We start from the raw sequence: 115343 nt of genomic DNA, 5'->3' as shown, positions 1-115343 counted from the left end.
CGCCCGGACGTGGGGCGGCGGCGCGACCGGCTCCCGGCTCGTCAGCGGTTCGACGGAACTGCACGCGGAACTCGAACGCGAGCTGGCCGAGTTCTGCGGCTTCGAGTCCGCCCTCGTCTTCTCCTCGGGCTACGCGGCCAACCTCGCCGCGGTCACCGCGCTGGCCCCGCACGGCTCCCTCATCGTCTCCGACGCGGGCAACCACGCCTCGCTCATCGACGGCTGCCGGCTCGCGCGGGGCACCACGCAGGTCGTCGCCCACGCCGACCCCGACGCCGTCCGCAAGGCGCTGGACACGCGGACCGGGCCCGCGATCGTCGTCTCCGACACGGTCTTCTCGGTGGACGGCGACGCGGCCCCGCTGACGGCACTGGCCGCGGCCTGCCGGGAAGCCGGTGAGCCCGGTGAGTCCGGTGCGAGCAGGAAGTCCGGTGCTTCCGGCAGACCCGGCGCGGCGCTGGTGCTGGACGACGCGCACGGTCTCGGTGTCATCGGCGACGGCGGACGGGGCGCCGCGTGGGCGGCGGGACTCGCGGGCGCGCCCGACGTCGTCGCCACCGTCACCCTGTCGAAGTCGCTCGGCAGTCAGGGCGGTGCCGTCCTCGGACCGGCCCACGTCATCGACCATCTGGTGAACGCGGCCCGCACCTTCATCTTCGACACGGGTCTGGCTCCGGCGGCGGCGGGCGCGGCCCTGGCGGCCCTGCGTCTGCTGCGCGAGGAACCGGAACGGGCCGCACGCGCGCGTGCGGTGGCCATCTCCCTGTACGAGCGCCTGACGGCCGAGGGCCTCGAAGCCGTACGGCCCGACGCCGCCGTCGTCTCCGTACGCGCGCCCTCCCCGGAGCAGGCGCTGCGCTGGGCGGCGGAGTGCCGTGCGGCGGGTCTGGCCGTCGGCTGCTTCCGTCCGCCGTCGGTGCCGGACGGCATCTCACGACTGCGGCTCACGGCCCGCGCGGATCTCACCGAGGGGCAGCTCGACCGGGCGGTCGGCGTGATCATCGAAGCGCGCCGATAAAGCCTTCCCAGGCCGCGGGGCCGAAGAGGAGGGCGGGCCCCGACGGGTTCTTGGAGTCGCGCACCGCGAGCAGTCCGGCCCAGGGGCCGGAGTCCGGCCGGGCCGTCTCGACGCAGTTGTTCATACCCGTGCTGCGGCTGCTGCGCTGCCACCGCAGACCGGGCGGATGAGCGCTGGGACGGGTGCTGGAAGGTACGTACCGAGGCGTGGCGGGCATGGTGCCTCCTTATGCGCCGTCAGCTACACCGGCGATGAAGTCCAACGTGTCCTCGGGCGAAAGGGCCTGGCCCTGAAGGGAGTTGAAGGCCTCCTCGTACGACCGGAGGTCTTCTCTCTGTTCGAGATAAAGGCTACTCGTCAAGTGGTCTAGAACAACCACATCCAGATCAGATCTGTTCGGAAACGAAAAAATAACAAAGGGCCCGGTGACTCCGACGTGGGCGCCGACTCCGAAGGGCAGCACCTGAATCCGCACGTGAGGGAGGTGCGCGGCCTCCCGGAGCCGGTCCAACTGCCGCGCCATGACCTCCGGTCCACCGACGGTCCGACGCAGCACCGCCTCGTCCAGAACGGCACTCAGTCGAAGCGGTTTGTTCGAACGCAGTACGTCCTGGCGCGCGAGGCGAACCTCCACCAGGGCGTCCACCTTGCCGTCGTGCGCCCCGTCCACCGCGGCCCGGGTCACCTCGCGGGCGTACTCCGGCGTCTGCAGAAGGCCCGGCACCACGGAGTTCTCCAGCGTGCGCATCGCACCCGCCTGCGACTCCAGGCTGATGAAGTCGCTGTACGTCGACGGCAGGAGGCCCCGGTAGGCGTGCCACCAGTGGTGCCGGCCGTCGTCGTCCGCGCCCGCCAGCACGACCAGCAACTCGTACAACTCCGGGTCCCGGACGTCGTACGCGTCCAGGAGTCTCCGCACGTCGGCGGGCTTCACCCCGCTGCGGCCGGTCTCGATCCGGCTCACCTTCGACTGGTGCCAGCCCACGAGGCGCGCCGCCTCACCGCTCGTGAGGCCCGCGCGGGCGCGCAGGGCTCGCAGTTCGGCGCCGAGCTTGCGTCGGCGCACCGCGGGGCCGTACTGCATGGCCGTCTCCTTCCGACCGTCGCGCAGGCGCTACAACGCCCGGCGTCACGCCGACGGTAGAGGACAAACCAGCTGCCCGCCCAAATACGGTCGACGGTCGCAGAGTTCACCGCTTCGAGCGACAGATATATGCATATCTTGGTGGATCGGCACCACGAACGCCGAGGTAGTGGTACTCTGGCGCAAGCACCAGTCCGGGACTGTCGCGAAGTCACCCGCTTCGGTCGGACCCCGGTCCCGTGGGAAAGGGACGACGTCGCATGGCAGACCACCAGGAAGCATCCGTCACTCTGCCGAGCGATCCCGCCTCGGTCTCCACCGCCCGTACGTATGTCACCGACGTCCTGGCCGAATGGGGACTGCCGTCCGACTCGGACACCGCCGACACGGTACGGCTCATCGTCTCCGAACTCGCCACGAACGCGGTACAGCACACCTTCGGGCTGTCACCCACCTTTACGGTGGACATCGAGCTCGACCGTGACGAACAACTGCGCATCGGGGTGACCGACAGCCACCCGCGCTTCCCGAAACGGCTGCCCGCCGCCGTCCAGCAGGACAACGGCCGCGGCATGGTGATCATCCGCTGGCTGACCGCGGAATCCGGTGGCAAGCTCACGGTCCGGCCCACCAGAGAGGGCGGAAAGACCGTATCGATCATGCTGCCCTGGACGGTCCCGGTGGAGCCGGTGCGGGCGGACTGAGCCCCGCGCGGACTACTCGTCCCGCGCGCTCTTGTCGGGGACCTTGTCGGCGGCCCGTTTCAGCAGGTACGGCAGGACCTCCCACAGCCCGACACACAGGAGCAGAGTGGTCGCCCCGGCCACGATCCCCTCGGTCCGGTCCACCGCCACGTCCACGACGAGCAGTACGGAACCGGCGAGAGCGAGCGCCAGCACGGCCAGACCGGCCTGCGCGAGCCGGGACGAGGCATTCACCACCTGCGGCTTGGCGCCCTGCTGGAACAGCCTGCGATGCAGGGCGGCGGGGGCGGTGAAGAGCGCGGCCGCCAGGACCGAGAGCAGCAGCGTGACGACGTACGTGGTGCGCTGCACGTCGTCGAGGGAGGGGAACCGCGGGGTGAAGGCGAGGGTCAGCAGGAAGGCGAAGAGGATCTGGACGCCCGTCTGAGTGACCCGGAGCTCCTGGAGGAGCTCGTTGAAATTCCGGTCGGCGCGCTCAAGACGTGTCTCGTCGCGCTCCTCATGAGGGTGACGTTCGGCCATAGCTGAACGAGTAACCATTCAGCCGTCGAATTCACGCGGCGCGCCCGGGTCCCGGATACACGTCGCGTCCGGGGCGGCGAGGGGCGTCGGTCCCGCACGGGGTGCCGGGCTCCGGGGCCCGCACGAGGTGCCGGGTTCCGCACGGGGTGGCCGTGGTGAGCGCCACGGCCACCCCGTGGGCGGATCACCTGACCCGGCCGTACCAGACGCTCTTCGTCCAGATCTTCTGGAGCTTCACCACGTCCCCGGTCTTCGGGGAGTGCCAGATCCGTCCCTTTCCGGCGTAGATGCCTACGTGGTAGACGTTCCGGCCCGAGTGGAAGAAGACCAGGTCCCCCTGCTTGCGGTTCGAGGAGGAGACGTGCTTCGTCTTGTTGTACTGGGCCGCGGCCGTGCGGGGCAGCTTCTTGCCGACCTTCTTGAACGAGTACAGCGTGAGGCCGGAGCAGTCGAAGCGCTTGGGCCCCGCGGCCCCGTACTTGTACGGGGCACCCTTCTTGGAGGCCGCCACCTTGAGTGCCTTCGTCGCGGGCGTGGCCGCTTCCGCGTCGGTCGCGAAGCCGGGGGCCACTATGCCGCCGCCTACGGCGGCGATGGTGAGAACCGATGCGGTACCGGCCCTGCTGAACAGCGACGGGACACGATTGAGCGCAGTCATGCGCAACCCTTCGTCAGCCGCCTGTGAAGGATGACCTGTCGGATTCGGGCTGGCGAAGTTGCCCGGCCGCAGCTGCGGCTTCACCCCAAGGACCACTCGGATCTCTCCGGCGGCCCGTCGTGCCTGGGTCCTCCACTCCTGCCGATGCACTTCTGTCGACCGGTCATCCGGGCAGCGGCAGGACTCGGCGTCCGCCCGGACCGCCCCGCCTCTTGTGGCGGGGGCTTGTCGTCGCAGGGATCTTGACGCACTGATGTCCCAAAAGCCGAGCGGAATCGGCGATTTGTGGGCTTACTCACCACTCACCCGTTCGGGTGGACAGCCCTTTCTACGGCTGGGCGTCGAGAGCCTCAAGGACCCTCGCACCAGCACCGGAATGGTTGATTCCGCCCCGGACGTACGCGCGTTGCGCAACTCCCGGGGGCCTGCGGGAGCAGTTCCGAATACGCCAACCGGGGGTACGCCTTCTGGTCCGTTTCAACTCCCGTGCGGACGCCTCGTCAAGTGCCTGCGTGAGGCCGGGGCCGTGTGCGTACGTCAGGTGTCAGAGTCGGGCGGCAGGGCGACCCGGCCCGCCCTGCGCTCACCGTCGAGGACGCGCAGAGCGCGGGCCAGGGTTGCCGCGTGCAGCTCGTGTTCGCCCCGTTGGTGCATCAGGGTCAGGGCGTCGCGCAGCGCGGTGGCCCTGCCGACCAGCGCCTGGGCCGCGCGCAGTCCGCGGTAGGTGTCGCCGGAGTGTGCCGGGTTGATCCGGCCGAGCAGGTCGACCACCTCCAGATAGCGGTCGATCAGCTCGCCCTCGGCCCGCGTCAGGGCCGGCAGCGGAGGCAACTCGGGTGGAAGCATCGACGGATCACCCCGCGCCGGGTGCGTCGGATGTGCCGGGGGCGTGGGATGCGCCGGACGGGCTGGAGGTGCCGGACGCGCCGGGTGTGTCGGACGCGCCGAGGGTGGCCTTGCGGCTGGGGATGATCCGGTCGACCAGGCCGTACTCCAGGGCCTGGCGGGCGTCGAGGATCTTGTCCCGTTCGATGTCCGCGCCGATCCGCTCCCGGCTCTGCCCCGTGTGCAGGGCCAGCATCTCCTCCATTCGGGCGCGGGTACGCAGCAGTTCGTCGGCCTGGATGGCCAGGTCGGACGCCTGTCCCTGGACCGGCTCGGACAGGGACGGCTGATGGATCAGGACGCGGGCGCCCGGGAGCGCGTACCGCTTGCCCGGTGCGCCGGCCGCGAGCAGCACCGCGGCGGCCGACGCGGCCTGCCCGAGGCAGACGGTCTCCACCTCGCAGCTGACGAACCGCATCGTGTCGTAGACGGCCGCCATCGCGCTGAAGGAGCCGCCGGGGGAGTTGATGTAGAGCGAGATGTCCCGGTCGGGTGCCTGGTACTCCAGGTGCGTGAACTGGGTCATCACGTCGTTCGCGGACGTGTCGTCGATCGGCGTCCCGAGAAACACGATCCGCTCTTCGAGGAGCTTGGAGTACGGGTCCATGGTCCTCGTCCCCGAACTGGTGCGCTCGGTGAACTCGGGCAGGACGTGGCGGGCGGACGGTCGGGCGGGCGGTCGGGTCATGACACACGCCTCCTCCGGGAGAGGTCCTGTAAAAAATGTACAGGACGTACATGACGTTATGATGGGGAGCATGGCCTACGAGATTCCGGTGACGCAAGCCAGGGCTGAGCTCGCCGACCTGATCAACCGCGTGGTGTACGGCGCGGAACGCGTCGTCGTGACGCGCCACGGAAAGCCCCTCGTCGCCCTGGTGTCCGCGGCTGACCTGGAGCGACTTGAGAAGCTCGACGCGGTGGGCGACGAGCAGGTGGTCAGCGCGGTGTCCGGCGTCCACGGGGTCGCGTCCACGCCCGCGTCCGCTCCGGGCGAACGTCAGCGGTTCGGAATCGCGGCGGAGCATCGAGGGCCGGGGGTGTCGTAGGGGCGGGGAACTGCGTGGCCGGCACCCGCCGGCCCGCACCCCGCGTCGAACGCGAGCGCAAAGGACCGTGCACCCCCGTCCGCTACTGCGGGGGTGCACGGTCGGTCTGTGGGGCGGGTCGCGTGGACGGTCAGGACGTGAGGGGGGCCGGCTCAGGGGCCGACGACCCGGACGACCTGCGCCGCTTCAGCGCGCTGCCCAGCAGCACCGCCCCGAGCCCCAGCGCCGCCCACCACGCCAACGTCAGCGCGGGCCCGGACGCCGCCGCTCCGTCGAAGAAGGAGACCGAGCGCAGAAGCGAGGCCCCGGCCCCCGGCGGCAGCCACTGGCCGATCACGCCGACCGGCGCCGGCAGCATCTCGGGCGCCGAACTCGCCCCGGAGAACGGATTGCCGAGCATCATCACGACGAACGCGCCGAGCCCGATCCCCGGCGTGCCGAGCAGCGCCGCGAGTCCCGCGACGGCGGCGCTCACGGCCAGCGTCGAGAGCGCCAGCGCGCCCGCCTCGGGCCACCAGCTACCGGTGAAGGCGCCGAGCCAGCTGCCCGCGATGAGCGCGGCCACCGTACCGACGACCGCCGCCGCGCCGATCAGCGCGGCGACCGCGCGTCGGCCGCGCAGACCCAGCAGGGTCACCACGGCGCCCGCGGCGATACCGGCCAGCGTCATGGGCAGCACGCTCGACGTCAGGACCGCGCCGCGCGGGTCGTCCGCGGAGGCCGGTACGACGTCGACGGTCTCCATCGGGGCGCCGCCCGACTGTTGGGCCACCGCCTGCTGGAGCGACTGCGCCACGAGCGGGCTCGCCGCCGAGGCCGTGAGCAGCTTGGGGCCCTGCTCGGTGACGACGACCGCGCCGTATACGGTCCGGTCCTCGATGGCGTCCCGGGCGGCGGCCTCGTCCGTGTAGTGGTGGATCTCGAAGGCGCCCTCGTGTGCTTCGAGTTGCTTCTGTACCTGGGCGGTCGCGGTCGCCGGGCCCGCCACGCCGAGCGGCAGGTCATGGGGGGCGGTACGGGCCGCGGGCCAGGCGAAGGCCCACAGGGCGAGCGCCGCCAGGACCGGGACCAGCAGGACGACCGCCGCCATGTGGCGGCGGTGCGAAGGCTGTTGTGCGGGGCGGGGTGTCGACGCGCTCGGCGTCGGCGTCGGCGTCGATGACGTGGGCGTGGATGCGGGCGTAGCGGAGGTGGCCGACATGCTTCTTTCCTCGATTCGAGTGAGTGCGGCTAAAAAGAAGGATCGTTCGTTTTAGCTGTGGGTTCACTGTCACGCCGACGCTTGAGCTTGTCAAGAAGGAATGTTCGTTTTAGTTTTCGTTCATGGCTCGCGTATCCCAGGAACACCTCGACGCCCGTCGCCGCCAGATCCTCGACGGCGCGGCCCGCTGCTTCGCCCGCAACGGCTTCCATGCCACGTCGATGCAGGACGTGCTGAAAGAGGTGAACCTCTCGGCGGGGGCCGTGTACCGCTACTTCAGCGGGAAGGACGAGCTGATCGCCGCGATCGTCACCGAGGTCCTCGGGGGCGTCCGTGAGGCCTTCGAAGACGCCGCCCGGCATACCCCGCCACCCATGCCCGACGTGCTGGTGGGGCTGGTCATGACCCAGGTACTCGGGCTGGGGGGTCCGGGGAAGCACGGTCTGACCTGGGAGGGGGAAGCGTCCTTTCCGCGGCTGATGGTCCAGGTCTGGACGGAGACCCTCCGCGACAGTGAGCTGTCGGCGTTGCTGCGGGAGGGGTTCGGCGCGGTGCGTGACGCGTGGGTGAAGGTTGTCGAGGGGTATCAGGAGGCGGGGGTGATGCGGGCGGATGTTCCTGCGGAGCATGTGGCGCGGACGCTGATTGCTGCGGCGCAGGGGTTTGCTGCGCAGCAGGCGCTGTTCGGTACCGCGCCGGTGGAGGTGCTGCAGGATGGGCTGCGGGGGTTGATGAGCGTGAGGGCGCCGGGGTAGTCCTGCGCCGTTCCCCGCGCCCCTCAAGAGACTGCGCCGTTCCCCGCGCCCCTAAATGCCTGCGCCGTTCCCCGCGCCCCTTGTGGGGGGTGTCGGGGTGAGCGTGGCTCGGGTGGGGGCGGTTAACGTGTCTGAAACTCTGCGCAACTAGCCTGCACCACCACGTCACCAGGGGTTTTCGGGGCGGAGGGCGCGTCCAGGCGTGTCTTCCGGCCGTGTGTCGCAGTCACGGCAGGTACGTACTGCGGTCGGACCCGGCATGGTGGCTGCGGCAGCCGGACCCCGCACGGTCCGGAGCGAGGACTGTGAGGTGGGAAGCCGTGCAACTGACGCCGCACGAGCAGGAGAGGCTGCTCATCCATGTGGCCGCCGACGTGGCCGAGAAGCGCCGGGCCCGGGGGTTGAAGCTGAACCACCCCGAGTCCGTCGCACTGATCACCTCGCACATCCTCGAAGGGGCGCGGGACGGCCGCACGGTGGCCGAACTCATGGCCTCCGGACGCAAGATCCTCACCCGCGAGGACGTCATGGAGGGCATCCCCGAGATGATCCACGACGTACAGGTCGAGGCCACCTTCCCCGACGGCACCAAGCTCGTCACCGTCCACGACCCGATCGTCTGACGGGGGAGCGGCAGCCATGATTCCCGGAGAGATCCTGTTCGCCGACGGGCCGGTCGCCTTCAACGAAGGCCTCGCGGTCACCCGGCTCACCGTCCTCAACGCCGCCGACCGGCCCGTCCAGGTCGGTTCCCACTACCACTTCGCCGAGGCCAACCCCGGCCTCGACTTCGACCGCGCCGCCGCACACGGCAAGCGGCTGAACGTCGCCGCCGGCGCCGCCGTGCGCTTCGAGCCCGGGATCCCCGTCGAGGTCGAACTCGTCCCGATCGCCGGCGCCCGTGTCGTGCCCGGTCTGCGCGGCGAGACCGGAGGAGCCCTCGATGCCTGAGATCTCGCGTGCCGCCTACTCCGACCTGTTCGGGCCCACCACCGGCGACCGGATCCGGCTCGCCGACACCGACCTCCTGATCGAGATCGAGGAGGATCGTTCCGGCGGGCCCGGACGCGCGGGTGACGAGGCCGTGTTCGGCGGCGGCAAGGTCATCCGGGAGTCCATGGGGCAGGCGCGGGCGACACGCGCCGAGGGCACCCCCGACACGGTCGTCACGGGCGCGGTGATCGTCGACCACTGGGGGATCATCAAGGCCGATGTGGGCATCCGCGACGGCCGTATCACCGGCATCGGCAAGGCCGGCAACCCCGACACCATGGACGGGGTGCACCCGGACCTGGTCATCGGCCCCGAGACCGAGATCATCGCGGGCAACGGGCGCATCCTGACAGCCGGCGCCATCGACGCCCATGTGCACCTGATCTGTCCGCAGATCGCCGACGAGGCGCTGGCTTCCGGGATCACCACCCTCGTCGGCGGCGGCACCGGACCCGCCGAGGGGTCCAAGGCCACCACCGTCACCCCCGGCCCATGGCACCTCGCCCGGATGCTGGAGGCGATGGAGCAGTACCCGCTCAACTTCGGGCTGCTGGGCAAGGGCAACACCGTCTCGGAAGAGGCGATGCTGTCGCAGCTGCGCGGCGGCGCGCTCGGCCTCAAGCTCCACGAGGACTGGGGCTCCACGCCCGCCGTCATCGACGCCGCGCTCACCGTCGCGGACCGGACCGGCGCCCAGATCGCCATCCACACGGACACCCTCAACGAGGCCGGGTTCGTGGCCGACACGCTCGCCGCCATCGCGGGGCGCACGATCCACGCGTACCACACGGAGGGTGCGGGCGGCGGGCACGCGCCGGACATCATGACCGTGGTGTCCGAGGCGCACGTGCTGCCCAGTTCGACCAACCCGACCCGGCCCTACACCGTCAACACCGCCGAGGAACACCTCGACATGCTGATGGTCTGCCACCACCTGAACGCCGCCGTGCCGGAGGACCTGGCCTTCGCGGAGTCCAGGATCCGGCCCACCACCATCGGGGCCGAGGACATCCTGCACGACCTCGGCGCGATCTCGATCATCTCCTCCGACGCCCAGGCCATGGGGCGCGTCGGCGAGGTCATCATGCGGACCTGGCAGACCGCGCACGTCATGAAGCGGCGGCGGGGAGCGCTGCCGGGGGACGGGCGCGCGGACAACCGTCGTGTACGTCGCTATGTCGCCAAGTACACGATCAATCCGGCCATCGCTCAGGGGCTCGCCCGTGAGATCGGTTCCGTCGAGACCGGCAAGCTCGCCGACCTCGTGCTGTGGGAACCCGCGTTCTTCGGGGTCAAGCCGCATCTCGTCGTCAAGGGCGGGCAGATCGCGTACGCGCAGATGGGCGACGCCAACGCGTCCATCCCGACGCCTCAGCCGATCCTGCCGCGGCCCATGTTCGGGGCGATCGGGCGGGCACCCGCGTCCAACTCGTTCAACTTCGTCGCGCCGATCGCCATCGAGGACGGGCTGCCGGAGCGGCTCGGGCTCGGGAAGCGGTTCGTGCCGATCGAGTCGACGCGGGGGGTGACCAAGGCGGACATGCGGGAGAACGACGCGCGGCCGCGGGTGCGCGTCGATCCCGACAGCTTCGCCGTCACGATCGACGGGGAGTTGGTGGAGGCGACGCCTGCGGCCGAACTGCCCATGGCCCAGCGGTATTTCCTGTTCTGAGGCATCTTCTGTCCTGAGGCTGGGGCTGACATCGGCCCCGGCCCGACAACGACCCAGCGTTCCGAGGTTCGTCATGTCGCGTGCTGCGTTGCTTGTGCTGGCCGACGGCCGGTTTCCCGCCGGAGGGCATGCCCACTCCGGCGGGGCCGAGGCGGCGGTCAAGGCCGGCCGGATCACCGGGGCGGCGGACCTGGAGGAGTTCTGCCGGGGGCGGTTGCACACCGCCGGGCTCGTGTCGGCCTCGCTCGCCGCCGCTGCCGTACTCGGGCTCGATCCGGTGGAACTGGACGGTGCCGCGGACGCGCGTACGCCCTCGCCCGCGTTGCGGGTCGCCTCGCGCAAGCTCGGGCGGCAGTTGATGCGGGCCGCTCGGGCGACCTGGCCGTCCGCCGAACTCGACGCGTTGGCGGGGCGGTTCCCCAAGGGTGCGCATCAGCCGGTGGTCCTCGGGCTGGTCGCCCGGGCCGCTGGGCTCGGGGCGGACGATGCGGCGTACTGCTCCGTGTACGAGTGTGTCAGTGGGCCGGCGAGTGCGGTGGTGCGGTTGTTGAGTCTGGATCCGTTCGACGCGACCGGGGTGTTGGCTCGGTTGGCTCCTGAGGTTGATCTGGTCGCACATCGGGCGGTTGAGGGGGCGCGGTGTGCGGGTGAGGGTGGGGTGGGGGTGTTGCCTGCGGGGGGTGCTCCGCTGTTGGAGATCGGGGCGGAGGTGCATGCCGCCTGGGCCGTGCGGTTGTTCGCGTCCTAGGGGGTTTCGCCCCCGCCGCCCCTACCCGTTCCCGTCCCGCATGGGGGCTGCGCCCCCTCGCCCCCGCAATCGCGCTTACGCGCTCGTCCTCAAACGCCGGACGGGCTGAAAGGCAACCAGCCGGACGGGCTGGAAGACAACAGTTGGAGTTGTAGTCATGCATCTCGATCATCACCACACCCATGACGGGCCCGGTGCCGTCAGTGCCGATGCTCGTCGGGCCGACGGGCGGCGGCGGGCTCTGCGGATCGGGCTCGGGGGGCCCGTGGGGTCCGGGAAGACCGCCACCGTGGCCGCGCTGTGCCGAGCGTTGCGCGACGAGTGGTCGTTGGCCGTTGTCACCAACGACATCTATACGCGCGAGGACGCCGAGTTCCTGTTGCGGGAGGCCGTGCTGCCGCCCGAGCGGATCACCGCCGTCGAGACCGGGGCCTGTCCGCACACGGCGATCCGTGACGACATCTCCGCGAATCTCGAAGCGGTCGAGGATCTGGAGGACGAGGTCGGGCCGCTGGAGCTGATCCTCGTCGAGTCGGGGGGCGACAATCTGACGGCGACCTTCTCCAAGGGCCTCGTCGACGCGCAGATCTTCGTGATCGATGTCGCGGGTGGCGACGACATTCCGCGCAAGGGCGGGCCCGGGGTCACCACCGCCGACCTGCTCGTGATCAACAAGACGGACCTCGCGCCCTACGTGGGGTCGGATCTCGGCCGCATGGCCGCCGACGCGAAGGCACAGCGGGCCGAACTGCCGGTGGTGTTCCAGTCGTTGCGCGCCGAGGACGGTGTCAAGGACGTCGCCGCCTGGGTGCGGGAGCGGCTCGCCGCGTGGGCGGAGTGAGAGAGACGGCCGGGGCGGCGGGCGTGCTCGCCGTCGCGCGGATCGGGGCCCGTCCGGACGGGCGGGGCGGTACCGCGTTGCCCGTTCTGGAGAGCGGGGGGCCGCTCGCCCTGCGGCGGACGCGGGCCGGTGGGTCCGAAGCCCGCGTCATGCTGGTCGGGGCGATGAGCGGGCCGCTGGGCGGTGACCACTTCACGGTGGAGGCCGATGTGGCCGAGGGGGCGCGCCTGCACGTCGGGTCGGCCGCGGCCACCATCGCACTGCCGGGGCAGGCCAAGGGCGAGGCGCGTTACGACGTACGTCTCACGGTGGGGGACAGCGGTGAACTGTGCTGGCTCCCCGAGCAGTTGATCTCAGCCAACGGCAGTGGACTGCAGGTCACGACACGTGTCGAGCTCGCGGCGGGCGCCCGGCTGACGTTCCGCGAGGAGCAGGTTCTCGGGCGGGTCGGTGAGGAGCCAGGGTCGCTCACGAGTCGGCTCACCGTGCTGCTCGGCGGGCGGCCGCTGCTCGACCAGGAGCTCTCCTGCGGGCCCGGGGCACCCGGTGGCTGGGACGGGCCCGCCGTGCTGGCCGGGCATCGCGCACTCGGCCAGCTGCTCGTCGTACGGCCCGAGTACGCGACGCGGCCGGTCGAGACGCGGTTGCTGGGGGAGTACGCCGTACTCGCCCCACTCGCCGGGCCTGGCGCCCTGGTGACCGCCGTCGCCGCCGACGCGCTCCAGCTGCGCCGCACCCTCGACGAGGCCCTGCGGCTACTGGGCTGAAGCATCCGCGAAACGAACATCACCGCTCAACGGACAGAAGTGTTCCGGTTATCGGATTGGCAAAGAAGACACATCGCCCCTGTTCTCAGGTACCTCACAGCCGAAAGGATCCCCCGTACTGACCACGACGACAGTAGGGGGAGAACTCTCTTGAGAGGTATGAGAAAGGTGACGGCGTTCGGCTCGGCCGGAGCGCTCGTCACCGCGACACTCATAGCCGGTGCCGTCGCGGCTCCGACGGCCACCGCGGAATCCCGCCACGGTCAGAACAGCCACGTCAGCCAGGCGCGCGGCGCCGAGATCGCCGCCGCCCGCGCGGCCAAGGCCGGCATCGACTGGCAGGACTGTCCGGCGGACTGGGGGATCGCGAAGCCCATCCAGTGCGGCTGGGTCACCGTGCCGCTCGACTACGCGAAGCCCAACGGCAAGAAGATCAAGCTCGCCGTCGACCGCATCGGCAACACGGGCACCAAGGCGGAGCGCCAGGGCGCCCTCGTCTACAACCCGGGCGGCCCCGGCGGCTCCGGACTGCGCTTCCCGACCCGGGTCACCAACAAGAACCCGCTGTGGGTGAACACCGCGAAGGCGTACGACTTCGTGGGCTTCGACCCGCGCGGCGTCGGCCACTCGGCGCCCATCTCCTGCATCGACCCGCAGGAGTTCGTGAAGGCACCCAAGATGGACCCGGTGCCCGACTCCGAGGCCGACAAGCGCGCCCAGCGCAAGCTCGCCGCCGAGTACGCGGCCGGCTGCGCCGAGCGCAGCGGCGAGATGCTGCCGCACATGACGACCCCGAACACCGTCCGTGACCTGGACGTCATCCGGGCCGCGCTCGGCGAGAAGAAGCTCAACTTCCTCGGCGTCTCGTACGGCACGTACATCGCCGCCGTCTACGGCACCATGTACCCGACGCACGTGCGCCGCATGATCGCGGACAGCGTCGTCAACCCGTCGCGCGAGAAGATCTGGTACGAGGCCAACCTCGACCAGGACGTCGCCTTCGAGATGCGCTGGAAGGACTGGCAGGACTGGGTCGCCAAGAACGACGCCGCCTTCCACCTCGGCGACACCCGGGCCGAGGTCCAGGAACAGTGGCTGAAGCTGCGTGCCACCGCCAAGAAGAACCCCATCGGCGGGGTCGTCGGCCCGGCCGAGCTCATCGGCTTCTTCCAGAGCGCGCCCTACTACGACTCGTCGTGGGTGCCGGTCGCGACCGTCTTCAGCAAGTACGTCGCCGGTGACACCCAGGCGCTCGTCGACGCCGCCGCGCCTGACCTGACCGACACCGCGGGCAACATCGCCTCGGAGAACGGCAACGCCGTCTACACGGCCGTCGAGTGCGCCGACGCCAAGTGGCCCACCAGCTGGAAGAAGTGGGACCGCGACAACTCGAAGCTGCACAAGAACTACCCGTTCATGACGTGGGCCAACGCCTGGCTGAACCTGCCGTGCGCGACCTGGCCCGCCAAGCAGCAGACCCCGGTGAACGTGAAGACCGGCAAGGGTCTGCCGCCCGTCCTGATCGTGCAGTCCACGCGTGACGCCGCCACTCCGTACGAAGGCGCCGTCGAACTGCACAAGCGGTTCAAGGGCTCCCGTCTGATCACCGAGAAGGACGCGGGCTCGCACGGCGTGACGGGGCTGACCAACCCGTGCGTCAACGAGCGGGTGGACACCTACCTGCTCACCGGCAAGGTCGACGCGGCCGACGTGACGTGCACCCCGCACGCCACGCCCAAGCCGTAGCCATAGCTGTAACGCAGGCAGGCGAGGAGGGGGAGGGGGCGGCCGTTCACGCGGCCGCCCCCTCCCCCGTGCCGTGCCTCAGGCGCCTTGCTCGGCGAGCCGGGCGTCCTCGGACGCGTAGTCGAAGGCTCAGCAACCAAGGAGAGGATGACGGTGTGCGCGGAGCCTCAACGCTGGGGCAGGCGCGGGAACTTGCGGGACTTCGCCTTCTCCGCGGCCTCCGCCGCCTTCACGTCGGCCGCGTACCGGTCCACGTACTCCTGCTCGGAGAGGGTGAGGATCGCGTACATGATCTCATCGGTGATGGCGCGCAGGATTGCCTTCTCGTTCTCCATGCCCGCGTAGCGGGAGAAGTCGAGGGGTTCCCCGAAGCGGATCGCCACGGGGTGCACCTTGGGGATCTTCCGGCCGGGGGGCTGGGCCTCGAACGTGCCGATCATCGCGCACGGGATGACGGGCACCTCGGCCCTGAGCGCCATCACGGCGACGCCGACCTTGCCCTTGTAGAGGCGGCCGTCGTGCGAGCGGGTGCCCTCCGGGTAGATGCCGAGCAGTTCGTCCTTGCTCAGGACGCCGAGTCCTTCACGGATCGCCGCCTTGCCCGCCTCCTTGCCGGAGCGGTCCACCGGGATCTGCCCGGCGCTGCGGAAGAAGAACGCCGTCAGCCGGCCCTTGAGACCGGGCCCCGTGAAGTACTCGGCCTTGGCGAGGAACGTGATGCGCCGCTTGAGGATCGCGGGCATCAGGAAGTGGTCCGAGAACGACAGGTGATTGCCCGCGACGATGGCCGCCCCCGTCGCCGGTACGTGCTCCAGACCCTCGATCCGGGGCCGGAAGACCAGCCGCAACAGCGGGCCCAGGATCACGTACTTGAGAACGTAGTAGAACAACGGGTCGCTCCTCGCTTCGCCGGATCGACCGGACAGGTCCTGGCTGGTCAAACAGGTGTGCTGCGGGACGCCAGTGTAGGTGCAGGCCTCCGCCCCTGTAACCGCCCCTGATCGGACTCATGCTGGACCGACGAGCCTTGCCGCACCACCCACCGAGACACCGAATGGCGAGTTCCCGCCGCACCCGACACTCGGCCCCCGCCTTTCAGGGGCGCGGGGAACTGCGCGCCCGGTCCTCTGTGGTGTCGTCGTCCCACGAGTCGACCACCATGGTCAGGTCGTCCAGCAGGCGCTCCGTGTCCGCCGTCAGACCGCCGAGAGCGGGCATGGCCTCCTGACGGCCCTCCGCGAGGAACGCGGCCAGCCGGTCCTGGGCCGCGACGGCCGCCTGGAGCGACTGGCGGGCCCGGTGATGCCCGTCGTCCGCGCCGTCCCGGCAGTCGAGGACGTCACCCGCCGCCCGCAGGAGCGGCGACAGGATGCCCGGTACGCCGAGTGCGGACTCCGGGTAGGAGACCGCCTCGGACAGCGACCGCGTGATCGCCCTGATGTGCTCGGTGATCCGGTCCCAGGTGAAGTCCCACTCGGCGGACGGCGGCGCGGCGGCCGAACGGCGCATCCTGCGCCCCGGGTTGAAGCGGTGGCTCTCGTCCGACCACCGGCGCGCGGTCCGCAGTTTCGTCACCTCGTCGGCCAGCCGCACCGCGCTGTCGTACCAGCCGCGGGCCCGCTCCTCGTCGTACGACGTCTCGATGCCGTCGGCTACCTCGTGCAGCAGGCGGGCGCAGTCCCGCGGCAGCCGGGCGCGCAGATGGTGGACGCGGCCGGAGTGGACCGGCGGCAGGACGGTCGCGTTCACGGCGATCCCGATGGCCGCTCCGAGCAGGGTCTCCAGCAGCCGGTGCAGTATGTCGAAGCCGCTGTACGTGCCGTAGGCGAGGACGAACAGCGCGGCCGTCGGCGCGTAGAGGCCCTGGGTGCCGAGCCGCGCGTAGTTGCCGAGCAGCACGGTCAGCGGCAGGGCCAGCGCCATCGCTGCCATCGTGTCGTGGGTCAGCGCGAGGGCGGCGGTGGCGAGCAGGGTGCCGGTGACGACCACCACGACCTGCTGCAGAGCGGTCAGCAGCGAGCGGTAGACGGTGCTCTGCACCAGGAACAGCGCGGTCCACGGTGCCAGGAGCGCCATCGGCGCGTTCCACCACCAGCCGGCGAGAGCCCAGGCCAGCAGCGCGGCGCCCGCCGCCTTCAGCGACTGGACCGCCGTCTCGCGCTCAGGCCCGGCCTCGGTGAAGCATCTGCGCACCGAACGCCCTACGGCGGCGGCCTCCCGGATGAGGGCGTTCCACAAGTGACGTTCCCTTTCTTTCACCGCGCATCGGCACAGGCCGCTCGAAAAGTACCGACCCTCGAAGAGTGATGGGCCGCGCCCGGCCCAGGTACCCGGGCAGGGGAGCGGTCACGCTTCCCACGGGCGGCGGTTCGGCCGGAGTGCCACCCGGCGGTTCGGCCGGAGTGTCTGCCGGAGTGTCGGAATGCGGAGAAAGGGGACTCGGGCGATGGCAGTGGACAACGATCACGATCGCTGGAGGAGCCATACCATGCGCGCACTGACCTGGCAGGGCAAGCGGGACGTCCGGGTGGAGACCGTCCCGGATCCGCGCATCGAGAAGCCCGACGACATCATCGTCCGGATCACCTCCACCGGCCTCTGTGGTTCCGACCTCCACCTGTACGAACTCTTCGGCCCCTTCATCGACCCCGGCGACATCCTCGGTCACGAGCCGATGGGCGTCGTGGAGGAGGTCGGGCCGGAGGTCACCGCCCTGGCGCCCGGCGACCGGGTGGTCATCCCCTTCAACGTCTCCTGCCGCGACTGTTACATGTGCGACCAAGGACTCCAGTCGCAGTGCGAGACGACCCAGGTGCGGGAGCGCGGCAGCGGCGCCTCCCTGTTCGGGTACACCAAGCTGTACGGGCAGGTGCCGGGCGGACAGGCCGAGTTCCTGCGGGTGCCGTTCGGCAACAAACTGCCCATCAAGGTGCCCGAGGGGCCGCCGGACGACCGGTACGTCTATCTCTCGGACGTCCTGCCCACGGCCTGGCAGGCGGTGGAGTACGCGGCCGTTCCGCCGGGCGGCAGCCTCACCGTGCTGGGCCTCGGCCCCATCGGCGACATGGCCACCCGGATCGCCCAGCAGCGCGGCGCCGGCCTGGTCATCGGAGTGGACCTGGTCAAGGAGCGCCTCACCCGGGCCAGCGCCCACGGCGTCACGTGCTTCGACGCCCGCATGAACGGCAAGGACCTGGCGGACGCCGTCCGGGACCTCACCGACGGGCGCGGGACCGACGCCGTCATCGACGCCGTCGGCATGGAGGCGCACGGGGCGCCCTTCGCCAAGGCGGCCCAGTGGGTCACCGGCCTGCTGCCCGACGCGGTGGCGCAGCCGATGATGGAGAAGGCGGGCATCGACCGGCTGGGCGCGCTGTACGCCGGCATCGAGCTGGTGCGCCGCGGTGGCACGCTGTCCATCTCCGGGGTCTACGGCGGCGCGGTCAGCCCGATGCCGCTGCTGACGATGTTCGACAAGCAGATCCAGGTGCGGATGGGGCAGGCGAATGTGTGGCGCTGGGTGGACGACATCCTGCCGCTGCTGACGGATGAGGATCCGCTCGGCGTGGATACGTTCAAGACGCACTCCATGGCGCTGGAGGATGCGCCTAAGGCGTACGCGATGTTCCAGGCGAAGGAGGACGGGATGGTCAAGACGCTCTTGAAGCCCTGACGGACCACGGCGCCTTTTGGGGGCGCGGGGAACGGCCTCCGGCCCGGTGGGGCCTGTTGCGCTGTTCCCCGCGCCCCTGAAAGGCGTAAAGACTGCGCCGTTCCCCGCGCCCCTAAAGGCCAAAGACTGCGCCGTTCCCCGCGCCCCTAAAAACTGCGCCGTTCCCCGCGCCCCTGAGGGGGCTGGGGGCCCGGGGCTCAGGCGCCCTTGCGGAGGATCTGCTCCAGGGTGCCGAGGGCCATGGTCAGGTCCTCGTTGGTGATCGTCAGGGGTGGGGCCAGGCGGATCGTCGAGCCGTGGGTGTCCTTGACCAGGATTCCCTCGCGCATCAGCGACTCGCTGATCTCGCGCCCCGTACCGATCGCGGGGTCGATGTCGACGCCCGCCCACAGCCCGCGCGCCCGGAAGCTCCGTACGCCCTTGCCGACCAGGGCCGTCAGGCCGTCCCGCAGGACGACGCCCGCCTCCTCGGCCCGGCGCTGGAACTCGCCGGTCTCCAGCAGTTCCACCACGGCGGAGCCGACCGCCGCGGCCAGCGGGTTGCCGCCGAACGTCGAGCCGTGCTCGCCGGGCCGCAGCACCTGGAGCACCTCGCGGCGCGCGACCACCGCGGAGACCGGCACGATGCCGCCGCCGAGCGCCTTGCCGAGCAGCACCACGTCCGGGACGACGTCCTCGTGCTCGACGGCCAGGGTGCGGCCCGTGCGGCCGAGGCCCGACTGGATCTCGTCGGCGATGAAGAGGCACCCCGTCCGCCGGGTCACCTCCCGCACGCCCCGCAGATAGCCGTCGTCCGGGATGACGACGCCCGCCTCGCCCTGGATCGGCTCGATCAGCACGGCCGCGGTCGTCTCGTCGATCGCCGCTTCGAGCGCGGCGAGGTCGTTGTAGGGGACCACCCGGAACCCGGGGGTGAAGGGGCCGAACCCGGCGCGGGCGCTCTCGTCGGTGGAGAAGCTCACGATGGTCGTCGTACGGCCGTGGAAGTTGTCCGCGGCCACCACGATGGTCGCCCGGTCGGCGGGGACGCCCTTCACGTCGTACGCCCACTTGCGGGCCACCTTGACGGCGCTCTCCACGGCCTCGGCGCCCGTGTTCATCGGCAGCACCATGTCCAGGCCGGTCAGCGCGGCCAGGGACTCGGCGAACCCGGCCAGCCGGTCGTTGTGGAAGGCGCGCGAGGTCAGCGTCAGCTGGTCGAGCTGGCGGTGCGCGGCCTCGATCAGGGCCGGGTGGCGGTGCCCGAAGTTGAGCGCCGAGTAGCCGGCCAGCATGTCGAGGTAGCGGCGGCCCTCGACGTCCTCGACCCAGGCGCCCTCGGCGCGGGCGACGACCACGGGCAGCGGGTGGTAGTTGTGCGCGAGGACGGGCTCCTCGGCGCGGATCAGCTCGGCGGACGAGCGCAGGGAACGGCTGGGCGCGACAGTCATGAGCGGATCTCCTGTGTGCAGCACTTGATGCCGCCGCCGGCCTTCTGGAACTCCGACAGGTCGACGGGGACGGGAACATAGCCGTGGCGGTCGAGTTCGCCCGCGAGGGCCTCGGCCCGCGGCGCGATGAAGACGTGACGGCCGTCCGAGACGGAGTTCAGCCCGAACGCCATCGCGTCCTCGTGGGTGGCGACCACCGCGTCCGGGAAGAGCAGGCGGAGCACCTCGCGGCTGCCCGCCGAGAACGCCTCCGGGTAGTACGCGATGTTCGCCTCGGGGCCGTCGTCGAGCACGAACAGCGCGGTGTCGAGGTGGTAGAAGCGCGGATCCACCAGCGTGAGGCTGACCGTGGGGACGCCGAAGTACTCCTGCACCTCGTGGTGGGCGGCCCGCGCCGTACGGAATCCGGTGCCCGCCAGGAGATGGCGGCCGGCGAACACCAGGTCGCCCTCGCCCTCGCACACCGACTCCGGCTGGCGGACGTCGAAGCCCGCGCTCCTGAACCACGTCTCGTACGCCGTCGACTCCGGGCGGCGCTGCGGGGCGTGGAAGAGCGAGCCGAAGACCCGGCCGGCCACGACCAGCGCCGAGTTCGCGGCGAAGACCATGTCCGGCAGACCGGCGACCGGCTCCACGCTGTCGACGGTGTGGCCGTGGGCGCGGTAGGCGGAGACCAGCTCCGCCCACTGGCCCCGGGCCAGCTCGACGTCGACCTGCGTGTCCTCACGCATCCAGGGATTGATGGCGTACTGCACGGCGAAGTGTCTGGGTTCGCAGACCAGAAACCGCCTGGGGCGCGGCACACGGCTCATGGGCACAGAGGGGCTCCTCCGCTTTCCTGAGGTGTCGGGTGGTATGCCTCAACGGTAGGAAGCGCGGGAGCGGCGCGACAAGAATCAGAAATTGCGCGCTGCCGAAGAAACGCTGCGTCTTTGGCGGCTTCGGCGCACGTTTGATGCGCGCTTGACCCGAAAGGGTGGAAGAAGAACCGGATCCCCCTCCTCCGGCCGCGAGCGCCCCGCCGGGGTCACGCCTCCGGAGCCGGCTGGTTCGCCCCCGCCTCGGGGCTCTCCGGCAGCAGATGCGACAGCACCATGAAGCTGACCGTCTTGCGGATGAACGGCTCCACCCGGATCCGCTCGAGGACCTCCTCGAAGTGCTCCACGTCCCGGGCCCGCACATGCAGCAGCGCGTCCGCCCCGCCGGTCACCGTCATCGCGGCCGTGATCTCCGGATGGTTGCGCACCACCTCCGCGAGCCGCCGCGGCGGCGCCGCGCCCTCGCAGTACACCTCCACGTACGCCTCCGTACGCCACCCCAGCGCGGCCGGTTTCACCGTCGCCGTGAACCCCGTGATCACGCCCGTCTCGCGCAGCCGGTCGGCCCGGCGCTTGACGGCGGTGGCGGACAGCCCGACCGCCGCGCCGATCTCGGCGAAACTCGTACGGGCGTTCGCCATCAGAGCCGTGACGATCTTCCGGTCCAGCTCGTCGAAAGGCGCGGACGTGGGTCTCATGCGGGCACTGTATCCAGCGACGATCCCGCCACGACGACCTTGCCCGCCGCATGTGCAGGCGCGCGGATTGCTCCTACACTCCGGGTTCATGCTGCGCGCCCTCGCCGTCGACGACGAACCGCCCTCCCTCGAAGAGCTGCTCTATCTGCTGGACGCGGATCCACGGGTGAGCAGCGTCGAGGGCGCGAGCGACGCCACGGCGGCGCTGCGGCGGATCAACCGGGCCCTGGAGAGCGGCCCCGGCGGCGACGAGGGCATCGACGTCGTCTTCCTCGACATCCACATGCCCGGCCTCGACGGACTCGACATGGCACGGCTGCTCGCCGGGTTCGCCAAACCGCCGCTCGTCGTGTTCGTCACCGCCCACGAGGGGTTCGCCGTCCAGGCCTTCGACCTCAAGGCCGTCGACTACGTCCTCAAACCGGTCCGCAGGGAGCGCCTCGCCGAGGCCGTGCGCCGGGCCGTCGAGCAGATGGACGCGGCCCCGCTGATACCCGTGCACGAACCCGACCCGGACCACATATCGGTCGAGCTCGGCGGAGTCACCCGGTTCGTCGCCGTCGAGGACATCACCCACGTCGAGGCCCAGGGCGACTACGCGCGGCTGCACACCGACCAGGGCAGCCACCTCGTCCGCATCCCCCTCTCCACCCTTGAGGAGCGCTGGCGTTCGCGCGGATTCGTCCGGATCCACCGCCGTCATCTCGTCGCGCTCGGTCACATCAGCGAACTCCGCCTGGACGCGGGTACCGTGAGCGTCCTGGTCGACTCGGTCGAACTCCAGGTCAGCCGCCGCCACGCACGAGAACTGCGGGACCTGCTGATGCGCCGGACCGCGAGCTGAGGAGGCGGAGTTGCCCCACGACCCCACCGACCGGCGTGTCCCCACCGACCGCCGGGTCGTCGTCACGGGCCCGCCGCGCCGCACGCGTCCGCTGAGCCGCTCCCGGCCGCGGACCGAGATCGACGAGCAGACCACGCTCGGCCACACCTACGTCCGCTCCCTGATGCGCAGCCAACTGCGGGCCGCGCTCACCGTCTTCGCCGTGCTCGTCCTCCTCGTGGCGCCGCTGCCCCTCGTCTTCAGCGTGATGAGAGACAGTTCCAGCCTCGAATGGATCGTGCTCGGCTTCTGCGTCTACCCGCCGCTGGTGCTGCTCGCCGCCTGGTACGTGCGCCGCGCCGACCGCAACGAGAAGGACTTCGTCCGCCTGGTCGAGGACCGCTGAGCCCGTGAACCCGGAAGGTGTGAGCGAGAACCGCCCGTGAACGAGAACTACGCCGTCCCGGCGGTCGCGCTCGTCGTCGTCGCGACCGTCTTCGTGGGCGCCTTCGGCCTGCGCATCTCCCGCACCACCTCGGACTTCTACGTGGCCTCGCGCACCGTCGGGCCCCGCCTGAACGCGGCCGCCATCAGCGGCGAGTACCTCTCCGCCGCCTCATTCCTCGGCATCGCGGGCCTCGTCCTCGTCCAGGGCCCGGACATGCTCTGGTACCCCGTCGGCTACACCGCCGGCTACCTCGTCCTGCTGATCTTCGTCGCGGCCCCGCTGCGCCGCTCCGGCGCGTACACGCTGCCCGACTTCGCCGAGGCGCGGCTCGCCTCGCAGGGCATGCGCCGGCTGGCCGGAGCCTTCGTCGTCGGGGTCGGCTGGCTGTACCTGCTGCCCCAGCTCCAGGGCGCGGGGCTGACGCTGAACGTGCTCACCGGGGCGTCCAAGTCCCTCGGCGGCGTCATCGTCGCGGTCGTCGTGGTGGCGACCGTCGCCGCGGGTGGTATGCGCAGCATCACCTTCGTGCAGGCCTTCCAGTACTGGCTCAAGCTCACCGCCCTGCTCGTCCCCGCGCTCTTCCTCGTCCTCGCCTGGCAGGACGACGGGGCGCCGCGCCACGCCTTCGACGAACCGGCCGCGTTCCGCGAACACCGGGTCGTACGCATCGACGCCGGACTCGACCTGAAGCTCACCGGGCCGCTGACCGTCACCGCGGACGGCACGGTCGACGGCGTGCGCCACGAGGACCGGCGGATACGGCTGCTCGCGGGCGTACACCGCATCGAGCGGGGCACCCGGCTGTCCTTCAGCAAGGGCGACCCCGTGCCCGTCGCCGACCGCGGCGACAAGGGGGGCATGTCCACCTCGCTCGCCGCGGGCCGCGAGGAACGGCCGCTGTACGCCACGTACGGGCTGATCCTCGCCACCTTCCTCGGCACCATGGGGCTGCCGCACGTCGTCGTGCGCTTCTACACCAGCCCGCACGGTGTGGCCGCCCGCCGCACCACCGTCGCCGTACTCGGCCTGATCGGCTTCTTCTACCTCCTCCCACCGCTCTACGGCGCGCTGGGCCGCCTGTACGCCCCCGAGCTGACCCTGACCGGGGACGCCGACGCGGCCGTGCTGCTGCTGCCCGACCGGGTCATCGGCGGCCTCGGCGGGGACCTGCTCGGCGCCCTGGTGGCGGGCGGGGCCTTCGCCGCGTTCCTGTCCACGGCGTCGGGCCTGACCATGGCCGTGGCGGGCGTGCTCACCCAGGACGTGCTGCCCTCCCGGGGCGTACGGCACTTCCGGCTCGGCACCGTCCTCTCCATGATCGTGCCGCTCGCGGCGAGCATGCTCGTGGGCGGACTGCCCGTCGCCGACGCCGTCGGGCTCGCCTTCGCGGTCTCCGCCTCGTCGTTCTGCCCGCTGCTCGTCCTCGGCATCTGGTGGCACCGGCTCACCCCGCCCGGCGCGGCCGCCGGAATGCTCGTCGGCGGCGGCTCGGCGCTCCTCGCGGTCGCTGCCACCATGGCCGGCTTCCCCGGGACGGGCTCGCTCCACGCGCTCCTCGCCTGGCCCGCGCTGTGGTCCGTGCCGCTGGGCTTCCTCACCATGGTGCTGGTGTCGCTGGCGACACCCCGGCGCGTACCGGCCGGAACGGCGGCCATCCTCGCCCGCTTCCATCTGCCGGAGGAACTCGCCGGGGGACAGGTACGCACGGAGGCCAAGGAGATCAAGGAGATCAAGGCGTGAGCGGATTCCTGGCGGGGCTCTGTGTGGCCGTGCTGCCGCTGCTGGCGGCAGGCTTCTGGCTGGGCCGGCGCACCGCGCACTCACCGAGCCCCGGCGGCCTCGGCACCCCCGTCGAACACGCCACCTTCGAGACCCTGCACACCGCCTCCCTCGCCGCGCCTCCGCTGCGCGCGGGCCTGACCGGGGAGACGGCCCGCAAGTCCGCGCGACGGCTGCGCACCCTGCTCGGCACCGACGCGCTCTGCCTCACCGACCAGGAGACCGTACTGGCCTGGGAGGGCGCCGGCGAACACCACCGGGAGCAGATCATGGAGCGGATCGGCGGCCCCCTGGAGACCGGCCGCGGCGAGGCCTTCCGCCTCGTCTGCGACGAGCCCTACTGTCCGCTGCGCTGGGCCGTCGTCGCCCCGCTCACCGTCGACGACCGGGTGTACGGGGCCCTCGTCGCCTGCGCGCCCCGCGAGTCCGCCGTGCTCGTGCGGGCCACCGGAGAGGTCGCCCGCTGGGTGTCGGTCCAGCTGGAACTCGCCGACCTCGACCAGTCCCGCACCCGGCTGATCGAGGCCGAGATCAAGGCGCTGCGGGCCCAGATATCCCCGCACTTCATCTTCAACTCGCTCGCGGTGATCGCCTCGTTCGTGCGCACCGACCCCGAGCGTGCCCGCGAACTGCTCCTCGAATTCGCCGACTTCACCCGCTACTCGTTCCGCAGGCACGGCGACTTCACCACCCTCGCCGACGAACTGCACGCCATCGACCACTACTTGGCACTGGTCCGGGCGCGCTTCGGCGACCGGCTCTCGGTCACCCTGCAGATCGCCCCCGAGGTGCTGCCGGTGACCCTGCCCTTCCTCTGTCTGCAGCCGCTCGTCGAGAACGCGGTCAAACACGGACTGGAAGGCGGCACGGTCAAGGTCGACAAGAGCCGGATCAGCATCACCGCGCAGGACGCCGGCGCCGAGGCGCTCGTCGTCATCGAGGACGACGGCCCGGGCATGGACCCCGGCCGGCTGCGCCGCATCCTGGCGGGGGAGACCGACCCCTCGGACGGCATCGGCCTGTCGAACGTCGACGACCGGCTGCGGCAGGTCTACGGGGACGACTACGGCCTGGTCATCGAGACCGCGCCGGGCGCGGGCATGAAAATCACCGCCCGGTTGCCGAAGTACCAGCCGGGCGTGCACTCGGCGGGGCTGCTGACCCGCGAATGAGCCGCCCGCGATGAAATTCCGCACGACCGATTCCCGCTCGACCGGAGCGCGTCCGAACAAATCCGGCACGAAAGAATCCCGCACGAACGAATCCCCCGGGATGAGCCGCGAGGCTTCCCGGGGAACCGGTCGCGCGTGCCTCAGGTGGGCCGGGAGGCCACCATCGCCAGCGTGATCAGACCGAGCACCACCCAGCCGAACCACAGCCAGCCGCTGCTGCCGAGCGCCACCGTGTAGGCCGTGACCATCACCAGGCCGCCGACGGTGAGCACTCCCATGGTCTTCGTGGAACCGGGCATCGCAACACCCTCCTCATGGTTCGTCCCTCTCCATGGTGCCCCCGTCCTTGCGAATTGCAGTACAGACCACGAAATGAGTACCGGAGGTCCAGGCGCTGTTGCCCACCCAGGACGAGCCCGTATAGACGTTCGGGTCGTAGCCGTAGTCGTTCGGCGGCACCTCCTGGCGGCAGACTCCGGTCGCCCGCCGCCCGGCCTGGGCGAGGGTCGTGTCCGGGCTCATCCGGTGGAAGTCGAGCACCTGCTCCTGGTGCGGGCCCTGGCACGAGACGAGTTTGGCGATGTTGTCGCTGATCCGGTCGAGGCAGTCGCGCTTCTGCATGGTGGCCGTGTCGCTGAACCGCATGCCCAGGGGGCGACGGTCCCCGATCGGCCCGAACAGCGGCTTGCCGCGCGCGTCGAGCAGCAGACAGGCCACACGGTGCCCGGCGGCCTCGAAGCCCTCGGAGGTCGGCACGGCGGCGTAGGAGCGGACGTCCGCCAGCTTTCTGCGGGTCTCCTCGGTGCGCTGCTCGCACCGGGTGGCACCGGCCGAGCGGGCGTCCTGCGCGGACGCCGCCTCGACCACCGCCATCACCTGCCCGTACGTCTCCTCGCTGAGGCACTTCACGACCCTGAGCTCCGGGTCCCCGACGAAGGGGGTGCCGGTCCACTTCGTCGCGACGCAGTTCCCGTCGACGAGCGGCTCGGACAGCCCGACGGCGTCCCCGTACGGCTTGGCGTCACGGTCGCCGTCGCCCGGCAGGTTCGCCATCGCGTACCAGGCTCCGCCGCCCGCGACGGCCAGCCCCAGCGCGGTCGCCAGGACGGCCGTACGGGCGCGGTTGCGGGGACGGCGGCGCCGCCCGGGGGCCGCCGGGGGAGGAGGACCGAAGCCCTGGCCGTCGTACCACGGGTCCGGGACCTGCCCCGAAGGCCAGGCATGGGGGGCGGACTCCTGGCGAGGGGGCAGCGAGGGCGACTGCTGGTCGGCGGGCGGCGCGTACCACTGCGGGCCCCCTCCGTGGCTCCGCGGGCGCTCGGGCACGGGTGGAGTGCGGGGTGCGGCCGTATGGGTGATGCCGTCCGCCCACGGAGGCTCCGAGCCGGGGTCCACCTGGGTGCGGGGATGCGGCTGGGGCGTCAGGATCGCCGACAGCGCGGCCTCGGTCTCCTCGGCGGTGATCCGGCGCACCGGGTCCTTGGTGAGCATCGCCGACAGCAGTGGCTCCAGGGCGCCCGCGTGCAGCACGGGCCGCGGCTCCTCCAGGACGACGGCGGTGAGCGCCGCGAGCCCCGACTCACGGTCGAAGGGCCCGTACCCCTCGACGGCGTAGTAGAGCGTGCAGCCCAGCGAGAACAGGTCCGCCGCCGCGGTGGGCGGCCCGCCCTGGGCCCGCTCGGGGGCCAGATAGCCGGCGGTGCCCACCAGCGCGGAGGTCAGCGTGTACCGGGTCTCGTCGCCGTCGGGCTGCACGGAGATGCCGTAGTCGGTGAGCAGGACACGGGCGTACGGCGATCCCGTGCGGTCCGGGGCCAGGAGGATGTTGGCGGGCTTGACGTCCCGGTGCATGACCCCGCGCTCGTGCCCGGCGGTCAGCGCGTCCAGCACGGCGAGCCCGATGCGGGCGCACTCGACGGGCGCCACGGCGCCCCGCTGGGCGACCAGGGCGCTCAGGTCCAGTGCCCCGGCCACGTACTCCATCACGATCCAGGGCAGGCCCTCGTGCTCCAGCACGTCGTGCACGGTCACGACGTGCGGGTGACCGCGCAGGCCGGCGGCGTGCCGGGCCTCGGCGCGGGCCCGCGCCACCCGGGCCGAGCGGTCCTGGTCCGCCTCGGCCGGGTCGCGGAACACGATCTCCTTGAGCGCGACCTCGCAGGCCAACCGCTGGTCGTACGCGAGCCAGACGTGGCCCATGCCGCCGCTGCCCAGCTGGTTCAGCAGGAGGTAGCGGCCGCCGATGACCCGGCCGACTCCCGACTGCGGTGTTCCTGATGCCATCCGGTCACTCCCGGGGTTCTGCTCCTGGTGGGCCTACGCCGGGCCCTGGTCCGCCTCGCCGGTGCCCGGCCCGCCGGACGAGGCGGGCCCGCTCGACACCGGCCCGCTCGCCGCTGGTTCGCTGACCGTGGGCCCCGTGGACGTGGGCTCCATGGATGTGGGCTCCACCGATGGGGGACCTGCCGTGGGCGGCGTACTGGACGCGGTCGGGGCCGAGGACGACGAGGCCGGTGGTGGCGTCGTCTTCTCGACCGGCGTGGACTCGGTCGCGGTGGCTGTGCCGCCGGCGGGCGAGGACGCCGTCCCACCACCGGGCGTCGACCGCGTCTCGGACGGTGTCCCGCCGCCGGGCGACGTCGAACCCGAGCCCGACGAGGTCCCGCCACCGGACTCGGACTCCTCGTCCGACGGGGTCCCCTTTCCCGGCGTCGACCCGGTACCCGAGCCCGACGGCGGGGTCGACGTGTCCGACTCGGCCGGTGGAGGCGTGCCGGGCGTCCCGACGGAACCCGAATCGGAACTGGACCCGGATCCCGGACCCGAGCCGGAGTCCGCGTCCACGCTCAGCGTCACCGCTTCCGCGAACGCCAGCGGAGTCCCGGGCCCGGGCGTGGAGCCGGTCACCGCGGCGTCACCCGGTGGGAGTTCGTCCCCGTCGTACGCCACGGCCAGACCCAGCCGGGCCAGCGCCTGACCGGCCTGGTCGAAGGTCATCCCCGCCACGGGCGGCACCTCGTGCTGCTTCGTCGCGTCGAAGGTGCTGTCCTGCTCGCCCGTGGTGCCGACGGGCCGGTTGATGGCCGTGTCGGGATCGTCCACATCGAGGAGGGCGATCCGCTCCAGCGGCTTCGGCGAGGGCTTGACGGTCACGACGTCGGACTTCTCGTAGCCCGCCCACTTCTTGTTGCCGTCCTCGAACTTGACCGAGATCTTCTCGGGATCCTTGTCGAAGGCCTTCAGTGGATTTCCGCATGAGCACTTCACGGCGGGAAGTCCCTGGTCGTTCACCAAAACCGCGATCCCCGCCTCGAGCAGCGAGTCGTAGGGGACCGCTTTGCCTTTCTTGTAGTCATGGTTCTTCACGAGGGTGTCGTGACGCAGCAGGACCGGTGTGAGGTCGTCGAGATGGTCCTCGATCCGATCAGGCGTGATACCCACGATCCGCGCCCATTCCCGGGCCTTTTGTCGATTCCTGGGATCGGTGAGGAAATCCTTCAGCCGATCGACGTCACAGACCTGCTGGTCCCGCGTGCCCTCGTACAGACCAGGGGTGTTGCCCTGCTGCAGACCGCTGTGCGCCTCCTGGGGCGCGAGTCCCCTGCGGTCCTTGCCCAGCGATCCGTCCTCCTCGAAAAAAGGTGCGAGTGACGGTATTCCGGCTGCGACCGCCCGGACCACGAACAGGCGCTGTTCGCTGCATCCGCTGAGGATCAGCACAGCGGCCAGAAGTACGGCGAGCCTTCGGACCACGGTTTTTCCGGTCCTTCGCAAGCATGCGTGAATTGTCATGACCGCTCCCCCCGGCGGCGGTTCCCCCGAACCCTGCAGAACGGAAGCAGGGCGTCACGCGCCATGCTACTGAATGGCAAAGCCTTTCAGTCAAGGGGAATTGGCAAAGTGCGCGGAGTGGCCGGAAGGCAGAAAGAGGTGGAGCGAAACTCAGTTACCACGTGCGGCCAGTGAGGCCAGATAGGCGTTGTACTCCTCGAGTTCCTTGTCGCCGTCACGGTCCGCGGCCCGGTCGGAACGCCGTGCCTGGCGCTGCTCGGAGCGGTACCACTGGAAGAGCAGGGCCAGCAGCACGAGCACGGACGGGATCTCGCTGAACGCCCAGGCGATGCCGCCCGCCGCGTTCTGGTCGGAGAGCGCGTCGATGCCCAGCGAGGCCGCCGGGTTCTTGTACGTCTCGACCATCGGCTCGGACGCCATCATCAACGCGATACCGAAGAACGCGTGGAACGGCATACCGGCGAACAGCTCCAGCATCCGCATCAGATAGCCGGGCCGGTGCGGGCCGGGGTCGACCCCCATGATCGGCCAGAAGAACACCAGGCCGACGGCGAGGAAGTGGCACATCATCGCGACGTGCCCGGTCTTCGACCCCATCAGGAAGTCGAAGATCGGCGAGAAGTACAGCGCGTACAGGCTGGCGATGAAGAGCGGGATCGTGAAGGCCGGATGCGTCACGACCCGCATGAACCTGCTGTGCAGCAGCATCAGGAGCAGCTCGCGCGGCCCCTTGTTGCCGCGTCCCGCGGTCGGCAGCGCGCGCAGTGCGAGGGTGATCGGCGCGCCGAGCAGGATCAGGATCGGCGACAGCATGCTGATCACCATGTGCTGCACCATGTGCACGCTGAACATGACCATGCCGTAGTCGTTCAGACCGGTGCACAGGACGAGCATGACGCTCAGGACACCGACGACGAACGCCACGATCCGCCCGACGGGCCACGCGTCACCGCGCCGCACCAGCCGCGTCACACCCCACCCGTACAGGGCGAGGCCCACGAGGCAGGCGACGAGGAAGAACGGGTCCGGGGACCATTCGAGCCCCCGCCCCAGCGTGAACGGCGGCAGATCCATGGACGTGCCGTGCCCGCTGTGATCCATCCGCCGGCTCCTGTTTCGTACGGGTTGCGCGCTGTCTGTCCCACCCAGACTAGAACCGCCCCCGGTCGGGCCTACGACCGGGGGCAGGTTCGTTTTCTAGGGGCGCGGGGCTGTATCGACATGCGGCTCCGCCGCGCGGGCGCGCTCAGCCACGCCGAACCCGCAGCGTACGAACCACCCGCGGTCCCGCAGCTCTCCCGGCTGAGCGTCAGAGCACGGTTTCCGCTTCCGCGTACCGCTCGTCCGGCACGGTCTTCAGCGTCTCCACGGCCTCCGCGAGCGACACCATCACGATGTCCGTCCCGCGCAGCGCGGTCATGTTCCCGAACTCACCCCGGTGCACGGCCTCCACCGCGTGCCACCCGAACCGCGTGGCGAGCACCCGGTCGTACGCGGTCGGCGTCCCCCCGCGCTGGACGTGCCCGAGGATCACCGGCCGCGCCTCCTTGCCGAGGCGCTCCTCCAGCTCGATGGAGAGCTGCCGGGCGATGCCCGCGAACCGCTCGTGCCCGTAGACGTCCTTGCGGCCCTCGTCGTACGTCATCGTGCCCTCGCGGGGCTTGGCGCCCTCCGCGGCGACGACGATCGCGAACTTCTTGCCCGCGGAGAAGCGTTCACCGACCTTGGCGGCCAACTCCGCGATGTCGAAGGGCCGTTCCGGCACGACGATCGCGTGGGCGCCCGCGGCCATACCGGAGTGCAGCGCGATCCAGCCGGTGTTGCGGCCCATGACCTCGACGATCAGGACGCGCTGGTGGGACTCGGCGGTGGTCTTCAGCCGGTCGAGGGCCTCGGTGGCGACGCCCACCGCCGTGTCGAAGCCGAAGGTGACGTCCGTGACGGCGATGTCGTTGTCGATGGTCTTCGGCACGCCGACGATCGGCAGACCGCTGTCCGACAGGAGGCGGGCCGCCTTGAGCGTGCCCTCGCCGCCGATCGGGATGATCGCGTCGAGCCCCAGTTCCTCGACATGGCCCCTGGCCCGCTCCACACCGTCCCGCAGATGCGCGGGCTGGACCCGGGAGGAGCCGAGGATCGTGCCGCCGCGGGCCAGGATGCCGCTCACCGCGTCGAGGTCGAGCTTGAGGTAGTCGCCTTCCAGCAGGCCTTTCCAGCCGTCCCGGAAGCCGATGACCTCGTCGCCGTGGTCGACGACGGCGCGGTGTACGACGGACCGGATGACGGCGTTCAGACCGGGGCAGTCGCCACCGGACGTGAGGACACCAATACGCATAGTCCGGAATACCTTCTCAACGTGGACCGGGAACCGGACCACGCTGTCCGGCAGGACGCCGCCACCCTACCGGCGGCAGGGGGCGTTTCCGCACTGTGCGTCCGCCTGCTGGACGTGCCCGCACAGGTGAGCGGGCACGTCGCCGGATGGGCTGTTCAGGTGGGGTCAGGCAGGCTGCTGAGCAGCCGAGATGCGCTCGGAGCGCAGTGCCTCGTACCACCGGTCGTCGATCGGCGGCAGCGCGTTCACGTCGAGCGCCAGCTTGAGCAGCAGGTCCGCGATCAACGGGTTGCGGGCGAGCACGGGCCCGTGCATGTACGTCCCGAAGACCGTGTCGTTGTACGCGCCCTCCGTGCCGTCGCCCGTGCCGTTGCCCTTGCCCAGGCGCACGTTGGCGAAGGGGCGGGCGGTGGGGCCCAGGTGCGTGATGCCCTGGTGGTTCTCGAAGCCGGTCAGCGGCGGCAGCCCCAGACGCGCGTCGATGTCGCCCAGTACGTCACCGACGCACCGCTCGCCCTCGCCACGCGTGGAGTGCACGTCGAGCAGACCGAGGCCCGGCTCGCGCTGGCCCAGGTCGTTGATGAACTCGTGGCCGAGGATCTGGTAGCCGGCGCAGACCGAGAAGACGATCGCGCCGTTGCCGACCGCGCGGTGCAGACCGCCGTCGCGGCGCAGCCGCTCGGCCGCCAGACGCTGCGGCCGGTCCTCGCCGCCACCGATGAGGTAGATGTCGCCGGAGGTGGGGATCGGCTGGTCGCTGCGTACGTCGAGACGGGCCACGTCCAGACCGCGCTGGCGCGCCCGGCGCTCGACGACGAGCGCGTTGCCCTGGTCGCCGTACGTGCTCAGCAGGTCCGGATAGATCCACACCAGCCGAAGGCTGTTGTCACTCATTCTCTTCGTCCTTCGGGGTTCAGTTGCCGACACGACGCCTCAGGTCCTGGAAAGCGGTGTAGTTCGCGATGACCTCGATCCGGCCGGGCGGTGCCTGCTGCACGGCCTGGTCGAGGTTCTCGCATACCTGGAACTGCTGGTTCGCTACCTCCAGCCGAACGGCGAGGTCCAGCTTGCGGTCGCCGAGAACGAAGATCGGGTGACCGGTGAGCCGGGTGTAGTCGACGTCCCACAGCCAGGAGGTGTCGGTGCCGTCGGCGCCGCGCGCGTTCACCGACAGGATCACCGGGGTCGGCGGCGGGTCGATCAGGGAGAACGTCTCCAGCCAGCCCGCCGGGTTCTTGGCGAGCAGCAGGCGCAGGTCGCGCTGCATGAACTGCACGACGTCGTAGCGCCCGGCCACGGCCTGCACCTGGTACATGCGTTCCAGGGCGACCTGCGGCGGTACGCCGAACACGGCGGCGACGGCGGCCGACGAGGCGGCGTTCGCCTTGTTGGCCCGGCCCGGCAGCTGCAGGTGGATCGGCCAGGCCGAACCGTGCGGGTCCAGGACATGGTCCCCGGAGAGCGCCCAGGTCGGCGTGGGACGGCGGAAACCGCAGTCGCCGCAGAACCAGTCGTCGCCGGGGCGCTGCATCACACCGCCGCACGACGGGCACGACCAGGCGTCGTCCTTCCACATCTGACCGGCGGCCACCCACACCACGTTCGGCGAGGACGACGCGGCCCAGACGACCAGCGGGTCGTCGGCGTTGGCGACGACGACCGCCTTGGAGCCGGCCAGGCCCTCGCGCCAGTGCTCGGCCATCATGCGGGTCTCGGCCGCGCGGTCGAGCTGGTCGCGCGAGAGGTTGAGCAGGGCGATGCACTTGGGATCCGTGTCCCGCGCCACCCCGGACAGATACTTCTCGTCGACCTCGATGACGGCGAACCGCGAGTCGGAACCGCCGGCCAGCGCCGAGGTGATGCCCGCGGGCATGTTCGCGCCCAGCGCGTTCGAGACGACGGGGCCCGCCGCCCGCAGCGCCTCGGCGATCAGCCGCGTCGTGGTGGTCTTGCCGTTCGTGGCCGACACCAGGATCACGTCCAGGTGCTGGGCGAGCCTGGCCAGCAGGTCGGGGTCGAGTTTGAGCGCGACCCGGCCGCCGATCACCGATCCGCTGCCGCGGCCCGCGGCACGTGATGCCGCCGCGACCGCTTTGCCCGCTGTCACGGCGAGCTTGGCCCGCGGCGACAGCGGGTCCGAGTTGCCTGCCATCAGTTCCCGATCCTCCTTGCGTACGGCGCCGCGCACTGCCCCCGGCAACGTCTGGCCCTCAGCCTATCGAGATCCACTCGCAGGCCCGAACCGCGGCACCACTCCGAAGCCCGTGCTGCATGGAGGACCGTACCCTTGCCGCCATGCGAAGCGGCTCGATCCCCGGCGCCCGAGGGCGCGTTCTACCTCTGTCTTTGCTCGGCGACCCCGTGTTGCACACACGGTGTGAAGAAGTGACGGAGTTCGGTCCCCAACTCGCCCGACTGGTCGAGAACATGTTCGCGACGATGTACGCGGCGGAAGGGGTCGGGCTGGCCGCCAACCAGGTCGGGGAGTCGTTGCGGGTGTTCGTGTACGACTGCCCCGATGACGACGACCGGCGGCATGTGGGGCATGTGGTGAACCCGCGGCTCGTCGAGGTGGACGGGGTGGTGCTGCGGGGGCCCGAGGGGTGTCTGTCGCTGCCGGGGCTGGAGGCGGGGACCGAGCGGTACGACCACGCCGTGGTGGAGGGGGTGTCCCTGGACGGGGCGCCGGTGCGGGTGCATGGGAGCGGGTGGTTCGCCCGGTGCCTTCAGCACGAGTGCGATCACCTTGACGGTGGGTTGTACGTGGATCGGGTCACGGGGTGGCGGCGGTGGCGCGTGCGTCGGCAGGCGCGGCGGGCGTCCTGGGGGTCTTGAGGGGTCGCTGATTGCGCTGTTCCCCGCGCCCCTTGGGGGCTGCGCCCCCTGAAAGCCAAGAGATCGCGCCGTTCCCCGCGCCCCTAAAGGCCAAAGACAAAGACTGCGCCGTTCCCCGCGCCCCTGAAGGGCGAAAAGACTGCGCCGTTCCCCGCGCCCCTGGGGAGGGCGGGGGCCGGGAGGCCTTGGTCAGAAGCCTGGGCCGCCTGCTTTGTCGCCTGCCGCTGCCAGGCGGCCCCAGAGGAGGTCGGCGAGCGCCTGGACCAACTCGGCGCGGGCGCAGGGGCGTTCGCCCAGCCACCAGTCGCCGGCGGCGTGCATCATGCCGACGATGCCGTGGCCCCAGACGCGCGCCAACTGCTGGCTGTTCGGGCCGAGATCGACGCGTTCCTCGATGACGTCGGCCAACTCCTCGCCCATGCGGCGCAGAAGGGGGAAGGAGTACGCCCCCATGTCGAAGCCCTGCTCGTTCTGCGGGCCGCCCTCCGACGGGTGCATCAGGAAGCGGTACACCTGCGGGCGGGCCTCGATCGCCGCGAGGTACGTGTCGAGGGTGGCCTCCACCCGCTCCCGGCGCTCGGCGGGCGCGTCCAGCGCGGCGCGCAGCGCTCCGAGGAGCGCGTCGGTGTGACGTTTGGCGAGGGCCGCGTAGAGTCCGCCCTTGTCGCCGAAGTGGCGGTACAGAATCGGCTTGGTGATGCCCGCCTCCGCCGCGATGGCGTTCATCGAAGCGCCCGGGCCGTCGCGGAGCACCACCCGGTCGGCGGCCTCCAACAGCTCACGCCGTCGGCGGTCGGCGGACCTCTGCTGATCGGTCCGCTGCGTGGTGTCCATGATCTCTCCCCACCCGTGCTGATTCGGTGACGCCTGCGCAACGTAACACCCTGCGCCGACCCCGCCTCGAACGGGCTGCCGACCTGGAACGGGGAGTTGACTTTTACTACCGCCCAGTAACAGGCTACCGTTACCGCAAGTAACACATGAGTGCAGCGCTGGAGGGGTCATGGCCGAGTTCACCATGGAGCTCAACGACGAACAGAAGGAGGTGCGGGACTGGATCCACGGCTTCGCCGCCGACGTGATCCGCCCCGCGGCCGCCGAATGGGACGAGCGGGAAGAGACTCCCTGGCCGGTCATCCAGGAGGCCGCGAAGGTCGGCATCTACTCCCTGGACTTCTACGCCCAGCAGTACTTCGACCCCACCGGCCTCGGCATCCCGATGGCGATGGAGGAGCTGTTCTGGGGTGACGCGGGCATCGCCCTGTCGATCGTCGGCACCGGCCTCGCCGCCGTGGGCGTCCTCGCCAACGGCACCGAGGAGCAGATCGGCACCTGGATCCCGCAGATGTACGGCGACGCCAACGATGTCAAGGTCGCCGCCTTCTGCTCCTCCGAGCCCGACGCCGGCTCCGACGTCGCCTCGATGCGTACGCGGGCCGTGTACGACGAGGCCAAGGACGAGTGGATCCTCAACGGTACGAAGACGTGGGCGACCAACGGCGGCATCGCCAACGTGCACGTGGTCGTCGCGGTCGTGGACTCCGAGCTGGGCTCCAAGGGCCACGCGTCCTTCATCGTCCCGCTGGGCACGCCCGGTCTGTCGCAGGGGCAGAAGTTCAAGAAGCACGGCATCCGCGCCTCGCACACCGCCGAGGTCGTCCTGGAGAACGTCCGCGTTCCCGGCTCCTGCCTGCTCGGCGGCAAGGAGAAGCTCGACGAGCGCCTCGCCCGGGCCCGTGAGCGGGCCAAGGCGGGCAACGGCGAGCGGCTGAAGAACGCGGCGATGGCCACGTTCGAGGCGTCCCGCCCGGCCGTCGGCGCCATGGCGGTCGGCACGGCGCGCGCCGCGTACGAGGTGGCGCTCGACTACGCGAAGACGCGCGAGCAGTTCGGGCGGCCGATCATCGACAACCAGGGGGTCGCCTTCCAGCTCGCCGACATGCGTACGTCGATCGACGCGGCGCGGCTGCTGGTGTGGCGGGCGTCGTGGATGGCGGTGAGCGGGAAGCAGTTCACGTCGGCCGAGGGGTCGATGTCGAAGCTGTTCGCCAGCGAGACGGCGAAGAAGGTGACCGGGCAGGCGATCCAGATCCTCGGCGGGAACGGGTACACGCGCGAGTACCCGGTCGAGCGGATGCACCGGGATGCGGCGATCTACACGATCTTCGAGGGCACGAGCGAGATCCAGCGGTTGGTGATCGCCCGCACGCTCTCCGGCATGCCGATCCGTTGACCCCCAGGGGGGTGCGGGGCGGCGCCCCCAAAGACAAAAGACTGCGCAGTTCCCCGCGCCCCTAAGGGCCGAAAAGCCCGGACGCAGCCCCGCTCTTCAGGGGCGCGGGGAACGGCGCAATCTTTTGAGGGGCGCGGGGAACGGCGCGGACGGCCGTTATCTGCCCGCAGTGGGTCGGTGGGCGGGCAGTTATGCGTGGCGCAGCGGCGTCAGCTGCTCGATGTCGTACCGCGACCGCAGCTCCTCGATCGCCGCGACGTCCGGCGGACCCCCCGCGTCAAGAATGCGGAGCAACTCGTCGAAGTACCGTTCGTGATCCGGCGGCGGCGAAGCCTGGAAGAACATCTTCGCCGGAGCCCCCGTCGGGTTGGCGAACGCGTGCGGACACCCCGGCGGCACGACGATCACCGTCCCCGGCGTCGCCCGCACCACCCGGTTGCCCGAACCCGACTGCCAGCGCTGCCAGTTGTCGCGCGTCCGGACCAGCGGCTCGAAGGCGAGCACGTCCAGCTCCCCTTCGAGCACGTAGAACAGCTCCTCGCTGCGCGTGTGGACGTGCGCGCCGACGTCGAAGCCGGGCGGCACGACCACCTCGAAGCTGGACGCCGCCCGGGAGTGCGTGCCGGTGACCTTGAAGGTCACGTGCTGGGCCGGCGTCCGTACCGTACGGCCGTGCCCCGGTGGCACCAGCAGACCCTCGGGCGGCGTGAGCGCGGTCACCAGGTGACGGGCAGGGCCTCGGGCCCGCGGATCAGCGCGCCGCGCCGCCACGGCACCTCGTCCGCCGAGACGGACAGCCGCAGCGTCGGAATGCGGTCGAGGAGCGTGTTCACCATCAGCTCCGACTCCAGCCGGGCGAGCATCCCGCCCACGCAGTAGTGCGGGCCGTGCCCGAACGCCACATGCGGGTTGGAGGCGCGGTCGAAGTCGATACGGTCGGGGTCGGGGAAGACGTCCGGGTCGCGGTTGGCGGCCAGGTAGGACACGTAGATCGGGTCGTCCTTCCTGATCCGTACGCCGTGCAGGACGACGTCCTCCGTGGCGATCCGGGACAGACCGACGGCGTTGCGGTGCGGGATGTAGCGCAGCAGCTCGTCGAGGGCCTGCGGGCGCAGTGACGGCTCGTCGCGCAGCCGGTCGAACAGCGCCGGCCTGGTCAGCAGGATGTAGAGCATCTGGCCGGTGTTGTTGGTGACGGCCTCGCCGCCGATCTGGATCGGACCCGCGAGCGCCACCGCCTCCTCCTCGGTGATGTCGCCCCGGCCGACGGCCGCGCCGAGCAGCGAGGTGACGTCCTCGCCGGTCGCGCCGCGGCGCTCGGCGATGAGCTTGGCGAAGTACACCTCCATGTCCTTCTTGGCCCGCTCGCTGGCCTCGGCGCCCTGGCTGGAGGAGAGGATCGACTGCGTCCAGACGTGCAGGGTGTGCCGGTCGTCGGCCGGGACCCCCATCAGCTCGCAGATGACGGTGATCGGGAAGGGGGACAGGACCCGCTCGATCAGATCGGCGGGCGGCCCGTCCCGGAGCATGTCGTCGACCATGGTGCTCAGGGTCTGCTGCGCGGTGGCGCGCAGGCGTTCGACCCCGCGCGAGGTGAACGCCGCGTTCACCGCCCTGCGCAGCCGGGCGTGGTCGGGCTTGTCGACGAAGCTCATCGCGCCCGGCGCCGGGATGAAGTGCGGCGCCAGCCGGGTGACCTGCCGGCCGAGGACCTTCGCCCGGCTGAACCGGGGATCGTTCGTCACGAGCCGTACGTCGTCGTAGCGCGTGACCAGCCAGGCCCAGCCCTCGCCGTTGGGCAGCTGGATGCGGTTGATGGGGCCCTCGCGCATCAGCTCGGACAGGACGGGGTCGAAGTCGACCCCGGTCAGATCCAGGGCGGGCCAGTGCCGTACCGGGGGTGCGGCCATCGTCTCGCGGCCGAGGGCCGTGTCGGAGGTCATGTCAGAGGTCATGTCACGCCGTCATTTCGCTCGTACGGTGCCAGCGGCCCAGCGCCATCTCGGCCGTGATCCCCGGCCCGAAGCCGGCGAGCAGTCCGCGCGCCTTGTGATGGGAGCCCCCCTCGTCGAACAGCCTGCGCAGTGCGTCCAGGACGACGGCGCTGGCGATGTTCCCGTACTCGGTGAGCGTCGCCCGGCTGAACCGGAAGGCCTCCGGTGCCACTTGGAGGAACTTGCTGAGGTCGTCGAGGATCCGCGGACCCCCGGCGTGGATGATGTAGAAGTCCAGGTCGGAGGCGTCCCAGCCGTGCAGGTCGGCCAGATTGTGCAGCGCGGGGGCGAGCGGTTCCATGGTGGCCGGCACCCGCTTGTCCAGCAGGAAGTGGAAGCCGGTGGCCCGCACGTCGTACATGATCCAGTCCTCGGTCTTGGGGATCAGGTACGAGCCGTTGCGCTCCAGCCGGATGCCCTCGCCGCCCTGTCCGCGGACCACCGCGGCGGCGATGCCGTCGCCGAACAGCCCGTTGCAGAGCAGTGAGCCGACACCGAGGTCGGTCGGCTGGTAGCACAGCGAGCAGAACTCGCAGGCCACGATCAGCGCGTTGGCCTGCGGGTAGGCCGTGCAGAAGTCGTGCGCGCGGTTGATCGCGGCGCCTCCGGCGGCGCAGCCGAGCTGCGCGATGGGTATCTGGCGGGTGTCGCTGCTGAACCCCATGGAGTTGATCAGCCAGGCCGTCATCGACGGCATCATGAAGCCCGTGCACGAGACGTAGATGATCACGTCGATGTCGGTGGCCAGGACCTCCGCGTCGTCCAGCGCGCGCTGGACGACGGCCGGTACGCGGGCCTTCGCCTCGGCCGTGTACACCTTGTTGCGTTCCTCGAAGCCGGGGTGCTTCAGGGTCTCCTCGATGGGCTGCACGATGTGCCGGGTGCGTACACCGGTGTTCTCGATCAGCCGCAGCGCGAGCGGCAGTTGGGGGTGATCGGGGTGGCGGGAGCGCGCCAGCTCGAGCGTGTCCTCCATCGTGATCACGTATTCCGGGACAGAGACCGCGGGTCTGCACAAAGTCGCCATGTGCCTGCGCCTTCTCTCGCCCGCCGGGAACGCCCTCTCCCAGCGGAAGGGTGGTCCCACCACGATCACCCGAGAAGTCCCGTTTATCGCGCCGGACTACGCCAGACCGGGGACAGCGACCGCGGGCGGCCCCTGGGCACAGGCCCACAAGGGCGCGCCCTCAAGGGGCGCGGGGAACGGCGCAATCTTCTGTCTTTGGCTTTCAGGGGGCGCGGGGAACGGCGCAGTCTTGGTCTCTTGCCTTCAGGGGCGCGGGGGAACGGCGCGACCCGGCCAAGACGCACCCGCACCCCGCGGACAACCAGGAACGCCCCCTCAGCCGGAGGCGCCCCCGCTGCTGTGCGCGATGCACGCCACATCGATCCGGTCGGCGAGCTTCGCCAGCTCGATCGTGAGCGCGGCCACCGTGTCCTCGTCGAGCCCGTCCTCCCCGGCCTCGACGAGATGCAGCCACCTACCCCCCATCGTGCGCAGCAGCTTGCTCACATCGGCGGCAGCCACTTGCAGGGTCCCGCGGTCGTCGACGATCAGAGGCAGGGTCACTTCGCGGTTCACACTGGGGATCGTAGCCGCGGAAGGCTCACGCTCCGTGCCATACGGTGGTGATGTTGCAGAACTCTCGGATTCCGTGCCCCGACAGCTCCCGCCCGTAGCCGGACCGCTTGACCCCGCCGAACGGGAACGCCGGGTGGGACGCGGTCATCCCGTTGAAGAAGACCCCGCCGGCCTCCAGATCCCGTACGAAACGGTCGGTCTCGGCCTCGTCGCGGGTCCAGACGTTGGAACTCAGCCCGAACGGCGTGTCGTTGGCGATGGCCACCGCCTCGTCGAGGTCGGCGGCGCGGTAGAGCGTGGCGACGGGCCCGAACGCCTCCTCGTGGTGGATACGCATCTCGGGCGTGATGTCGGCGAGGACGGTCGGCGGGTAGTACCAGCCGGCGCCTTCGGGACGCTCACCCCCGCACAGCACGGTCGCGCCGCTCTCCACGGCGTCGTCGACGAGTTCCGTCAGGTCGTCGCGGCCCTGTTCGGTGGCGATCGGGCCGACGTCCGAGCCCTCGTCCAGCGGGTCGCCCACCGTGAGGGCCTTCATGGCCTCGGTGAAGCGTTCGGCGAAGGCGTCGAAGACGTCGGTGTGGACGATGAACCGCTTGGCGGCGATGCAGGACTGCCCGTTGTTCTGCACGCGGGCCGTCACCGCCGTCTTCGCCGCCTTGTCGAGGTCGGCCGACGGCATCACCACGTACGGGTCGCTGCCGCCCAGCTCCAGGACGGTCTTCTTGACCTCGTCCCCGGCGACCGAGGCGACCGCGCGGCCGGCCGGTTCGCTGCCGGTCAGGGTGGCCGCCTTGATCCGCGGGTCGCGCAGGATGTCCTCGATGGCGTCCGAGCCGACGAGCAGGGTCTGGAAGCAGCCCTCCGCGAAGCCCGCCCGGCGGAACAGGTCCTCCAGGTAGAGGGCGGTCTGCGGGACGTTCGAGGCGTGCTTGAGCAGCCCGACGTTGCCCGCCATCAGCGCGGGCGCGGCGAAGCGGATCACCTGCCAGAGCGGGAAGTTCCACGGCATGACGGCGAGGACCGGGCCCAGCGGGCGGTAGCGCACGAGGACGCGGGAGGCGCCGGAGTCCTCCGCGTCGGCCTTCGCGCCCTCCTCGTCGGCGAGGAGTTCCGCCGCGTGGTCGGCGTACCAGCGCATCGCCTTCGCGCACTTCGCCGCCTCGGCGCGGGCCTGCTTGACGGGCTTGCCCATCTCGATGGTCATCGTCCGGCCGATGTCCGGCGCGTCGCTCTCCAGGAGGTCCGCCGCCCGGTGCATCAGACGGGCGCGTTCCTCGTACGACGTGGTGCGGTGCGTTCGGAACGCGGCCTCCGCGGTGGCGAGGCGGTGTTCGATCTCCTTGTCGTCGAGGGCGTCGTAGGTCTGCAGGGTTTCGCCTGTTGCCGGGTTCACTGTTGCGATGGGCATTCTTCTGGCCTCCTGATGCTGTGTGTCCGGTGCGGGTCCGTGGGGGCCGGGCGCGCAGGTCCCCGCGTCCCCTGACGGGGCGCGTGCCCCTCTCGTCAGCGCGTATGCCGTTCCAGGCGGTCCAGGAACTCCGCCTGGGCCTTGATCAGGACCGCGCTGGCGCGGTTCATGTCCAGCCACTCCACCCGGTCCAGTTCCGGGAACTCCTGGACCTGGCCCGAGCCCCGGGGCCACTCCATCGTGAAGGTGCCGGGGACCACGGCCGTCGGGTCGAGGTCCGCCTCGACGGCCCAGACCGTGACGATCTTGCCGTTCGTCTGGGTGACCTCGCCGAGGGGGACGGGCTCGCCGTCGGGCGGTGGCAGGCCCAGTTCCTCCTGGAACTCGCGGCGGGCGGCGTCCCAGGCCGGCTCGTCGGGCTCGTACTCGCCCTTCGGCACGGTCCACGCCCCGGCGTCGCGCCGCGCGAAGAACGGGCCGCCCATATGGCCGAGCAGCACCTCGATGCCGTCGTCGCCGTGATGGCCTTGCTCGGTGCCGTCGGTGCGGCGGAACAGGAGCAAACCCGCGCTGCGTCTCGCGGCGGCGGCCGGGGTCATGACGCGACCCCCGGGTGCGCGGCGAGCACCGTCTCGACGGTGTCCGCCTCCGCGGGTGTCTTGTCCTCGCGGTAGCGCACGACCCGGGCGAAACGCAGGGCGACGCCCGCCGGGTAGCGGGTGGAACGCTGCAGACCGTCGTACGCGATCTCCACGACCAGCTCGGGACGGACCGTCACCACATAGCCGCTCTCCTCGACGGGGTCGACGGCGAGTTCCTGGAGCCGCTCGGTCTGCCAGGCCAGCATCACGTCGGTGAGGCCCTTGAACGTCTTGCCCAGCATCGCGAACGAGCCGTCCGGTCTGCGCGCGCCCAGATGCAGGTTGGAGAGTTTGCCGGTGCGCCGCCCGCTGCCCCACTCGGCGGCCAGCACGACCAGGTCGAGCGTGTGGACGGGTTTGACCTTCAGCCAGGAGGCGCCGCGCCGGCCCGCGCTGTAGGGGGCGTCCAGTGACTTGAGGACGACCCCCTCGTGGCCGCGCGCGAGCGTGTCGGTACTGAACTCCTCGGCGGCGGCCCGCGCCGCCTCGTCGGTGGGATCCGGCACGAGGAGACGCCGTACGCGCATCGGTTCGGGGACCAGCCGGGCCAGCTCCGCGTGGCGGTCGGCGAACGGCAGGTCCAGCAGATCCTGGCCGTCCACGGACAGGGCGTCGAAGAAGACGGGGGAGACGGGCACGGCCTCGGCCGCGGTCGCCACGTCCACCCGGGAACTGACGCGGCCCGCGGTCTCCTGGAAGGGCCGGGGCCGCCCGTTCCCGTCGAGCGCGATCACCTCGCCGTCCAGGATGAAACGCTCGCCCTTCAACTCCCTCGCGGCCCTGGTGATCTCGGGCAGCCGGTCGGTGATGTCGTCCAGGGTGCGGGTGTGGACGCGTACCTCGTCGCCGTCCCGGTGCACCTGGACGCGGATGCCGTCGAGCTTCTCCTCCACCACGCAGGCGCCGAGCTTGTCGAGCGCCTCGGCGACGGAGGGTGCGCTGTGCGCCAGCATCGGCAGGACGGGCCGGCCGACGGTGAGCCGGAACGCCTCCAGAGCCTCGGGTCCGTCGGCGAGCAGCCGCTCGGCCACGGTCTGCAGCGAACCCGCCAGCATCACGGCCCTGCGTACGTCGGCGGAGGGCGCGCCGGTCGCCCGGGCGAGCCCTTCGACGGCGACGGCGTCGAGGGCGCCCTGCCGTACCTCGCCGCCGATCAGCGCGCGCAGGAACTTCTGCTCGGACTCGGTGGCCGCGCCCATCAACTCCCCGACGAGCCCCGCCCGTTCGGCCTGCGAGCCGGTGCCGGAGACGGCGCCGAGAGCGGTCAGGCGGCCGTCCACCTCCCGCACGGTCAGCGTGGGCTCCCCGGCGGGCGGCACGGACGTGCCGAGGAGCTTCCAGCCGACACCGAGCCGCCCCTGGGGCAGGCGGCCCGCCAGATACGGGATGACGATCGGTACGTCGTCCGCCTCCGCGTCCCGGAACAGCTCCGCGAGCAGAGCGACCTTGCGGGACCGCGCCGAGGTGGCGGCGACCTCCTGGGACACGTTGGCGAGCCGGGACAGCAGCATGAAGTCATGGTGCTACGGAGACGCCCCGTCTACACCTGGGCGAGCCTGGACGGGCCCTCGCCGCCCACCCCGACGGGCACGTCACTGCACGCGTACCGCACGTCACCGCACGCCTACCGCCGCGTCCAGGTCCGCGAACAGCAGTTCGCCGTTGATCGTGGCGCCCGCCCGGTAGCCGCCGCTCGCCGCGTTCACGACCTGCTCGCCGAACCCGATCGCGTTGCCCGCCGCCCAGACGCCGGGCACGCTGGTCAGGCCCGTCGCGTCGACCACGGCGTACGAGCCGAACGGGGTCTCCTGGAGGTCGGCGCCCAGCTGTTCCAGCAGGCCGGTACGGGGGACCGCCCGGGGTGCCACGAACAGCACCGAGCGCTCATGGGCCGTGCCGTCCGCCAGCCGGACCGCCGTGAGCCGGTCGTCCTCGACGTCGAGCCCCGCGACCTCGCCGGGCACCACCGCGACCCCGGCCGCCGCGAGTCTGCGCAGATCCTCGTCCGCCAGCTCCTCCTCCGCGACCGTGTGCAGGAAAAGGGTCACGTCCTTGGACCACTGGGAGACCATCAGGGCCTGGTGTACGCCCATCGGGGTCGTGGCGAGTACGCCGAAGGCCTGGTCCCGCACCTCCCAGCCATGGCAGTACGGGCAGTGCAGCACGTCCCGGCCGAAGCGCTCCGCGACCCCCGGCACCGCCGGCAGCTCGTCCGCCAGGCCGGTGGCGACGAACAGCCGGCGCCCGTGCACCCTGCGTCCGCCGCCGAGCGTCACGTCGAACTCCCCGTCCGCGTCCCGCGCCACGTCCACCGCCAGGTCCCGGACCAGCTCGACGCCGTACCGCGCGATCTCCTCGCGGCCCACGGCCAGGAACTCGGCTGGTGACATGCCGTCCCGGGTCAGATAGCCCTGCATGTGGGCGGCGGGCGCGTTGCGCGGCTCGCCCCCGTCGATCACGAGCACACTCCGGCGTGCGCGCCCCAGGACGAGCGCCGCGGACAGTCCGGCCGCACCCCCGCCGACGACGACCACTTCGTATGTATCGGTCATGGTGACCACCTCCACTGAGAAGGTCGCGCCACAGCCCCCGCATTGACAAATGGCTTTGCCGAAACTGCAATAAGGGCATGAGCGAGCAGCGGCACAGGGGCCACGCAGACCACCGGGAGCACGCGGAGCACGGGGAGCGGGACCCGGGGGAGCAGGGCGACCGCGACACGGAAGGTGTCCTCGCCGAGGTCGGCCCCCGGCTGCGCCGCGTCCGCAAGGAGCGCGGTGCCACCCTCGCGGGCCTGTCCACCGCCACCGGCATCTCCGTGAGCACCCTCTCCCGCCTGGAGTCCGGACTGCGCAAACCCAGCCTGGAACTGCTGCTGCCCATCGCGCGGGCCCACCAGGTGCCCCTCGACGAGCTCGTCGGAGCGCCGCAGGTCGGCGACCCGCGCGTGAGGGCGGCCAAACCGATCGTCATGCACGGCCGTACGCACTGGCCGCTCACCCGCCAGCCCGGCGGCCTCCAGGCCTACAAGGTGCTGGAGCCGAAGCGGAAGGAGGAGCCGGAGCCCCGCGTCCACGAGGGCTACGAGTGGCTGTACGTGCTCTCCGGGCGGCTGCGCCTCGTACTCGGCGAGCACGACGTCGTACTCGGGGCCGGGGAGGCCGCGGAGTTCGACACACGCGTGCCCCACTGGTTCGGGTCGACGGGGGAGGGGCCGGTGGAGTTCCTGAGCCTCTTCGGCCGGCAGGGCGAGCGCATGCACGTCCGGGCGCGCCCGAAACGCGGTGGCGACCGGGCCGACTGACGCCGACCGGTCCCTACCGGTTCCCTGATCGGCAAGCGACCGCTTAGTATGCGGTTGACCCCGAGGCGCGAACCGCTACCGACACAGTCCCGTGGAGGCCCCGCATGCAGGCATGGCAAGTGCACGAGATCGGTGAGCCGGGCGAGGTGATGCGGCTGGCGGAGGTGGAGCGGCCCGTCCCCGGTGACGGCCAGGTCCTGCTCAAGGTGCGCGCGGCGAACATCAACTTCCCGGACGCCCTGATGTGCCGCGGGCAGTACCAGGTCAGGCCGCCGATGCCGTTCACGCCCGGGGTGGAGATCTGCGGCGAGACCGAGGACGGCCGGCGGGTCATGGCCAACCCCGCACTGCCGTACGGCGGCTTCGCCGAGTACGCCGTCGCGGACGCCGCGGCCCTGCTGCCCGCACCCGAGGCGCTGGACGACGCCGAGGCGGCCGCCCTGCACATCGGCTACCAGACGGGCTGGTTCGGCCTGCACCGGCGGGCCCGTCTGGAGGCCGGCGAGACCCTGCTCGTCCACGCTGCCGCAGGAGGGGTCGGCAGCGCGGCCGTGCAACTCGGCAAGGCGGCGGGAGCGACCGTCATCGGTGTCGTGGGCGGTGCGGACAAGGCCGCCGTCGCCCGTGAGCTGGGCTGCGACGTCGTCGTGGACCGGCGCACCGAGGACGTCGTCGCCGCCGTCAAGGAGGCCACCGGCGGCCGGGGCGCCGACGTGATCTACGACCCCGTCGGCGGTGACGCCTACACCCAGTCCACCAAGGTCGTCGCCTTCGAGGGCCGGATCGTGGTCGTCGGCTTCGCGAGCGGCACGATCCCCAGCCCGGGGCTCAACCACGCCCTGGTGAAGAACTACTCGATCCTCGGCCTGCACTGGGGTCTCTACAACACCAAGGACCCGAAGCTGGTCCTGCGCTGCCACGAGCAGCTCACCGAGCTGGCCGCCCGAGGGGCGATCAGGCCGCTCGTCAGCGAGCGCGTGCCGCTGGACGGCGCGGCCGACGCCGTCCAGCGGGTCGCCGACGGCGTCACCACGGGCCGGGTCGCCGTGCTGCCCTCCCTCACCACCACCCTTACGGACACGGACACGGACACGGACACGGACGAGAACGGAGCCGTCGCATGACCGACGCCGCGAACGGGGGCGGGCCGGTCGACGCCGCCGAACTGCGCCGCCGCACCCAGGAGCTGCTGGCCGCCCACCCGGTCGACCGCACGGACCGGACGGACTTCCTCAAGGCCCGCTTCGACGCCGGACTCGCCTGGGTGCACTACCCCGAAGGGCTCGGCGGCCTCGGCGCGCCGCGCTCCCTCCAGGCCGTCGTCGACACCGAACTGGAGGCCGCGGGCGCTCCCGACAACGACCCGCGGCGCATCGGCATCGGCCTCGGCATGGCCGCCCCGACGATCCTCGGCTACGGCACCGAGGAGCAGAAGAACCGCTTCCTGCGGCCCCTGTGGGTCGGCGAGGAGGTCTGGTGCCAGCTGTTCAGCGAACCGGGCGCCGGCTCCGACCTCGCGGCGCTGGGCACCCGCGCGGTTCGCGAGGGTGGGGGAGACTGGGTGGTCAACGGCCAGAAGGTGTGGACGTCCAGCGCCCACCTCGCCCGCTGGGCCATCCTCATCGCCCGCACCGACCCGGACGCGCCCAAGCACCGCGGCATCACCTACTTCGTCTGCGACATGACCGACCCCGGGGTCGAGGTGCGGCCGCTGCGCCAGATCACCGGCGAGGCCGAGTTCAACGAGGTGTTCCTCACCGACGTCCGCATCCCCGACGCACACCGCCTCGGCGAGGTCGGCGACGGCTGGCGGGTCGCGCAGACCACCCTCATGAACGAGCGGGTCTCCATCGGCGGCATGCGCATCCCCCGCGAGGGCGGGATGATCGGCCCCGTCTCCAAGACCTGGCGCGAACGCCCCGACCTGCGCACCCACGACCTGCACCAGCGCCTGCTGAAGCTGTGGGTCGAGGCCGAGGTCGCGCGCCTCACCGGCGAACGCCTGCGTCAGCAGATGGTCGCGGGACAGCCGGGCCCCGAGGGCTCCGGCATGAAACTCGCGTTCGCCCGCCTCAACCAGGAGATCAGCGGCCTGGAGGTCGAACTCCTCGGTGAGGAGGGCCTGTTGTACGACGACTGGACGATGCGCCGCCCCGACAAGGTCGACTTCACCGGCCGTGACGCCGGCTACCGCTATCTCCGCTCCAAGGGCAACAGCATCGAGGGCGGGACCAACGAGGTCCTGCTGAACATCGTCGCCGAACGCGTGCTGGGCCTGCCCTCCGAGCCGCGCACCGACAAGGACGTCGCCTGGAAGGACCTCGCCCGATGACCACGCAGAGCGCCCAGCCCGACCTGCTGTACTCGGAGGAGGAAGAGGCGCTGCGCGCCGCCGTCCGCGACCTGCTCGCCGACCACTGCGACCCGGCCGACGTGATCGCCCGCACGGAGTCCGGCGCGCCGCACGACCGTGAGGCGTGGAAGGCCCTCGCCGAGGGCATGGGCCTCGCGGGCCTGCTGGTGCCCGAAGCGCTCGGCGGACAGGGCGCCACGCACCGCGAAGCCGCCGTCGTACTGGAGGAGTTGGGCCGCGCGGTCGCCCCGGTGCCGTATCTGACGAGCGCGGTCGTCGCCACCGAGGCCCTGCTGGCGTGCGACGCCGACGACCTCCTCGCCGAGCTGGCGTCCGGCCGCCGTATCGGCGCCCTCGCCGTCGCCCTGAACATCGCCCCCGGCGGCGCCCACCGGACCGTACGCGTCGAAGGCGGCGCCCTGCACGGCGAGTTGACCGGCATCGCGGACGCCGCCGCCGCCGACGTGCTGCTCGTCCCCGCCGAGGACGGCGGCCTGTACGCCGTCGACGCGGACGCCGTGACCGTCACCGCGCAGGTGTCCCTGGACCTGACCCGGCCGGTCGCGAAGGTCGTCCTCGACGGAGCGGACGCGCGCCGGATCGGCGACGCCGCCCCCGCCGTACGACGTGCCCTGCGGGCCGGCGCCGGACTGCTCGCCTCCGAACAACTCGGCCTGGCCGAATGGTCGTTGACGGAGACCGTGCGCTATCTGAAGGAGCGCAAGCAGTTCAACCGCCCGGTCGGCGGCTTCCAGGCGCTCAAGCACCGGCTCGCCCAGCTCTGGCTGGAGACCGTCCACACACGTGCCGCGGCCCGCAACGCGGCCGACGCGCTGGCCGGTGGGAGCGCGGACGCGGACGTGGCGGTCGCCCTCGCCCAGGCGTACGCGGCACCCGTCGCCGTCCACGCCGCCGAGGAGGCGCTCCAGTTGCACGCCGGTATCGGCATGACCTGGGAGCACCCGGTGCACCTGTATCTGAAGCGGGCCAAGGCCGACTCGATCGCGTACGGGACGGCGGGCAGCCACCGGGAGGCACTGGCCGGACTGGTGGATCTCCAGGCCCCCTGATTGCTCACCCGGCCCACCGGCTCACGCGCACCGGCTCACCGGCACGCAGTGCACGAAGGCCCGCTTCTGCCCCCTGGGGGACGGGAGCGGGCCTTCGCGTGTACGCGGCCCGATGAAGTGAACGCACAGCGGCAGTCCGGCCAACTCCCCGCACGGCTCTGCTCCTTGGACATGTCAAGACTCCATACTCTCCCCAGTCCCGACTTCGTCGGCCGGGGCTCCCCGAGACCCCGTACGGCACTCCCAGGGAGGCAGACATGGCCCTCACCACCCGTCGCAGAGCCCTCACCACCCTCGCCGCCGGTCTGGCGGGCGGTATCGCCCTGCCCGCGTACGCACAGGCGAGCGAGGACCGGCACCGCCCGCGTCCGCTGTGGCGTGCCCACGCCCACAACGACTATCTCCACACCCGGCCCCTGTTCGACGCGCTCGACCACCGCTTCGGCAGCGTCGAGGCCGACATCTTCCTCGTCGACGGCCAACTCCTCGTCGCCCACGACCCGGTGGAGCTGGACCCGGCCCGCACCCTGGAATCCCTCTACCTGAAGCCCCTCGCCGCCCGGGTGAAGGCCAACCGGGGCTCGGTGTACCGCGGATACCGCAAGCCGCTCCAGCTGCTGATCGACATCAAGACCGAGGGCTCGGCCACCTACCTCGAACTGGACCGCCGACTGCGCCGCTACCGGCACCTGTTCACCACGTACGCCCACGGCCGCGTCCACCCCGGCGCGGTGACGGCCGTGATCTCCGGCGACCGGGCCGCCCGGGTGCCCATGGAGGCCCAGACCGTACGGCACGCCTTCTACGACGGCCGCCTCCTCGACCTGCTGGCCCCCGCCCCGGCCCCGGCCTCCTTCATCCCGCTGATCAGCGACAACTGGACGCTCAACTTCACCTGGCAGGGCGTCGGCACGTTCCCCGAGGTCGAGCGGCAGAAGCTGCGCGGGATCATCCTGGCCGCGCACTCCCGGGGGCAGAAGGTCCGCTTCTGGGCCACCCCGGACCTGGCGGGGCCCGCCCGTGACGCGGTCTGGAGCGAACTCCTCGCCGCGGACGCCGACTACCTCAACACCGACGACCTCGCGGGCCTGGAAGCCTTCCTGGACGCCCACCGGCAGGCGTAGACCGGCACGGGCGTAGCCCAGCGCTTTCACGCACAGTCAACACACGTTCGGCCTACGCGTCAGCCGCACGGACGAACCACCCGTTACGCCACACTTGCGGCCGAAAGCCGCGGTGTGGCGTGGCGGAGGAGGTTGACGGTGGCTATTTCCATCTCTGTGGTGCTGCTGCTCGTGATTCTGACGGTGGTCTTCCTGCGCAACGGCGCGCTGAAGCTCTCGCACGCGCTGGTCTGCGTCCTGCTCGGCTTCTATCTGGCGAGCACCAGCATGGCGCCGACCATCCACAACGGGGTCGCGGCGACCACCGACATCGTCAGCAGCCTCAGGCCTTGACGGCCTCGGGCTCCGGCCGCCCGGCAGCCTCATGAGTCGGCGGCCTCACGCCTTGGAGAAGACGCCGATGCCGTTGGGCACCGGGCGTTCGGCCCCGCCGCTGGGGTGGTTGCGTACGGTCGCGGTGGTCGATCCGGGCTCCCGGGCGGCCATCGTCGTGGAGCCGCCGCCGTCCAGACTGAACGCGTCCACCGCACCCAACTCCTTCATCGTGTCGGCGACTTCCGCGATGGTGAGACCGCTGCGGAACTCCACCGCCCCGTCGAGCGCCAGCAACAGCAGCCGGTGGCCACCGTCCGAGATGCCCGCCGCGGTCCGTACCGCCGCCGTCACATCGTCGAGCCCGGCGAGCGGCTGCCCGCCCCGCAGGACCGGATAACCGCCGATCGCGAAGTGGTACGGGGTCTTCGACGAGGCCGCCACCAGGCGATGCCGCACCACGACCTGTTCGCCCACGGACAGCTTGCGCAGCTGCTGGGCTCCCGCCTCCCGGCCGACCAGAACAGTGGTGTCCGAAGCGATGGGTCCGCTGCCGGGGGTGTCGGCCGATGACACCACCCGGCCGTCCTGGACGGTCACCTCGTAGGTGTCCGTGCTGCAGGGCGCGGCCCGGTCGGTGTCCGTCCCGCAGGTGGCCCGCACCCGGGAGACCTGACCCCAGTCCGAGGTGAACGCGCCGACGGAGCCCACGGGCAGCGCGTACTGGTTGAGGCCGCCGAGCGGCAGCCGCGTCTGCGGTGTCTCGACCGAACCGTCCAGGGCCAGGCTGTCGAGCCGGGCCCGGTGGTCCGTACCCACGCCGAGCACGTCCTCGGTGCTCGTGCCGGGCGGCAGGGCGGGGCCGAAGCGCTGGCCGTTCGGTACGGCCGCCTTGAAGGTGTGCCCGCTCGCGACGGCCGGTCCGACGGGCGCGCCGGTCGCCTCCACCCCTGGGTGCTGGGTCTCGGTGATGTTGAAGAAGTCGCCGTTGACGCCCGCGACGGCACCCTGGGCGTCGGCCAGCCGGGAGACCGTCGCCCGGGCCGCGACCACGCCCGGGTGGAGCAGGTCGACGCTCACCTTGGGGTGGGCGAGGTCGACGCTGAGCACGTGTGCGTGCGCCACCCCCTTGGCGGCCGGGATGTCGAACTCCATATAGCGCACACCCGGCGCGATCCGGCTGAAGGCCGGGGCGCCGCCGGTCGGCGCACCACTGGCCGGTGCCGCTCCGACGAGGGCGGCGCCGGCCAGCGCGCTCCATGCGGCGAAGACCGTCAGTGCGGTTCTGAGTCGTCCGGTGCGTAGTGTCACGGTGCCCCTGCTCTCTCCGCTGTCTCCTCAAATGGCCCAGGACACGGGGGAGTTCACCACAGAGTGGGTGCCTTGACGATGACTACGTGCCGACGAGGCGTGAACGCGTCAGGAAACGTACCCCTTCGGGCGCCTCCAGCGAGAAGCCGCTGCCTCTGCCGGGCACGACGTCCACGATCAGCCTGGTGTGGTTCCACACCTCGTACTGGCTGCGTGACATCCAGAACGTGACCGGTTCCTCGACTCCCTCGACGGCCAGTGAGGCGAGCAGCACGTCGGAGTCGCCCGTCTTGAACTCGCCCTCCGGGTAGCACATGGGGGCGCTGCCGTCGCAGCAGCCGCCGGACTGATGGAACATCAGTGGACCGTGTGCGTCCCGCAGTTTGCGCAGCAGGTCGGCTGCGGCGGGGGTCAGTTCCACGCGTGGGGTGGGGTCGGTCGAGGGCACGGGGCATCACTCCTCATCTCCGGGAGTACTGCCGCGGACCCTACCTCCGGCCGCGGCCGGGTGGGGCTGCCCCCGCGCAGTTCCCCGCGCCCCAGGCGCCTGGGGAGTGGCGCGGGACCCTGCCTCCGGGTGCGGGTCGGTGGGGGTGGTCCGCGCCGTTCCCCGCGCCCCCAGGTGCTTGGGGAGTGGCGGGGGGCCTTGCTTCCGGGTGCGGGTCGGTGGGGGTGGTCCGCGCCGTTCCCCGCGCCCCCAAAAAGACGGGGCTGCGCCCCGGTCTTTCCGGGGGCGCGCCCGTGGGGACCGGCTGTGCCCCGGGTTTTTAGGGGCGCGGGGAACTGCGCAGTCGGTCCCCAGCGGGGCCGCAGGTGATGAACTACCCGTTCATGCCGCCGCCAGCGGGAAGTGGCACAGGGCCGTGTGGGGGGCCGCGCCCGGCGCATCCCGTACCGCCGCCGGCGGCGCCTGCGTGGCGCACCGCTCCTCCGCCCGCGGACACCGCGTGCGGAACCGGCAGCCCGACGGGATGTCGAAGGGGGACGGGATCTCCCCCTTGAGCTGGATCTCCCGGTCGCCGGACACACGGGACGCGTCCAGGACCGGCGCGGCCGACATCAGTGCCGAGGTGTACGGATGCTGGGGCCGCTCGAAGACATCCTCCGTGGCGCCGTGTTCGATGACCTTGCCCAGGTACATCACGGTCACCCGGTCGGCGATGTACCGCACCACGGACAGGTCGTGGGAGATGAAGACGTACGCCACGCCGAGGCGTTCCCGCAGTTCCGACAGGACGTTCAGGACCTGGGCCTGCACCGACAGGTCCAGCGCGGACACCGGCTCGTCGCAGACGATGAGGTCGGGGTCAAGGGCCAGCGCGCGGGCGATCCCGATGCGCTGGCGCTGTCCGCCGGAGAACTCGTTCGGGTAGCGGTGCGCGTCGCTGTCGCGCAGCCCGACCAGGGCGAGGAGTTCGCGGACGCGCTTCTCCCGCGCCTTCGCGTCCGGCACGACGTCCCGGTGGGTGCGCCAGGGCTCCCCGATCAGGTCGGCGGCCGACATCCGCGCGTTGAGCGAGGCGAAGGGGTCCTGGAAGACCATCTGGACACGGCGGCGCCAGGCCAGTAGCTCCTTGCCGCGCAGGGCGAACGGGTCGGTGCCGTCGAACCGTACGGTGCCCGCGTCGGGCCGTTCCAGGCCGAGCAGCACCCGGGCGAGGGTGGACTTCCCGCACCCCGACTCGCCGACGAGCCCCAGGGTCTCGCCCCGGCCGAGCTGTATGTCCACCCCGTCCAGGGCGGTCAGCCGGCGGCGGCCGTGACCGAAGGTCTTGGTGACGCCGCTGACCTCCAGCAGGGGCCCGGACCCCTGAGGCCCGCCGCTCCCGGACATGCGGCTTTCGGACGTGCGGCTCTCAGGCACGGGCGAGCTCCTCGGAGAAATGGCAGGCGGCCGAGCGTCCGTCGCCCGACGCGCGCAGGGTCGGCCGTTCCTGGACGCAGCGCTCGCGCACCAGCGGACAGCGGTCCTGGAAGACGCATCCGGCCGGCACCGCGCTCAGTTCGGGCGGGCTGCCGGGCACGGCGGGCAGCGGGCGTCCGCGTACGGCGTGTTCCGGCACCGAGTCGAGCAGCCCGCGGGTGTAGGGGTGGCGTGGGGCGGCGAAGACCTCGCGCACCGGCCCGTTCTCGACGACCGTGCCCGCGTACATGACGACCACGTCGTCCGCGCGCTGGGCGACCACGGCCAGGTCGTGCGTGATCAGGACGAGGGCCATCTCCCGCTCGTCCTGGAGGTCCCGCAGCAACCGCATGATCTGCGCCTGCACGGTCACGTCGAGCGCGGTGGTGGGTTCGTCGGCGATGAGGACGTCGGGGTCGAGGGCGACGGCCATCGCGATCAGCAGCCGCTGCCGCATACCGCCGGAGAACTGGTGCGGGTACGAACGGGCCCGCTGCCGCGGCTCGGGAATGCCGACCCGGGTCATCAGCTCGATCGCCTTCTCGTGCGCCTGGCGCCGGGAGAGTCCGCGGTGGATGCGGAACGGCTCGCCGATCTGCCGGCCGACCGGCTGCACCGGGTTGAGGGCGGTCAGGGCGTCCTGGAACACGATCGACAGCACGGGGCCGGCGAGTTTCCGGCGTTCCGCGGGGCTCATCCGCAGGGTGTCGCTGCCCCTGACCCGTACGGCCCCGCCGGTCACCTCGGCCGCGGGGTCGAGGAGCCCCACGACCGACAGCGCGGTCATGGACTTGCCGCAGCCCGACTCACCGAGGAGGGCGAGGGTACGGCCGCGACGGACACTGAAACTGACGCCGTCGACGGCGCGTACCTGCCCGGAGGGTGTGCTCAGGTCGACGCAGAGCCCCTCGACGTCGAGGGCGGGGGTGTTGTCGGGGATGTCGGCGGCGGCCGGCGAGGGCGCGGCGGTGGTCGTCACGGGATCAGCTCCGGAGGTACGGCGGCGGAGGCACCGCGGCGCTTGGTGGGCAGCGTGAGGCGCCAGCGCTGGGCGGGGTCGGTGGCCATGCGGACCCAGGCGGCGAGCACCGTGGCGGACACCGTCGTGAACACGATGGCGAGCCCCGGGAGCACGGTGATCCACCAGGCCGTCTGGAGGTACTGCCGGCCCTGGGCGACCATCAGGCCCCAGCTGACGTCCGGCGGCTGGATACCGATGCCCAGGAAGCTGAGCGAGGACTCGGTCAGCATGACGAAGCAGAAGTCGAGGGCGGCGACCGTCAGCAGGGTCGGCAGGGCGATCGGCAGGATGTGCCGGTAGATGATGCTGCGACTGGGGGTACCGAAGGTGCGGGCCGCGTCCACGAACAGGCGGCTGCGCAGTTCCGCCGCCTCCGCCCGCGCGGTGCGCAGATACACCGGTATACGGGCCACCGCGAGGATCAGTACGAGGTTCAGCGCGCTCGGCGAGAACACGTACAGCACGACCACCGCGATCAGCAGGGAGGGGAAGCTGAGGATCACGTCGGCGACGCGCATAGCGAGGCTCTCCCGGCGGCCCCCGTGGTAGCCGGCCCACAGGCCGAGCGCCGAGCCGATCAGCAGCGAGCACAGCACGGCCGGGACGGCCACGGACAGGGTCGTCGCGGCGGCGTCGATCAGCCTGGCCAGCACGCTGCGCCCGAGGACGTCGGTGCCGAACAGTCCGTACACCCCGTCGCCCAGGGACGGGGGCCGCAGGGAGGAGTCCAGGTCCTGCCGCTGCGCGCGGTCGCCGATGACGAGCCGCCCGAAGAGCGCGACGAGGACGACCAGGGAGAGGACGACGGCGGCGACGGCCGCCGCGCGGTCACGGCCCAGCATTCGCCACCAGTTCGCCCGGTGGGGCGAGGATGCGGCGCCGGCCGGGGTGTCGGCGCCGGTGTCCGCCGCGGTGTCGGCCGCAGTGGTGTCCGGGGCGCCGGCGGCGGTGGTGTCCCGGGTGTCGGCAGCGGTGGTGCCCACGGTGGTGGTGTCCGCGCCGGCGCCCGCGGTCGTGTCCGCGGTCGTGGGTTCTTCTCGGGGCATGGTGCTTCCTTCGCTCACGCCGGCACCGCCAGTCGCACACGGGGATCGGTCAGCGCGTGACACACGTCGACCAGGATGTTGAGCGCGAAAATCGTCACCGCGGTGAGGAGCACGGCCGCCTGGAGGACCGCGAAGTCGCGCTGGAGGATGGAGTCGATCATGAGTTTGCCGATGCCCGGCCAGCCGAAGATCGTCTCGACGATGACCGCGCCGTTGACCAGGCCGACCGCCAGGTCGCCGGCCACGGTCAGGACCGGCGTCACCGCGTTGCGCAGGGCGTGCCCGAAGATCACCCGCCGGGGCGTGGCGCCCTTGCTGCGGGCGATCTTGACGTAGGGGGCGGAGAGGGCGGTGACCATGCTGCCGCGCACCACCTGGACCAGTACGCCGAAGGGCCGGATCAGCAGGGTGGCGACGGGCAGGACCCATATCTCGGGTCCGCCGAGCGTGCCGGAGGTCGGCAGCCAGCCGAGGCTCACCCCGAAGACGAGCACGCCCATGATGGCGAACCAGAAGTCGGGGATGCTGGCGGCCGTCATCGACAGCAGGCTGGCGATCCGGTCGACCAGGGAGTTGGGGCGGTAGGCGGCCAGGCTGCCGACCAGCAGCGCCCCGGTGATCGCGAGCAGCATGGTCACACCGGCGAGCTGCAGGGTGACCGGGAAGGCGTCGAGCACCATCTCGGTCGCCGGCTGCCCGGTCCGCAGCGAGGTGCCGAAGTCGAGGTGGGCGGCGTCGACGAGGTAGTTCCACAGCTGTGCGGGGATCGACAGGTCGAAGCCCTGGGCGGCGGAGAACTCCGCGCGCTGCTCGGCGGTCGCGCTCAGCGGGAGGTAGAGGTCGACCGGATTGCCGGTCATACGGGCCAGGAAGAAGACGCCCAGCACCACACAGAAGAGCGGGATGGCGCTGGAGATCATGCGTTTGCGCAGGAAGGGGATCATGTCAGTCCTTCGCCCCCTCGGCGGGACCGACCTCGGCCAGCCGCATTTCGTCGCCGGTGGCGGAGTTCGGTTCGTACCGGATCGACGGTGACAGCCCGAGCAGTCCGGTCATATGGGCGATGTGGGTGTACTGGACGACGGTGTCGTTCTGGTCGGCGAGCAGGTCGGCGAAGGCGTCCTGGCGCTTCCGCCCGGACAGCAGGCCCGCGTCGGCGATGCGCCGGTCGAGTTCCCCGGTGCCGAAGGTGGACTGCGGTCCGTCGCTGAGCAGGTACTGGCTGGCGGTGAAGGCCGCGTCACCGGCCTGGTTGCCGTGCATGATCAGCAGGGCGATGGGCCCGACGTTCTTCGGCAGCGGCCTCAGTTGGTACTGGAGCTGGGTGGCGGTGTCGGCCATGCGCACCCGCACGCTCAGCCCGATCTCCTTCATCTGGTACTGCAGGGCCTCCGCGGTCTCCGACACCCCGGAGAACATGCCGTTGCGGGCGACCAGGGTGATGGTGCGGTCCGTGGGTACGCCGTCGGCCTCGGCCTCCTTCACCAGGGCGCGGGCCTCGGCCACGTTCTGGCGGGTCGGCTCGATCGCGTCGCTGTGTCCGACCACTCCGGGCGGTACGAGCTGGCCCGCGGGTTCGGCCAGTCCGCCGAGCAGGGCGTCGATGATGCCCTGGCGGTCGACGGCCAGGTCGATGGCCCGGCGCACCCGCAGATCGTCGAGAGGCGCCTCGCGGCCGTCCAGGCGCAGCGCGGTCGTCTCGTTGTTGGGATAGGAGGCGGTCGTGTCCTTCTCCGCCTCCATCGAGTCCAGCGCGACGGCGATCTCCGCCTCGTCCTTGTCGATCATGGCGGCCCGGACACTGGCGTCGCTGCGCCAGACGTAACGGGCCCGGGGGAAGGCGGGAGCCTTGCCCCAGTAGTCGTCGTAGCGGCTGAGGGAGATCGCGGTACCGGCCTGCCACGAGCGCACGGCGTACGGGCCGGTCCCGATCGGGACGCGCACCTTGGCCTCGGTGCTCGTGGAGCGCGGCACGATCTCCACGAAGCTCAGGCGCAGCGGAAGGATGGGGTCGGGCTCGGGCGTGGTGACGGTCAGCCGGTTGTCGCCGACCGCCTTCACCTTCAGGTCGTCGTCGCCGAAGACATAGCCCTCGACGTTGCAGGCGAGGTCGGAGTTGACCGCCCGGTCGATGGAGAAGGCGGCGTCCTTCGCGGTGAAGGGCTCACCGTTCTGGAAGGTCACCCCGTCACGGGTGTCGAAGGTCCAGGTACGCGGCCCGGTCTGCTTCCAGCCCGTCGCGAGCAGCGGGTGCAGTTCGCCGGAGTCGGGATCGCGTTCGACGAGCGGCTCGGTGATGTTGGACCGCACGACGACGCCGGTACTCGTCAGGGAGGCCTCGCAGGGCTCAAGCGTGGGTGGCTCCTGGGTGAGCACCACGCGCAGGGTGCGGCCGTCGGCCTGACCGGCGTCGCCGCCGGCGCTGTTGGCCACGGCACAGCCACTGGACACCAGCACCGCGCCCGCCAGCAGCAGGGCGGTCGTCGGGCGGGGCCGCCGTCGGCCGGGCGGAGGGGAGGAAACGGGGGACTTCATCGTCGGCGTATCTCCGGGGGAGTGCTGATGTGTCACGTTCCGAGTTCGGGCCGACCTCCTGAGCTGTTTACACTTACGTACTCGGTCCGCATCTGTGAACGCCGAAGCTAAACCGGCACCGTGGCAGCGTCAAGGGATGCGCGTCGACGGATCTTGCCGGTGCCGTCGCCGGCGGGGAGTCGCGGCGGCGCTGCCGTAACCGCCTGTCGCCGCGCGACCACCATCCGGTCCGGTCCGGATGCCGGTGGGTACGGGCCGGCTGACACACGTCACCCGACCTGCGCCCGACCTGCGGCGCCCGACTCCAGCGCCCAGCCTCCAGCACCGAATCTTCAGCAGTGGATTTTCAGACTGACGGGAGTACCACCATGTCCCACTCCGCCACCCCCGCCGCCCAGGCCACCTCCGCCCCCACCGACCCGGCAGCCCAGGGCACCGTCCTTCAGGTGTCTCCGCTGCTCCCCGCCCTGGAGAAGGCGCTGGCCGAGCGTCACCGCACGGTCCGGCTGCATGAACTGCCCGACCCCGCGGCCTACCTGCGCGAGCAGGCCGAGGGCGTGGTGGCCGCGGTGACCAGCGCGCGCTTCGGTGTCGCCAACTCCCTCATGGACGCGCTGCCGAAACTGGGTGCGATCGTCCACTTCGGCGTCGGCTACGAGACCACGGACGTGGCCCACGCCCGGGCGCGCGGCATCGACGTCAGCAACACCCCCGACGTGCTCAATGACTGCGTGGCCGACCTCGCCGTGGGCGGTCTGATCGACGTGATGCGCGAGCTGTCGGCCGCCGACCGGTACGTACGGGCCGGCCGGTGGGGCGCGGCCCCCTACCCGCTGACCTCCCGGGTGAGCGGGAAGCGGGTGGGCATCCTCGGTCTCGGCCGGATCGGCCGGGCCGTGGCGCGGCGGCTCGAAGGCTTCGACATGGACATCGCGTACTGCTCGCGGGGCCCGGTGTCCGACGTCCCCTACCGCTACCTGCCCACCGCGCGGGAGCTGGCCGCCGAGTGCGACGCGGTCGTCGTCACGGTCGCGGGCGGGGCGGGTACCCGGGGGCTGGTCTCGGCGGAGGTGCTGGACGCGCTCGGTCCCCGGGGCTTCCTGGTCAACGTCGCGCGCGGAAGCGTCGTCGACGAGCCGGCGCTGGTCGCGGCGGTGCGGGAGGGGCGGATCGCCGGTGCGGCGCTCGACGTCTTCGCCGACGAACCGAACGTGCCACAGGCGCTGCTGGAGTCGGACCGGGTGCTCCTGCTGCCCCATGTGGCCAGTGGGACGCACGAGACGCGGCAGGCGATGGCCGACCTGGTCCTGGGCAACGTCCAGCGGTTCATGGCGGAGGGGGTCCTGCTCACTCCTGTTCCGTAGCCCCTGTTCCGCAGCCCTGTTCGGTGGTCGTTCCATGGTCGGCCATTGACAGCCGCGAGGGCGGCTGTCTACAAATGAGAACGCGGACTACATATGAGGACGGCATTCATGGCAGGGAACGCAGCACGCATCGCCGACGTCACCGTGACCCCCGTGGCCTTCAAGGACTACCCACTGCTCAACACGGTCGGGGTGCACGAGCCCTACGCGCTGCGCACGATCATCGAGATGACCACGGAGTCCGGTGTCACCGGCATCGGGGAGACCTACGGCGGCACGGTCCACCTGGAACGGCTGCGCCGCGCCGCCGAGGGACTGATCGGCCTGGACGTCTGGAACCTCAACGACCTGGTCGCCCGCACCACACGCGCGCTGGGCGAGGACACCTCAGGCGGCGACGGCATGTCCGGCATGGTCACCGGCAGCAGCGCCGTGGACCGGGTCATGTCGCCGTTCGACGTGGCCTGTCTGGACATCCAGGGCAAGCTGATCGGCAGGCCGGTCAGCGACCTCCTCGGCGGAGCCGTCCGCCCCTCGGTCCCCTACAGCGCCTACCTCTTCTACAAGTGGGCCGCACACCCCGGGCAGCCGGACGACGACTGGGGCGCCGCCCTCGACCCGGCGGGCCTGGTCGACCAGGCCCGCCGCATGATCGACACGTACGGCTTCTCCTCCATCAAGCTCAAGGGCGGTGTCTTCCCGCCCGACGAGGAGATCGCGGCGGTCAGGGCCCTGCGCGAGGCGTTCCCCGACCTGCCGCTGCGCCTCGACCCCAACGCGGCCTGGAGCACGGAGACCTCGCTGTACGTCGCCCGCGAACTGGACGGAGCCCTGCAGTACCTGGAGGACCCGACCGAGGGCATCGACGGCATGGCGGCCGTCGCCGCGGGGACGCCGACACCCCTGGCGACCAACATGTGCGTCGTCTCCTTCGACGACCTCGCCCCGGCCGTGGCCCGCGGGTCCGTGGGCATCGTCCTGTCCGACCACCACTTCTGGGGCGGGCTGCGGCGCGGACTCCAACTCTCCGCGATCTGCGACACGTTCGGCCTCGGCCTGTCGATGCACTCCAACTCGCACCTCGGCATCAGCCTCGCGGCGATGACCCATCTCGCGGCGGCCACCCCGCGCCTCACCTACGCCTGTGACACGCACACGCCGTGGAAGCAGCCGGACGAGGATGTCGTCGACACGGGGGTGCTGCGCTTCACCGAGGGCCGCGTCACCGTCCCGACGGCACCCGGTCTGGGAGTGGAACTGGACCGGGACGCCCTCGCCCGGCTCCACCGGCAGTACCTCGACTGCGGACTGCGCGACCGCGACGACACCGGCTACATGCGCACCGTGGACCCCTCCTTCTCGACCAAGACCCCCCGGTGGTGACCCGCCCGTGCACATCATGCTCAACCACCGCATCCTGAGCCGCTTCCACGCACCGCTCAAGGCCCGCGCGCAGGGCCCGCACACCTGGCTGGAGTCCTTCGACTGGACGACGGAACGGATCTCCGAAGCCATCACCGACGTCGAGGTGTTCGTCGGTTCACAACTGCCGGCCGAGGACGCCCGGCGCGCCGAACGGCTCCGGCTCGTGCACGTCGTCGGCGCCGGCTACGACGGCATCCCGTTGGACGCGCTCGGCCCGCAGGTGTCGGTCACCACCACGCACCACCACGGCCGTTCCATCGCCGAGCACGTGCTCATGTCCGTCATGATGCTGTCCCGCGACGTCCTGGGCGCCGACCGGGCGCTGCGGTCCGGGCGGTGGCGCAACGTGGCCGTCGACCCTGAACTGCCGTTCGGGACGACACTGGAGGGCCGCCGGGTCGGCGTCATCGGCTTCGGTGAGACCGGCACCGAGGTCGCCCGCCTCTGCCAGGCGGTCGGCATGCGGGTGCGTGCCGTGCGGCGCGACCCCTCCGCGCCCGTCCCCGCCGACCTGCGGACCGACTGGATCGGCGGCGACGACCGGCTGCCCGACCTGCTGGCCGAATCCGACGTCGTGGTGGTCACGGTCCCCCTCGGCCCCGCCACCCGCGGGCTGATCGGCCCCGCCGAACTGGCGGCCATGGGAGCGGGAGCCCTGCTGGTCAACGTGGCCCGCGGGCCCGTCGTTCAGGAGGAGGCCCTGTACGAGGCCCTCGACACCGGTGTCATCGCCGGTGCCGCGCTTGACGTGTGGTGGTCGGGCCCGCCGCAGGCACCGAGCCGGCTGCCGTTCCACCGGCTGCCCAACGTGCTGATGACCCCGCACCACTCGGGCCACACCACCGACACCTTCGCCGCCCGTGCGACGGAGATCGCCGACAACATCAACCGCCTGGAGCAGGGCCGTCCGCTCGTCAACGTGGTGCGCGCCGCCACCTCCCCGGCCCTCTGACCCGGCCCCCTGCCCCGGCACCCGCCCCGCCCCAGCGGCCTCGCCGCCCTTCCACCCTCGCTGTCTCTCCGCCTCTCTGCCTCAGGAGTTGAAGACCCCCATGCTCGAAGGCGTCCTCTTTTTCCCCGTCACGCCCTTCACCGATCTCGGTGAGGTCGACCTGGCCGTCCTGCACCAGCACGTCTCGGCGGGGACCGACGCCGGTCCCGGTGGCGTGTTCGTCGCCTGCGGTACCGGTGAGTTCCACGCCCTGGACGTCGAGGAGTTCACCGCGGTCGTACGGACCGCCGTCGACGCGGTGGGCGGACGGGTCCCGGTGTACGCGGGGGCCGGAGGTGCGCTCGGGCTGGCCCGCCGCTTCGCCCGCGCCGCCGCCGAAGCCGGCGCGGACGGCCTGCTGCTCATGCCTCCCTACCTGGTCGACTCACCCGCCGAGGGCCTGGTCGCGTACGTCCGCGCGGTCGCCCAGGAGACCTCCCTGCCGGTGATCGTCTACAACCGTGGCAACGCGCGATTCGACGAGGACACTGCGGCACAGGTGGCCCAACTGCCCACGGTGACAGGCTTCAAGGACGGCACGGGCGACCTCGATCTCGTCGCCCGGATCATTCCCGCCGTACGTGAGTCGCTGAGCGCGTCCGGCAAGGAGTTCCAGTTCTTCAACGGCATGCCCACCGCCGAGGCGAGCCAGCCGGCCTACCGCGCCCTGGGTGTGAAGCTGTACTCCTCGGCCGCGTTCGCGTTCGCCCCCGACATCTCCCTCGCCTTCCACCGCGCGGTGGAGGAGGACGACGGTGAGCGGGTCGACGCGCTGCAGCGGGCCTTCTTCCACCCCTTGGTCAGGCTGCGCAAGCGGGTTCCCGGCTACGCGGTGGCCCTCGTGAAGGCGGGGGTGACGCTGGAGGGGAACAAGGCGGGGCCGGTCCGCCCGCCCCTGACCTCCCTCGGCGCGGGGGAGATCGAGGAGCTGGCGGCCATCATCGCCGAGGGGCGTGCCGTGCTCGCGTCCTGACTCCCTTTCCCCGTCGAGCTGTTCGTGGGAGGTCTGTGGGAGATCCGTAGGAGGTTCGTGGGAGGTCCGTCGGGCGAGACCACTCGCCCGACGTCACGCTCCGGGGCGATCGCACCGATCCCTGGCTGTCCGAGGGGCGGTTCACGCGGGCCGAGCGGGACCGCCTCGTCGCGGTCGCCCCTGGCTTCTCTCAGGTAAGGCATGCCTAACGACGTCGGATAATGTTCTGCGTGCAACTACTTGTACCCGCCGGACGCACGCATGTTTGGAGTCGGCCTTGCCGCACACGATCGACACCGCCGCCAAAGGGCCGGACGCCGTGACCGAGGACGGCGAGGAAGGCTGGGTCGAACTGGGGTCGAGCGCCGAGCTGCGCGAGCTGCTCGGCGAACCCTGGCCCATCGTGATCGAGAAGGTCCACGACCGGCTCGCCGACCAGGACCGGGACATCATCGCCCGCTCGCCCTTCTGTCTGCTGGCCACCTCCGACTCGCGCGGCAACTGCGACGTCTCCCCGCGCGGGGACACCGCGGGCTTCACGCACGTCATCGACTCCGGCACGCTCGCCCTGCCCGACCGGCCGGGGAACCGTCGGGGCGACAGCTTCCACAACATCCTCGACAACCCGCACGCCGGGCTGCTCTATCTGATACCCGGCAGCAAAGAGGTTCTGCGGGTCAACGGCCGGGCCCGCATCCTCACCGACGCCCCGTTCTTCGATGCCATGACGGTGAAGGGGCAGCGCCCCACGCTGGCGCTGGTCCTGGAGATCGACGAGATATATCTGCACTGCCCGGCGTCGCTGAGGCGCTCGGGGGTGTGGGATCCGGAGTCCTGGCTGACCGGCCCCACCGCGGGCTGACCGGCCCGCCGGCTGACCACTCCACCCCGCCGGCCGGGCAACCCGGGGGCGTACCGCCCGAACCGGTCCTCGGGCACCCCCTGTCCAGTGCAAATAAGGGTAGGCTAACCTTCGTCAGGTGAGATCTGGTGAAGAAACAGCCGACACCCCGCGTCTTCGCGGTCACCAACTGTCGGCCACGAGCGTGACCGTCGCGTACGACGGCGTCGACGTCGTGCACGACGCGGCGGTCGCCCTGCGGCCCGGTGAGGTGACCGTCCTGGTCGGCCCCAACGGCAGCGGCAAGTCGACGCTCCTGCGGACGATCGCCCGTCTGCAGCGGGCCCGCCACGCCACGCTCAGGATCGACACCGAGACCGACGGACTGGCCCTGAGCGCCCGTGAGTTCTCGCGGCACGTCGCCCTGTTGACGCAGGGTCGCCCGACCCCCAGCGGACTGACCGTGCGGGACGTCGTCGAGTTCGGCCGCTACCCCTACCGGGGCCGCTTCGGCCGCCCCGACCCGGACGCGTCGGCCGCCATCGACCGCGCGCTCGCGTTGACAGGTGTCACGGACCTCGCCGAACGCGGCGCCGACCACCTCTCCGGTGGACAGCTGCAGCGCGTCTGGCTCGCCAGTTGCCTCGCCCAGGAGACCGGCGTACTGCTGCTGGACGAACCGACGACCTATCTCGACCTGCGCTACCAGATCGAACTCCTCGACCTCATCCGCGACCTGGCGGACGACCACGGCATCGCTGTCGGGGTCGTGCTGCACGACCTCGACCAGGCGGCGGCCATCGCCGACCGGATCACCCTGCTCGAAGCGGGCCGCATCGTCGCCGACGGCCTGCCCGAGGACGTCCTCACCCCGGAACGCCTCACCACCGTCTACGGCATCCGTATCGACGTGGACCACGACCCCCTCACCGGCCGGCTGCGCACCCGCCCGATCGGCCGACACCACACCCGGCACACTCGCCACACTCGCCACACTGAATCCGAAAGGCTCGGCACCACCTCATGAGACGCCTCCTCCTCACCGCGGCCGCCACCACCGCCGCGGCGCTCACCCTTGCCGCGTGCGGCACCACCGAGCCCGCCGCCGACAAAAAAGAGAAGACGTCCGAGGCCATCACCCTCACCGACGGCTCCGGCAAGAAGGTCAAGCTCGACGGCCCGGCCACCAAGGTCGTCGCCACCGAGTGGAACGTGGTCGAGAGCCTCGTCACGCTGGGCGTGGACCCGGTCGGCGCCGCCGACGTCAAGGGCTACAACACCTGGGTCTCCGCCGTCCCGCTGAAGAACGAGCCCAAGGACATCGGTACCCGCGGCGAGCCGAGCATGGACACCGTCGCCTCCCTCTCGCCCGACCTCGTCGTGGCCACCTCCGACCTGCCGCCCGCGGCCCTGAAGCAGCTGCGCAAGGTCGCCCCCGTGCTGGAGGTGAAGTCAGCCGACGGCTCCGACCAGATCGGGCAGATGCTGGAGAACCTCGACCTCATCGCCAAGGCCACCGGCACCACCGACAAGGCCGAGACCGCCCGCAAGGACTTCGAGGCCAAGGTCACCGAGGGCAAGAAGGCCCTCGCCGACGCCGACCTCGCTGGCACGGAGATCGCCTTCGCCGACGGTTACGTCACCTCCAACCAGGTGTCCCTGCGCCCGTACACCGACGGTTCCCTCATCGGCTCCGTCAACAAGCGCCTCGGCCTGAAGAACGCCTGGAAGGTCAAGGGCGACGCGGCCTACGGGCTCGGATCCACCGACGTCGAGGGCCTCACCGACCTGCCGAAGGACACGCAGTTCGCGTACATCGGCAACGACGACGACAAGAGCGCCACGCCCTTCACCGGCGTGCTCACGAAGAACGCCGTGTGGAAGTCCCTGCCGTTCGTGAAGGCCGGTGACGTGCACCGACTGGACGACGGCATCTGGATGTTCGGCGGCCCCGGTTCGATGTCGGCGTACATCGACTCTCTCGTCGCCGCGCTGACGAAGTAGCAGCGGCAGTAGCAACGGCACAACAAAGCAGCACAGCAGCTGCAGCAGTAGCAGCAGCACAAGTCGGCGAAGCAGAAGCAACGGAGCCATGGCCGTCACCGCAACCACCCCCGTCACCCGCCCGTCGACGGCCACGTCCCGGGCGGGCGCGGCCGCGGTGACGGCCGCGCTCGTCCTCCTGGTCGTGGCCCTCGGGATCGTCGACATCACCCAGGGCACCGCCGCCGTGGGACCGGCCGAGGTGTTCAAGGCCCTGACCGGACAGGCCGAGGCGGCCGACGCGTCCGTGGTGATCGCCTCCCGGCTGCCGCGGATGGCCGCCGGCATCCTGGTCGGCGTCATCCTCGGCGTGGCGGGCGCCGTACTGCAGGCCGTCAGCCGCAACGTCCTCGCCTCACCCGACACCCTCGCGGTGAACGCCGGTTCGTATCTGGCGCTCGGCCTGGTCGGCGCGACCGGCGTCTCGCTGCCGCTGCTCGCCTCCTCCTCGGTCGCCTTCGTCGGCGGACTTCTCGCCGCGGCCGTCGTACTCGCCCTGTCCGGTCTCGGCACGGGCACCGTACGGCTGGTCCTCGCCGGCACCGCGCTGGCCCTGGGCCTGAACTCCGTGACGGAGGGCCTGCTCCTGCTGTTCCCCGAGCAGACCGAGGGCCTCTACCAGTGGAACCAGGGCAGCATCAGCCAGAACGGCTTCGACGGCGTCCTCCAGATGCTGCCCATCGCCCTGATCGGGATCGTCGGACTGCTGCTCACCGCCCGCCGGGTCGACGCGCTCGCCCTCGGCGACGACGCCGCGCGCGGCCTCGGCGTCCCGGTCCGCGCCACCCGCGTCACGGTGGTCGTCCTGGCCTCGCTGCTGTCCGCGACGGCCGTCACACTCGCCGGACCCATCGGCTTCGTCGGCCTGTGCGCACCCGCCCTGGTCCGTCCGCTCGCCCGCAGACTCCGGGGCTTCTCCCGCGCCCGTACGACGCTGCCCGTGGCGGGACTCGTCGGCGCGGCGCTCGTCCTCGGCTCGGACGTGCTGCTACGGGCCCTCGTCCCCTCGGACAGGGCGGTCGCCGTGCCCACGGGCGTCGTCACCAGCCTGGTCGGCGCAGTGTTCCTGGTGGCGATGGCCCTGCGGCTGCGGGACACCTCCGGAGCCGAGTCCCCCGACCGGATACGCATCCCCAGCCGGACCGTCTTCCTGGTGACACTGATCGGCCTCGTCGCCGTGGTCGTCGGCGTCACGATCGCCGGCGCCCTGCTCGGCGACAGCAAACTCCTGCTCGGCGATGTCGCGAACTGGGCGCAGGGCCGGGCGGGGCGAGCCGTGTCCTTCGTCCTCGAAACCCGGATCCCGCGCGTGCTCGCGGCCCTGTGCGCGGGCGCGGCGCTCGCCCTGGCCGGCACGCTGGTGCAGGCCGTGACCCGCAACCCGCTGGCGGAGCCGGGCGTCCTGGGTGTGTCGGGCGGCGCAGCGCTGGGCGCCGTACTCCTCGTCACCACGGCGCCCGTCGCCGGTACGTGGGGTGTCGCGGGTGCCGCGTTCGCGGGCGCCGCGGTGACCTCCGTGGTCGTCTTCGGGCTCGCGGCCCGGGGCGGCTACCAGCAGAACAGGCTCGTCCTCGTCGGCATCGGCGTGGCCGCCGGGACCGCGGCGCTGATCAGCCTGCTCATCGTGCTGACCGACCCGTTCAACGCCACGAAGGCGCTGACCTGGCTGTCCGGTTCGACGTACGGCCGGACCATGCCGGACGTGCTGCCCGTCGCACTCGTACTGGTACTTGGCCTCGTCGTGGCCTTCGCCCGGCGTACCGAACTGGACCTCGTCTCCCTGGACGAGGACACCCCGCGCCTCCTCGGCCTGCCGCTGTCCCGGGCCCGGCTCGGCTTCCTGGTGATGGCCGTCCTGCTCAGCGCGACCGCCGTCGCCTCGGCCGGCACCATCGGTTTCGTGGGTCTGGTGGCCCCGCACGCGGCCCGCGCCCTCGTGGGCCGACGGCACGTGCGTGTGGTGCCGGTGGCCGTCCTGCTGGGCGCCGCGCTGGTCTGCACGGCCGACCTCCTGGGCCGTACGGTCATCGCCCCCGCGCAGCTGGGCGCGGGCCTGATGACGGCCGTGATCGGCACACCGTACTTCCTGTACCTACTGGTACGGAGCCGACGGTAGGTCTTGGGCCCGACAGTAAGTACTGGGCTCGACGGGAGGCCCTGCGGCGGCCTCGAAGCGGGTGGTGCTCAGCCGTCCAGCGACGCCACGTAGGGCGACAGTTTGTCCGGGGCCATGACCCACATGATCCGGTCGATCCCCTCCGCCGACACGTCCACCGAGAGCAGAGCCACGGCGCTTCCGCCGAACCGCACGAGGACGGCCGGGCGGCCGTTGGCCTCGACCCAGCGGACGTCCGACCGCGGCCAGAACCGCGGCGCGAAGGCGGCGAGGTAGCGCGAGACGTGCGGGCGTCCGACCACCGGGATCCGCGAGGCGCCGCGCATCCCTCCACCGTCGGAGTAGCTGACGACGTCGGCCGCGAGGACGTCTTCGAGCGACTTCAGATCGCCGGTCTGCGCCGCGGTCAGGAACACCGTCAGCAGCCGCCGGTGCTCACTGCGGCTGACCCGTTCCCTCCGCTCGGTGGCCAGGTGCTTGCGCGCCCGGCTCACCAGCTGGCGGGTGTTGGCCTCGCTCGTCTCCAGGATCTCCGCGACCTGCCGGTAGGGGTAGTCGAACGCCTCCCGCAGGACGTAGGCGGCCCGCTCCACCGGATTCAGCTTCTCCAGGAGCAGGAGAACCGCCAGCTCCACCGCCTCGGCACGTTCCGCCCCCAGATGCGGATCGAGGCTGGTGTCGACGGGCTCGGGGAGCCACGGTCCGACGTACGCCTCACGCCGTACGCGGGCGGACTGCGCCGTGTTGATCGCCAGACGGGTGGCCACGGTGGTCAGGAAGGCGGCCGGTTCGACGATGTTCGTGCGGTCGGTGTTCTGCCACCGGACCCACGCCTCCTGGAGGACGTCCTCGGCTTCCGCGGCGCTGCCCAGCACGCGGTAGGCGACTCCGAAGAGCTGAGGACGTGCCGCGACGAACTGCTTCGTCGCCGTCTCAAGAGAGTTGGCCTCGTCCCCGGCGTGCATCGATGTCCCTTCGGCCCAGAGCGCGTTCATGTTACAGCCGGTGCCCGAGGGTGCGCGTACGGCAACGCGCTGACGGACGCGCGAACGGCGGTTCGTGGTGACGATGAAGGCCTGACACCCGTGACCGCACCCCGGCGGCCCGATCGGCCGGTGGGTCCCCCTGACCGGTGACGGCGTCGTCCCCCGCAGGAGGGACGGCGTCTCGCCTGCTGGAGGGATGATCCCGAACAGGCCCGACTGCCATACTGACCGGCGTGCCCCGTGCGACGGCTTGGCGTGACACCTGGATCGCGACGCGACGGCGAGTGTCGGAACTCCCGCATGGGGGTGCGCTGTCCGGGACTCTGCTCGGCCTGTTGGCTGTCCTGGAATCACTCGCCGAGTTCGTCGGCGCCCATGGTTCGATTCCCCGACTGTTCGCCGACACCACCGCGCGAGCCGGCTCGCACGGTGGTGCGGCAGGTGTGCAGTTCGCCATGGTGGTCGGGCTGTTGTGCCTGGCCACGGCCCTGCCCCTGGTCTTCCTGCGTCCCCTGGCGGCCGGGGTCACCGTCACCGCGGCGAGCGTCGGCTCGCTCCTCGTCTTCGAGACGCTGACCGTGGCGGGCCTCGCCGCCCAACTCGTCGCCCAGTACCGGCTCGGCCGCGTCGGCTCCGTCCTGCCCGCGGCACTCCTCGGCACGCCCTTCCTCGTCCTGGCCCTGGCGGGGCCCGACGGTACCGACCACCGCGTACGGGTCGTGCTCGTCGCGGCACTGGCCCCGCTGGCCGCCTTCGCCGGACTGGCCGCCCGTTCCCAGGAGCAGTACCGGCGGCACAGCGCCATCCGTGAGGTCATGGACGGCACCCGGTGGGAGGCCGCCGCACGCGGCGAACGCGTACGCATCGTCCGCGAGTTGCACGATGTCGTCGGCCACCACATCTCCATGATCGCCGTGCAGGCCGAGACGGCCCGGATGGCCACCCCGGGCATGCCCGCCGAGGGCGCCGAACGACTGCTCGGCATCGGGGACACCGCCCGCGCGGCCCTGACCGAGATGCGCCGGCTGCTCGGCGTGCTCCGGGAGGACACCGAGTCCGTCACCGGTGGCGACCGCAGGCCGCAGCCCGACCTGGGACAGCTCCACGAACTGCTCGAAGAGGCCCGCAAGGTGTCCGCCACGTCCATCCGCCTCATCCTCAGCGGCCCACCGAGCGCACTCGACCCGGGCATCGAACTCGCCGCCTACCGCATCGTTCAGGAATCCCTCACCAACGCCCGCAAGCACGCCACGGGCGCCGCCGTCGACGTGGAACTCGTCTACGCCGACGAAGCCCTGCACCTGCGCGTCCGCGACAACGGCCCGGGCCCGCCGCGCGACCGTGCCACCGGCGGACACGGCCTGCTCGGCATGCGGGAACGCGCGTCCGCGGTCGGCGGCGACGTACACACCGGTTCGGGATTCGGCGGCGGCGGTTTCGTCGTCGAGGCACGCTTCCCCCTCAAGACACCAGAAGCCCAGATGACGCCGAAGATCCCGTGACGCCGATGACCGCGTTGCGCCGAAGACCCCACGACGTCGTAGACCCCATGACGCCAAAGACCCCGTGACGGAAGAGACTCCATGCCGGAAATGACTTCATGACCAGCCCGTCCACGCCGATCAGGGTCGTCGTCGCCGACGACCACGTCGTGGTCCGCACCGGGTTCGCCGCGCTGCTCGACAGCCAGCGGGACTTCACCGTCGTAAGGACCGCGACCTCCGGAGCGGAAGCCGTACGGGTCTGCCGCGAGGTCTCCCCGGACGTGGTCCTCATGGACATCCGCATGCCCGAGATGGACGGCATCGAGGCCACCAGACAACTCGTGGGCTCCTCGCCCGAAGGCGTCGACGCACCGCGCGTCCTGATCCTGACGACGTTCGACCTCGACGAGTACGTGTATGACGCCCTGCGCGCCGGAGCAAGCGGCTTCCTCCTCAAGGAGGTCACCGCGGAACGGCTCTTCGACGCCGTACGTGTCGTCGCCGCCGGGGACGCGCTGCTCGCGCCCGGCATCACCCGCAGGCTCATCAGCGAGTTCGCGCTGATGCCCGCCAGACCTGACGCCACGCCACCGCCCGGTATGAAGGCGCTCACCGCACGCGAGCGAGAGGTCCTGCTGCTCGTCGCCGAGGGACTCTCCAACCCGGAGATCGGCGCCAGGCTGACCGTCAGCGAGGAGACGGTGAAGACACACGTCAGCCGTATCCTCGCGAAACTCGCGCTGCGCGACCGCACACAGGCCGTGATCGCCGCGTACGAGACGGGACTTGTCGTGCCCGGTTCCCGCAGGCCGCAGTAGCGCGACCGGCGTCGGCACGGGGGGCACCCTCAGGTAGCACTCCGTCCGTCCCTCCTGAGGGGGACGGGCGGACCGCGAACTGGCTCTTGTGAGTGGCGCGGAACCTGGCTCTCGGTCGTGACGACCCGACCACTCCCTTCTCCCTACTCTGCGGCTATGGAGAAAACGATCGACGGGTCGGACGCGAGGATCGAAGTCAGAGGCGTGCACAAGCACTTCGGAAGCAACCAGGCACTGGACGGCATGACGTTCGACGTCAGGCCGGGGCAGATCACGGGCTTCGTCGGTCCGAACGGCGCGGGCAAGTCCACGACCATGCGCGTCATTCTCGGCCTGGACCGACCCGACAGGGGAACGGCACTGGTCGGCGGGCGCCGCTACCAGGACCTGCGGACCCCGCTCACCCACATCGGGGCGCTGCTGGACGCCGCGGCCGTACAGCCGAGCCGCACCGCCCGCCATCATCTGCTGTGGCTGGCCCACTCCCAGGGGCTGGGGGCCGGGCGGGTCGACGAGGTGATCCGGAAGGTCGGCCTCCAGGACGTGGCCCGGCGCAAGGCGGGCGGCTTCTCCCTGGGCATGAGGCAGCGCCTGGGCATCGCGGTCGCCCTGCTCGGTGACCCTCCGGTGGTCATGCTCGACGAACCCTTCAACGGCCTGGATCCCGAGGGGTTCAGGTGGATGCGCGGCTTCCTCGCCTCGCTGGCCGGACAGGGCCGGGCCGTGCTGGTCTCCAGCCATCTGATGAGCGAACTGCAGGACAGCGCCGACCACGTGGTGGTCGTGGGACGCGGCAAGGTCGTCGCCGACATGAGCGTGCGCGAGCTGCTGGCCTCGGTGTCCCGGGGCAGGGTGACCCTGCGGACCTCCGCGCTCGCCCGGGCCATGACGGTGCTGGCCAGCTCGGGCGCCACGGTGAGCTCCACCGGATCCGACACGATCAGCGTGACGGAACTGCCCGCGGAGAACGTGGTGTCCCTCCTCAGCCGGCACGCGGTGCCCTTCTCGGAGATCTCCGAGCACCGCGCCTCGCTGGAGGAGGCGTACATGGAGCTGACCCGGGACGCCGTGCGGTACCGCGGTGTCGTTCCCGAGGAGGCCGGCCGATGACCTCCACGCTGACACCGCCACGCACGACCGCGCGACCGGCCCGGGGCGGCTTCGGACGGCTCCTGCACGCGGAATGGACCAAGTTCCGTACGGTACGGGGCTGGGTGTGGAGCGCGGTCGGTGCGGTGTTGATCATCTGCCTGGTGGGCCTGCTCGCCACGGCGGCCGGCAACGAGTCCGACCCGGACGGCGGCTCCGCGCTCCCCGTCGGCCCCGGCGGTGAGGCGGTCAACGACAGCTTCTACTTCGTCCACCAGAAACTCCGGGGCGACGGCAGCATCACCGTCTCGGTGTCCTCGCTGGCCGGTGCCGTCACGACCGACCCGGACGACAGCGGAAGCGGCCTCGCGCCGTGGGCGAAGGCCGGCGTCATCGTGAAGGACGGCCTCGACCAGGGATCGTCGTACGCGGCGATGATGGTCACCGGCAGCCACGGCGTGCGCATGCAGTACGACTACACGCACGACAGAGCCGGAATGACCGGTGCGGCCTCCCGGGAGGCGCCGCGCTGGCTGCGCCTTCAGCGCACCGGCGACACGCTCACGGGCTACCAGTCGGCCGACGGGGCGAAGTGGACCGAGGTGGGCCACGCGGACCTCTCCGGGCTGTCGGCGACACCGGAGGTCGGACTGTTCGTGACCTCCCCGTCCGTCGAGGAGGAGACCGGCACCGGAACGGGCTTCGCCCCGGCCGTCGCCACCGGCACCTTCGACCGGGTCACCCTGGGCGGCCGGTGGACCGGCGGCTCCTGGAGGAACGACCAGGTCGGCAGGGACGCCGGCACCTCCGCCAGCTACAGCCAGGACGCCAAGGGCGGAGCGACCCCCTCCGGCGACGGCTTCGCGGTGACCGGCGCGGGCGACATCGCCCCCGTCGTCGGCGGCCCCGCCACCAGCGGTGTACGGACCATCGAGAACTTCCTCGTCGGCACGTTCGCCGGACTGATCATCATGGTCGTCGTGGGCGCGGGCTGCGTCACGGTGGAGTACCGCCGGGGCATGATCGGCCTGACCCTCGCGGCCAGTCCGCGCCGGGGCCGCGTCCTGGTGGCCAAGGGCCTCGTGGTCGGCTCCGTGGCCCTCGCCGTCGGCGTGGTCTCCGCCGCGGTCATGGTGCCCTTCGGGGGCCGGCGGTCGGAGGCGAACGGCTTCCCCGTGCTGACGGTACCGACGGCCACCGAACTGCGCGTCATCGTCGGTACGGGCCTGCTGCTCGCCGCCGCGAGCGTCTTCGCCCTCGCCGTCGGCGCCCTCCTGCGGCGCAGCGCCGTGGCCGTCACCATGGTCGTCGTCGGCATGGTGCTGCCCTACCTCCTCGCGACCGCGTCCGTCCTGCCCGACGGGGCGTCGCAGTGGCTGCTGAGGGTCACCCCCGCCGCCGGATTCGCCATCCAGCAGAGCATCGAGCGCTACGACCAGGTCGTCACCGTCTACGCGCCCTCGTCGGGCTACTTCCCGCTGGCTCCCTGGGCCGGTCTCGCGGTCCTGGGCGCCTACGCGGCGGTCTCGTTCGCCGCCGCCGTGGTCCTGCTGCGCCGGAGGGACGCGTGAAATCCGCCGGACGTGCCGAGTGGACGAAGCTGCGGACCGACGCGGGCAACAGCTGGCTGACGCTCGGCGTGGTCGTGCTCACCCTGGCGGCCGGTGCCGCGGTGGCCATGACGTCGAGGTGCGACGCCACCGGCTGCGGCGGGGACCCGACGCGGCTCAGCCTCACCGGCGTGCTGGCCGGCCAGGTCGTCGTCGCGATCGTCGCGGTGCTGATGGTCGGCAACGAATACGGCACCGGCATGATGCACACGACACTCATCGCGGTGCCCCGCCGACTGACCGTCCTGCTGTCGAAGTCCGCCGTGCTCACCGCCGTGACGCTGGTGACGGGCACGGTCTCCGTCCTCGGCTCCCTGCTGATCGGCGGTCTCGTGCGCCCCGGCCGCGGCTTCACGGAGGAACACGGTTTCCCGCCCCTGTCGTTGACCGACGGGGCGACACTGCGGGCCGCAGTCGGCTCGGTCCTCTACCTCGTGCTGATCGGTCTCCTCAGCCTCGGCACAACCCTGGTCGTACGGAACGCGGCGACCGCCATCGGGATCGTTCTCGCCCTGCTGTTCGTCTTCCCGATCCTGACCCAGGTGGTCGCCGACCCGGACTGGCAGCGCCACCTCCAGCAGATCGCCCCGATGACGGCCGGCCTCGCGGTCCAGACGACCGTGCACACCGCCGACCTGCCGATAGGCCCATGGCAGGGCCTGGGCGTCCTGGCCCTGTGGACGCTCGGCGCGATGACCGCGGGCGGCTGGCTGCTGCGCGCGCGGGACGCGTAGCCCGCGCGTAGCAGGCGTGGCACGCGCCGGGCGCGTAGGGCGCACCCTTTTAGCTCATACGAACTGTTTCGCATTCTGGTGCCGGGTACCCGGCACCAGGGCGGAACGCGACGTTCCGCCTGGGCTCGCTCTCCCTCGTCGTTATGGAGATTTGCGCGTGGACCCAGCCCGACCTGCCGTTCGGCGGCATCAAGCGCTCCGGCTGCGGGCGGGAGCTCTCGAAGCTCGGCATGCAGGAATTTGTGAACCGCAAGCTGATGCGGATCCTGCCGCCGGACGCCGAGCTCAGTGGGATCGCAGACTGAGCGACCCCGATCCGATCGACGACTGGAGTCACCAGTGACCGCAGTACCCGCCATCACCCTCAACAACGCGGTGCAGATCCCGCAGCTCGGCTTCGGCACCTTCCAGATCCCGCCGGAGGACACCCGCGAGACGACGCTGGCAGCACTGAAGGCCGGCTACCGGCACATCGACACGGCGCAGATGTACGGCAACGAGAAGGAGGTCGGCCAGGCGGTGCGGGACTCCGGTCTCGACCGCGCCGACGTCTTCGTGACCAGCAAGCTCAACAACGACTCGCAGGGCCACGACAACGCTCTCCGGGCGTTCGACCGCAGCCTGGATGAGCTGGGCCTCGACCACCTGGACCTCTTCCTCATCCACTGGCCGCTGCCCGCCAAGGGCCTGTTCGTGGAGACCTGGAAGGCCCTGGAGGAGATCTACCGCTCCGGTCGGGCCAAGGCCATCGGGGTGTCCAACTTCCAGCCCCGCCATCTGCGCCGGCTGCTGGAGAACAGCGACGTGGTGCCCGCGGTCAACCAGATCGAGGTGCACCCCTACCTCACCCAGGACGAGGTCAGGGCCTTCGGCGCCGAGCACGAGATCGCCACCGAGGCCTGGTCGCCCATCGCACAAGGCAAGGTGCTCGACGATCCGACCATCAACCGCATCGCGGAGCGGGAGGGCAAGTCGCCCGCCCAGGTGACCCTGCGCTGGCACATCCAGCGCGGAGACATCGTCTTCCCCAAGTCGGTGACACAGAAGCGCATCGAGGAGAACTTCGACCTCTTCGACTTCGAACTCAGCGAAGGCGACATCGGTGAGATCAGCGCGCTGAACCGGAACGAGCGGACAGGCTTCGACCCGGACCGCTTCAACGGCTGAGCCCGGAGAACGGCGCCCGGCCGAAGCGGTGTCGGCACATGCCTCACGAAGTGGGCGGGTCCAACCGGGGCTTCAGGCGTACCTCGGTCACGCTCACGCCCTCCGGAGCCCCGAACGCCTCGACCATCACTCCCTTTGCCGGAGAACGCGTTGCTGATGCTCAGTTGGTGCTTCTGCGCCGCGCACTTCTCCGGCGCGTTCAGCGGCACAGGGTCGACCAGGACGGGCAGCGTGGAGTCGGGCGTCGGCCCCGTTGGAGACCTTCGGGGCGCAGCTCTGCGAGATGAGGTTCGCAGGCTGCCGCCACCGCCCACATGAGTACCCGTACTCAATCCGCTCGGACGGGCTGAAGAGGACGCCGACGGCCCGTGAATCATCCAGCCCGTCCGGCGTTTGAGGACCGGGGGTTCGGGGGCGGAGCCCCTGAGTCGGTGACGGGATCGGGTAAGGGCGGCGGGGGCGGAGAGGGAGCTGGAGCAGGCAGAACCCTCTGGCTCAGGAGACGGTCGGCGTGGGTATGGGTGAGGGCGCGGGCGTGGACGTCGCGGGGATCGGCTTGCCCGTCACCAGGTGACGGGCAGGGCGTGGAGGCCGTAGATGATGGCGTCGTACTTGAAAGGGATCGCGTCGAGGTCGTCGACGGCGCGGAGCGTGGGGATGCGGCGGAAGAGGGTCGGGTAGACGACCTGGAGTTCCATACGGGCCAGGGGCTGGCCGACGCAGTGATGGGCGCCGGCGCCGAACGCCTGGTGCTGGCGGGCGTTGCGGGTCAGGTCGAGGCGGTCGGGGTCGGGGAAGACCGAGGGGTCCCGGTTGGCGAGTTCGCCGAGGAGGATGACACCTTCTCCGGCGCGGATGGTGTGGCCGGCGACCTCGATGTCCTCCACCGCGGTGCGGCGGCGGCCGAGGTGCACGATGGAGAGGTAACGCAGGAGTTCCTCGACGGCGTCGCGGATGACGGCGGGGTCGTCCGTGTCGCGGATCAGGGCGAGTTGATCGGGGTGCTGCAGCAGCAGGAGCGTACCCAGGCTGATCATGTTCGCGGTGGTCTCGTGTCCGCCGAGGAGCAGGAGCACACCCATCGTGGCGGCCTCACGACGCGTGAGTTCGCCCTTCTCGATCTGTGTGCAGAGGCTGGACAGGAGATCGTCCCCGGGTTCGACGAGCTTGCGGCCGACGAGCTCGTCGAGGTACGTGGCGAGGTTGGTGTGGGCCGTGCGGCGTTCCTGGGGGGAGGCGACGGCGGAGACGATGGTCTTGCTGTTGGTCTGGAAGAACTCGTGGTCCTCGTAGGGGACGCCGAGCAGTTCGGAGATGACCAGGGACGGGATGGGCAGGGCGAAATCCTGGACCAGGTCGGCGGATGCGGAGCCCGCCAGCATCGCGTCGATGAAGTCGTCGGTCATCTGCTGCACGCGGGGGCGCGTCGCCTCGACGCGCTTGATCGTGAAGGTGCCGCTGACCATGCGGCGCAGCCGGGCGTGTTCGGGGTCGTCCATGCCGACGAAGCTCAGGTCGGTGCCGCCGGCGTGGGCGTGGGCCGGGTCCACGGGGCTGGGGAAGCCGGGCCGGGTGAACTGCACACTCAGGCGCGGGTCGGACAGCAGGGCCTTCTGCTCGGCGTGCCCGGTCACGGCCCAGGGGGTGCTGCCACCCCAGGAGCGGACCCGGGTGAGCGGCCCGTACCCGGACAACGCCCGCATGTCGGGGGAGGGGGCGAAGGGGCACTCGGCGGAACGCGGCGCGGGGAAGTCGGGGATGTCGTGGCTGCGTGCGTCGGGGGTGGCGGGCTTGCCGGTCATGGTGTCCTCCAGTGGGGGCCGCCTCGGTCATGAGAGGCGTAAGAGGCGTAAGGGGCGCAAAGGGTGCGAGAGACGTAAGAGGTGCTTGGGATGAAAGAGGCGCAGGGGGTGCAAGCGACGGATGGCGGTGGAAGGCGTACGGCGGATCACCGCGGGGTGGCGGCGGATGTGGGCCGGGGCGCGGGTGCGTAACGGCCGAGGAGATGCTGACTGTGCAGGCGCGCCTGTTTGGGCATGTTCCAGCCGAGGACGGCGACCGGACGGTCCTCGTTGTCGACGTACCGCGCGACGAACCGGCCCTGTTCCACGGCACCTTCGACGATCCGCACGGTGGCGGTGGGCGCGGGCAGCCCGTACACCTGGATCCTGACGCCGAACTGGTCGGTCCAGAAGTAGGGGACGGGGCTGTACGGGCGGTCCTCGCCCAGGATGTTCGCCGCGACCAGCGTGGCCTGCTCGGTGGCGTTCGTGCGGTTCTCCAGCCGCAGTGACCGTCCGAGGCCCTCGTGGTGGAAGCGGGCCACGTCTCCCGCGGCGTAGACGCCGTCGGCGGCACGGCAGCGGGAGTCGCACACGACTCCGTCCCGCAGGACGAGTCCGCTGTCGGTCAGCCAGTCGGTGGCAGGGATGCCGCCGACCGCCTCGACGACGAGATCCGCGCGAAGAACTTCGCCACCACCTACCGGGCGGTCACCGACGGCCGCGCGGACATCGGTGACTGTGCGGACATCGCCGACCGTGCGGACACCAGTGACGCGTCCGCCCGCCGTCTCCAGTCCGTCCACCGGCGAGTCCGGGCGCAGCCGCACCCCGTGCTCGCTGTGCAGTGCGGCAAGGAGCTGGGCCACGTCGTCGCCCAACTGCGCCCGCATCGGGGCCGTCTGCGGCCCGGCCAGGGTGACATCGGCGCCCATGAGGCGGGCCGTGGCGGCGATCTCGGCGCCGAGCACCCCGTCGCCGACGACCACGACCCGCTCGGCCTTCAGCAGTTCCTCGCGCAGCCGGCCGGCGTCGTCGAGGGTCCGCAGCACATGCACGCCCGCCGCACCCGACAAGCCGGGCAGTCTGCGGGCGTGCAGGCCGGTGGCCAGCACGACGGCCTCCGCGCGCAGCTCCGCTCCGCTCCCGGTACGCACGGTGCGGGTGGCGGCGTCGAGGGCCACCGCGCGCTCACCGAGGACGAGTTCGGCGTCCAGGGCGTCCAGTACGTCACGGGTACGCAGTTGGGTGCGCTCTGCCTCCCAGGTCCCGGCGAGTACCTGCTTGGACAGGGGCGGCCGGTCGTACGGGGCCCCCGCTTCCTCACCGAGCAGGGTGATCCGGCCGCGGTAGCCCTTGCGGCGCAGGCTCTCCGTGACGGCCAGGCCCGCGGCGCTCGCCCCGACGACGAGCACGTCGGACGGCGTGCTCACGCGTCCTCGTGCAGTTGGATGGCGGCGGCGGGGCATACGCCGGCGGACTCGCGGGCTCCTTCGTGCTGGTCGGCGGCGGGCGCGGCGTCGAGCAGCACGACGATCCCGTCCTCGTCCCGCTGATCGAACACTTCGGGCGCTATCACGACGCACTGACCCGCGCCGCAGCACTTCTCCTCGTCCACGGTGATCCTCATGCTGTCTCCTCTGCTCAAGGTGGCGGTTCCAGGTGGCCGATTCAGTGGCTGGTGGTGGGCGCGGCGAGCATCCCCACCAGCGCGTCCTCCAGGGCGTCGGCGGTGCGTTCCCAGGACGTGCCGGGCTCGGTCGCGGCCTCGGTGGCCAGGGTGCGTTCGCGTTCCGCGCAGACGTGGGTGATCAGATGACGGGCCATCGCGGCACGCTGCGGGCGGATCTCGGGGGGCACGATGTCGTACAGACACCGGCCCAGCCCCTGGAGGGTGCGGCGCAGGCTGTCGCGGGTGAGCGACTCGTCCTCCACCAGCGTCCGCATCAACGGGTCGGTCATCACCTGCGCGGCGAACCGCGCGTGCCAGGACGGAACGCCCAGCTCGGCGTTGTGCTCGGTCACCGGTCGCAGCAGACAGCGCACCCAGTCCCGCAGGTCGGAACTGTCTCCGGCGGCCTCCACATAGCGCGTGCGGATCGTGTCGACCTGGGTGCCGTGCCTGCTCATGATGGCCCGTACGAGCGTCGCCTTGCTGCCGAAGTGATAGCTGACGACGGTGGTGTTGCCCTGCCCGGCGGCTTCGCCGATCTGCCGGTTGGAGACGTTCGACAGCCCGTGCTCGGCGTAGAGGCGCTCGGCCGCCGTCATGATGGCCTCGCGTGTGTCGGCGCCGCGGCCGGTGCGGGTCTGGTGGGTTCCACCCATGGCAGTCTCCTTGAGCCGACGTTCACGATCACTAGACACCTGCCCGCTGATTAAGTCAACCGACTGACTTAAAATGCGAGGCGGTCAGATGCGCCGTCCGGCCCGAGTCGCGCGCATTGTCCAGTAGTCGGCGAGACGTTGTCGGAGGTATCGCCAAATACTGTCTGTAGTCATATGCCGTCGGTAATCTGCGGGTCTCCTGCTTTCGAGTGGAAGGGTGATGGGGGTCCGTGCCAGCGGGTTCCGAATCGATGGTCTCCTTGCCGGAGCGCTTGCCGAAGCACTCGCCGGAGCAGACGGAGCAGACGAGCACGCGTGGTGCGGGTCCTGCCGCGCGGCGTCGCGAACCGTATCCGGCGGTGACGGCGGACGCGTCCGGCATCGTGCTGTCCCACAACGCGCAGGCCGCCGTGCTGCTGCCGCGGGTCGCTGCCGGTGTCGTGCTGGGCGAGATCGCGCCCGCCTGGCTGACCGAGGCACACATGCGGCTGGGCGGCGGCGCGGGGGAGGAGTTGTCGGCGCGGGCCGACGGCGCCCCGGACCCGTCGGCCTGGGCCGAGGGCCGGATCGACGCGTACTGGGTGAAGGCGCTCGCCGCACCGGGCGTGGACGGCGCGGTGACCTGGTGGCTGGTCGTCGAGAGCACTCCGGGAAGCACTCCCGCAAGCGTCCCGGCAAGCACGACGGCAAGCACCCCGGTAAGCGCCGCGGGGGAGTTGGCGCACGAGCGGGCGAGAGCCGGACTGCTGCAGGAGCTCTCCTCCGACCTGCTCACCTCGCTGGACGTCGACCGCTGTACGGCGATGACCGCGAGACGGGCGGCCCGGGACCTGGCGGACGCGGCTGTCGTGGTCGGGACGGGCGACGGACGCACCTTCCCCGTGACGCGGTGCACTGCCGACGGGCCCGTGGTGCAGGAGCGGGTTGCCCTGGATCCCGGACAACTGCCGGGCCTCGCCGAGGCGTTACAGGGGCTTCCCGCGGTGTCCTCCCGCTGGATCGATCCCCGCGAGGTGCCGTCCTGGGCCGTACCCGAGGGGTTCACGGGCGGCGTCGCCGACATCGGTTCCGTCGCCGTGGTGCCGTTACCGGGCCACGGTGTGCCGACCGGATGCCTCATCCTCCTGCGCCGCCGCCGGCAGACCGAGTTCACCCCCGCCGAGGAGTCCTTCGCCCAGCTCTTCGCCGCACGTGCGGGCGCAGCCCTGTCCGTGGCCCGGAGCCACACCCGTCAGGCGCACAGCACCGACGTGCTGATACGCGACCTGCTGCCGCCCTCACTCGGCCGGGTACACGGCATCTGCTTCTCCGGCGGCTACCGCGCCTCGGTGGCGGACGAACTCGTCGGCGGTGACTTCTACGACCTCTACCCGGCCGACACACCGGAGGCCGAGACCGTCGCGGTACTCGGTGACGTGTGCGGCAAAGGGCTGGAAGCGGCGGTCGTGGCAGGCAGAGTGCGCCACGCGCTTCAGGCGCTGATTCCTTTCGCCGCCGACCACACCCGCCTGCTGACCCTCCTCAACGGCGCACTGCTGTCCTCGTACCGGACACCCTTCGTGACCTTGGTCCTGGTCACCGCTGTGCGCCAGGACGCAGGGGTGCGACTGCGCATCTCCAGCGCGGGCCATCCCGCCCCGCTCATCGTGCGCGTCACCGGCCAGGTGGAAGAGGCCCCGACCGACGGCACACTGATCGGCGTGTTCGCCGACATCGCGTTCAGGACCGCCGAAGTCGCCCTGCAACCCGGTGAGACCTGCCTGCTGTATTCCGACGGAATAACCGAAGCGCGCGGTGGGCCGCTGAACGACGTGATGTTCAGCGAGGACAGGCTGCGCGCCGTACTGGCCCAGTGCGCCGGGATGCCGCCCGAAGCGATCACCGAACGCGTGCAGATGGTCATCGCCCAGTGGGTGGGAGAGGGCCCGCACGACGACATGGCCGTTCTCGCGATCGGCGCGCCCCGCGACACCTGTCCGACAACGGTGAACGAACCACCCAGGGAAAGGTGAAACGCGTGACCGACGGCAAGGACGTCCACTCCCTCGCCGAGCCGCGAGAGCAACTGTGGCAGGCGCTGGGGGAGTGCGACGAGACTCGCGCCGTCGCCATCGTGCGCCGCGCGCTCGACACGGCAGGACACCGGCAGGAGGCAGAACGCCGGCAGACGGCAACGGAACGCAACCGGGCGGCGGTGGAACCCACCCAGGCGCCGGAGCACATGCGGGCGCCGAAGCACATGCGGGCGCCAGAGCACGTGCGGGCGCCAGAGCACGTGCAGGTGCCAGCGCACATGCGGGCAACCCCTGCCGACTCTTCGGCCGCTGCACGAATGCGTGCCGCGGGCGAGCGCGTTCTGCTCGAACTGATCGCGCCGGCGCAGGAACGGATGGGCCGGGCCTGGGCGGCCAACGACATGACGGTGGCGCAGGAACACGCCGCCACGGCCATAAGCGAACGGTGCGTCGCGGCCGTCGCCGACGCCACCGCGCCCGCCGTCACCGGTACGTGCGTGGGAAGGGTTCTGGTGTCGTGCGTCGACGGCGAGTGGCACTCCCTGCCCGCACGTCTGGTCAGCGAGGTGCTGCGGTTACGGGGCTGGCGGGTCGACTATCTCGGGGCGCAGGTCCCCACCGAGCACCTGGTCGCGCACGCGCGCCGCACCCGCGCACAGGCGGTGCTGCTGTCCTCGTCCATCCCGACGCTGCTGCCCGGCGCGCACAACGCGATCAGCTCGTGCCAGGGAGCGGGCCTTCCGGTACTCGCCGGAGGGGCCGCGTTCGGTCCGCAGGGCCGCTATGCCCGGCTCATGCGGGCCGAGTGGGCCAAGGACGCACCTGACGCGGCCGCCCTGCTCGGCCGGCTGACGCCGTCCGGTACACACGCGACCCGCCTGCCCGATCTGGACCTGCCGCACCTGGGCGACCAGGAATACACCATGGTCCGCCGAACAAAGCTCCAGTTGGTCAAGCAGACCCTCGCCGACGTCGAGGAGAGGTCTCCCGAGACGCGCGAGTACAGCCAGTACCAGATGGAACGCACCGTCGAGGACATCGACTTCATCGTCAGCTACCTCGCCACCGCCCTCTACGTCGACGACCCCGACCTGTTCACCAGGTTCATCACGTGGACGGCGGACATCCTGGCGGCCCGCGGCGTCCCACCGCGGTGCCTGCTGCCCGCCCTGGACTCGCTGCTGAACCAGCTCAAGGACTTCCCCCGTACGGTCGGAATCCTGACCGCCGCCCACACCCTCCTCACCCCGCCACCCGCACCCTGACCGCGTCACGGAACACCGGGCCTCGAACTCGCCTACGGTGTGTCGAGCACCGTCCCCGTCAGCACCGGCCCGCCCGGCAGCGGTTCGGCGTTGTTGTCGGTCATGGCGAGGCGCATCGACTCGGCCGGCTCGGCCACCTCGTCCCGCACGGTCGGTACGACGAAGTCCACGCCGGTCGCCCCGGGCGGGATGTTCAGCCACGCCCACAGGCTCGCGTCCGACAGCGGCCGTTCGGGGTCGGGCACTTCACCGGACCACTCCGCGAGCCACCGCGGGTCCACGTCCCTGGTGGACAGCTCGGCGCCCTCGGTGACCGGAAGCACCCGTACCGGCTGCCAGATGTCCACCGCCGCGGGCGCGTCCACGGACAGCCGCCAGGTCAGCGCCTCTCCCTCGGTCACCCGGTCCGCGACCGGCGACAGGGTGACCACCGGCTCGGGGTCGTCGTTCGCGACGGTGATCCCGCCCCGGTGCTTGCCGACGACGGCGTGGTGGACGGCCTCGACGGCGATGTCGTGCTCCACGTCGTAGCCGTAGACCGTGTCGCCCCTCACCTCGACCGGCACGTCGATCGCGTCACTGCCGGGCCGTACGGTCACGAGGCGGTTCTCGGCCCGGCCGCTCTCCGGGTCGAGGACGTACACGCGGACCTGCCCGCTGCCGTGCCCGGAGATCTCGACCGGGATCCGGTAGGTGCGGGTGCCCGAGTCGCCCTCCTCGACGGTCGTGCGGCCCACGTCGACACGCGGCAGTACGGCCGCCCGCACCGCCGGAGTACCGGGCGCCCAGCCCCAGGCGTCCATCAGCCAGGCCCGCCCGGACGGCGAACGGGGCGTCAGCTCAAGGGACGTGACCCGCCGCAGATCGAGTCCGGCCCGGTTCGCGGCCGTCAGCGGGACGCGCAGCTCCTGAGCCCAGTAGGAGGCGGTGCGCGCGGAACCCGGGAGTCCGTCCACCCGGACCGAGCCCAGCGTCACCCGACGGTCGGACGAGTCGGTGAGGGACACGTCGAACGTCGTGCCGGTCGTGTTCGGCGGTACGAAGACCCGGAGCGCGAGCTTCTGCGAGCCGCGGAGGGAGAGCGGCTCGGCCGGGGTGATACGCGCGGCCGAGCCCGGCGCGGACCACTTCAGGTCCACCGCGCTACGGCCGGTCTCCTGTTCCGTCTCCCACGACGCGAAGTGCGGTGACGATCCGGGGGTCTCCGGGTCCAGACAGGCCACGGCCGGGTCGGGATCGGCCGCCGAACACAGCCGGGCGCCGGTCACCTCCACCCCGCCGTCCGGCAGGAAACCACCGCTGCGGCGGGCCCCGACCGCGTGGGTCAGCACCCGCGCCGGGTCCGCGGACGGGGCCCGCCTGCCGGAACCGTCGAGCAGCGGACGCACCCGGTCGTCCCCGGCGACGAAGAGCCGGGCCGCGGCGGCGATGTACGTGGCGCCCGCCTTGTGCTGCTGGGCGGCGGTCAGCCGGGTCGCGGTACCCGGCGTACACACCGGGTCCGGCTCCTCCGGGTCGATCGTGAAGTCGTCCCTGGCCGGCGCGACGGCCTCACCCGGGGTCCACTCGCTGTTGAAGTAGTTGTGGTTGGCGCCGACCATGTACACCGCGCTGTGCAGTGCCGTGCCCCGGCCGATCCCGCGCGTCCCGTCGACGAAGTCCTCGCCCTGGAGGTCCGACACGTCGCCGTCGCAGCCCGGCAGCAGCGTCACGGACGGCACGTCCGCGACCGGATTCCGACCGAAGATCGTCGGTCCGACGAGCACGGTCCCGCGTACCTTCCAGCGCACCGGGCCCCGGTAGCCGTCCTCGGCGGCCGGCGGCGGGTACAGGCTGTCCATGGCGGCCCGGTTGACGCCCTCGCCGCCGCGCGAGTGACCGACGAGCAGCACCCGGGAGAGGTCCGCCTTCGCCGCCTCACGCACGACGGCCGGGGTGGAGGAGCGAGGGGCCGGGGCGGAGGAACGCCGGGCGGTCCAGTCGGCCCAGTGGGCGAGGTGCTGCCGTACCAGCGAGGAACGCGCCTGCGCGCCGGCGTCCTCGGCCTGCCAGTCCTGGGCGTTGATGCCGTTCGCCGAGATCGACACCGTCACATAGCCCTGCGAGGCCAGCAGTTGCTGGTCGCGCAGATAGCCCAGGTGGCTCGGAATCGGCTTGTAGCCGTCCGCGCAGGGCCAGTCGCCGGTCACGTCGTCCTCGGAGCCCGGCTTGTAACAGGTGTCGTGGCGGCCGTGCAGGAACAGCGCGAGCGGCCGGCTGCCGGTGGCCCCCTTCGGCGCCACCACCTCGGCGGTCATCTCCACCGGGGTGTCGAAACCGGGCAGCCGCACGGGCGCGAGGTCGTACTCCCCGGTGACCGTACGGTACGCACCGGGCCTGCCCGGATCGACGCCGTTCGCCGGTACCTGCGTCCGGGCCTTCTCGGGTACGCGGGGTACGTGCGGGCCTGACCTGTGGGTGTCGTCGGCCGCCGCGTCCAACCGGCGCCCCGCAGCCGTCACCTGCAGATCCGACAGCTGCTCGGGCCGCGTCTCGCCGAGGGCGAGCCGGAACGTCCGCCCGTCTCTCGCCGGCTCCGGCACCCCGAGCAGCCGGTCCCCGGTACGGAACTCGACGCGCGCATCCCCCATGGGCACGGCCTTCGCCGCCCGCCAGACCAGCTCACGCGCCCCGCGCTCCCCGCCGATCCGCCACCCCGGCGGCAGCGGATGGTCGTCCTTCGCGCTGAACAGCCCCGCCTCGTGCGGCTGTTCGGCCTGTGCCGGTCCGGGCGAGCCCGCCAGGGCCACCAGCACCGCCACGGCGGTCACACGTATTCGCCGGGTACGGATCAATGATCCACTCCTCACCACCGCATGCGCGGACGTCCCGTCGGTCCCGGGCGCCTCTCGCGTCCCCTAGGACGGAGGCGGAGTGGCTGTGGGTTGTCTGTGAGGGGGTGTTGAGAGCGGGCGAGCGATGCGATCAAGCCAGGGCGGTCGTGGTGCGACAGCACGCTCCGGCATCCACGGATGCCGGAGCGCGCTGTCAGGTGGACGGGTCCGGCTACCACCAGTCGGTGCACTGCACCACCTGGCCACCCCCGCCTCCGCAGGCGCGGAACCGGTAGTTCGGGCTGTTGTCCGTCAGTTTCGCGGCGCTGGTCAGCGGAAAGCCGTCGCGAGTTGCCCTGAAGGGTCCGCACTGGACATGGACATCCCGGCCGTTCAGAGTCCAGTCCATCCAGATCTCGTCTCCGGTACGCGGGGCCGCGAGCGCGGCGAACCCGTACACCTTGTTGTCGATGCTGACTGCTCGCAGGCTGATGCGCCCGATGAGCCCTTGCGGGTCGGAGGGGTGCAGCGTCCTGTCCGCCGGGCCGGCGGGGACACCGGCCAGATTGTCGGCGATGTCGCGGAAGCCGTTGGCGCCACGCTCGCAGTCCGACGGGGCCGCGAGTGCCGTACCCGGCACGGCGACGGTGACTCCGCCTGCCAGCAGTACGCCGGCGGCGGCGGTGCAGACTAGTTTGGCCCTTGCACGTCTGGTCATGACGATGCCTTCCCCTGGGTCGACGAACAGCGAGTACAGCGAGCAGAGCGCGTACGGCGAGTACGGCTCGGGCTGTGGGCGCCGCATGTGCCGAACCCCGGCGGCGCCGCTGCAAGACAACCAGGGGAGAGGGGGCCACTGTCCTGACACCTGTCAGGTTGCGCCGCAGCGCTGGGGGTGAATGCGGAAACGAGGATGGCGAGGGCGGAAGATCAGTAAGCAGGGGCCAGTGACCATGCGTCGATGTCCTGGTAGCGCCGCGGACCCGGGTGGCCGCTTACCGTGCTGCCGACCAGGTGGAGGCGTTCGGTCTGCCACGGGCGGCCGGTGAAGCCGTTGAGGCAGGCGGCCGCCGCCGTCACGGACGCGTTGTCGTAGCGGCGAGCGCGGGCCAGCGTGAGGTGGGGACGCAGCGGACGTTCGACGAAGGCGAGGCCGCAGTCCCTGACCCGCGCCCGTACCGCTTCGGCCAGCTCATGCAGTCCGTCGACATCGCCCGCTATGCCGCTCCACAGCACTCGCTCGTCGAAGTGACCGCCACCGAGCAGTGACAGTTCGAGAGAGGGGCGGGTGGCCGCGAGATCAGCGAGGGGTGAACGAAGCGTCTGCACGACCTGCACCGGCACCTCGCCCAGGAAGGCAAGGGTGATGTGCCAGTCCTCGATGCGGTTCCAGCGCAGGTCGGGGCAGGCGGCGTAGGCCGGGCTCAGCGCGTGCGCCAGCTCGTCCTTCGCGTCGTCGGGCGGCGCGAGGGCGATGAACGCGTGCTGGGTGGCGGTCCGGGGCGGTTCGATCACGGATGTCTTCCTACCTCATGCGTCCGTGAGTCAGAAGTCCGACTGCCTGTCGTGCACTGCCTGTCGTGCACTGCTTGTCGTGCCGAGTCGGCACGACACGGGACCGCACCGACAGCCCCACCGCTCCCCGCACGCCACCTAGCCGTTCGTGGTGGGCGGCCCGTCGAGGACGGTGGGCGCGTACTCCAGCAATTGGAGTCGGCCGTCGAAGGTGCGGTTCTCGACGAGTTCGAGGCGGACGTCGGGGTACTGGTCGAAGATCCGTTCTTTCCCGGTGGCTCCGGTGATGACCGGGAAGACGACGACGCGGAAGCGGTCCACGAGACCAGCCGCGAGCAGCGAGCGGCACAGAGTGAGGCTGCCGAGGGTGCGCAGGGGCTGTGCCGTGTTCTTCTTCAGGTCCCGCACGGCGTCGATGACATCCTCCGTGACCAGCGTGGTGTTCGGCCAGTCCAGGGGTTCCTTCAGGGTCGACGAGAAGACGATCTTGGGCATGGTGTTCAGCTCGGCGAAGCCCGGGTCGTCGGGTGCCTGGGCGGCGAAACCCGACATCAGCCGGTAGGTCGTGGCGCCCATCAGGCTGACGTGCTGCTTCTCGCCGTCACTGTCGAGCCAGGCGAGGTACTCGGGCCCTTCCAGGCCCCAGAACCCGGGCCAGCCCTCAGCGGAGGCGTATCCGTCGAGCGAGATGATGAAGTCCACCATGAGGCTTGCCATCAGACTCCTCCTTCAGGAGTAGGCGTGTGAGCGTGCGTCGAAGCGGTTGACCGACGCAGCCTCGAAAACTCATCGCCGAGCCGTCAGGTTGTCCGATGCCGGATGCCGGATGCCGGACGGTGGGTCGGTGGGTCGGTGGGTCGGGTGGCGGATGGCGCACAGCGGGTGAACGGTCGCGATGGGCGCTAGGCGTGGGTCCACCCGGCTGTGCCGCGGTACACGTCCAGCAGGTCCACCACGAAGAGGAGGGTCGAGCCCGCCGGGATCAACGGTGATGGCGACTGATTGCCGTACCCGAGACGTGGGGGAACGATGATCTCGCGTCGACCGCCGACCTTCATCCCCTTCACCCCTCGGTCCCAGCCCTTGATGACCCTGCCACCGCCCAGGGCGAACTTGAACGGCTGGCCCCGGTCCCAGGAGGCATCGAACTCCTTCCCGGACTCGAAGGCCACCCCGACGTAGTGGACCCTGACCACCATGCCCGACTTCACCTCGGCCCCGTCCCCGACGACCAGGTCCCGGATGGTCAACTCGGTAGGCGCGTCACCCTCGGGAACGTCGACCTCGGGCTTCGTCAGTTCACTCATCGCACTCTCATCGCTGGCTCGCTGCCGAACGCCCTTCCTACGGGCTGTCCGGACACATGGCACCCCATGCGGCAGACGGCCACGCTACAGGGGTGCCGAAGCCGCCTGACGGTCACTTCCCATGCCCGGTCCACTCTGAGGTGATCGCGGAGAGCGGAGAGCGGAGAGCGGAGAGCGGAGAGCGGAACACGTGTGAAGGTTGCCCGGAGCGGAACGGAGACCCCAGGCAACCGACGCGAGACTCTAGAAGAAGCCGAGCTTCTGAGGGCTGTAAGAACACAGAAGGTTCTTCGTCTGCTGATAGTGCTCCAGCATCATCTTGTGGTTCTCACGGCCGATGCCCGACTGCTTGTAGCCGCCGAATGCCGCGTGCGCCGGATACGCGTGGTAGCAGTTCGTCCACACCCGGCCCGCCTGGATCGAACGCCCCGCGCGATACGCCGTGTTCATGTCCCGCGTCCACACCCCGGCACCGAGTCCGTACAACGTGTCGTTGGCGAGCTTGATGGCATCGTCGAAGTCCGCGAACGACGTGACGGACACGACGGGACCGAAGATCTCCTCCTGGAAGATCCGCATCCGGTTGTCCCCCTGGAAGATCGTCGGCTGTACGTAGTACCCACCCGCCAACTCCCCGTCGTACTCGATACGGTGGCCGCCCGTGAGGACCTTGGCCCCCTCCTGCTGGCCGATGTCCAGGTAGGAGAGGATCTTCTCCAACTGGTCGTTGGAGGCCTGAGCGCCGATCATCGTCTCGGTGTCGAGCGGGTGACCTGGTTTGATCAACTCGGTGCGGGCGACAGCCGCGTCGAGGAACTCGCTGTAGTGGCCCTGCTGGACGAGCGCCCGGGACGGACAGGTGCACACCTCGCCCTGGTTCAGCGCGAACATCGTGAAACCTTCGAGCGCCTTGTCCCGGAAGGCGTCGTCCTGCGCCCATACGTCGTCGAAGAAGATGTTCGGCGACTTGCCGCCCAGTTCGAGCGTGACCGGTTTGATGTTCTCCGAGGCGTACTGCATGATCAACCGCCCCGTGGTGGTCTCGCCGGTGAACGCGACCTTCGCCACCCGCGCGCTGGACGCCAGCGGCTTGCCCGCCTCCACACCGAAGCCGTTGACGATGTTCACGACGCCAGGCGGCAGCAGGTCCGAGATCAGGCTCATCAAGTAGTGGATGGACGCCGGTGTCTGCTCGGCGGGCTTGATCACGACCGCGTTGCCAGCCGCGAGCGCAGGCGCCAGCTTCCACACGGCCATGAGGATCGGGAAGTTCCACGGAATGATCTGCGCCACGACGCCCAGCGGCTCATGGAAGTGGTACGCCACCGTGTCGTCGTCGATCTCGCTGAGCGACCCCTCCTGCGCACGGACCGCCCCCGCGAAGTAACGGAAGTGGTCGATGGCGAGGGGGATGTCGGCGGCCAGGGTCTCCCGGATCGGCTTGCCGTTCTCCCAGCTCTCCGCGACCGCGAGCTTCTCCAGGTTCGCCTCCATCCGGTCGGCGACCTTGAGGAGGATGTCGGCCCGCGCGGTCACCGACGTGCGGCCCCAGGCGGGTGCGGCGGCGTGCGCCGCGTCCAGGGCCCGCTCCACGTCCTCGGCCGTGCCCCGCGCGATCTCGGTGAACGGCTGCCCGTTCACCGGACTCGGGTTCTCGAAGTACTGCCCACGAGCGGGCTCCACGTACTCGCCGCCGATGAAGTGGTCGTACCGCGACTGGTAGGAGACGATCGCGCCTTCGGTGCCGGGCGCTGCGTAACGAGTCATGTGCTGTGCCTCCCGAGGAAGGGCCGCCCGCCGTTGGACAGCTCTCGCGGCGAGGGTAGGGACGGAGAGGTTGCAGATACGTTGCGTGGCGGATGGCGGATGGTGGATGGCGAGGGGGCAGCAAGGGCTGGGATGGGGATGGGAACGAGACCACGGTCATAGTCGCGTAGCCGTAGCCGTAGCCGTAGCCGTAGTTGAGGTCTGGTCGTGGTCGTAATTGTGGCCGCGCTCGTCAGTGGCGGGCCCGCCACGGGTACGCCGACTGTTCTGCCTCCAGCTCTGTCAGCCGCGCCCGTACCGGAGCCGTCGGGCGGGCGGCGGCCAGCGCCCTCCAGACGTCGAGGTCGTCCTCGCCCCACGACTCCTGGGCCCAGCACGCCAGCAGGTCGGGGTCACCACCGGAGACGAGCGCCGCGCGCAGTCCGTCCGCGAGCCGTCGGCGCAGCCGCACCACCGCCGGCGCCTGGGAACCGGGCAGCAACGGCCCGGCGTACGCCGCCACAGCCGCCGTGATCGCACCGGCGGCGAGTCTGCGCTCCACGACCGCGACATCGGACTCGACCGGAATCGCGAGCCGGTAGGGCCGTGAACCGAGGATCCCGGTGCCGAGCAGCCGTCGCAGGCGGGCCAGTTCCGCGCGCAGCGTCACCGGTGTCACCGACTCGTCCTCGTACAGCGAGCACAGCAACTCGTCGCCGGTCAGGCCGTCCGGATGCCGGGACAGCAGCACCAGGAGTTCGCTGTGCCGGCGGCTCAGGCGCAGTTTGCGGCCGCCTGCCACGAGAAGCGCCTCGTCCCGGCCCAGGGCGGTCAGCTGCAGGGCGTCGGTGGCGGCCGGTATCGGGGTGAGCAGCGCCAACTGGGACTCGGCGGCGCGCGCCACGGCCTGGACGAACCCCAGGCTGTGCGGATGCGCCAGCCCGTCCCCGCCGGTGATGTCGACGGCGCCGAGCAGCCGTCCCGTGCGTGGATCGTGCACCGGAGCCGCCGCGCACGTCCACGGCTGGACACGCCGGATGAAGTGCTCCGCCGCGAACACCTGCACCGGCCGGTCGAGCGCGACCGCCGTACCCGGTGCGTTCGTGCCCATGGCGGACTCCGCCCATCGCGCGCCCGGCACGAAGTTCATACCGTCCGCCTTCTGCCGGGTGGCGGGATGGCCTTCCACCCACAGGAGTCTGCCCTGCGCGTCGCAGACCGCGAGGAGGTGCTCGCCGTCCGACGCGAACGTGCCCATGAGTTCACGGAACAGCGGCATCACCGGGGCCAACGGGTGCTCCGCCCGATACGCCCCGAGGTCTCCGTCGGAGAGTTCCACACACGCGGAGCCGTCCGGTCCGACCCCGGCCCGCGCCGAACGCCGCCACGAGTCGGCCACCACGGACCGCACCGGTCGCGAGACCGTACCCGCCTCGGTGAACGTGTCGTGGGCGCGGCGCAGCACGCGAACCCGCTCGACAGGGTCGGCGCCCGGATTCAGGGCCACCCATGGATCGGTCAACCCGGCCTCCCGCAAAGCGATGGGACTGGACGTGATGCGGCTGGTGACATCGTCACTCGGGTGGTGGACGCGGACAAGCGTCGCGGTCCGTCGGGACGACCACGCCCACCCGTTGGGCCTCACCCCTGAGTCCTCACCCCAGGGTCCCCACCTCGGGTCCTCGACCCATGCTTCTCGACCCTCGGTTCTCGGACGGTCAGGCGAAGTTGACGAGTCTGATGTAGCGCGTCCAGTCCCAGTTCGGGCCGGGGTCGGTGTGGTCGCTGCCCGGTACTTCGTAGTGGGCGAGGATGTGTGAGCGGTCCTTGGGAATCGCGTACTCGGTGCAGATCGCCGCGGTGAGTTTCGCCGACTCCTCGTACAGGGCGTTGGTGAAGTACTCCGGCTTGTCCACCCAGCCCTCGTGCTCGATGCCGATGCTGCGGGTGTTGTAGTCCCAGTTCCCCGCGTGCCAGGCGATGTCGCGCTCGCGCACCATCTGAGCGATGTGGCCGTCGGCGGACCTGACGACATAGTGCGCGGACACCTGCTTCTTCGGGTTCTGGAAGATCGCGAGGGTGTCCGAGTACGTCGCCTGTGTCACGTGGATGACGACGAAGTCGACGGGGTGGCTCGTCGGACGGTTGGCCACCGTGTAGTTGGAGGGGCTTGCCGGGGACCACTCGGACTGCGGGTAGTCGAAGCCCCGCGGCGCCGCGTCGGCCCGCGTGGTGGGGAGCAGTGCGGTGGAGAGCGTGGCGAGGGCCGCGCTCTGGAGCAGGCGCCGCCGACTGGGCAGGGTGGCTGGCAGGTACTTGGCTCGGTCCACAGGTTTCCTCTCGGAGGGACGACGTGGGGGACAGGGCTCAACGAGTCGGGGCAGCGCCGGTTTCGTGCGGGAACTCGTAGTCGCGCGGTTCTCACGTGAAACACGGTACGGGTCTTGCCGGTTGGCGAGGAGAGGCCCGCCCAGGTCCGTGGACAGCACTGTGATTGTGGACAACTCGGCCACCCGAAAGGGTGATTACGACCCCTGGACGCCAACAACAAGCGAGACCCCACCTGCCGGACCTGCCGGACCTGCCGGACCTGCCGCACCCGCCAGACCTACGCCCCGCCCCCCACCGCCGCCGGATCGTCGAGCACGGCCCGTACGACGGAGTGCGCGGCGCCCAGCAGCGGGCCTTCCGGGCCGAGCCGGGAGACCGACACCGAGCAGGCGGGACCCGCCGTCCTGCGGGCCAGCTCCCGCTCCAGCGAGGGCAGCAACCAGGGCGCCAGCCCGGACAGTGCGCCGCCCAGCACGACGGCCTCGGGGTCCAGCAGATTGACCGCACCCGTCAGCGCGATACCCAGCGCGGTACCGGCGTCGCGCAAGGCCCGCCGTACGTTCTTGTCGCCTCCCGCGGCGTGTTCGGCGAGCAGGCCGACCCGGTCCTCGCCCGGTTCCAGGCCGGCCGCGCGCAGCACGGCCTCCTCGCCCGCGTACTGCTCCAGGCAGCCGCGCCCGCCGCAGGCGCACGCGGGCCCCTCGGGCCGTACCGGCACATGTCCCAGCTCGCCCGCGAAGCCACGCGTCCCGCGCAGCAGCCGCCCGTCCACGACCACGGCCCCACCGATGCCGATCTCCGCGGAGACGTGCAGGAAGTCGCGCGGTGCGTCCTCGTTGAGCCAGAGTTCGGCCAGTCCGCCGAAGTTCGCCTCGTTGTCGACGGTCAGCGGCAGTACGTCGGGCAGCAGGGGAGCGAGGTCCGTGTCGAGCCAGCCGAGGTTCGGGGCGCGCACCACGGTCCGGGCGTCGCGCGCCACCAGACCGGGCACGGCGACGGCGAGACCCGCCGGCCACAGCCCTTCCTGGTCGGCCTCGGCGACGATCCGGCGTATCAGCGCGGTCAGTTCACCCAGTACGGGCTCGGGCGCACGGCCGCGGTTGGTGCCGTGCCGCACGACCCGCGCACGCACCTTGCCGCGCAGGTCGACCGCGCACACGGCGAGGTGGTCGACGCCGATCTCCGCGCCGATCCCCGCCGGGCCGCGTCCGCTCAGCGCCAGCGCCGAACCGGGCCGCCCCACCCGCCCCGGCCGCTCGGGGCCCAGCTCGTCGAGGAGGCCGGAGCGGATCAGTTCGTCCACGAGGGTCGAGACGGCCGCCCGGGTCAGCCCGATGCGCGAGGCGACGGCGGCACGGGACAGCGGCCCGTCGGCGTTCACGGTGTGCAGCACCCGCGAGAGGTTGCGCCGCCGCATGCCTTGTTGTGTATCGGGCAGCCGTCGGCCGGGACTGCTGGGGTGCGCCTCGTGGAGGGGTGCTGTCATTTGCCTGAGTCGGTCCTCGTCCGGCCGGTCCCCTGAGGGCTGTCCTGTCCGTGCGGCGGCGCCCGGGGAGCCGGTGCCGCCGCACGGAGGCGACTACCGGCCCCCGCTCCCCGGAGGCGAGGCCGTCAGCGCTGATGGGCCTCCCGCTCCAGCAGCGGGGCCGCGTCGGAGATTACCCCGGCTATCCGCGCGAGCGCCGCCTCGTCCCGTTCACCGGCATCGAGTACCGGCCCGCGTGCCGTGTTCCAGCGCCGGGCCACCGCCGCCGGATCCTCACCGGTCAGCACTCCGGCGGCCTGCGCGGCGGCGCCGAGCGCGACCAGTTCCTTGGCCTCGGGCACCTGAACGGGACGCCCGGACAGACGTCGTACGGTCTCCTGCCACGCCTTGCCCCGGGCGCCCCCGCCGATGAGGAGGAGCGGCGCCGAACGGTCCGCGTCCTCGTCGAGCACCAGGTCGAGGGCGCCGAGCAGCGAGTGGACCGCGCCGTCGTACGCGGCCTGGAGCAGCTGCCCCCGTGTCGTGTCGTGCCGCAGCCCGTGCAGCAGGCCCGAGGCGTGCGGCAGGGCCGGGGTTCGCTCTCCGTCCAGGTAGGGGAGCAGCGTCACGCTCGTACCGGGCTCGACGGCCTCGCGGTCGATACCGAGGAGGGCGGCGACGCGGTCCACGGCGAGGGTGCAGTTGAGGGTGCAGGCCAGCGGCAGCCAGTCGCCCCGCGCGTCGGCGAAACCCGCCACGGTTCCGGTGGGGTCGGCGGGCCGCCGCGTCGACACCGCGTACACCGTGCCGGACGTGCCGAGGCTGAGCACAGCGGTGCCCGGGCGCAGCCCCAGGCCCAGCGCGGCGGCGGCGTTGTCACCGGTGCCGGGAGCGACCAGCGTGCCCTTCGCGAAGGGCAGATCGGCGGAGTCGCGGACGGTCCCCACGACCTCGCCGGGCCTGACCACCCGGGGCAGCAGGGCAGGGTCGAGCCCCACGTGGCCGAGGACCTCCTCGTCGTACGCCTCCGTCCCGGACGCCCACCAGCCCGTACCGGAGGCGTCGCCGCGGTCGGTCGTGCCCAGCCCGGTGAGGAGTCCGGTGAGGTAGTCGTGGGGCAGCCGTACGGCCGCGGTGGCGCGGACGGACTCGGGCTCGTGCTCGGCGAGCCACGCCCATTTGGTGACGGTGATGGACGGCCCCGGCACGCTGCCGGTGCGCTCGGCCCACGCCTTGGGCCCGCCCAGCTCCTCCACGAGGCGGCGGGCCTGCGGCGCCGACCGTACGTCGTTCCACAGGAGCGCGGGACGCACCGGAGCGCCCTGCGCGTCGAGGGTGACGAGTCCGTGCTGCTGACCGGCTACGGAGACCGCCGCGGCTTCGCGTGCCGCGTCCCCGCACTGGTGCAGCGCCTCGCGCAGCGCGTCCCACCACTGGAGGGGGTCGCTCTCGCGGCCCGCTCCGGTGGACACGGTGTGCGGCGCCTGACCGCTCGCCACCACGTCACCGGTGGCCACGTCCACCACCAGGGCCTTGGTGGATTGGGTGGACGTGTCCACGCCAACGACGAGCGGACCCTCGGCTGCTGACATCGAGCTCTCCCTCTTCCGCGGCTCCGCGGGGTCTGACCTGGTGTTTTCGGGTTTCTTCCAGGGTGGCACAGCCCGGATTCCGCCCGCTGTCCCTCTTCCGGGACATCTTGTCTCTTCCCAGGGATGCCTCCGCATACTAATTTGTTAAGCGCCATGACGAAATAGTCGGAGCAAGCAAGGAGCCGCGGCATGAACTACCAGCCCACCCCCGAGGACAGGTTCACCTTCGGCCTGTGGACCGTCGGCTGGCAGGGAAGGGACCCGTTCGGCGACGCCACCCGGGCCGCCCTGGACCCGGTCGAATCGGTGCAGCGCCTGTCGGAACTCGGCGCCCACGGAGTGACCTTCCACGACGACGACCTGATCCCCTTCGGGTCCTCGGAGACCGAGCGCGAGTCGCACATCAAGCGCTTCCGGCAGGCTCTCGACACGACCGGTATGACCGTGCCGATGGCCACCACGAACCTGTTCACCCACCCCGTCTTCAAGGACGGCGCCTTCACCGCCAACGACCGGGACGTGCGCCGCTACGCGCTGCGCAAGACGATCCGCAACATCGATCTGGCGGTCGAGCTGGGCGCCCAGATCTACGTGGCGTGGGGCGGCCGCGAGGGCGCCGAGTCCGGCGCCGCGAAGGACGTACGGGTCGCGCTCGACCGCATGAAGGAGGCCTTCGACCTCCTCGGCGAGTACGTGACCACCCAGGGCTACGATCTGCGCTTCGCGATCGAGCCCAAGCCGAACGAGCCCCGCGGCGACATCCTCCTGCCGACGGTCGGACACGCGCTGGCCTTCATCGAGCGCCTGGAGCGGCCGGAGCTGTACGGCGTCAACCCCGAAGTGGGCCACGAGCAGATGGCCGGGCTGAACTTCACGCACGGCATCGCCCAGGCCCTGTGGGCGGACAAGCTCTTCCACATCGACCTGAACGGCCAGTCCGGCATCAAGTACGACCAGGACCTGCGCTTCGGAGCGGGCGATCTGCGCTCCGCCTTCTGGCTGGTCGACCTCCTGGAGACGGCCGGCTACGCGGGCCCGCGGCACTTCGACTTCAAGCCGCCGCGGACCGAGGACTACGACGGCGTGTGGGACTCGGCCGCCGGCTGCATGCGCAACTACCTGATCCTGAAGGAGCGGACCGCGGCCTTCCGGGCCGACCCCGAGGTCCAGGAGGCCCTGCGGACCTCGCGTCTGGACGAACTGGCACAGCCCACCGCCGCGGACGGCCTCCAGGCGCTGCTGGCCGACAGCGCGTCCTTCGAGGGCTTCGACGCCGAGGCGGCCGCCGCGCGCGGGATGGCGTTCGAGCGTCTCGACCAGTTGGCCATGGACCACCTGCTGGGTGCTCGCGGCTGATCACGTACAAGGCCGACGAACGACCTCTGCGCGGAGGCGTCCGGAATCATGGGGTCCACGCCATGAGTTCGTGACGGGTCACGGAGCGATTCCAGTATCGAGTTCCGTATCAAGTTCCGCGCAGGGGTCGCTTCGTGACCGGTTCGAGGCGACTCTTGATGGTATGGCCACGCCGCCCTTACCGCCCGAGCCTCCTCGGCCGCCGGACAACACGCCGCCGTACGGTGGTGGCGGATATGGTCCCCCGCCCGGAGGCTTCGGCCCTCCTCCTGACGGTTACGGCCCACCGCCGGGAGACGGCGGTCCGCCATGGAACGGCGGGGGAGGAGGCGGCTGGCAGCCGCCTCCACCGTCACCGCCGCCCCCTGGATCGCCGGGCGGCCCCGGTGGACGCCGCAGGACGCTCCTGATCCTGCTGGCCGTGCTCCTGGGGATCGGCGCGGTGTCCGCGGTCGCCCTGGTGGTCACCAGTGGTGACGGCTCGTCGGACAAGAAGCCGCCGACGGAGAGCAGCTCCTCCAAAGGGCGGCTGCCGTCACCCTCATTGAGCATTCCGTCGCAGTTGCCGAGCGAACTGCCTTCCCTGCCCTCGGGAGTGCCGTCCGAGCTGCCCAGCGGCGTGGAGTCGCTGCTCCCGTCCCTCGCGAGCGACGAAGTGCCGTACTACATGCTGCGTACCGGTGACTGCTTCGACATCGACGACAGCCGGCCGGGCCAGGCGGTGAAGCGTCCGTGCGACCAGAAGCACGATGCCGAGGTCGTGACGGTGACCGAACTGGAAGGCGCGTACACGACCGATGCCGCCCTCAAGAAGGCGGCATCGGGCCTCTGCAGGGATCCCCTGGACAGCAAGGCGGCCAAGCAGCCCGCCGACACCGTCCGCGGCACGCTGGTGCAGTACCCGGACCCCGCGGGATTCAAGATCGGCATCGACAACGTCGCGTGCAGCCTGGCCGCCGACGACGCCCGGGGGAACCGCAAGCTCACCGAGCCACTGAAGTGAACCACGCGCGCGTGGAGAATTGAGCGGACGAAGCGGGGGACGCGAACGCCGGGCGGAGCCGTCCGTTCAGATCCCGTGCGGCAGGCGTACGTACGTCACGGTGGTCTCGATCCCGCTGTCCACCAGGCGCCCCTGGGCGTCGAAGGCCCCTGTGCCGTCCGTCATCCCGAAGTCGTTGTCGTTGATCAGCGCGAGCGTGTCACGGTCCACGCGCGCGACGCCCTCGATCTTCCCGGGGATCCCCTTCACCTTTCCGAGGTCGACGACAAGACGCTTGCGCAGCACGGGAACACCGGCCGCGGCGGGGTCCTCCAACTGCTCAAGGGACGGCGACGTCGTGCTGTCGTCCCACTTGTCCCCGAGGATGTCCGCCCCGCGGCTCAGCTTCACGACCTGCAACCGGGCGGCCTTGTCGGTGCGCTCCTCCACCAGCAACTCTTCGCGGCCCACGGCCACCACGGACGAGATCTTCAGCTCCGAGGGGTCGTCCTCGCCCGGATCGACCACGCCCACCGCGTCGAACCGGTACGCGTACTCGGCGGTGACGGCCCGCTTCTTCGGTGAGAAGCGCAGCAGACGCGCGGTCAGGGACTCCTCGCCCGCATCCGTGTCCGGCAGGGACAGCGGGCTCTGCACGGCCAGCACCAGGTCGCCGCCCGGGAGCTGGGCGAGCCCTTCGAAGCCCCGGTTGATCTTCCGGTGCAGCAGCACCGCGGGCAGCGCCTCGATCACCGGATAACCCGCGCCGGTCAGGTTCAGCCCCTTGGGGACGTACCGGGCGAGTACCTTCCCGCGCGCGGAGACGTGCACCAACGAGGGCCCGTACTCGTCGACGAGCCAGAAACCACCGTCCTTGGAGCGCACGATCCCCTCGGTGTCCAGACCGTTCGGGTCGTACGAGAGCGGTGTCGTCGCGTCGTAGGAGTACGGAGCCTCGTCGCGTGCCCGCTGGTTGGGCAGGCCGGTGACGGGCTTGCCCGAACCGGTGGTGATCGGTATCGCGTCCAGTACCTTCACCGCGTCACCGGACACCCGGATCTTCACGATCGCCGGGTCGAAGCCGGGCACGGGAAACGTCCGGCGCTTCACGCCGTCGACCTTGATCTGGCCGTTGGGGCCACGGTCGGTGACGGTCCAGAACTCACCCTTGCGGCCTGCCGGGTAGATGTCGCTCCCGATGCCGCCGAGGTCCACACCCCGGTCGTCGGCCACCGTGCCCGGCAGCAGCCCGTTGCTGAACGTGCCGAGAGGGATGTCCCCGAGCGTCGCGGAGCCCGTGACCCGCGCGTCCCCCGCGGGCGCGCCGACCGCGGGGCCCGCCACCACGAGAGCGGCGAGCACGGCGAGCGGCACGCCCGTGGCGACGGAACGGTGGACACAGCGCCGGCCTGCGGCGTACGGGGACATGGGGCCTCCTGGTGCACAAGTTCGATGACTGTCGCCAGATTTCGCCCTCGCGTCGAACGCCGTACGGCCGGCACATGAACGCCGGGCGTCCAGCGCTCATCCGGTGAACGCGGGCCCTGTCCGCGGCCCCGTTCCCCGGTCAGGTGTCACTCCAGTCGTCGGTCCGGTGTCACTCCAGCCCGTCGGCCAGGGCCAGTGCCGTCGCCGGGTCCTGGGAGGCCGGGCCGACCGGAGCCCAGCGGCCCCGTTCCTTGCGGTACGGCCACCAGCGTCCGTCCGGTCCCAGCCGGAGCTGGGTCTGTCCGCCGACCACGGTCCAGCGGCTGCGGGACGCGCGCAGGACGGGCCGTTCGTCCTCCTCCCAGGCCGACTCCAGGGCGGCACGCGCGCGTGCGAGTGTTTCCGGCTCCGCCGGCCGGTCCGTCTCCAGTACGTCCAGTGCGGCCGCACCCCCGTACTCCCAGGAGCGGACCGCGAGTGCCAGGCTCTCGCGGTCGCGCCCCGACCCGTCGGCGAGACGAACGGCCACCGAGACCTGGGGCCCGCCCGAGGCAAGCCGTACGGCATCCTGCGCAGGCGTCAGTTCGGCCTCCGTGCCGCGCTGTTCGTGGCCCGGCCTGAGCGCGTCGACGAGCAGCCGGTGCGCCTCTCGGGCGGCCTGCGCGGCCAGGAACTCCAGCGCGGCCGGGTCGACCCCGGGCGCGGGATCGGTCTCCGTGTCCAGCGACGGCGGCAGGCCCGGTTCCGCGGGCACAGCAGGCACCTCGGGCAGCGCAGGCAGGATCTCCCCCACCCCGTAGGCCTCGGCGGCGTCCACGCCCGTGTACGTCTCCTGCGGCACCGCGGCGGTCTCGGCCTGCGAGACGCTGCGCAGCTGCAACTCGTCGAGCAGTTCTCGCTCCCCGCGCCCGCGCAGCAGGAGCAGCACGAAGGGATCCTGGTCGAGCAGTCGCGCCACCTGGTAGCAGAGCGCGGCGGTGTGACCGCAGTGGTCCCACGCGTCACAGTCGCACTCCGCCTCCAGATCGCCCAGGCTCGGCAGGAGTTCGACGCCCGCGGTCGCCGCGTCCTCGACCAGATGCGGCGGCATCTCGCGGTCGAGCAGCGCGGCGATGTGCCCCGCCCGTTCGACCGCCATGCCAAGGAACCGGTCCCACTGCTCCTCGGACAGCTCCTGGAGCAGGACGTCCGCGCGATGAGCCGTGTGGTCGCGGTCCTTGACCACCGCCGTGACGCGTCCGGGGCGGACCGACACGGCGCCCACGGCTCCCGCGCGCGCGAGCCGGCGGCCCGTCTTCAGCTGCTGCGAGTCCAGCGTGGCGTCCTCCAGCGCCTTGAGCCAGGCCTGCCCCCACCAACTCTGGGCGAAGCCCCGGCCCTGCGCGGGCGGCAAGGCGGCGAAAACGCGCTCCGGAGTGTTCTCGTACGGATCGCTCATCGGGCGCCTCCACGCAGTTCCACCAGGTCGGCCAGTTGCGCGTCGGTGAGTTCGGTGAGAGCCGACTCGCCGGATCCGAGTACCGCGTCCGCCAGCTCCCGCTTGCGCAGCAGCATGTCCGCGATGCGGTCCTCGATCGTCCCCTCGGCGATCAACCGGTGCACCTGCACCGGCCGCGTCTGGCCGATGCGGTACGCGCGGTCGGTGGCCTGGGCCTCGACGGCCGGGTTCCACCAGCGGTCGTAGTGCACGACATGCTCGGCCCGCGTCAGGTTCAGGCCTGTGCCCGCGGCCTTCAACGACAACAGGAAGACGGGCACTTCGCCCTCCTGGAAGCGCTCGACCATGGCCTCGCGCTCGGCGACGGGCGTACCCCCGTGCAGGAATTGCGAGTGCACACCGCGCGCGTTCAGATGGCGCTCGATCAGGCGGGCCATGCGCACGTACTGCGTGAAGACCAGAACGCATGCCCCCTCGGAGAGGATGGTGTCGAGCAGTTCGTCCAGCAGCTCCAGCTTCCCGGAGCGCCCGGAGATCTTCGGCCGGTCCTCCTTGAGGTACTGCGCCGGGTGATTGCAGATCTGCTTCAGCCCGGTGAGCAGCTTCACGATCAGTCCGCGCCGCGCCATGCTGTCGGCGCCCGCGATCTCCGCGAGGGTCTCGCGGACCACGGCCTCGTACAGACCCGCCTGTTCCTTGGAGAGGGTCACGGCGCGGTCGGTCTCCGTCTTCGGCGGGAGCTCCGGCGCGATACCGGGGTCGGATTTTCGGCGGCGCAGGAGGAACGGCCGTACGAGCTGTGCGAGCCGGTCCGCCGCCCCCGGATCCTGCCCTCCCTCGACAGCCTTCGCGTACTGGTTGCGGAACGTGCCGAGCCTGCCCAGCAGACCCGGTGTCGTCCAGTCGAGGATCGCCCACAGCTCGGAGAGGTTGTTCTCCACCGGAGTGCCGGTGAGCGCCACACGCGCGCGTGCGTCGATCCTCCGCAGCTGCCGGGCCGTGTCCGAGTACGGGTTCTTCACGTGCTGTGCCTCGTCCGCGACGACCATGCCCCAGGAAGCGTCCGCCAGACGTGCCGTGTCGAGGCGCATGGTGCCGTAGGTGGTGAGGACGAACTCGCCGTCGGCCAGGTCCTCCAGGCTCCGTCGAGCCCCGTGGAAACGGCGGACGGGAGTGCCGGGAGCGAACCTTTCGATCTCGCGCTGCCAGTTGCCCATGAGGGACGTCGGACAGACGACGAGAGTGGGGCCCGCCGCGGACTCGTCGGTCTGCCGGTGCAGATGCAGCGCGATGAGTGTGATCGTCTTGCCGAGACCCATGTCGTCCGCGAGACAGCCGCCCAGCCCCAGGGAGGTCATGCGGGCCAGCCAGTTCAGCCCTCGGAGCTGGTAGTCGCGCAGGGTCGCGGCCAGTGCGGGGGGCTGTCCGACCGGCTCCAGCCCCTCCGGGTCCGACAGATGCTCCCGCAGCGTCGCCAGCCACCCCGTGGGGCGGACGTCGACCCGGCGGCCGTCGACCTCCGTGGAACCCGTGAGGACGGCGCTGAGTGCGTCCACGGGCGTCAGTTTGCGATCCTGCTGGGTACGGGCGCGGCGCACCTCTTGCGGATCGATCAGGACCCACTGGTCACGCAGCCGCACCATGGGGCGGTTCGCCTCGGCGAGCCGGTCCAGTTCGGCACGCGTCAACTGCTGGTCGCCCAGTGCGAACCACCAGGAGAACGTCAGAAGCGCGTCGGCCGACAGGAAGGAGGGCGCGTCCGAGACCGGCCCCCCGCTCTCGCCCCTCTCGTCGTCCGAGGGGCCGATGACCGCACGGGCCGTCAGCTTGTGGGCCAGTTCCCTGGGCCAGTGCACCTCCACACCGGCGGCGGTGAGGGATCGCGCCCCCTCGCCCCGAAGCTCGATGACCTCCTCGTCGGCGAGTTCGATCCAGTCGGGCACGGTCGCCGACAGCAGGGGTGTGAGCGGCGCCCAGGCCCGTGCGGCGCGGCGCAGCGCGAGCAGGGCGTCCATCCGCGCGCGCGGGCCGAACGCCGGACTCGACCCGCTCCACACCTCGGACGCGTCCGCCAGCAGCGCCGGGTCGCTGACACTGTGCAGTTGCAGCACCGCGCGGAACGGCAACCGGTCCTCGTCCGACACGGCCGACGCGAGCCCCGGCACCTCTACGCGCAGCGAGATCCGTACGCCGGCGTCGTGCCCGGCCGCGACATCGGCCGCCCAGGCGCGATGCTCGGGCACATGCTGCGGTTCGGCGGCGGCGAAGGCCGGGCCACCCGCGGCGAGTGCCGCCGCGGGGGAGCGGGGGAGGGTATCGGCGACGGCGTCGAGGAAGGCGCGCAGCAGCCACTCTGGATCGGGCAGTCGCAGCGGTTCGCTCGCGTCGACGGGCACCGCGTGGGCGTGCGGCGGCATCGCTGCGGCCAGCTCACGGATCCGCTCCAGGTCCCCCGAGCCCAGGGGGCCCGCGCGCCACGCGTCGTGGTCACCGGCGCTCAGACCGGGCAGCAGCAGTCCGCGCGCGGCGAGTTGCAGCGCCAGTACGGCCGCGGCACCCCAGAAGGCGGTCGCCCCGTGGGTCCGCGCGGCGGCACGCGCGCGCGTGAGGACGGGGAGCGCCATCCGCACCGGGAGGACGACGGCCGACACCCTCACCAACTCGACCCCGTCCGCACAGGGAAGGACGACGGACAGCTCCTCCACGGAGCCGTGAGCGGAGCCGGAGTCGGAGTCGTAACCGGAGTCGGAGCCGTAACCGGTGCCGGAACCGATGGACGGAGGCTCCTCGCCAGCGGGCAGCCAGAAGGCGACGCTGCCCGTGCGGGCCGGGTCGGCAGGGAGGAAGGTGGCGCGGCAGCGCGCCAGTTCGGAGATCTCGGAGGGGGTGGGGGCCGGAATCCTCTGCACAGGGATGAGCGTGTTCCTCAATTTTGACTACCGGGGGTGGAGGTCGCCGAGGGTACAGCGCGGCACAGACCGAACCAAGCGTTCGGCCTGTGATGCCAGTCACTGCTTCCTGGGGGTGGTGTCAGGCCCACCGGGCGGTCCGGCCTTCCCCCGGCCGCATCTCAGGCTCGTCCAGCCCCTGGTGCGTACTCATTGCGGGCAGTTGGGTATTCCTTACGCCGAGACGAGGCTCGTGGGCTCCTATAGTCAAGCCCTGACGCACACGCACGAGGAGAGCCTCTCAGGGTCGGCTAGGGGCGCACCTCAGGGTCGTATCAGGGTCGCCGTCCGGAACCGCCGGGAGCGCGGGGCCGTTCTCAGAACAGAGAGCGGCAGTGGCCGCTAAGGAGGCTACGCACATGTCAAGGAACGCGAAGATAGCCGCAGGCGGTGTCGCGGTCGGCATCGTCCTGCTCTTCTGGCTGCCCTGGTGGGCCGCCCTACTGATCGTCCTGGGAGTTCCCGCGGCGGCGTATCTGACGCTGGACCCCTCACAGCGGCGCAGGCTGCGCCGCGTCGGCCGCAAGGAACTCGGCCGCTGAGGCGCCACCCGCTCGGTCGGTTCTCCTCCGGAGCACAGAGCTCCACCGGTCCGGAGAACGGGTCTCTTCCGGAACGAAGTGGATGACGGCGTCACCGCTCGTGGGCCTGCCGATGGTGTGGTCCACGGGCGGCTGCGTGCCGCACTCCCGAAGCCGGTGGGTGCGTGCCGCACTCCCGAAGCCGGTGCGTGTGCGCCGCACTTCCGCAGCTGGTGGGTGCGGCGTGCGAGAAATCCAGCCGGACCTGGGCGGCCGGGTTCAGTTCGGGCGTACGGCCATCTTGTCCAGGGCCTCCAGGAGGCCGGGCAATTCGGGCCCGCGGCCGACCGGAAGGATCTCGCCGGGCTTCTCGTCGAGCAGTACGAAGGCGATGTCGTCGGTCCGCGCGACCAACGACCAGCCGGGACCGTCGGCGCGCAGCGTCCGCGCGTCCCCCGGGGCGAAGGAGGAGCGGACGCGGCCGAGCGGCGGAGGGCTGGCCACGTACGCGTGCGCTTCGGAGAGAACGCGCTGGACACCGCTGAGTGGTGCCCGTCCGCCGTCCTCGCCGTCCCCGGCTTCGTTGACGCGGTCCCCGCCGGTCCGGGCGGACTCGTCGCTCGGAGCGGGCTTCTCGTCCGTCGAAACGGCGAATTCGGTCTCGTCGATCTGCTCACGCCAGGCGGCCCACTGCAGCGCGATCTCGTCGGCACCGAGGCGCCGCTGAGCCGCACCCCAGGCGGACGCGTCCGGCGGACACAGGGGCGCCTGCTCCGCGACGTCGGGCGCGGGATCGTGCGGGGCGGGCACACCGGGCGCCGCGACCGCCACGGCCAGCGGCCACCCGGGCAGCGCGGCCACCATCGAGCGGTCGTCCGGCGACAGGTCGTACTCCATGCCGCAGTCCCAGGAAGCGATGGCGACGGCCACCAGCGAGACGTCGTCGATGACGACGGTCCACCGCGCGCCGTCGCCGTCCTGCCCCAATACCAGCCCGTACCCGTCGGCGAGGGGTGCGAGGCCGAGTGCCGCGCAGGCCTCCGGGTAGTCGTCGCCCAGCACGCTGGGGAACTGCGCCGGCGTCAACAGCACCGCCGTCAGCACATACAGTGCGTCGTCGTCCCCGGTGGCGACGGCCTCATCGTCCGTCCCGGCCATCCCAGCCTCCCCTCGCTACATCCGTCGGCGCACCTTAATGCGCGCCGGGGCCGTTGTCACGAGGCCGGAATACGCGGGGAGCTGCGGCCATCCTCCAGGACGAGGGCGAAACGACCACCTGCGGTCGCGCCCATTCCGCTTTCGCCCCGGCTCGGGTTCATCACTGGTTCCCGGCCCCCGCCCCCACCCCAGCCCCGGCCCAGTCAGGCGACCGGCAGGCCGAGGAGCGTTCGGGCCACCGCGGTGGGTGATTCGTCGCGTTCTCGTGCGAGCGCGATCACGGCCCGGCACGCCAACTCGTTCACACCGAAGGAGAGAGCCTCCGGTGACACCCAGGCCGCGGCTTCGTCGACGCCGTCCTGGTCGTCCTCGACACCCGCCGCCACATAGGCCGCCGCGGCTTCGAACAAGTTGTGCGTCTGTTTCTTCGGACGAGACACGGCCGACGGCGCAGGGCGCCCGGACTCAGCCGGCCGTGGACGTGAAAAGAGCTTCCGGAGTCGAGCCATCGTGCCGGACATTCGGGCCACCTTCCCCCGCGTACCGCTTCTTCGGTCATCGCCCATTTGTCTCTGTTCAACGTAGAGTTGAAACTTCGACACCAGAAGGGGGCGGTGTCGTGAACCCTCACCGAACGCGCCGGTCGAGCGTGCCGATCATGGACTCGCGGCCAGGCCGGTGGTCGTCTGTGGTTCAGCGAACCGCACGGTTCGGGGCGGCATTTCAGGGACGGCGCACGGCCAGTGCGAGGAAACGGGCGTCCTCGTCCACGTACGAGGTCATGCGCCAGCCGGAGGCGGACAGGAGCGGGCCGAGGTTGGCCTCCGCCCGCAGGTCGTCCGGGGTGATCTGCCGTCCCTGGCGCGCCGCGAGAGCGGCCCTGCCGATCGGGTGGAAGAGCGCCAGGGTCCCGCCCGGCCGTACGACCCGCGCCAACTCCCGCAAATTCTCGGCCGGGTTCGGAAGATGCGCGATGAGCCCGGCCGCGAAGACCGCATGAAGCGACTGTGCGCGCAGCGGCAACCGTGACACGTCGGCGAGGAGCAACTGCCCCGCCCGGTCACGCCCTGCCCGTACCGCCGCCTCCAGCATGGCCGACGTCAGGTCTGCGCCCAAGACCGCCCCGGAGGGCCCCACGGCATCCCTGAGGGCCGGCAGGGCCCGTCCCGTGCCGCAACCCGCGTCGAGCACGTGATCGCCCTGCCGCAGCCCCAGCTCGGAGACGGCTGCCGCGTACGCCGGGCCGTCGTCGGGGAACCGCTCGTCCCAGCCGGCCGCGCGAACCGAGAAGAACTCCTGGACATGCGTGTGGTCGTCGCTCATGCACCGCATGATCCCGCATCGCATGGTGAGCGACCCGATCGAACGGCGACGCGAAACGCGAGCCGGTGCACACGTTCGAGCGTGACGCGATCGTTCCCCCTCACCTCTCCGCCATATTCCAACAGCTTTCGAAACGCGCCCCCTGTGCGCGCCCCGGGCCGGACTAGCGTCCCGGAGCCATGGGACACCTGGACCACGCCACGCTCGGCTGGCTTACCCCTGTGCTGTCGTACGTCATGGCATGCATCGGCGCCGCGCTCGGGCTGCGCTGTACGGTCCGCGGGCTCGCCGCGTGTGGCCCATCGCGCCGCAACTGGCTGCTCACCGCGGCCTCCGCGATCGGCACGGGCATCTGGACCATGCACTTCGTGGCGATGCTCGGTTTCGGTGTCAGCGGCACCGACATCCGCTACAACGTGCCGCTCACCGTGCTGAGCCTGCTCGTCGCGGTGATCGTCGTCGGTGCGGGCGTCTTCGCCGTGGGCTACGGCCGGGACCGGGGCCGCGCGCTCGTCCTCGGCGGGCTGACCACCGGGTTGGGTGTGGCGAGCATGCACTACCTGGGCATGGCCGCGCTGCGGCTGCACGGCGAGGTGCGGTACGACCCGTTGCTCGTCGGTGTCTCCGTCGTCATCGCCGTGGTCGCGGCGACCGCCGCACTGTGGGCGGCGCTCAACATCAGCTCACCGATCGCGGTCGCCGTCGCCTCGCTCGTCATGGGCGGGGCGGTCAGCAGCATGCACTACACGGGGATGATGGCGGTCGGCGTCCATGTCACACCCTCCGGGGAGGCACTGCCCGGGGCTACGGCGATGCAGTTCATCTTCCCCCTCGCCGTCGGCCTCGGGTCCTATCTCTTCCTGACGTCGGCGTTCGTCGCGCTCTCCCCGACAGCGGGCGAGCGTGAGGCCTCCGCGTCGGCCCAGCGGCCCGTCGACGACGACCGCCCCTTGGCGCCGCCCACGAGTGCCGTCCCCTAGCGGCCAACCCGGGCCGACGCCCGGCAAGGCGCGCCCACCGAACCAGCGCCCGCCAATCCAGCGCCCACCGAACCTGCGCCTGCCGAACCACCGCGCGTCGAACCACCGTCCGCCGAATCACCGCACACCGAACCACTCCCAGCGAGAAGGCCATGCGTACATCCCGAAGGACCCCGACAGACGGTGCGCAACCGTCGACGGCCCAGGTACGGGGCCGTCGCGCGCATGCCGGACCGCCGGCCGACGAAGACTCCGGGCCCGAGGAGACCGACGACACGGAGTCGGGCAACGCGCCCCCGCGTGCGACGAACTGGAGTCTGCGACCCCGTACCGTGCGGGCGAAGATCGTCTGCCTGCTCATGGTCCCGGTCGTCTCCCTGCTCGCCCTCTGGGCACACACCACCGTCACCACGGCCCAGGACGTGGCACGGCTGCGGCAGTTGCAGCGGGTGGACTCCGAGGTCCGCGCGCCGGTCGCCACGGCCGTCATCGCGCTCCAGGACGAACGCGTGGCGGCCGTCCGGTACGCCACGCGCCCCTCGGCCGACCGGGAGCGCGCCCTCAAGAGGCTGGCCACACGCACCGATCGGACCGTGTCGGAACTCCGCCTCGGAGCGGGCAGCACCGTGGCCGACAGCGAGGAACTGCCCCCCGGAGTGGCCGCACGCCTCGAATCCTTCGTGACCAACGCGGAACAGCTCCCCTCCCGGCGGACCGCCGTACTCGACCGCAGGACCGGCTGGGAGGAGACACACAGGCGGTACACCGGAACCATCGCGTCGGCCTTCGGGGTGAGCGGAGCGCTTACCGGCATCCAGGACGCGGAAATCGGCTCCGACGCGCGCGTACTGCTCGAATTCTCCCGCGCGGGGGAGGCCCTGGCGCAGGAGGACGCGGTACTCGCCGGTGCCCGCCTCACCGGGACCCTCGACGGACAGCGGCTGCGGCTGTTCACCGGCGCGGTCGACACGCGCAGGCTGCTCACCGGCTCCGCCGTCGTCGATCTCCGCGAACCCGAACGAGCCGCCTGGCAGGCTCTCACGGAGGGTCGCGCGTACGCCGACATGACGGCCGTCGAGGACGTGGTGCTCACCGCTCCGGCGGGCGCGACGGACCTGGGGGCCGCGCACGGGGCGACCTGGAACGCGGCTCACGCGCGCGTGCGGGACGACATGCGGACCATGGAGGCGGACGCCGGCAGTGACGTCGCGGAACGGGCCGACCCCCTCCAGCGAGGCCTGCTGTCGCCTGCGGGTGCCGCGGTCCTCCTGGGGCTCGCGGCCGTGGCCGCCTCGCTGGTCATCTCCGTACGCATCGGACGCGGCCTCGTCGTCGAACTGGTGACCCTGCGCAACAGCGCCCTGGAGATCGCCCGGCGCAAACTGCCGAACGCCATGCGGAAACTGCGGGCCGGAGAGGAGATCGACGTCCGTGCCGAGGCGCCGCCGGGGCCGCCCGCCGAGGACGAGGCGGGGCAGGTCGCGGAAGCCCTGACCACCGTGCACCGTGCCGCCCTGCACGCGGCCGTCGAACGCGCGGAGCTGGCAGGTGGCATCTCCGGTGTCTTCGTCAATCTCGCCCGCCGGAGCCAGGTTCTCGTCCACCGCCAACTCAGGCTGCTGGACAGCATGGAGCGGCGCTCCGAGGACCCGAACGAGCTGAGCGACCTCTTTCGTCTCGACCACCTCACGACACGGATGCGACGCCACGCGGAGAGCCTGATCATCCTCTCGGGAGCAGCCCCGGGCCGGGCATGGCGCATGCCGGTCTCCCTGACGAACGTGGTGCGCGCCGCCGTCTCCGAAGTCGAGGACTACGCGCGCGTGGAGGTACGACAGCTCTCGGAGACACTGGTCGTGGGAGCCGCGATCGCCGACCTCACGCATCTGCTGGCCGAGATCGTCGAGAACGCCGCCCAGTTCTCACCGCCGCACACCAGGGTGCGGGTCACCGGCGAACCGGTCGGCAACGGATACGCCGTGGAGGTCGAGGACCGGGGACTGGGCATGGGCAAGGAGACCCTCGCCGAGGCCAATCGCCGTATCGAGCAGTCCCAGGCACTCGACCTGTTCGACAGCGACCGGCTCGGCCTCTTCGTGGTGAGCAGGCTCGCCGCCCGCCACGGAATCAAGGTGCACCTGCGGACCTCGCCCTACGGAGGCACCACTGCCGTGATCCTCCTTCCCACCGCGCTGTTGCACACGAGTACGGAGGAACGTTCCGGTGCGCGTCGCGTCCAGGCCGAGCCACCTGCTGGAAGGACCGTCGGGCGACCTGCCGGACAGCCTGTCGGCCGGCCGGTGGACCAGCCTGTCGAACGGGCTACCGGACAAGCGGCCGGACGCGCGTACGCGCGCGTGCCCGGTCCCACGTCCCCACAGGACTCCGTGGGGCCAGCCCCACGGCAGGACTCCGTGGAGGCCCACATCGAGCGACCCGCACTCGTCTCGCCCGTAGCCGCCCCGGCGGAGGCGTCGGCGGACGGCTCGCACGCCGGACCACCGCCCGAGGTGATCACCCTGCGCCTGCACCGTTCCTCCGAGGACGCCGAGCCGTCCGACGCGTCCGACGGCCTCCCGCGGCGCGTACGACAGGCCAGCCTCGCCCCGCAACTGCGCGCTGAACGCGCCGAAGAGCCCACGGACCCGGCACGTCACCGGGACGACGACGCCGATCGCACCCCCGAAGCGGTACGGGACCGGATGGCGGCCTACCGCGCCGGGTGGGCCCGCGGCGGCGGCCGTTCCCCCGGCCCCCGCGCCACGTCCGGCCCAGCAGAGGGCAGCGACAGCAGCGAAGGAGACCTCGCATGATCCAGGATCCGGGTACGAGTGCGGGTACGGGGACCGCAGCTCAGTCCGGCGAACTCGACTGGCTGCTGGACGATCTGGTGCTGCGCGTCGCCGAGGTGAGGCACGCTGTCGTGCTCTCCAACGACGGACTCGCGGTGGGGGCGTCCACCGGCCTCGGACGCGAGGACGCCGAGCACCTCGCTGCGGTCTCCTCCGGTTTCCAGAGCCTGGCCAAAGGCGCGGGCCGCCACTTCGGAGCCGGCGGAGTACGCCAGACCATGGTGGAGATGGACGACGGCTTCCTGTTCGTGGTGGCCGCGGGAGACGGGTCCTGCCTCGCCGTCCTGAGCGGCGTGACGGCCGACATCGGCCTGATCGCCTACGAGATGGCACGCCTGGTCAGACGGGTGGGCGAGCATCTCTGCTCGGCTCCCCGCGCGGAGGCCCGTCCGCCCGCGGCCGGGTGAGCGGGGAGACGTCGCACATGACCGAGGAGCAGGCAGCCACCCCTGAGCAGCAGGGCAGCCAGTGGTACGACAGCGAGGCCGGGCCGCTCGTCCGCCCGTACGCCATGACGGGTGGACGCACCGAGCCAGGACCCTCCGGGGCCCGCTTCGACCTGATAGCGCTCGTCACACTCGCCACGGGGGCGCCTGAGACCGGTGCGGACACCGCACTAGGTCCGGAGCACCTGGCCCTCGTCGAACTCTGCCGGGCCGAAACCCAGTCCGTCGCCGAACTGGCCGCGGACACCGATCTGCCCGTGGGTGTGGTGCGCGTACTCCTGGGCGATCTGCTCGAACTGGGCTGCGTGACGGTCAGCCGCCCGGTGCCGCCCGCGCACCTGCCCGACGAGCGCATCCTGCGCGAGGTCATCGACGGACTGAGGGCCCTGTAGACGTCGAGGGCCCCGTAGCCGTCGACCGACACCGACAATCCCGAGAGAAGTGATCAATGGTCTCTGAACACTCCGATGCCACCAGCGGTGAGACGGCCGCCCTGGCATTGAAGATCCTCGTCGCCGGCGGCTTCGGGGTCGGCAAGACCACCCTGGTGGGCGCGGTCAGTGAGATCAGACCGCTGCGCACCGAGGAACTACTGAGTGAGGCCGGCCGGTCGGTGGACGACACCGGCGGCGTGGACCGGAAGGTGACGACGACCGTCGCCATGGACTTCGGTCGCATCACCATCAGGTCCGGCCTGTCGCTCTACCTGTTCGGAACGCCGGGACAGGACAGATTCTGGTTCCTGTGGGACGAGCTGGCACAAGGAGCCCTCGGTGCTGTCGTCCTCGCGGACACCCGCCGGCTCGAGGACTGCTTCCCGGCCGTGGATTACTTCGAACACCGGCGCATCCCCTTCGTGGTGGCGGTCAACTGCTTCACGGACGCGCGCGCGTACGGCGCCCACGAGGTGTCACGGGCCCTGGACCTCGACCGGGGGCCGGTCGTCGTCCACGCACAGGGCCACCCGGCCGTCCCGAGCCAGATTCCGCCCCTTGACGGTGTCCTTCCCCGTGTTGAAGACCAGGTCGTCGCCGTCGAGCACGAACCAGATCGGTGCCACATGCGGGCGCCCGTCGGCCCGGACGGTCGACAACTTGCCAGTGCGGGTGCCGTGCGAGACGAACGCCCGCCATTCCTCATCGGTCATCTTGTGTGCCATGCCCCTATCCTCCTTGCCCGGACGGCGACGGTGGGGAAGGCTGGTCGATCGGATCCTCCGGCCCGGGGGAACCACACATCACGGGGAGACGGATCATGGCGGAGAACCGGGGACTCGACTGGCTGCTCGACGACCTGACCCAGCGTGTCGAGCACATACGCCACGCACTCGTGCTGTCCAACGACGGGCTGGTGACCGGGGCGAGCACAGGTCTGCGGCGGGAGGACGCCGAACACCTCGCCGCCGTCTCGTCCGGCCTGCACAGCCTGGCCAAGGGCTCGGGCAGGCACTTCGGCGCGGGCCGGGTCCGCCAGACCATGATCGAATTCGATGACGCGGTCCTCTTCGTCACGGCGGCCGGCACCGGCAGCTGTCTGTGCGTGCTCAGCGCGGCCGAAGCCGACATCGGCCAGGTCGCGTACGAGATGACGCTGCTCGTCAATCGCGTCGGCGAGCACCTTCACGTCGATGCCCGACATCCGGAACACTCGCCCTCCATAGACCTCTGACCTGCGCAGACGTCCTCGCGATCGAAGTTATCCACAGGCTCGACGCGAGGTCCGGTGAACCGGCTACGGTTTTTCCCGAAGCAAGCGCACGCAAAGCGCACACCGCTGCACGGGGGAGAACCATCATGTCCGGCAACACCATCACGCAGTCCGTCATGTCCGGTCCGAGCGGGCCTGTCGGTGGCTCTGACGGGTCCGTCGCTGCCAGGGACGCATCTGCCGCCACCACGAGCGCGACCCTCGCCCAGCCGCCGCCACCGCTACCGACTCCGCCCCCGACTCCGAATCCCACTTCGGCTTCGGCACAGGCCTCGACCCTCGCGCAGAGTCGCGCCGCGCGGGAGCTGGGGCTGAAGCGGGGCGAGTTCGACCTCGCGGTACGGCTCGGGCGCATCCGCACAGTGCCCGACGAAGGCGGCGGAGGCCATCGCGTCACCCGCGCGGAGATCGACAGGGTACGGGCCGAGGAAGGCTTCCCCGAGACTCTGCGGGAACGCGTCAAAGCAGTCGGCACCTCGGAGGGCGCGGCCCTCATGGAGGTCACGACCGCCCGGTTCACGCGTTTCGCCCGCCTGGGCCTCATCGTGCCCGTCAAGTTCTACCTGAACCGCTACCGGGCCGTGGTCTGGCTGTATCTGGCCGAGGAAGTGCGGCAGTTCGCCCAGGACAAGAAGCATGCGCCGCTGCTGAACGGCCGGGTGCCCGAGGGGCTGCGGGACCAACTGGAGGCGGGCCTCGACCTGCGGGCCCGGAACTGGCGAGGTCGGCACCTCGGCTTCCTGCTGCGGCAGAACGAGGATCCGTGGGCGCGTGCCGCAGTCGTGGCGTCGCTGCTCGACCCCGTTCAGGTCGCCGAGATGGTCCCCGATCCCTACGAGCGGGCCCACCTGGACCGGTACCGGCCCGAACAGATCATTCACGGTGCACCCGACACGCCTGCCGCCCTCATCACCGCCCGGATCATGACAGCGACTGATCCGGACGAGATCAGCTGGCTCCGGGCCGACCTGGCGAACGGACTGCAGGAGGCACGCGACCGCCGGGCCGCTCCGCGGCCGACGACGGAGACCGAAACTCCGCGGGTGACCGGGACGCCGGGGGTGACCGAGGCTCCGGTGGCGACTGGGGCTCCGGAGGTGAGGCACGACCGGTCGACACCTCTCGGGGGACACCGCGTGCCGGTCGACCACCGGCAGCTCGCCGAGCTGCGAGTGGCCACCAAGTTGCGGCACCCGGCCGGAGTGCGACGTCCGGCCGGGCAGCGGCGCCAGGGAGAGCAGCGGCGCCCGGCCGAAGCACGGCATCATCCGGTCGGACGGCATCCGGTCGAGGGACGGCATCCGGCCGAAGCACGACGCCCGGCTGCGGCGCCCCACCCGGCCGCAGTACGACGGTCGGCCACAGGGGAACACTCGGCCGATGTACGGCAGTTGACCGACGCGCGGTCTCAGGCAGGAGCACGACGGCCTGCCGAGGTACGACCCGCGCTCGATGAACCGGGTCGCCCCGGGCGCCTCCTCGGCTGGCTGCGGCGCAGAAACCTCTGACCCGGCCCGGTGCCCGGTCAGCCCTCCAGCTTGCGGAACAGCCCTTCCTGGACGACGGAAACGAGCAGGCGTCCCTCCTGGTCGTAGATCCGCCCCCGGGCCAGCCCGCGGCCACCCGTCGCGATCGGGGACTCCTGGTCGTACAGGAACCACTCGTCGGCGCGGAACGGCCGGTGGAACCACATGGCGTGGTCCAGGGATGCCATGTCGAAACCGCGCCAGCCCCAGAGGGGTTCCACCGGGATACGGACGGCGTCCAGGAGAGTCATGTCGCTCGCATAGGTGAGCGCGCAGGTGTGCACCAGCGGGTCGTCGCCCAGAGGTCCGACGGCGCGCATCCATACGGCGCTGCGCGGCTCGGCGTGCTCGATCTCCTCGGGTGTCCAGCGCAACCGGTCCGCGTAGCGGATGTCGAAGGGCTGGCGCCGGGCCATGCGCTCCAGCGTCTCGGGGAGCGTGCCCAGATGTTCCTTGATCTCCTGAGTGACGCTCGGGAGCGACTCGGGATCCGGGACCTTGCGGGCCGGCGGCAGCTGGTGCTCGAAGCTCCCTTCCTCAGGCTTGTGAAAGGAGGCGGTCAGATTGAAGATCGTGCGGCCCTGCTGCACGGC

105 protein-coding genes, 5 pseudogenes and 1 riboswitch (2 of these 111 cut by a window edge) are annotated in these 115343 nt (G+C 71.1%); of the genes and pseudogenes, 52 read left to right on the top strand and 58 right to left on the bottom strand.

What is annotated here, in order from left to right; translation table 11 throughout:
* Positions 1-1018, top strand: partial view of an 8-amino-7-oxononanoate synthase gene (locus IE278_RS20505; RefSeq protein WP_189774366.1) — the 3' portion only. The gene continues 173 nt to the left of window position 1, outside the view; the window shows 1018 of its 1191 coding nt (coding positions 174-1191); its start codon lies off the left edge, out of view; its stop codon occupies positions 1016-1018.
* On the opposite strand, the gene IE278_RS20500 is transcribed toward IE278_RS20505, so the two are convergent.
* Both IE278_RS20500 and IE278_RS20495 read right to left on the bottom strand, forming a co-directional pair.
* A complete protein-coding gene (locus IE278_RS20500) occupies positions 999-1235 on the bottom strand; it encodes a DUF397 domain-containing protein (RefSeq protein WP_189774364.1) in 237 nt (78 codons plus the stop codon). The genes IE278_RS20505 and IE278_RS20500 overlap by 20 nt on opposite strands.
* A gap of 9 nt (positions 1236-1244) precedes the next feature.
* Positions 1245-2102, bottom strand: a complete 858-nt coding sequence (locus tag IE278_RS20495; protein WP_189774362.1) for a helix-turn-helix domain-containing protein — start codon at positions 2100-2102, stop codon at positions 1245-1247.
* Positions 2103-2362: 260 nt separating this feature from the next.
* Between IE278_RS20495 and IE278_RS20490 the strand changes: the two genes are divergently transcribed.
* Positions 2363-2806, top strand: a complete 444-nt coding sequence (locus IE278_RS20490) for an ATP-binding protein (protein WP_189774360.1) — start codon at positions 2363-2365, stop codon at positions 2804-2806.
* 12 nt (positions 2807-2818) lie between these two features.
* On the opposite strand, the gene IE278_RS20485 is transcribed toward IE278_RS20490, so the two are convergent.
* The 4 genes from IE278_RS20485 to IE278_RS20470 all read right to left on the bottom strand — a co-directional run bounded on the left by IE278_RS20485 (position 2819) and on the right by IE278_RS20470 (position 5559).
* A complete protein-coding gene (locus tag IE278_RS20485) occupies positions 2819-3328 on the bottom strand; it encodes a DUF6328 family protein (protein ID WP_189774358.1) in 510 nt (169 codons plus the stop codon).
* A gap of 184 nt (positions 3329-3512) precedes the next feature.
* Positions 3513-3986 carry a C40 family peptidase gene (locus IE278_RS20480; RefSeq protein WP_189774356.1) on the bottom strand — a complete coding sequence of 158 codons (474 nt, stop codon included), beginning with the start codon at positions 3984-3986 and terminating at the stop codon, positions 3513-3515.
* A 3-nt stretch (positions 3987-3989) separates the two neighbouring features.
* Positions 3990-4145, bottom strand: a riboswitch (cyclic di-AMP (ydaO/yuaA leader).
* Between the two features lie 378 nt (positions 4146-4523).
* A complete protein-coding gene (locus IE278_RS20475) occupies positions 4524-4832 on the bottom strand; it encodes a hypothetical protein (RefSeq protein WP_189774355.1) in 309 nt (102 codons plus the stop codon).
* Between the two features lie 7 nt (positions 4833-4839).
* Positions 4840-5559, bottom strand: coding sequence for an ATP-dependent Clp protease proteolytic subunit (locus tag IE278_RS20470; protein ID WP_189774353.1), 720 nt, complete (start codon positions 5557-5559; stop codon positions 4840-4842).
* Between the two features lie 70 nt (positions 5560-5629).
* Here IE278_RS20470 and IE278_RS20465 point away from each other — a divergent pair, with 70 nt between their 5' ends.
* The gene (locus tag IE278_RS20465; RefSeq protein ID WP_189774351.1) at positions 5630-5920 is read left to right on the top strand and encodes a type II toxin-antitoxin system Phd/YefM family antitoxin; all 291 of its coding nucleotides are present in this window, start codon (positions 5630-5632) and stop codon (positions 5918-5920) included.
* Positions 5921-6050: 130 nt separating this feature from the next.
* Here the strand turns inward: IE278_RS20465 and IE278_RS20460 are convergent, their stop codons facing one another.
* Positions 6051-7010 carry an ABC transporter permease gene (locus tag IE278_RS20460; RefSeq protein ID WP_189774349.1) on the bottom strand — a complete coding sequence of 320 codons (960 nt, stop codon included), beginning with the start codon at positions 7008-7010 and terminating at the stop codon, positions 6051-6053.
* 233 nt (positions 7011-7243) lie between these two features.
* Here IE278_RS20460 and IE278_RS20455 point away from each other — a divergent pair, with 233 nt between their 5' ends.
* From IE278_RS20455 to IE278_RS20420, 8 genes are all read left to right on the top strand, one after another.
* Positions 7244-7876 (top strand): TetR/AcrR family transcriptional regulator, encoded by a 633-nt coding sequence (locus IE278_RS20455; protein WP_189774347.1) that lies wholly within the window; start codon positions 7244-7246, stop codon positions 7874-7876.
* 320 nt (positions 7877-8196) lie between these two features.
* Positions 8197-8499, top strand: coding sequence for an urease subunit gamma (locus IE278_RS20450; RefSeq protein WP_107018782.1), 303 nt, complete (start codon positions 8197-8199; stop codon positions 8497-8499).
* A 16-nt stretch (positions 8500-8515) separates the two neighbouring features.
* A complete protein-coding gene (locus IE278_RS20445) occupies positions 8516-8827 on the top strand; it encodes an urease subunit beta (RefSeq protein WP_189774345.1) in 312 nt (103 codons plus the stop codon).
* Positions 8820-10541 carry an urease subunit alpha gene (locus tag IE278_RS20440; RefSeq protein ID WP_189774342.1) on the top strand — a complete coding sequence of 574 codons (1722 nt, stop codon included), beginning with the start codon at positions 8820-8822 and terminating at the stop codon, positions 10539-10541. Before IE278_RS20445 ends, IE278_RS20440 begins: the two co-directional genes overlap by 8 nt.
* A 73-nt stretch (positions 10542-10614) precedes the next feature.
* Positions 10615-11289, top strand: coding sequence for an urease accessory protein UreF (locus tag IE278_RS20435; protein ID WP_189774341.1), 675 nt, complete (start codon positions 10615-10617; stop codon positions 11287-11289).
* A 157-nt stretch (positions 11290-11446) separates the two neighbouring features.
* Positions 11447-12130, top strand: a complete 684-nt coding sequence (gene ureG, locus IE278_RS20430) for an urease accessory protein UreG (protein WP_189774339.1) — start codon at positions 11447-11449, stop codon at positions 12128-12130.
* Complete coding sequence (locus IE278_RS20425) at positions 12118-12897, top strand: urease accessory protein UreD (RefSeq protein ID WP_189774336.1); 780 nt, start codon at positions 12118-12120, stop codon at positions 12895-12897. The genes ureG and IE278_RS20425 overlap by 13 nt, the downstream gene beginning before the upstream one ends.
* Positions 12898-13056: 159 nt before the next feature.
* Entirely contained in the window at positions 13057-14643 is a 1587-nt protein-coding gene (locus IE278_RS20420; protein ID WP_189774334.1) for an alpha/beta hydrolase, read from the top strand.
* 167 nt (positions 14644-14810) lie between these two features.
* Here the strand turns inward: IE278_RS20420 and IE278_RS20415 are convergent, their stop codons facing one another.
* Positions 14811-15533: a lysophospholipid acyltransferase family protein gene (locus tag IE278_RS20415; RefSeq protein ID WP_189774332.1), complete on the bottom strand. Its 723-nt coding sequence runs from the start codon at positions 15531-15533 to the stop codon at positions 14811-14813.
* Positions 15534-15738: 205 nt separating this feature from the next.
* The gene (locus IE278_RS20410; RefSeq protein WP_189774330.1) at positions 15739-16881 is read right to left on the bottom strand and encodes an aromatic acid exporter family protein; all 1143 of its coding nucleotides are present in this window, start codon (positions 16879-16881) and stop codon (positions 15739-15741) included.
* A gap of 250 nt (positions 16882-17131) precedes the next feature.
* Between IE278_RS20410 and IE278_RS20405 the strand changes: the two genes are divergently transcribed.
* Complete coding sequence (locus tag IE278_RS20405) at positions 17132-18316, top strand: alcohol dehydrogenase catalytic domain-containing protein (RefSeq protein WP_189774328.1); 1185 nt, start codon at positions 17132-17134, stop codon at positions 18314-18316.
* A 197-nt stretch (positions 18317-18513) separates the two neighbouring features.
* On the opposite strand, the gene rocD is transcribed toward IE278_RS20405, so the two are convergent.
* The 3 genes from rocD to IE278_RS20390 form a co-directional block, all read right to left on the bottom strand.
* Positions 18514-19746 (bottom strand): ornithine--oxo-acid transaminase, encoded by a 1233-nt coding sequence (gene rocD / locus IE278_RS20400; protein ID WP_246570429.1) that lies wholly within the window; start codon positions 19744-19746, stop codon positions 18514-18516.
* Positions 19743-20564, bottom strand: a complete 822-nt coding sequence (gene ddaH, locus IE278_RS20395) for a dimethylargininase (RefSeq protein WP_189774326.1) — start codon at positions 20562-20564, stop codon at positions 19743-19745. Before ddaH ends, rocD begins: the two co-directional genes overlap by 4 nt.
* Before the next feature lie 209 nt (positions 20565-20773).
* Positions 20774-21262, bottom strand: a complete 489-nt coding sequence (locus IE278_RS20390; protein ID WP_189774324.1) for an Lrp/AsnC family transcriptional regulator — start codon at positions 21260-21262, stop codon at positions 20774-20776.
* Between the two features lie 88 nt (positions 21263-21350).
* Here IE278_RS20390 and IE278_RS20385 point away from each other — a divergent pair, with 88 nt between their 5' ends.
* Genes IE278_RS20385 through IE278_RS20370 form a run of 4 tightly spaced genes read left to right on the top strand, consistent with a single transcriptional unit; the run spans position 21351 to position 25484 of the window.
* Positions 21351-22106: a LytR/AlgR family response regulator transcription factor gene (locus IE278_RS20385; RefSeq protein ID WP_189774322.1), complete on the top strand. Its 756-nt coding sequence runs from the start codon at positions 21351-21353 to the stop codon at positions 22104-22106.
* A gap of 10 nt (positions 22107-22116) precedes the next feature.
* Positions 22117-22491: a hypothetical protein gene (locus tag IE278_RS20380; RefSeq protein ID WP_189774320.1), complete on the top strand. Its 375-nt coding sequence runs from the start codon at positions 22117-22119 to the stop codon at positions 22489-22491.
* A 36-nt stretch (positions 22492-22527) separates the two neighbouring features.
* Positions 22528-24273: a sodium/solute symporter gene (locus IE278_RS20375; protein WP_189774318.1), complete on the top strand. Its 1746-nt coding sequence runs from the start codon at positions 22528-22530 to the stop codon at positions 24271-24273.
* Positions 24270-25484: a sensor histidine kinase gene (locus IE278_RS20370; protein ID WP_189774316.1), complete on the top strand. Its 1215-nt coding sequence runs from the start codon at positions 24270-24272 to the stop codon at positions 25482-25484. The genes IE278_RS20375 and IE278_RS20370 overlap by 4 nt, the downstream gene beginning before the upstream one ends.
* 140 nt (positions 25485-25624) lie before the next feature.
* Here IE278_RS20370 and IE278_RS20365 read toward each other — a convergent pair whose 3' ends face one another.
* The 7 genes from IE278_RS20365 to IE278_RS20335 all read right to left on the bottom strand — a co-directional run bounded on the left by IE278_RS20365 (position 25625) and on the right by IE278_RS20335 (position 33763).
* Positions 25625-25783: a hypothetical protein gene (locus IE278_RS20365; RefSeq protein ID WP_107018800.1), complete on the bottom strand. Its 159-nt coding sequence runs from the start codon at positions 25781-25783 to the stop codon at positions 25625-25627.
* 13 nt (positions 25784-25796) lie between these two features.
* Positions 25797-27767, bottom strand: coding sequence for a serine/threonine-protein kinase (locus IE278_RS20360; protein WP_189774314.1), 1971 nt, complete (start codon positions 27765-27767; stop codon positions 25797-25799).
* Positions 27768-27800: 33 nt separating this feature from the next.
* The gene (locus IE278_RS20355) at positions 27801-29237 is read right to left on the bottom strand and encodes a PASTA domain-containing protein (RefSeq protein ID WP_246570428.1); all 1437 of its coding nucleotides are present in this window, start codon (positions 29235-29237) and stop codon (positions 27801-27803) included.
* Between the two features lie 189 nt (positions 29238-29426).
* Positions 29427-30377: a cytochrome c oxidase assembly protein gene (locus IE278_RS20350; protein WP_189774310.1), complete on the bottom strand. Its 951-nt coding sequence runs from the start codon at positions 30375-30377 to the stop codon at positions 29427-29429.
* A 208-nt stretch (positions 30378-30585) separates the two neighbouring features.
* Entirely contained in the window at positions 30586-31611 is a 1026-nt protein-coding gene (locus IE278_RS20345) for a 6-phosphofructokinase (RefSeq protein ID WP_189774308.1), read from the bottom strand.
* A 165-nt stretch (positions 31612-31776) separates the two neighbouring features.
* Complete coding sequence (locus IE278_RS20340; RefSeq protein WP_189774306.1) at positions 31777-32505, bottom strand: type 1 glutamine amidotransferase; 729 nt, start codon at positions 32503-32505, stop codon at positions 31777-31779.
* Between the two features lie 19 nt (positions 32506-32524).
* Complete coding sequence (locus IE278_RS20335; protein WP_189774304.1) at positions 32525-33763, bottom strand: MurT ligase domain-containing protein; 1239 nt, start codon at positions 33761-33763, stop codon at positions 32525-32527.
* 143 nt (positions 33764-33906) lie between these two features.
* Here IE278_RS20335 and def point away from each other — a divergent pair, with 143 nt between their 5' ends.
* Positions 33907-34446 carry a peptide deformylase gene (def, locus tag IE278_RS20330; RefSeq protein WP_189774302.1) on the top strand — a complete coding sequence of 180 codons (540 nt, stop codon included), beginning with the start codon at positions 33907-33909 and terminating at the stop codon, positions 34444-34446.
* Between the two features lie 189 nt (positions 34447-34635).
* On the opposite strand, the gene IE278_RS20325 is transcribed toward def, so the two are convergent.
* A complete protein-coding gene (locus IE278_RS20325) occupies positions 34636-35280 on the bottom strand; it encodes a TetR/AcrR family transcriptional regulator (protein WP_189774300.1) in 645 nt (214 codons plus the stop codon).
* A 169-nt stretch (positions 35281-35449) separates the two neighbouring features.
* On the opposite strand from IE278_RS20325, the gene IE278_RS20320 reads away from it, so the two are divergent.
* The gene (locus IE278_RS20320; RefSeq protein ID WP_189774298.1) at positions 35450-36679 is read left to right on the top strand and encodes an acyl-CoA dehydrogenase family protein; all 1230 of its coding nucleotides are present in this window, start codon (positions 35450-35452) and stop codon (positions 36677-36679) included.
* Between the two features lie 189 nt (positions 36680-36868).
* Here IE278_RS20320 and IE278_RS20315 read toward each other — a convergent pair whose 3' ends face one another.
* From IE278_RS20315 to IE278_RS20280, 8 genes are all read right to left on the bottom strand, one after another.
* The gene (locus IE278_RS20315; RefSeq protein WP_246570427.1) at positions 36869-37399 is read right to left on the bottom strand and encodes a cupin domain-containing protein; all 531 of its coding nucleotides are present in this window, start codon (positions 37397-37399) and stop codon (positions 36869-36871) included.
* Positions 37396-38634: a cytochrome P450 gene (locus tag IE278_RS20310; protein ID WP_373312041.1), complete on the bottom strand. Its 1239-nt coding sequence runs from the start codon at positions 38632-38634 to the stop codon at positions 37396-37398. The genes IE278_RS20315 and IE278_RS20310 overlap by 4 nt, the downstream gene beginning before the upstream one ends.
* Before the next feature lies 1 nt (position 38635).
* Positions 38636-39700, bottom strand: a complete 1065-nt coding sequence (locus tag IE278_RS20305) for a type III polyketide synthase (RefSeq protein WP_189774296.1) — start codon at positions 39698-39700, stop codon at positions 38636-38638.
* Between the two features lie 315 nt (positions 39701-40015).
* Positions 40016-40255, bottom strand: coding sequence for a DUF6213 family protein (locus tag IE278_RS20300; protein ID WP_107018811.1), 240 nt, complete (start codon positions 40253-40255; stop codon positions 40016-40018).
* A 25-nt stretch (positions 40256-40280) separates the two neighbouring features.
* The gene (locus IE278_RS20295) at positions 40281-41666 is read right to left on the bottom strand and encodes an NADP-dependent succinic semialdehyde dehydrogenase (protein ID WP_189774294.1); all 1386 of its coding nucleotides are present in this window, start codon (positions 41664-41666) and stop codon (positions 40281-40283) included.
* A 95-nt stretch (positions 41667-41761) separates the two neighbouring features.
* On the bottom strand, positions 41762-42265 hold the full coding sequence (locus IE278_RS20290; RefSeq protein WP_189774292.1) for an NUDIX hydrolase: 504 nt from the start codon (positions 42263-42265) through the stop codon (positions 41762-41764).
* Positions 42262-43818, bottom strand: a complete 1557-nt coding sequence (locus IE278_RS20285) for an ATP-dependent DNA ligase (RefSeq protein WP_189774290.1) — start codon at positions 43816-43818, stop codon at positions 42262-42264. Before IE278_RS20285 ends, IE278_RS20290 begins: the two co-directional genes overlap by 4 nt.
* A 102-nt stretch (positions 43819-43920) precedes the next feature.
* Positions 43921-44859, bottom strand: coding sequence for an NAD(P)/FAD-dependent oxidoreductase (locus IE278_RS20280; protein ID WP_189774288.1), 939 nt, complete (start codon positions 44857-44859; stop codon positions 43921-43923).
* A 77-nt stretch (positions 44860-44936) separates the two neighbouring features.
* Here IE278_RS20280 and IE278_RS20275 point away from each other — a divergent pair, with 77 nt between their 5' ends.
* The 6 genes from IE278_RS20275 (at position 44937) to IE278_RS20250 (ending at position 50491) form a co-directional block, all read left to right on the top strand.
* Positions 44937-45611: a helix-turn-helix domain-containing protein gene (locus tag IE278_RS20275; RefSeq protein WP_246570426.1), complete on the top strand. Its 675-nt coding sequence runs from the start codon at positions 44937-44939 to the stop codon at positions 45609-45611.
* A 104-nt stretch (positions 45612-45715) separates the two neighbouring features.
* On the top strand, positions 45716-46735 hold the full coding sequence (locus tag IE278_RS20270; protein ID WP_189774286.1) for an NADPH:quinone oxidoreductase family protein: 1020 nt from the start codon (positions 45716-45718) through the stop codon (positions 46733-46735).
* Entirely contained in the window at positions 46732-47943 is a 1212-nt protein-coding gene (locus IE278_RS20265) for an acyl-CoA dehydrogenase family protein (RefSeq protein WP_189774284.1), read from the top strand. Before IE278_RS20270 ends, IE278_RS20265 begins: the two co-directional genes overlap by 4 nt.
* A complete protein-coding gene (locus IE278_RS20260; RefSeq protein WP_189774282.1) occupies positions 47940-49034 on the top strand; it encodes an acyl-CoA dehydrogenase family protein in 1095 nt (364 codons plus the stop codon). Before IE278_RS20265 ends, IE278_RS20260 begins: the two co-directional genes overlap by 4 nt.
* A 257-nt stretch (positions 49035-49291) precedes the next feature.
* A complete protein-coding gene (locus IE278_RS20255; protein ID WP_189774280.1) occupies positions 49292-50158 on the top strand; it encodes a phosphatidylinositol-specific phospholipase C/glycerophosphodiester phosphodiesterase family protein in 867 nt (288 codons plus the stop codon).
* Positions 50159-50296: 138 nt separating this feature from the next.
* A complete protein-coding gene (locus tag IE278_RS20250; RefSeq protein WP_189774279.1) occupies positions 50297-50491 on the top strand; it encodes a hypothetical protein in 195 nt (64 codons plus the stop codon).
* 45 nt (positions 50492-50536) lie between these two features.
* Here IE278_RS20250 and IE278_RS20245 read toward each other — a convergent pair whose 3' ends face one another.
* The 7 genes from IE278_RS20245 to IE278_RS20215 form a co-directional block, all read right to left on the bottom strand.
* Positions 50537-51781, bottom strand: a complete 1245-nt coding sequence (locus IE278_RS20245) for a phosphodiester glycosidase family protein (RefSeq protein ID WP_189774278.1) — start codon at positions 51779-51781, stop codon at positions 50537-50539.
* An 82-nt stretch (positions 51782-51863) separates the two neighbouring features.
* Positions 51864-52229 carry a DUF779 domain-containing protein gene (locus IE278_RS20240; RefSeq protein ID WP_189774277.1) on the bottom strand — a complete coding sequence of 122 codons (366 nt, stop codon included), beginning with the start codon at positions 52227-52229 and terminating at the stop codon, positions 51864-51866.
* 381 nt (positions 52230-52610) lie between these two features.
* Positions 52611-53615 carry an ABC transporter ATP-binding protein gene (locus IE278_RS20235; RefSeq protein WP_189774464.1) on the bottom strand — a complete coding sequence of 335 codons (1005 nt, stop codon included), beginning with the start codon at positions 53613-53615 and terminating at the stop codon, positions 52611-52613.
* A gap of 22 nt (positions 53616-53637) precedes the next feature.
* Positions 53638-54663, bottom strand: a complete 1026-nt coding sequence (locus IE278_RS20230; protein ID WP_189774276.1) for an ABC transporter ATP-binding protein — start codon at positions 54661-54663, stop codon at positions 53638-53640.
* Positions 54660-55751, bottom strand: coding sequence for an ABC transporter permease (locus tag IE278_RS20225; RefSeq protein ID WP_246570424.1), 1092 nt, complete (start codon positions 55749-55751; stop codon positions 54660-54662). Before IE278_RS20225 ends, IE278_RS20230 begins: the two co-directional genes overlap by 4 nt.
* 14 nt (positions 55752-55765) lie before the next feature.
* Entirely contained in the window at positions 55766-56695 is a 930-nt protein-coding gene (locus tag IE278_RS20220) for an ABC transporter permease (protein ID WP_189774275.1), read from the bottom strand.
* 1 nt (position 56696) lies between these two features.
* Positions 56697-58286: an ABC transporter substrate-binding protein gene (locus tag IE278_RS20215; RefSeq protein ID WP_189774274.1), complete on the bottom strand. Its 1590-nt coding sequence runs from the start codon at positions 58284-58286 to the stop codon at positions 56697-56699.
* Positions 58287-58654: 368 nt separating this feature from the next.
* Here IE278_RS20215 and IE278_RS20210 point away from each other — a divergent pair, with 368 nt between their 5' ends.
* The 8 genes and pseudogenes from IE278_RS20210 to IE278_RS20175 all read left to right on the top strand — a co-directional run.
* Positions 58655-59650: a 2-hydroxyacid dehydrogenase gene (locus IE278_RS20210; RefSeq protein ID WP_189774273.1), complete on the top strand. Its 996-nt coding sequence runs from the start codon at positions 58655-58657 to the stop codon at positions 59648-59650.
* A 108-nt stretch (positions 59651-59758) separates the two neighbouring features.
* The gene (locus IE278_RS20205) at positions 59759-61033 is read left to right on the top strand and encodes a glucarate dehydratase family protein (protein ID WP_246570423.1); all 1275 of its coding nucleotides are present in this window, start codon (positions 59759-59761) and stop codon (positions 61031-61033) included.
* A gap of 16 nt (positions 61034-61049) precedes the next feature.
* Positions 61050-62027, top strand: a complete 978-nt coding sequence (locus tag IE278_RS20200) for a 2-hydroxyacid dehydrogenase (RefSeq protein WP_246570446.1) — start codon at positions 61050-61052, stop codon at positions 62025-62027.
* Between the two features lie 88 nt (positions 62028-62115).
* The gene (locus tag IE278_RS20195) at positions 62116-63039 is read left to right on the top strand and encodes a 5-dehydro-4-deoxyglucarate dehydratase (RefSeq protein WP_213089730.1); all 924 of its coding nucleotides are present in this window, start codon (positions 62116-62118) and stop codon (positions 63037-63039) included.
* 277 nt (positions 63040-63316) lie between these two features.
* A complete protein-coding gene (locus IE278_RS20190; protein WP_189774265.1) occupies positions 63317-63901 on the top strand; it encodes an MSMEG_1061 family FMN-dependent PPOX-type flavoprotein in 585 nt (194 codons plus the stop codon).
* 118 nt (positions 63902-64019) lie between these two features.
* Positions 64020-64907: an ABC transporter ATP-binding protein gene (locus IE278_RS20185; protein WP_189774263.1), complete on the top strand. Its 888-nt coding sequence runs from the start codon at positions 64020-64022 to the stop codon at positions 64905-64907.
* The gene (locus IE278_RS20180; protein ID WP_189774260.1) at positions 64904-65884 is read left to right on the top strand and encodes an ABC transporter substrate-binding protein; all 981 of its coding nucleotides are present in this window, start codon (positions 64904-64906) and stop codon (positions 65882-65884) included. The genes IE278_RS20185 and IE278_RS20180 overlap by 4 nt, the downstream gene beginning before the upstream one ends.
* Positions 65885-65957: 73 nt before the next feature.
* Positions 65958-68039 (top strand): annotated as a pseudogene (locus IE278_RS20175) (iron ABC transporter permease); the annotation flags it as partial.
* Between the two features lie 68 nt (positions 68040-68107).
* Here IE278_RS20175 and IE278_RS20170 read toward each other — a convergent pair.
* The gene (locus IE278_RS20170) at positions 68108-69004 is read right to left on the bottom strand and encodes an RNA polymerase sigma-70 factor (RefSeq protein ID WP_189774463.1); all 897 of its coding nucleotides are present in this window, start codon (positions 69002-69004) and stop codon (positions 68108-68110) included.
* Positions 69005-69258: 254 nt separating this feature from the next.
* Between IE278_RS20170 and IE278_RS20165 the strand changes: the two genes are divergently transcribed.
* From IE278_RS20165 to IE278_RS20135, 7 genes are all read left to right on the top strand, one after another.
* A complete protein-coding gene (locus tag IE278_RS20165) occupies positions 69259-70527 on the top strand; it encodes a sensor histidine kinase (RefSeq protein WP_246570421.1) in 1269 nt (422 codons plus the stop codon).
* Between the two features lie 98 nt (positions 70528-70625).
* The gene (locus IE278_RS20160; protein WP_189774256.1) at positions 70626-71327 is read left to right on the top strand and encodes a response regulator; all 702 of its coding nucleotides are present in this window, start codon (positions 70626-70628) and stop codon (positions 71325-71327) included.
* A gap of 156 nt (positions 71328-71483) precedes the next feature.
* Complete coding sequence (locus IE278_RS20155; protein WP_189774253.1) at positions 71484-72437, top strand: ATP-binding cassette domain-containing protein; 954 nt, start codon at positions 71484-71486, stop codon at positions 72435-72437.
* Positions 72434-73987, top strand: coding sequence for an ABC transporter permease subunit (locus IE278_RS20150; RefSeq protein WP_189774251.1), 1554 nt, complete (start codon positions 72434-72436; stop codon positions 73985-73987). Before IE278_RS20155 ends, IE278_RS20150 begins: the two co-directional genes overlap by 4 nt.
* Positions 73984-74760, top strand: coding sequence for an ABC transporter permease (locus IE278_RS20145; protein ID WP_189774250.1), 777 nt, complete (start codon positions 73984-73986; stop codon positions 74758-74760). Before IE278_RS20150 ends, IE278_RS20145 begins: the two co-directional genes overlap by 4 nt.
* Before the next feature lie 143 nt (positions 74761-74903).
* The gene (locus IE278_RS20140) at positions 74904-75065 is read left to right on the top strand and encodes a hypothetical protein (protein WP_189774484.1); all 162 of its coding nucleotides are present in this window, start codon (positions 74904-74906) and stop codon (positions 75063-75065) included.
* 34 nt (positions 75066-75099) lie between these two features.
* Positions 75100-75927, top strand: coding sequence for an aldo/keto reductase (locus tag IE278_RS20135; RefSeq protein ID WP_189774249.1), 828 nt, complete (start codon positions 75100-75102; stop codon positions 75925-75927).
* Between the two features lie 563 nt (positions 75928-76490).
* Here IE278_RS20135 and IE278_RS20130 read toward each other — a convergent pair.
* From IE278_RS20130 to IE278_RS20115, 4 genes are all read right to left on the bottom strand, one after another.
* Positions 76491-77729, bottom strand: coding sequence for a cytochrome P450 (locus IE278_RS20130; protein WP_189774248.1), 1239 nt, complete (start codon positions 77727-77729; stop codon positions 76491-76493).
* A 146-nt stretch (positions 77730-77875) separates the two neighbouring features.
* Positions 77876-79141, bottom strand: coding sequence for an NAD(P)/FAD-dependent oxidoreductase (locus IE278_RS20125; RefSeq protein WP_246570420.1), 1266 nt, complete (start codon positions 79139-79141; stop codon positions 77876-77878).
* Positions 79138-79338 (bottom strand): ferredoxin, encoded by a 201-nt coding sequence (locus IE278_RS20120; RefSeq protein WP_189774246.1) that lies wholly within the window; start codon positions 79336-79338, stop codon positions 79138-79140. The genes IE278_RS20125 and IE278_RS20120 overlap by 4 nt, the downstream gene beginning before the upstream one ends.
* 41 nt (positions 79339-79379) lie before the next feature.
* On the bottom strand, positions 79380-80036 hold the full coding sequence (locus IE278_RS20115; protein WP_189774244.1) for a TetR/AcrR family transcriptional regulator: 657 nt from the start codon (positions 80034-80036) through the stop codon (positions 79380-79382).
* A 359-nt stretch (positions 80037-80395) separates the two neighbouring features.
* Between IE278_RS20115 and IE278_RS20110 the strand changes: the two genes are divergently transcribed.
* Both IE278_RS20110 and IE278_RS20105 read left to right on the top strand, forming a co-directional pair.
* Positions 80396-82048, top strand: a complete 1653-nt coding sequence (locus tag IE278_RS20110) for a PP2C family protein-serine/threonine phosphatase (protein WP_246570418.1) — start codon at positions 80396-80398, stop codon at positions 82046-82048.
* 5 nt (positions 82049-82053) lie between these two features.
* A complete protein-coding gene (locus tag IE278_RS20105) occupies positions 82054-83316 on the top strand; it encodes a cobalamin-dependent protein (protein WP_246570416.1) in 1263 nt (420 codons plus the stop codon).
* Between the two features lie 32 nt (positions 83317-83348).
* Here the strand turns inward: IE278_RS20105 and IE278_RS20100 are convergent, their stop codons facing one another.
* From IE278_RS20100 to xylB, 10 genes are all read right to left on the bottom strand, one after another.
* On the bottom strand, positions 83349-86150 hold the full coding sequence (locus IE278_RS20100; protein WP_189774238.1) for an alpha/beta hydrolase: 2802 nt from the start codon (positions 86148-86150) through the stop codon (positions 83349-83351).
* A 211-nt stretch (positions 86151-86361) separates the two neighbouring features.
* The gene (locus IE278_RS20095) at positions 86362-86934 is read right to left on the bottom strand and encodes a hypothetical protein (RefSeq protein ID WP_246570414.1); all 573 of its coding nucleotides are present in this window, start codon (positions 86932-86934) and stop codon (positions 86362-86364) included.
* Positions 86935-87059: 125 nt separating this feature from the next.
* A complete protein-coding gene (gene thpR, locus IE278_RS20090; protein WP_189774236.1) occupies positions 87060-87644 on the bottom strand; it encodes an RNA 2',3'-cyclic phosphodiesterase in 585 nt (194 codons plus the stop codon).
* Between the two features lie 138 nt (positions 87645-87782).
* Positions 87783-88361 carry a dihydrofolate reductase family protein gene (locus IE278_RS20085; RefSeq protein ID WP_189774234.1) on the bottom strand — a complete coding sequence of 193 codons (579 nt, stop codon included), beginning with the start codon at positions 88359-88361 and terminating at the stop codon, positions 87783-87785.
* A 185-nt stretch (positions 88362-88546) separates the two neighbouring features.
* Complete coding sequence (locus IE278_RS20080) at positions 88547-88951, bottom strand: FKBP-type peptidyl-prolyl cis-trans isomerase (RefSeq protein ID WP_189774232.1); 405 nt, start codon at positions 88949-88951, stop codon at positions 88547-88549.
* A gap of 243 nt (positions 88952-89194) precedes the next feature.
* On the bottom strand, positions 89195-90718 hold the full coding sequence (exaC, locus tag IE278_RS20075; RefSeq protein ID WP_189774229.1) for an acetaldehyde dehydrogenase ExaC: 1524 nt from the start codon (positions 90716-90718) through the stop codon (positions 89195-89197).
* Between the two features lie 232 nt (positions 90719-90950).
* A complete protein-coding gene (locus tag IE278_RS20070; protein ID WP_189774227.1) occupies positions 90951-92219 on the bottom strand; it encodes a GAF domain-containing protein in 1269 nt (422 codons plus the stop codon).
* Between the two features lie 196 nt (positions 92220-92415).
* Complete coding sequence (locus IE278_RS20065) at positions 92416-93027, bottom strand: N-acetylmuramoyl-L-alanine amidase (RefSeq protein WP_189774225.1); 612 nt, start codon at positions 93025-93027, stop codon at positions 92416-92418.
* Positions 93028-93305: 278 nt separating this feature from the next.
* On the bottom strand, positions 93306-94514 hold the full coding sequence (locus IE278_RS20060) for an ROK family transcriptional regulator (protein ID WP_189774224.1): 1209 nt from the start codon (positions 94512-94514) through the stop codon (positions 93306-93308).
* Between the two features lie 125 nt (positions 94515-94639).
* Positions 94640-96085: a xylulokinase gene (gene xylB / locus IE278_RS20055; RefSeq protein ID WP_189774222.1), complete on the bottom strand. Its 1446-nt coding sequence runs from the start codon at positions 96083-96085 to the stop codon at positions 94640-94642.
* 189 nt (positions 96086-96274) lie between these two features.
* Here xylB and xylA point away from each other — a divergent pair, with 189 nt between their 5' ends.
* Entirely contained in the window at positions 96275-97441 is a 1167-nt protein-coding gene (xylA, locus tag IE278_RS20050; RefSeq protein WP_189774220.1) for a xylose isomerase, read from the top strand.
* Positions 97442-97862: 421 nt separating this feature from the next.
* Positions 97863-98444, top strand: coding sequence for a hypothetical protein (locus tag IE278_RS20045; RefSeq protein ID WP_189774218.1), 582 nt, complete (start codon positions 97863-97865; stop codon positions 98442-98444).
* 66 nt (positions 98445-98510) lie between these two features.
* Here the strand turns inward: IE278_RS20045 and IE278_RS20040 are convergent, their stop codons facing one another.
* From IE278_RS20040 to IE278_RS20030, 3 genes are all read right to left on the bottom strand, one after another.
* Positions 98511-99851, bottom strand: a complete 1341-nt coding sequence (locus IE278_RS20040) for an esterase-like activity of phytase family protein (protein ID WP_189774216.1) — start codon at positions 99849-99851, stop codon at positions 98511-98513.
* 169 nt (positions 99852-100020) lie between these two features.
* Positions 100021-101289 (bottom strand): SWIM zinc finger family protein, encoded by a 1269-nt coding sequence (locus tag IE278_RS20035; protein ID WP_189774214.1) that lies wholly within the window; start codon positions 101287-101289, stop codon positions 100021-100023.
* Positions 101286-104198, bottom strand: a complete 2913-nt coding sequence (locus IE278_RS20030) for an SCO1167/SCO6262 family helicase (RefSeq protein WP_189774212.1) — start codon at positions 104196-104198, stop codon at positions 101286-101288. The genes IE278_RS20035 and IE278_RS20030 overlap by 4 nt, the downstream gene beginning before the upstream one ends.
* 139 nt (positions 104199-104337) lie before the next feature.
* Here IE278_RS20030 and IE278_RS42310 point away from each other — a divergent pair.
* Positions 104338-104583, top strand: a pseudogene (locus IE278_RS42310) (hypothetical protein); the annotation flags it as partial.
* Positions 104584-104596: 13 nt separating this feature from the next.
* Positions 104597-104779, top strand: coding sequence for a tail-anchor membrane protein (locus tag IE278_RS20025; protein WP_189774210.1), 183 nt, complete (start codon positions 104597-104599; stop codon positions 104777-104779).
* A gap of 258 nt (positions 104780-105037) precedes the next feature.
* Here the strand turns inward: IE278_RS20025 and IE278_RS20020 are convergent, their stop codons facing one another.
* From IE278_RS20020 to IE278_RS20010, 3 genes are all read right to left on the bottom strand, one after another.
* Positions 105038-105916, bottom strand: a complete 879-nt coding sequence (locus IE278_RS20020; protein ID WP_189774208.1) for a hypothetical protein — start codon at positions 105914-105916, stop codon at positions 105038-105040.
* 203 nt (positions 105917-106119) lie between these two features.
* A complete protein-coding gene (locus IE278_RS20015; protein WP_373312043.1) occupies positions 106120-106425 on the bottom strand; it encodes a hypothetical protein in 306 nt (101 codons plus the stop codon).
* 214 nt (positions 106426-106639) lie between these two features.
* A complete protein-coding gene (locus IE278_RS20010) occupies positions 106640-107239 on the bottom strand; it encodes a class I SAM-dependent methyltransferase (RefSeq protein WP_189774204.1) in 600 nt (199 codons plus the stop codon).
* Positions 107240-107418: 179 nt separating this feature from the next.
* Here IE278_RS20010 and IE278_RS20005 point away from each other — a divergent pair, with 179 nt between their 5' ends.
* The 5 genes and pseudogenes from IE278_RS20005 to IE278_RS19985 all read left to right on the top strand — a co-directional run.
* Positions 107419-108219: an MHYT domain-containing protein gene (locus IE278_RS20005; RefSeq protein WP_189774202.1), complete on the top strand. Its 801-nt coding sequence runs from the start codon at positions 107419-107421 to the stop codon at positions 108217-108219.
* 152 nt (positions 108220-108371) lie between these two features.
* A complete protein-coding gene (locus tag IE278_RS20000) occupies positions 108372-111032 on the top strand; it encodes a sensor histidine kinase (RefSeq protein ID WP_189774200.1) in 2661 nt (886 codons plus the stop codon).
* On the top strand, positions 111029-111478 hold the full coding sequence (locus tag IE278_RS19995) for a roadblock/LC7 domain-containing protein (RefSeq protein WP_189774198.1): 450 nt from the start codon (positions 111029-111031) through the stop codon (positions 111476-111478). The genes IE278_RS20000 and IE278_RS19995 overlap by 4 nt, the downstream gene beginning before the upstream one ends.
* Positions 111479-111495: 17 nt before the next feature.
* Positions 111496-111909, top strand: a complete 414-nt coding sequence (locus IE278_RS19990; RefSeq protein WP_189774196.1) for a DUF742 domain-containing protein — start codon at positions 111496-111498, stop codon at positions 111907-111909.
* Positions 111910-111965: 56 nt separating this feature from the next.
* A pseudogene (locus IE278_RS19985) lies at positions 111966-112466 on the top strand (GTP-binding protein); the annotation flags it as partial.
* Here IE278_RS19985 and IE278_RS19980 read toward each other — a convergent pair.
* Positions 112449-112676: pseudogene (locus tag IE278_RS19980) on the bottom strand (PPOX class F420-dependent oxidoreductase); the annotation flags it as partial. The pseudogenes IE278_RS19985 and IE278_RS19980 overlap by 18 nt on opposite strands.
* A 95-nt stretch (positions 112677-112771) precedes the next feature.
* Here IE278_RS19980 and IE278_RS19975 point away from each other — a divergent pair.
* Both IE278_RS19975 and IE278_RS42305 read left to right on the top strand, forming a co-directional pair.
* Positions 112772-113185, top strand: a complete 414-nt coding sequence (locus tag IE278_RS19975) for a roadblock/LC7 domain-containing protein (protein ID WP_189774193.1) — start codon at positions 112772-112774, stop codon at positions 113183-113185.
* Between the two features lie 125 nt (positions 113186-113310).
* Positions 113311-114318 (top strand): annotated as a pseudogene (locus tag IE278_RS42305) (DUF6397 family protein); the annotation flags it as partial.
* 431 nt (positions 114319-114749) lie between these two features.
* Here IE278_RS42305 and IE278_RS19965 read toward each other — a convergent pair.
* Positions 114750-115343, bottom strand: the 3' portion of a protein-coding gene (locus IE278_RS19965; protein ID WP_189774191.1) for an acyl-CoA thioesterase. Its footprint extends 279 nt past the window's final position; 594 of the gene's 873 nt are visible here — the last part of the coding sequence; its start codon lies off the right edge, out of view — the gene reads right to left on this strand; it ends in the stop codon at positions 114750-114752.

The sequence above is a fragment of the Streptomyces tauricus genome (assembly GCF_014650955.1).
Taxonomy (GTDB): Bacteria; Actinomycetota; Actinomycetes; order Streptomycetales; family Streptomycetaceae; genus Streptomyces; species Streptomyces tauricus.
This window is presented reverse-complemented; position numbering and strand designations above follow the sequence as displayed.

Bases quoted from the DNA above. Each gene is read 5' to 3' on its own strand.
- IE278_RS20320 (WP_189774298.1), top strand. From the start codon at position 35,450: ATGGCCGAGTTCACCATGGAGCTCAACGACGAACAGAAGGAGGTGCGG.
- IE278_RS20150 (WP_189774251.1), top strand. From the start codon at position 72,434: ATGACCTCCACGCTGACACCGCCACGCACGACCGCGCGACCGGCCCGG.
- IE278_RS20290 (WP_189774292.1), bottom strand. From the start codon at position 42,265: ATGACCCCGGCCGCCGCCGCGAGACGCAGCGCGGGTTTGCTCCTGTTC.
- IE278_RS20260 (WP_189774282.1), top strand. From the start codon at position 47,940: ATGACCACGCAGAGCGCCCAGCCCGACCTGCTGTACTCGGAGGAGGAA.
- xylB (WP_189774222.1), bottom strand. From the start codon at position 96,085: ATGTCAGCAGCCGAGGGTCCGCTCGTCGTTGGCGTGGACACGTCCACC.
- IE278_RS20495 (WP_189774362.1), bottom strand. From the start codon at position 2,102: ATGCAGTACGGCCCCGCGGTGCGCCGACGCAAGCTCGGCGCCGAACTG.
- rocD (WP_246570429.1), bottom strand. From the start codon at position 19,746: ATGACTGTCGCGCCCAGCCGTTCCCTGCGCTCGTCCGCCGAGCTGATC.
- IE278_RS20345 (WP_189774308.1), bottom strand. From the start codon at position 31,611: ATGCGTATTGGTGTCCTCACGTCCGGTGGCGACTGCCCCGGTCTGAAC.
- IE278_RS20215 (WP_189774274.1), bottom strand. From the start codon at position 58,286: ATGAAGTCCCCCGTTTCCTCCCCTCCGCCCGGCCGACGGCGGCCCCGC.
- IE278_RS20390 (WP_189774324.1), bottom strand. From the start codon at position 21,262: ATGAGACCCACGTCCGCGCCTTTCGACGAGCTGGACCGGAAGATCGTC.
- IE278_RS20170 (WP_189774463.1), bottom strand. From the start codon at position 69,004: ATGCACGCCGGGGACGAGGCCAACTCTCTTGAGACGGCGACGAAGCAG.
- IE278_RS20035 (WP_189774214.1), bottom strand. From the start codon at position 101,289: ATGAGCGATCCGTACGAGAACACTCCGGAGCGCGTTTTCGCCGCCTTG.
- IE278_RS20360 (WP_189774314.1), bottom strand. From the start codon at position 27,767: ATGGCATCAGGAACACCGCAGTCGGGAGTCGGCCGGGTCATCGGCGGC.
- IE278_RS20350 (WP_189774310.1), bottom strand. From the start codon at position 30,377: ATGGATCACAGCGGGCACGGCACGTCCATGGATCTGCCGCCGTTCACG.
- IE278_RS20225 (WP_246570424.1), bottom strand. From the start codon at position 55,751: ATGCCCCGAGAAGAACCCACGACCGCGGACACGACCGCGGGCGCCGGC.
- IE278_RS20095 (WP_246570414.1), bottom strand. From the start codon at position 86,934: ATGCGGCGCCCACAGCCCGAGCCGTACTCGCCGTACGCGCTCTGCTCG.
- IE278_RS20295 (WP_189774294.1), bottom strand. From the start codon at position 41,666: ATGCCCATCGCAACAGTGAACCCGGCAACAGGCGAAACCCTGCAGACC.
- IE278_RS20270 (WP_189774286.1), top strand. From the start codon at position 45,716: ATGCAGGCATGGCAAGTGCACGAGATCGGTGAGCCGGGCGAGGTGATG.
- IE278_RS20365 (WP_107018800.1), bottom strand. From the start codon at position 25,783: ATGCCCGGTTCCACGAAGACCATGGGAGTGCTCACCGTCGGCGGCCTG.
- IE278_RS20120 (WP_189774246.1), bottom strand. From the start codon at position 79,338: ATGAGGATCACCGTGGACGAGGAGAAGTGCTGCGGCGCGGGTCAGTGC.
- IE278_RS19995 (WP_189774198.1), top strand. From the start codon at position 111,029: ATGATCCAGGATCCGGGTACGAGTGCGGGTACGGGGACCGCAGCTCAG.
- IE278_RS20335 (WP_189774304.1), bottom strand. From the start codon at position 33,763: ATGGCAGGCAACTCGGACCCGCTGTCGCCGCGGGCCAAGCTCGCCGTG.
- IE278_RS20275 (WP_246570426.1), top strand. From the start codon at position 44,937: ATGAGCGAGCAGCGGCACAGGGGCCACGCAGACCACCGGGAGCACGCG.
- IE278_RS20465 (WP_189774351.1), top strand. From the start codon at position 5,630: ATGGCCTACGAGATTCCGGTGACGCAAGCCAGGGCTGAGCTCGCCGAC.
- IE278_RS20285 (WP_189774290.1), bottom strand. From the start codon at position 43,818: ATGCTGCTGTCCCGGCTCGCCAACGTGTCCCAGGAGGTCGCCGCCACC.
- IE278_RS20485 (WP_189774358.1), bottom strand. From the start codon at position 3,328: ATGGCCGAACGTCACCCTCATGAGGAGCGCGACGAGACACGTCTTGAG.
- IE278_RS20265 (WP_189774284.1), top strand. From the start codon at position 46,732: ATGACCGACGCCGCGAACGGGGGCGGGCCGGTCGACGCCGCCGAACTG.
- IE278_RS20280 (WP_189774288.1), bottom strand. From the start codon at position 44,859: ATGACCGATACATACGAAGTGGTCGTCGTCGGCGGGGGTGCGGCCGGA.
- IE278_RS20020 (WP_189774208.1), bottom strand. From the start codon at position 105,916: ATGGCCGGGACGGACGATGAGGCCGTCGCCACCGGGGACGACGACGCA.
- IE278_RS20205 (WP_246570423.1), top strand. From the start codon at position 59,759: ATGGCAGGGAACGCAGCACGCATCGCCGACGTCACCGTGACCCCCGTG.
- IE278_RS20180 (WP_189774260.1), top strand. From the start codon at position 64,904: ATGAGACGCCTCCTCCTCACCGCGGCCGCCACCACCGCCGCGGCGCTC.
- xylA (WP_189774220.1), top strand. From the start codon at position 96,275: ATGAACTACCAGCCCACCCCCGAGGACAGGTTCACCTTCGGCCTGTGG.
- IE278_RS20440 (WP_189774342.1), top strand. From the start codon at position 8,820: ATGCCTGAGATCTCGCGTGCCGCCTACTCCGACCTGTTCGGGCCCACC.
- ureG (WP_189774339.1), top strand. From the start codon at position 11,447: ATGCATCTCGATCATCACCACACCCATGACGGGCCCGGTGCCGTCAGT.
- IE278_RS20160 (WP_189774256.1), top strand. From the start codon at position 70,626: ATGACCAGCCCGTCCACGCCGATCAGGGTCGTCGTCGCCGACGACCAC.
- IE278_RS20470 (WP_189774353.1), bottom strand. From the start codon at position 5,559: ATGACCCGACCGCCCGCCCGACCGTCCGCCCGCCACGTCCTGCCCGAG.
- IE278_RS20455 (WP_189774347.1), top strand. From the start codon at position 7,244: ATGGCTCGCGTATCCCAGGAACACCTCGACGCCCGTCGCCGCCAGATC.
- IE278_RS20015 (WP_373312043.1), bottom strand. From the start codon at position 106,425: ATGGCTCGACTCCGGAAGCTCTTTTCACGTCCACGGCCGGCTGAGTCC.
- IE278_RS20085 (WP_189774234.1), bottom strand. From the start codon at position 88,361: ATGGCAAGCCTCATGGTGGACTTCATCATCTCGCTCGACGGATACGCC.
- IE278_RS19990 (WP_189774196.1), top strand. From the start codon at position 111,496: ATGACCGAGGAGCAGGCAGCCACCCCTGAGCAGCAGGGCAGCCAGTGG.
- IE278_RS20490 (WP_189774360.1), top strand. From the start codon at position 2,363: ATGGCAGACCACCAGGAAGCATCCGTCACTCTGCCGAGCGATCCCGCC.
- IE278_RS20040 (WP_189774216.1), bottom strand. From the start codon at position 99,851: ATGTCCCCGTACGCCGCAGGCCGGCGCTGTGTCCACCGTTCCGTCGCC.
- IE278_RS20140 (WP_189774484.1), top strand. From the start codon at position 74,904: ATGGAGATTTGCGCGTGGACCCAGCCCGACCTGCCGTTCGGCGGCATC.
- IE278_RS20475 (WP_189774355.1), bottom strand. From the start codon at position 4,832: ATGCTTCCACCCGAGTTGCCTCCGCTGCCGGCCCTGACGCGGGCCGAG.
- IE278_RS20305 (WP_189774296.1), bottom strand. From the start codon at position 39,700: ATGGCGACTTTGTGCAGACCCGCGGTCTCTGTCCCGGAATACGTGATC.
- IE278_RS20005 (WP_189774202.1), top strand. From the start codon at position 107,419: ATGGGACACCTGGACCACGCCACGCTCGGCTGGCTTACCCCTGTGCTG.
- def (WP_189774302.1), top strand. From the start codon at position 33,907: ATGCGAAGCGGCTCGATCCCCGGCGCCCGAGGGCGCGTTCTACCTCTG.
- IE278_RS20480 (WP_189774356.1), bottom strand. From the start codon at position 3,986: ATGACTGCGCTCAATCGTGTCCCGTCGCTGTTCAGCAGGGCCGGTACC.
- IE278_RS20435 (WP_189774341.1), top strand. From the start codon at position 10,615: ATGTCGCGTGCTGCGTTGCTTGTGCTGGCCGACGGCCGGTTTCCCGCC.
- IE278_RS20025 (WP_189774210.1), top strand. From the start codon at position 104,597: ATGTCAAGGAACGCGAAGATAGCCGCAGGCGGTGTCGCGGTCGGCATC.
- IE278_RS20130 (WP_189774248.1), bottom strand. From the start codon at position 77,729: ATGACCGGCAAGCCCGCCACCCCCGACGCACGCAGCCACGACATCCCC.
- IE278_RS20385 (WP_189774322.1), top strand. From the start codon at position 21,351: ATGCTGCGCGCCCTCGCCGTCGACGACGAACCGCCCTCCCTCGAAGAG.
- IE278_RS20155 (WP_189774253.1), top strand. From the start codon at position 71,484: ATGGAGAAAACGATCGACGGGTCGGACGCGAGGATCGAAGTCAGAGGC.
- IE278_RS20235 (WP_189774464.1), bottom strand. From the start codon at position 53,615: ATGTCCGGGAGCGGCGGGCCTCAGGGGTCCGGGCCCCTGCTGGAGGTC.
- IE278_RS20405 (WP_189774328.1), top strand. From the start codon at position 17,132: ATGCGCGCACTGACCTGGCAGGGCAAGCGGGACGTCCGGGTGGAGACC.
- IE278_RS20255 (WP_189774280.1), top strand. From the start codon at position 49,292: ATGGCCCTCACCACCCGTCGCAGAGCCCTCACCACCCTCGCCGCCGGT.
- IE278_RS20460 (WP_189774349.1), bottom strand. From the start codon at position 7,010: ATGGCGGCGGTCGTCCTGCTGGTCCCGGTCCTGGCGGCGCTCGCCCTG.
- IE278_RS20445 (WP_189774345.1), top strand. From the start codon at position 8,516: ATGATTCCCGGAGAGATCCTGTTCGCCGACGGGCCGGTCGCCTTCAAC.
- IE278_RS20060 (WP_189774224.1), bottom strand. From the start codon at position 94,514: ATGACAGCACCCCTCCACGAGGCGCACCCCAGCAGTCCCGGCCGACGG.
- IE278_RS20200 (WP_246570446.1), top strand. From the start codon at position 61,050: ATGCTCAACCACCGCATCCTGAGCCGCTTCCACGCACCGCTCAAGGCC.
- IE278_RS20325 (WP_189774300.1), bottom strand. From the start codon at position 35,280: ATGGACACCACGCAGCGGACCGATCAGCAGAGGTCCGCCGACCGCCGA.
- IE278_RS20115 (WP_189774244.1), bottom strand. From the start codon at position 80,036: ATGGGTGGAACCCACCAGACCCGCACCGGCCGCGGCGCCGACACACGC.
- IE278_RS20310 (WP_373312041.1), bottom strand. From the start codon at position 38,634: ATGACCTCTGACATGACCTCCGACACGGCCCTCGGCCGCGAGACGATG.
- IE278_RS20340 (WP_189774306.1), bottom strand. From the start codon at position 32,505: ATGAGTGACAACAGCCTTCGGCTGGTGTGGATCTATCCGGACCTGCTG.
- IE278_RS20500 (WP_189774364.1), bottom strand. From the start codon at position 1,235: ATGCCCGCCACGCCTCGGTACGTACCTTCCAGCACCCGTCCCAGCGCT.
- IE278_RS20010 (WP_189774204.1), bottom strand. From the start codon at position 107,239: ATGAGCGACGACCACACGCATGTCCAGGAGTTCTTCTCGGTTCGCGCG.
- IE278_RS20210 (WP_189774273.1), top strand. From the start codon at position 58,655: ATGTCCCACTCCGCCACCCCCGCCGCCCAGGCCACCTCCGCCCCCACC.
- IE278_RS20220 (WP_189774275.1), bottom strand. From the start codon at position 56,695: ATGATCCCCTTCCTGCGCAAACGCATGATCTCCAGCGCCATCCCGCTC.
- IE278_RS19975 (WP_189774193.1), top strand. From the start codon at position 112,772: ATGGCGGAGAACCGGGGACTCGACTGGCTGCTCGACGACCTGACCCAG.
- IE278_RS20420 (WP_189774334.1), top strand. From the start codon at position 13,057: ATGAGAAAGGTGACGGCGTTCGGCTCGGCCGGAGCGCTCGTCACCGCG.
- exaC (WP_189774229.1), bottom strand. From the start codon at position 90,718: ATGACTCGTTACGCAGCGCCCGGCACCGAAGGCGCGATCGTCTCCTAC.
- IE278_RS20000 (WP_189774200.1), top strand. From the start codon at position 108,372: ATGCGTACATCCCGAAGGACCCCGACAGACGGTGCGCAACCGTCGACG.
- IE278_RS20080 (WP_189774232.1), bottom strand. From the start codon at position 88,951: ATGAGTGAACTGACGAAGCCCGAGGTCGACGTTCCCGAGGGTGACGCG.